The organism is [Flexibacter] sp. ATCC 35208 (assembly GCF_001975825.1).
Lineage (GTDB): Bacteria > Bacteroidota > Bacteroidia > Chitinophagales > Chitinophagaceae > Chitinophaga.
Map to the genome: position 1 here is coordinate 1 of NZ_MTKN01000035.1, position 84,967 is coordinate 84,967.

Annotated in this window: 66 protein-coding genes; 39 read left to right on the forward strand and 27 right to left on the reverse strand. The window is 44.6% G+C overall.

All coding sequences use genetic code 11. The features are described 5' to 3' along the window. The first annotated feature begins 125 nt into the window (after positions 1-125). From pckA to BW716_RS20840, 4 genes are all read left to right on the forward strand, one after another. Positions 126-1,727 (forward strand): phosphoenolpyruvate carboxykinase (ATP), encoded by a 1,602-nt coding sequence (gene pckA, locus BW716_RS20820; RefSeq protein ID WP_083725564.1) that lies wholly within the window; start codon positions 126-128, stop codon positions 1,725-1,727. Between the two features lie 434 nt (positions 1,728-2,161). After that, the gene (gene folD, locus BW716_RS20830; RefSeq protein ID WP_083725568.1) at positions 2,162-3,049 is read left to right on the forward strand and encodes a bifunctional methylenetetrahydrofolate dehydrogenase/methenyltetrahydrofolate cyclohydrolase FolD; all 888 of its coding nucleotides are present in this window, start codon (positions 2,162-2,164) and stop codon (positions 3,047-3,049) included. Positions 3,050-3,105: 56 nt separating this feature from the next. After that, the gene (locus tag BW716_RS20835; RefSeq protein WP_235643919.1) at positions 3,106-3,732 is read left to right on the forward strand and encodes a 7-carboxy-7-deazaguanine synthase QueE; all 627 of its coding nucleotides are present in this window, start codon (positions 3,106-3,108) and stop codon (positions 3,730-3,732) included. Between the two features lie 127 nt (positions 3,733-3,859). Next, on the forward strand, positions 3,860-5,755 hold the full coding sequence (locus BW716_RS20840) for an OmpA family protein (protein WP_083725572.1): 1,896 nt from the start codon (positions 3,860-3,862) through the stop codon (positions 5,753-5,755). A 139-nt stretch (positions 5,756-5,894) separates the two neighbouring features. Here BW716_RS20840 and BW716_RS20845 read toward each other — a convergent pair whose 3' ends face one another. Continuing rightward, complete coding sequence (locus BW716_RS20845) at positions 5,895-6,686, reverse strand: 5'-nucleotidase, lipoprotein e(P4) family (RefSeq protein ID WP_083725574.1); 792 nt, start codon at positions 6,684-6,686, stop codon at positions 5,895-5,897. Between the two features lie 46 nt (positions 6,687-6,732). Here BW716_RS20845 and dprA point away from each other — a divergent pair, with 46 nt between their 5' ends. From dprA to BW716_RS36845, 8 genes are all read left to right on the forward strand, one after another. Continuing rightward, the gene (dprA, locus tag BW716_RS20850) at positions 6,733-7,836 is read left to right on the forward strand and encodes a DNA-processing protein DprA (protein ID WP_083725576.1); all 1,104 of its coding nucleotides are present in this window, start codon (positions 6,733-6,735) and stop codon (positions 7,834-7,836) included. Between the two features lie 111 nt (positions 7,837-7,947). Further along, complete coding sequence (guaB, locus tag BW716_RS20855) at positions 7,948-9,420, forward strand: IMP dehydrogenase (RefSeq protein ID WP_083725578.1); 1,473 nt, start codon at positions 7,948-7,950, stop codon at positions 9,418-9,420. A gap of 232 nt (positions 9,421-9,652) precedes the next feature. Next, positions 9,653-11,242 carry an apolipoprotein N-acyltransferase gene (lnt, locus tag BW716_RS20860; protein ID WP_083725580.1) on the forward strand — a complete coding sequence of 530 codons (1,590 nt, stop codon included), beginning with the start codon at positions 9,653-9,655 and terminating at the stop codon, positions 11,240-11,242. Between the two features lie 92 nt (positions 11,243-11,334). Further along, positions 11,335-12,129, forward strand: coding sequence for an alpha/beta fold hydrolase (locus BW716_RS20865; protein WP_083725582.1), 795 nt, complete (start codon positions 11,335-11,337; stop codon positions 12,127-12,129). After that, the gene (locus BW716_RS20870) at positions 12,126-14,789 is read left to right on the forward strand and encodes a PKD domain-containing protein (protein ID WP_143708943.1); all 2,664 of its coding nucleotides are present in this window, start codon (positions 12,126-12,128) and stop codon (positions 14,787-14,789) included. The genes BW716_RS20865 and BW716_RS20870 overlap by 4 nt, the downstream gene beginning before the upstream one ends. A 139-nt stretch (positions 14,790-14,928) precedes the next feature. Beyond that, positions 14,929-16,857, forward strand: a complete 1,929-nt coding sequence (locus BW716_RS20875) for a gliding motility-associated C-terminal domain-containing protein (protein WP_083725586.1) — start codon at positions 14,929-14,931, stop codon at positions 16,855-16,857. A 15-nt stretch (positions 16,858-16,872) separates the two neighbouring features. Continuing rightward, positions 16,873-17,628, forward strand: coding sequence for an SDR family NAD(P)-dependent oxidoreductase (locus BW716_RS20880; RefSeq protein ID WP_083725588.1), 756 nt, complete (start codon positions 16,873-16,875; stop codon positions 17,626-17,628). Between the two features lie 228 nt (positions 17,629-17,856). Then, entirely contained in the window at positions 17,857-18,003 is a 147-nt protein-coding gene (locus BW716_RS36845) for a hypothetical protein (RefSeq protein WP_179091206.1), read from the forward strand. A gap of 48 nt (positions 18,004-18,051) precedes the next feature. On the opposite strand, the gene BW716_RS20885 is transcribed toward BW716_RS36845, so the two are convergent. The 5 genes from BW716_RS20885 to ruvA form a co-directional block, all read right to left on the reverse strand. Next, a complete protein-coding gene (locus BW716_RS20885) occupies positions 18,052-19,233 on the reverse strand; it encodes a sialidase family protein (RefSeq protein ID WP_083725590.1) in 1,182 nt (393 codons plus the stop codon). Beyond that, positions 19,233-21,494, reverse strand: a complete 2,262-nt coding sequence (locus tag BW716_RS20890; protein ID WP_083725592.1) for a TonB-dependent receptor — start codon at positions 21,492-21,494, stop codon at positions 19,233-19,235. The genes BW716_RS20885 and BW716_RS20890 overlap by 1 nt, the downstream gene beginning before the upstream one ends. Positions 21,495-21,566: 72 nt before the next feature. Then, entirely contained in the window at positions 21,567-21,929 is a 363-nt protein-coding gene (locus tag BW716_RS20895; protein ID WP_083725594.1) for a hypothetical protein, read from the reverse strand. Between the two features lie 107 nt (positions 21,930-22,036). Further along, positions 22,037-29,269: a cell surface protein SprA gene (gene sprA, locus BW716_RS20900; RefSeq protein ID WP_083725596.1), complete on the reverse strand. Its 7,233-nt coding sequence runs from the start codon at positions 29,267-29,269 to the stop codon at positions 22,037-22,039. A 269-nt stretch (positions 29,270-29,538) separates the two neighbouring features. Beyond that, entirely contained in the window at positions 29,539-30,126 is a 588-nt protein-coding gene (gene ruvA, locus BW716_RS20905) for a Holliday junction branch migration protein RuvA (protein WP_083725598.1), read from the reverse strand. 139 nt (positions 30,127-30,265) lie between these two features. On the opposite strand from ruvA, the gene BW716_RS20910 reads away from it, so the two are divergent. Beyond that, complete coding sequence (locus tag BW716_RS20910; protein ID WP_083725600.1) at positions 30,266-31,264, forward strand: beta-ketoacyl-ACP synthase III; 999 nt, start codon at positions 30,266-30,268, stop codon at positions 31,262-31,264. A gap of 111 nt (positions 31,265-31,375) precedes the next feature. On the opposite strand, the gene BW716_RS20915 is transcribed toward BW716_RS20910, so the two are convergent. From BW716_RS20915 to BW716_RS20935, 5 genes are all read right to left on the reverse strand, one after another. After that, entirely contained in the window at positions 31,376-33,226 is a 1,851-nt protein-coding gene (locus BW716_RS20915) for a hypothetical protein (protein ID WP_083725602.1), read from the reverse strand. Next, positions 33,211-35,142, reverse strand: a complete 1,932-nt coding sequence (locus tag BW716_RS20920) for a tetratricopeptide repeat-containing sensor histidine kinase (RefSeq protein WP_083725604.1) — start codon at positions 35,140-35,142, stop codon at positions 33,211-33,213. Before BW716_RS20920 ends, BW716_RS20915 begins: the two co-directional genes overlap by 16 nt. A 22-nt stretch (positions 35,143-35,164) precedes the next feature. Then, positions 35,165-35,374, reverse strand: coding sequence for an ArsR family transcriptional regulator (locus tag BW716_RS20925; RefSeq protein WP_083725606.1), 210 nt, complete (start codon positions 35,372-35,374; stop codon positions 35,165-35,167). An 11-nt stretch (positions 35,375-35,385) separates the two neighbouring features. Then, the gene (locus BW716_RS20930; protein ID WP_083725608.1) at positions 35,386-36,081 is read right to left on the reverse strand and encodes an NUDIX domain-containing protein; all 696 of its coding nucleotides are present in this window, start codon (positions 36,079-36,081) and stop codon (positions 35,386-35,388) included. 186 nt (positions 36,082-36,267) lie between these two features. After that, entirely contained in the window at positions 36,268-36,756 is a 489-nt protein-coding gene (locus BW716_RS20935; RefSeq protein WP_179091208.1) for a DinB family protein, read from the reverse strand. Between the two features lie 63 nt (positions 36,757-36,819). Between BW716_RS20935 and BW716_RS20940 the strand changes: the two genes are divergently transcribed. Then, positions 36,820-37,272 (forward strand): GNAT family N-acetyltransferase, encoded by a 453-nt coding sequence (locus BW716_RS20940; RefSeq protein ID WP_083725612.1) that lies wholly within the window; start codon positions 36,820-36,822, stop codon positions 37,270-37,272. Between the two features lie 12 nt (positions 37,273-37,284). Beyond that, entirely contained in the window at positions 37,285-38,130 is an 846-nt protein-coding gene (locus BW716_RS20945; protein WP_083725614.1) for a GNAT family N-acetyltransferase, read from the forward strand. A 78-nt stretch (positions 38,131-38,208) separates the two neighbouring features. Here the strand turns inward: BW716_RS20945 and fabD are convergent, their stop codons facing one another. The 3 genes from fabD to BW716_RS20960 all read right to left on the reverse strand — a co-directional run bounded on the left by fabD (position 38,209) and on the right by BW716_RS20960 (position 40,291). Then, on the reverse strand, positions 38,209-39,102 hold the full coding sequence (gene fabD / locus BW716_RS20950) for an ACP S-malonyltransferase (RefSeq protein ID WP_083725687.1): 894 nt from the start codon (positions 39,100-39,102) through the stop codon (positions 38,209-38,211). 154 nt (positions 39,103-39,256) lie between these two features. Beyond that, positions 39,257-39,850 carry a GTP cyclohydrolase I FolE gene (gene folE / locus BW716_RS20955; RefSeq protein ID WP_083725616.1) on the reverse strand — a complete coding sequence of 198 codons (594 nt, stop codon included), beginning with the start codon at positions 39,848-39,850 and terminating at the stop codon, positions 39,257-39,259. A 30-nt stretch (positions 39,851-39,880) separates the two neighbouring features. After that, positions 39,881-40,291: a 6-carboxytetrahydropterin synthase gene (locus tag BW716_RS20960; protein WP_083725618.1), complete on the reverse strand. Its 411-nt coding sequence runs from the start codon at positions 40,289-40,291 to the stop codon at positions 39,881-39,883. 35 nt (positions 40,292-40,326) lie between these two features. On the opposite strand from BW716_RS20960, the gene mqnB reads away from it, so the two are divergent. After that, positions 40,327-41,058 carry a futalosine hydrolase gene (gene mqnB, locus BW716_RS20965; RefSeq protein WP_143708944.1) on the forward strand — a complete coding sequence of 244 codons (732 nt, stop codon included), beginning with the start codon at positions 40,327-40,329 and terminating at the stop codon, positions 41,056-41,058. 36 nt (positions 41,059-41,094) lie between these two features. Then, entirely contained in the window at positions 41,095-41,880 is a 786-nt protein-coding gene (locus BW716_RS20970) for a 1,4-dihydroxy-6-naphthoate synthase (RefSeq protein ID WP_083725622.1), read from the forward strand. Between the two features lie 19 nt (positions 41,881-41,899). On the opposite strand, the gene BW716_RS20975 is transcribed toward BW716_RS20970, so the two are convergent. The 9 genes from BW716_RS20975 to BW716_RS21015 all read right to left on the reverse strand — a co-directional run bounded on the left by BW716_RS20975 (position 41,900) and on the right by BW716_RS21015 (position 50,820). Then, entirely contained in the window at positions 41,900-43,207 is a 1,308-nt protein-coding gene (locus BW716_RS20975; RefSeq protein WP_083725624.1) for a deoxyribodipyrimidine photo-lyase, read from the reverse strand. 140 nt (positions 43,208-43,347) lie between these two features. After that, the gene (locus BW716_RS20980; protein WP_143708945.1) at positions 43,348-44,187 is read right to left on the reverse strand and encodes an aminotransferase class IV; all 840 of its coding nucleotides are present in this window, start codon (positions 44,185-44,187) and stop codon (positions 43,348-43,350) included. Positions 44,188-45,243: 1,056 nt separating this feature from the next. After that, complete coding sequence (locus BW716_RS20985; RefSeq protein WP_083725628.1) at positions 45,244-45,900, reverse strand: 3-oxoacid CoA-transferase subunit B; 657 nt, start codon at positions 45,898-45,900, stop codon at positions 45,244-45,246. A 10-nt stretch (positions 45,901-45,910) separates the two neighbouring features. After that, entirely contained in the window at positions 45,911-46,603 is a 693-nt protein-coding gene (locus tag BW716_RS20990; protein WP_083725630.1) for a CoA transferase subunit A, read from the reverse strand. 38 nt (positions 46,604-46,641) lie between these two features. Then, positions 46,642-47,295 carry a DUF4296 domain-containing protein gene (locus tag BW716_RS20995; RefSeq protein ID WP_083725632.1) on the reverse strand — a complete coding sequence of 218 codons (654 nt, stop codon included), beginning with the start codon at positions 47,293-47,295 and terminating at the stop codon, positions 46,642-46,644. Between the two features lie 27 nt (positions 47,296-47,322). Beyond that, positions 47,323-48,252, reverse strand: a complete 930-nt coding sequence (locus tag BW716_RS21000) for a DUF4835 family protein (protein WP_083725634.1) — start codon at positions 48,250-48,252, stop codon at positions 47,323-47,325. 24 nt (positions 48,253-48,276) lie between these two features. Beyond that, complete coding sequence (coaBC, locus tag BW716_RS21005; RefSeq protein ID WP_083725636.1) at positions 48,277-49,479, reverse strand: bifunctional phosphopantothenoylcysteine decarboxylase/phosphopantothenate--cysteine ligase CoaBC; 1,203 nt, start codon at positions 49,477-49,479, stop codon at positions 48,277-48,279. Positions 49,480-49,560: 81 nt separating this feature from the next. Further along, positions 49,561-49,902 carry a DNA-directed RNA polymerase subunit omega gene (locus BW716_RS21010; protein ID WP_072359134.1) on the reverse strand — a complete coding sequence of 114 codons (342 nt, stop codon included), beginning with the start codon at positions 49,900-49,902 and terminating at the stop codon, positions 49,561-49,563. 15 nt (positions 49,903-49,917) lie between these two features. Beyond that, the gene (locus BW716_RS21015; RefSeq protein WP_083725638.1) at positions 49,918-50,820 is read right to left on the reverse strand and encodes an outer membrane protein assembly factor BamD; all 903 of its coding nucleotides are present in this window, start codon (positions 50,818-50,820) and stop codon (positions 49,918-49,920) included. A 440-nt stretch (positions 50,821-51,260) separates the two neighbouring features. Between BW716_RS21015 and mraZ the strand changes: the two genes are divergently transcribed. From mraZ to BW716_RS21085, 14 genes are all read left to right on the forward strand, one after another. Beyond that, on the forward strand, positions 51,261-51,767 hold the full coding sequence (mraZ, locus tag BW716_RS21020) for a division/cell wall cluster transcriptional repressor MraZ (RefSeq protein ID WP_235643921.1): 507 nt from the start codon (positions 51,261-51,263) through the stop codon (positions 51,765-51,767). Positions 51,768-51,775: 8 nt separating this feature from the next. After that, on the forward strand, positions 51,776-52,684 hold the full coding sequence (rsmH, locus tag BW716_RS21025; RefSeq protein WP_083725642.1) for a 16S rRNA (cytosine(1402)-N(4))-methyltransferase RsmH: 909 nt from the start codon (positions 51,776-51,778) through the stop codon (positions 52,682-52,684). Between the two features lie 149 nt (positions 52,685-52,833). Continuing rightward, positions 52,834-53,184 carry an FtsL-like putative cell division protein gene (locus BW716_RS21030; RefSeq protein WP_083725644.1) on the forward strand — a complete coding sequence of 117 codons (351 nt, stop codon included), beginning with the start codon at positions 52,834-52,836 and terminating at the stop codon, positions 53,182-53,184. Positions 53,185-53,199: 15 nt separating this feature from the next. Continuing rightward, on the forward strand, positions 53,200-55,305 hold the full coding sequence (locus BW716_RS21035; protein ID WP_083725646.1) for a penicillin-binding protein: 2,106 nt from the start codon (positions 53,200-53,202) through the stop codon (positions 55,303-55,305). Beyond that, entirely contained in the window at positions 55,305-56,771 is a 1,467-nt protein-coding gene (locus BW716_RS21040) for a UDP-N-acetylmuramoyl-L-alanyl-D-glutamate--2,6-diaminopimelate ligase (protein WP_083725648.1), read from the forward strand. Before BW716_RS21035 ends, BW716_RS21040 begins: the two co-directional genes overlap by 1 nt. Before the next feature lie 98 nt (positions 56,772-56,869). Then, entirely contained in the window at positions 56,870-58,063 is a 1,194-nt protein-coding gene (gene mraY / locus BW716_RS21045; protein WP_235643922.1) for a phospho-N-acetylmuramoyl-pentapeptide-transferase, read from the forward strand. Positions 58,064-58,068: 5 nt separating this feature from the next. Further along, positions 58,069-59,409 carry a UDP-N-acetylmuramoyl-L-alanine--D-glutamate ligase gene (gene murD, locus BW716_RS21050; RefSeq protein ID WP_083725653.1) on the forward strand — a complete coding sequence of 447 codons (1,341 nt, stop codon included), beginning with the start codon at positions 58,069-58,071 and terminating at the stop codon, positions 59,407-59,409. Between the two features lie 35 nt (positions 59,410-59,444). Next, the gene (locus BW716_RS21055; RefSeq protein ID WP_083725655.1) at positions 59,445-60,647 is read left to right on the forward strand and encodes an FtsW/RodA/SpoVE family cell cycle protein; all 1,203 of its coding nucleotides are present in this window, start codon (positions 59,445-59,447) and stop codon (positions 60,645-60,647) included. A 14-nt stretch (positions 60,648-60,661) separates the two neighbouring features. Next, entirely contained in the window at positions 60,662-61,756 is a 1,095-nt protein-coding gene (gene murG / locus BW716_RS21060) for an undecaprenyldiphospho-muramoylpentapeptide beta-N-acetylglucosaminyltransferase (protein WP_083725689.1), read from the forward strand. Between the two features lie 14 nt (positions 61,757-61,770). Continuing rightward, entirely contained in the window at positions 61,771-63,138 is a 1,368-nt protein-coding gene (gene murC / locus BW716_RS21065; RefSeq protein ID WP_083725657.1) for a UDP-N-acetylmuramate--L-alanine ligase, read from the forward strand. Positions 63,139-63,159: 21 nt separating this feature from the next. Next, a complete protein-coding gene (locus tag BW716_RS21070; RefSeq protein ID WP_083725659.1) occupies positions 63,160-64,182 on the forward strand; it encodes a cell division protein FtsQ/DivIB in 1,023 nt (340 codons plus the stop codon). Positions 64,183-64,210: 28 nt separating this feature from the next. Beyond that, entirely contained in the window at positions 64,211-65,614 is a 1,404-nt protein-coding gene (ftsA, locus tag BW716_RS21075) for a cell division protein FtsA (RefSeq protein WP_083725661.1), read from the forward strand. Positions 65,615-65,786: 172 nt separating this feature from the next. Then, complete coding sequence (gene ftsZ, locus BW716_RS21080) at positions 65,787-67,481, forward strand: cell division protein FtsZ (protein ID WP_083725663.1); 1,695 nt, start codon at positions 65,787-65,789, stop codon at positions 67,479-67,481. 269 nt (positions 67,482-67,750) lie between these two features. Further along, a complete protein-coding gene (locus BW716_RS21085; RefSeq protein ID WP_083725665.1) occupies positions 67,751-68,608 on the forward strand; it encodes a pirin family protein in 858 nt (285 codons plus the stop codon). Positions 68,609-68,667: 59 nt separating this feature from the next. On the opposite strand, the gene BW716_RS21090 is transcribed toward BW716_RS21085, so the two are convergent. Both BW716_RS21090 and BW716_RS21095 read right to left on the reverse strand, forming a co-directional pair. Continuing rightward, positions 68,668-70,620 carry a KUP/HAK/KT family potassium transporter gene (locus BW716_RS21090; protein ID WP_083725691.1) on the reverse strand — a complete coding sequence of 651 codons (1,953 nt, stop codon included), beginning with the start codon at positions 70,618-70,620 and terminating at the stop codon, positions 68,668-68,670. A gap of 347 nt (positions 70,621-70,967) precedes the next feature. After that, the gene (locus BW716_RS21095) at positions 70,968-72,521 is read right to left on the reverse strand and encodes an OmpA family protein (protein WP_083725667.1); all 1,554 of its coding nucleotides are present in this window, start codon (positions 72,519-72,521) and stop codon (positions 70,968-70,970) included. A 314-nt stretch (positions 72,522-72,835) separates the two neighbouring features. On the opposite strand from BW716_RS21095, the gene BW716_RS21100 reads away from it, so the two are divergent. Together BW716_RS21100 and recJ are read left to right on the forward strand one after the other, a co-directional pair. Further along, positions 72,836-73,801: a polyprenyl synthetase family protein gene (locus BW716_RS21100; RefSeq protein WP_083725669.1), complete on the forward strand. Its 966-nt coding sequence runs from the start codon at positions 72,836-72,838 to the stop codon at positions 73,799-73,801. A gap of 124 nt (positions 73,802-73,925) precedes the next feature. Beyond that, the gene (gene recJ / locus BW716_RS21105) at positions 73,926-75,629 is read left to right on the forward strand and encodes a single-stranded-DNA-specific exonuclease RecJ (RefSeq protein ID WP_083725671.1); all 1,704 of its coding nucleotides are present in this window, start codon (positions 73,926-73,928) and stop codon (positions 75,627-75,629) included. A gap of 296 nt (positions 75,630-75,925) precedes the next feature. Here recJ and htpG read toward each other — a convergent pair whose 3' ends face one another. Then, entirely contained in the window at positions 75,926-77,755 is a 1,830-nt protein-coding gene (gene htpG / locus BW716_RS21110; protein ID WP_083725693.1) for a molecular chaperone HtpG, read from the reverse strand. A 311-nt stretch (positions 77,756-78,066) separates the two neighbouring features. Between htpG and BW716_RS21115 the strand changes: the two genes are divergently transcribed. From BW716_RS21115 to BW716_RS21135, 5 genes are all read left to right on the forward strand, one after another. Further along, the gene (locus BW716_RS21115) at positions 78,067-81,333 is read left to right on the forward strand and encodes an Ig-like domain-containing protein (RefSeq protein WP_083725673.1); all 3,267 of its coding nucleotides are present in this window, start codon (positions 78,067-78,069) and stop codon (positions 81,331-81,333) included. Positions 81,334-81,494: 161 nt separating this feature from the next. Next, complete coding sequence (gene rpsF / locus BW716_RS21120) at positions 81,495-81,845, forward strand: 30S ribosomal protein S6 (RefSeq protein ID WP_235643923.1); 351 nt, start codon at positions 81,495-81,497, stop codon at positions 81,843-81,845. A gap of 4 nt (positions 81,846-81,849) precedes the next feature. Beyond that, entirely contained in the window at positions 81,850-82,116 is a 267-nt protein-coding gene (gene rpsR / locus BW716_RS21125; RefSeq protein ID WP_083725677.1) for a 30S ribosomal protein S18, read from the forward strand. 48 nt (positions 82,117-82,164) lie between these two features. After that, entirely contained in the window at positions 82,165-82,611 is a 447-nt protein-coding gene (rplI, locus tag BW716_RS21130; protein WP_083725679.1) for a 50S ribosomal protein L9, read from the forward strand. Between the two features lie 106 nt (positions 82,612-82,717). Continuing rightward, on the forward strand, positions 82,718-83,452 hold the full coding sequence (locus tag BW716_RS21135; RefSeq protein ID WP_083725681.1) for a hypothetical protein: 735 nt from the start codon (positions 82,718-82,720) through the stop codon (positions 83,450-83,452). A 168-nt stretch (positions 83,453-83,620) separates the two neighbouring features. Here BW716_RS21135 and BW716_RS21140 read toward each other — a convergent pair whose 3' ends face one another. Next, positions 83,621-84,529, reverse strand: a complete 909-nt coding sequence (locus tag BW716_RS21140; protein WP_083725683.1) for an alpha/beta hydrolase — start codon at positions 84,527-84,529, stop codon at positions 83,621-83,623. Between the two features lie 45 nt (positions 84,530-84,574). On the opposite strand from BW716_RS21140, the gene BW716_RS21145 reads away from it, so the two are divergent. Then, positions 84,575-84,946, forward strand: a complete 372-nt coding sequence (locus tag BW716_RS21145) for a hypothetical protein (protein WP_083725685.1) — start codon at positions 84,575-84,577, stop codon at positions 84,944-84,946. Positions 84,947-84,967: the final 21 nt, after the last annotated feature.

Consider the following 84,967-nt stretch of genomic DNA (forward strand, 5'->3'; position numbering starts at 1 on the left):
AAAGTGTAAACAACTTCATCCATTTAGTATCTATTTTTTCTAAATTTGTGTTAACAGAGGGCTATTAATTTGATAATTTCAAAAAAAGACGCAGCTTTGCTTTAACACACCAAAACAATCTTACTATGCAAGTTAGCAGCGTAAGGAACCCTGATGCCATCCTATCAGCTATAGGAATTGAGCATACAGCAGCTATCTATTATCAGACAGCACCTGCCGTGCTGGTGTCGCAAACACTGGCACGGAAACAGGGAGCCCTCACAGCCAACGGAGCCTTGTCCGTAAACACCGGGAAATTTACCGGCCGCTCTCCTAAAGATAAGTTCATCGTTAAAGATGCGCTTACTTCTGCAACAGTGAACTGGAATGACTTTAACATTCCAATGTCTGCCGATCATTTTGATGGGCTGTACCAAAAAATTACCGCATATTTTAAGGGAAAAGAGATCTGGGTACGGGATTGTATTGCCTGCGCTGATCCGGCTTATCGCATCAATATCCAGGTAGTGACAGAAACTCCCTGGGCCAACCTCTTTGCCTATAATATGTTCCTGCGTCCTTCCACCGAAGAACTGGAGGATCTGCATGCAGACTGGACCGTGATCCAGGCACCTGGATTCCTGGCGGATCCCGCTATGGACGGGACCAGGCAGGAAAATTTTGCAGCCATTAGTTTTGAACGCAAAATAGTGCTGATTGGTGGTACGGCGTACACCGGAGAAATCAAGAAAGGCATTTTCACCATACTTAATTATATACTACCACAAATGCATGGGGTATTGCCCATGCACTGCTCTGCCAACCAGGATGAGCAGGGAGATACGGCGATCTTCTTTGGATTGAGTGGCACAGGAAAAACCACCCTGAGTGCAGATCCTGCACGCAAACTGATAGGCGATGACGAGCATGGCTGGTCTTCCCATCATATCTTCAATTTCGAAGGTGGCTGCTATGCAAAGTGTATAGACCTGAGTGAAGAAAAGGAGCCGCAGATATTCAAAGCGATCCGCGAAGGCGCACTGCTGGAGAATGTCTCGTGCTACGAAGGGACTAATAAAGTAGACTTTGCCAATAAGTGTATAACAGAAAATACCCGGGTATCTTATCCACTGGATTATATTGACAATGCGGTCATTCCTTCAATAGGAAATATCCCTTCCAATATTTTCTTCCTGACCTGTGATGCCTTTGGGGTATTACCTCCTATATCAAGACTGACACCGGCACAGGCTATGTACCAGTTTATATCCGGCTACACAGCCAGGGTAGCGGGTACAGAAACAGGGGTGACAGCACCCACTACTACTTTCAGCACCTGTTTTGGTGCACCGTTCCTGCCGCTGCACCCTGTGCAATATGCACAACTGCTGGGACAGAAACTGAAAAAACAGGAAGTAGCGGTGTGGCTGATCAACACCGGGTGGACAGGTGGTGCTTATGGTACTGGTCAGCGTATTTCCCTGAAATACACCAGGGCGATGGTGTCTGCAGCGCTCAGTGGCCAACTGGACAGGATTGCTTATAAAGATTTTCCACTCTTTGGCTTTGGTATTCCGGAACATTGTCCGGGGGTACCGACAGAGATGCTGGATCCACGCAATACCTGGGCAGATAAATCGGCTTTTGACAAACAGGTGGCAGACCTCGCTAACAGGTTTGTACAAAACTTTAAAAAATATGCGGGGCAGGCTGATCCGGAAATTTTATCCGCATCTCCAAAAAATTGATTATATTACGGTCCTAAGCCTGCCTTTAAAATTTCCACTATTATTTATCAAGTTCTATTCAGAGCAAGACAAGTTACCTAAATTTGAAATTTTGAAGGCGGGGAACTTGTTTTGCGGAACTTGTGAGGGAGGAGAAATAACATCGGGATTAAACTTATTCGTATATAAAAAAAGCATCTGCCAGCTGGCAGATGCTTTTTTGTTTTTAATAGTTGCGGAGGACCGGGAGCGTTTTGATATTAATGCTTTTAGCGAAGGCAGGAACTTTTTGGTTTTAATGTTATTGCAGAGGAGTTAGTAGTTTTTTTGTTTGAATGCATTGGGCGAAGTTGGAGGTTTTTCTGTTTTAAACACATTTTCCACCAAACAGAAGCGTTTTTTGTGCTGCTATAGAAATTTGCAGATAATTTTCTCAATTAAGCCTAACTTTGCGCATGCAAATTTTAGACGGTAAACTGGTATCAGCGGCTATCAAAGCCCAACTGGCAGAAAAAGTAACGGAACTGAAGGCTTTAGGCAAGAAAGTTCCTCACCTGGCTGCTATTCTGGTAGGTAATGATCCCGCCAGCGAAACATACGTTGCTTCAAAAGTTAAGTCCTGCGCAGAGATCGGATATAACTCCACCCTGCTGCGTTTTGATGAAAAAATTTCCGAAAAACATCTGCTTGACAATATCACTCTTCTGAATGAAAATGCAGATATTGACGGTATTCTCGTACAGTTACCGCTTCCTAAGCACATCAACGAAGAAGTAGTAATCAATAACATCGATCCAAGCAAAGACGTAGACGGTTTCCACCCGGTAAACGTTGGTAAAATGGTCAGTGGCCTGCCTACTTTCATCCCGGCTACACCTTACGGCATTATGCTGATGCTGGAACACTACAAAGTTCCAACAAAAGGTAAACACGCTGTAGTGATCGGCCGCAGCCACATCGTAGGTACGCCTATGAGCATCCTGCTGAGCAGAAACACTTACCCTGGCAACTGCACCGTTACCCTCACTCACTCACAGACTGCAAACCTGAAAGAAATCTGTCTCCAGGCAGATATCATCGTTGCAGCTATTGGTCGTCCGAACTTCGTGACTGCTGATATGGTGAAAGAAGGTGCTGCTATCGTGGATGTAGGTATCAACCGTATTGCTGATCCTTCTAAGAAATCTGGTCACAGGCTGGTAGGTGATGTAAATTTTGATGAAGTTGCTGAAAAATGCAGCTATATCACGCCGGTTCCGGGTGGTGTAGGTCCAATGACCATCGCAGCACTGCTGAAGAATACCTACCACGCCGCTGTAGGTCAGAAAGGAAATATGAACTAATCTTAGAGAATAGATGGTACGCATAGTGCTAACGGCAATATGCGTACCTTTGCATTATGTCAATGACTGCCACATATCCAAACGTACGCACGCTCCCGGTAATGGAACGCTTTTACACTATTCAGGGTGAAGGTAATTATCAGGGTTGTGCAGCTTATTTCATCCGTCTGGGCGGTTGCGATGTAGGCTGTCATTGGTGTGACGTGAAGGATAGCTGGGAGGCAGATCGTCATCCACAGCTGGCACTCACGGATATCGTGGGCGAGGCAGCGAACTATCCCGGCCGTATTGCCGTGATCACGGGTGGCGAGCCATTGATGCATAACCTGGATGCACTGACAGCAGATCTGCATGCAGCGGGTTTCCGCACACATATTGAAACTTCAGGTTCTTCTCCCCTATCCGGTAACTGGGACTGGATCACCTTGTCTCCTAAGAAATTCAAGGCACCACTGCCTGAAATCTGTGCATTGGCTCATGAACTGAAGGTGGTGATCTTTAATAAAAGTGATTTTGCCTGGGCTGAGAAATATGCTGCACTGGCAGGCCCTCATTGTAAACTATATATTCAGCCGGAATGGAATAAAGCGGCTGAAATGACTCCCCTTATCATCGACTATATCAAGGACAACCCTAAGTGGCAGCTCTCCCTTCAGGTGCATAAATACATTAATGTGCCATAAGTACAATACGCGTTCAGGTCATTACGTTTATTGAGAAAAAAATATGTAATCGCATTGATTATCTGATAGAAAGGTATTCATCTGGCGATTTTTTCATATATTGGACCCACATTCCCAATCATGAGTTATGGCTAAATTCCCAATATTGCTGAGTTGTCTTGTGATTTGCCTGGGTGTGCATGCTCAGGTAGTAACCTATGATAACGCTAAGAAAAAAGCACAGAAGAGTTTTGACAATGCACAGTTGGCAGTTTCGGAGTATAAAACGGAAGATGCTATTATTTATTTGCAGGAAGCGATACGGGCTGAACCTGGATTTGCAGACGCCTATGGACAAATGACGATTTCCTATGTAGAGTTGAAAAAATATGAAGAGGCGGTTACGAGTTTTGAAACCCTCAGACGGCTGGATAGCAATTCTATCCGACCGGCATTGATGGCTTACTCCAAGGCCCTGGCAGGTGTTGGCCGATTTAGTGATGCCCTTGCCAATATCAATCTTTACATTGCAACAGGCAAGATCAATAATCCAAAAGCACAAGCCCTTCAGAAAACTTATACTTACGCCGCCAGAGAAGCAGCTCACCCGGTACCTTTTACCCCCATTAACCTGGGCGATAATATCAATACCAAAGATGCCGAATACTTCCCCTCCCTGACCATCGATAACCAGATGCTTGTTTTTACACGCAGAGTGAATGGCAAGAACGAAGATTTCTATGTGTCAGAAAGAGACGACAGCATGCATTGGAAGAAAGCGTATAATATGGGTGCACCTATTAACTCTACCGCTTTCAATGAAGGTGCGCAGAACATTTCGCAGGATGGTAATATGCTGGTGTTTACAGGTTGTAATTTTCCAAATGGACGTGGCAGCTGCGATATCTACTATGCTATCAGAACAGAAGAAGGTCTTTGGGTAGAACCTATGAACCTGGGTAATCCGATTAATACGCGGGACTGGGAGTCACAACCTTGTCTCTCTCCTGATAAACAAACGTTATATTTTTCCAGGGCCACAACAGATGCAGGTTCCGACATCTTCATGAGCCAGTTGCAATCCAATGGCAGATGGGGTACTCCTGAAAGACTGGGACCTAATATCAATACAACTGGCGATGAAGCAACCCCTTTTATTCATGCGGATAACCAGACATTGTACTTTGCCTCCAACGGGCATGAGGGTTTTGGCGGAATGGACCTGTTCTATTCCCGCAGACAAGCGGATGGTAACTGGGGACCAGCCGTGAATATGGGGTATCCGATTAATACCACGGATGAGGAATCGAGCCTGGTAGTAGCTGCAGATGGTAAAACGGCGTATTATGCTTCTGATCGTATGGATAGCCGTGGGGCGCTGGATATTTATAGTTTTGAATTGTATCCTGCTGCAAGACCGTTGAAGACGTTGTATGTAAGAGGATATGTGTTTGATAAGAAAAGTCAGAAACGCCTGGTGGCAAATATTGAGCTGCAGGACCTGGAAACAGGGCAGACAATGGCGAATATCAAGAGTGACCTGTTAGGTAATTACCTGGTGGCATTGCCGGTTGGCAGGGATTATGGACTGAATGTAAACAGGAAAGGATACCTGTTCTATTCTGAGAATTTCTCACTGAAAGGTGCTGATAAGGATACTGGTTATTTCAGAGAAGTACCTTTGGTACCATTGGATACAAGTGCAGTTATGGTATTGAACAATGTGTTCTTTGCCAGCAGGGAGTATACATTGAAACCGGAGTCTTTTGTTGAGTTGAACAGGTTAGTTGGATTGATGAGGGAGAACCCGACGATGATCGTGGAAATAAGCGGACATACGGATAATGTGGGTAATGATCAGATCAATTTGACACTGTCTGATAAACGTGCACAGGCAGTGGTGCAATATTTAGTGCAGAAAGGAATAGCGTCTGAGCGGTTAATAGCGAAAGGATATGGAGAAAATAAGCCGGTGGCGGATAATGAAACCCCGGAAGGAAGGGCGCAGAACAGGCGAACAGAGTTTAAGATTATTAAGTTATAAGAATTCAAAATAAAAAAGAGCGTGTATCAAAAGATACACGCTCTTTTTTATTTATGCAGTTCTAAGGAGGTTCATTTATTTTTGATACATCCTGTTTTTTATTTTGAGCGGGCCTCCGGCGGCACTGCCGTGGGCCTGACTAATAATTTCTTAATTGCGTTTGCAATATTGAATCGATATTTTGTTTGTAATTATACTGGAACAATGCCGGTAACCAATCGCCATACATAGGGTTTGGTAACACAATAAACCGGCTCCCAAATTCAGCAGCAGATTGCTTTGTAGCCGCTTCTCTTTTATCAGCTGGTTGCTTTTCAAAGATGGCGGAGAAGTCTCCCATATTATCCCCCATCAGCAAAATGATCTCGTGTGTTTGTGCTACATGCAAACGTCTTTCTTCTTTACTTGAAGTTGTTGTTTTTAAGATCAGGTGTTCATTATCAGCATCAGGAAAATTCCAGCGTTGTAAATTTTGTAATGTTACACCGCGTTCTGCTTCTGAACGGTTTGTGATGTAGTAAACATGCACCCCTTTTTCAGCCGCGTATTTTAAGAAGGACAATGCCCCGGGTACTGTATCAGCAGCGGCTTTGCTGGTCCATTCCTGCCAGGTTTTGTCGCTGTAATTTTCACCTTTCAATGCAACATGTACATTGTAAGGACTATTGTCTAAAATTGTTTCATCAATGTCCGTAACAATCGCCATTGGTTTTGGAAAACTGCTTTTCAGATCTTCGTTGAGACGAAAGCGGGCGATGTTGTATGCCTGAAAACAGAGTGCTTTATATTCAGCAGAACGTTGTTGCCATAACGCCGCAAATGCAGGTCCATAAGGCACTAAGGTCGTATGCTGTGCAACTGGTTTTGGAGCCTTACATGCGAATAAGAGGGGGAATGTAAGGAGAAAAGTGAGGCGGATTGATAAAAACATGAAAATAAAATTGTAACTTAAGATAGTTGACCACAAAAGTAGGGAAATGCAGGAAGAAACACGTTATCAGATTGCACTTACGAAAATACCACAGATAGGAAATAAGATCGCACAACAGTTAACGACTTACTTTGAAAATGCAGGTAACATTTTTAAAGCGAGCCGGAGAGAGCTGGAAAGCCTGCCTATGCTGGGGAAAGTAAGAGCGAATGCCATCAGGCAGTTTAATGATTTTCGCTGGGTAGACAGGGAAATGAATTTCCTGGAAAAGTACCAGATTGCAGCCATCAGTTTTCAATCTCCACTATATCCACAAAGGTTGCTGCATTGTTATGATCATCCTTTTCTGTTATATTATAAAGGAAATGCAAATCTGAATACCACGCGTATCATTAATGTGATTGGTACACGAACGCCTACGGCACATGGCAGGGAAGTGTGTGCAAATCTGATAGCGGGGCTGGAAGCCAGTAATATTATGGTAGTGAGCGGGCTTGCCTATGGCATAGATGTGCTTGCCCATGCTACGGCACTGAAGCATGGTATGCCCACCATTGGTATACTGGCGCATGGACTGGACAGGATCTATCCTGATGTACATGCAAATACCGCCAGGCAGATGGTGGAGCAGGGTGGATTGCTTACGGAGTATGGCAGAGAGACAACCCCGGATAAGCCTAATTTCCCTAAAAGGAACCGGATAGTGGCAGGGATGTCGGATGCTACCGTATTGATAGAGAGTGGTATAAAAGGAGGATCAATGATCACCGCAGATATTGCCAATAGTTATAACAGGGATGTATTTGCCATACCGGGGCGTGTAGGAGATCCGAAGTCAGCGGGGTGTCATCATCTGATAAAAAATAATCAGGCAATGCTGATTACGGATGCAGAAGATATATTGAAGGCCATGAACTGGGATGATGCGGTCAGGAAGCCCGTAATGCCTCAGCAGCAGGAGATACAGGTGGAACTGAAAGAGGAGGAGCGGCAGATATTAGCGCTTTTTAATAGGAGTGAGCATTTTCATATAGATCATATATATAGCAGAAGTCCATTGCCGGAGAGCAAAGTAGCCTCCGTGATCTTTCAGCTGGAGATGAATAAATTGTTAAGAAGTGCACCTGGGCAGCGCTACCAGCTGGTTTGAGGGAATTTAAAATTAGGAATGGGGATGACCAGCGTCACAACAATTTTTCTATTTACTTAAATAGCTGTAGATTTGCGTGCAATTATTTAATAACTGACAAATAGTTGCAACATGCCTGCCGGAAAATCAAAACCGAAATTTGTAGAGGACGGACTTACCTTTGACGATGTACTTCTGGTTCCAGCCTACTCTGAAGTCTTGCCCAGAGACGTTAATATCAGCACGCAACTTACTAAAACTTTACGCCTGAACATTCCAATGGTCTCTGCTGCCATGGATACCGTTACAGAAGCTAATCTGGCCATCTCTTTGGCACGCCAGGGTGGTATCGGTATTCTGCACAAGAATATGTCCATTGAAAAACAGGCCGAGCAAGTACGTAAGGTAAAGCGTAGTGAAAACGGGCTGATCCTCGATCCGGTGACTCTGCATGCAAATGCATCTATCGGAGAAGCGCTCCGCCTGATGAAAGAAAACAGCATCGGTGGTATTCCTATCATAGACGAAAGCAAAAAGCTCGTTGGTATCCTTACCAACCGTGACCTTCGTTTTGAAAAGAACATGAAACGCGTTGTAAGCGAAGTAATGACTTCTCAGAACCTTGTAACTGCACCAGAAGGTACCGATCTGAAGAAAGCAGAGAAGATCCTTCAACAGAATAAAATCGAGAAATTACCAGTAGTTGGTAAGAATGGTAAACTTGTAGGATTAATCACTTACCGTGATATTCTGCAGCTGACCAGCTATCCAAATGCTATCAAAGATGAATATGGTCGTCTCCTTGTAGGCGCCGCATTAGGTATCACTCCTGATGTACTGGAAAGAGCACAGGCACTCATCAACGTTGGTGTAGATGTAGTATGTCTCGATAGCTCACACGGTCACTCAATAGGTGTACTGAATGGTCTGAGAAAACTGAAGAAAACCTTCCCTAAATTACAGGTGATTGCAGGTAACGTAGCTACCGGCGATGGTGCACTGGCACTTGCTGAAGCAGGTGCTGATGCAGTGAAAGTAGGTGTTGGACCGGGTTCTATCTGTACTACCCGTGTAGTAACAGGTGCTGGTTTCCCTCAGCTCTCTGCTGTGATGAATGCAGCTACTGCACTGAAAAAACTGGGTGTACCGGTTATTGCAGATGGTGGTATCCGTTATACCGGTGATATGGTGAAGGCTCTCGCTGCAGGTGCATCCTGCGTAATGGCTGGCTCTATCTTCGCTGGTACTGAAGAAAGCCCTGGAGAAACTATCATCTACGAAGGACGTAAGTTCAAATCATATCGTGGTATGGGTTCTCTGGAAGCGATGGTAGAAGGTTCCAAAGATCGTTACTTCCAGGATGAAGATGATATCAGGAAACTGGTACCAGAAGGTATCGTAGGTCGTGTACCTTACAAAGGTAACCTGGGTGAAGTGATTCAACAGTATGTAGGCGGTCTCCGTGCTGGTATGGGTCTGACTGGTTCTAAAGATATCAAAGCACTGCAGGCAGCACAGTTTATCAGGATCTCTTCGGCTACTGTAAAGGAAAATCACCCACATGATGTGGTGATCACCAAGGAAGCACCGAACTATAGCAGATAATTAATGATAAAATAATGGAAGGGAGTGTATCAAAAGCATGATACGCTCCCTTTTTCATTGAAAATGGTTTTCATTACCCGTTGGTGAATTCCCTCTTTCATGAATGTTTTATTTGGATACCCACTGGAGTCAGGGAGTTATTTAAGCGATCCGCAGCGTCTAATTTTACTTTTATGTTTCCCCCTTTTTTATTTTGATGCCGCTTAGTCATAATCCTTATTTTTGACCCGCTATGGCAAAACGTTATTTACCCGCTATTTTGAGCCTTACAGGCAGCCTGCTACTCTGGGCAGCATGGCCGACCTCACCCCTTACCTTTTTGATTTTCATTGCATTTATCCCCCTGCTTCGGCTGGCGGATATTGTTGAGAACAGATCCCGCTTTTTCGGATGCGCCTTCCTGTTACTCTTCTGCTGGAATGTAGCCACTACCTGGTGGGTGGGCAATACCACCGTGCCTGCCAGCGGTGTAGCCGCCAATCTGCTCAATACCCTGTTCATGCTTGTACCCGTGATGGGATACCGCAGAACCCGTAAATGGGTGAGTCCAACCCTTGCTTATTTTACGTTCATTGTCTACTGGATGACGTTTGAATACATCCACCTGCAATGGGAACTTAGCTGGCCATGGCTCAGCCTTGGCAACGCTTTTGCCATGCATCCTACATTGGTACAATGGTATGAATATACAGGCGTAAGTGGTGGTACATTGTGGATACTGGCTACGAACCTTGCGATTTACCATGTTTGGTTTCAGTATAAATTTTACAAACGGTCTGTTGTAAAACAGATCTGGAAGCCGGTATTGATACTGGTGGTGCCATTGCTGATAAGTGGCGTCATTGACACTGGGCTGCATGCACCCCAAAAAACTACCGAAGTCGTTGTGGTACAACCCAATATTGACCCTTACGATAAATTTGCAGATGAAAATGAATCGCTGGAAGTTAATAAAATGCTTCAGCTCACTGAAGAGAAAATTGACTCCAATACCGCTTTTATCGTATGGCCTGAAACAGCCCTTTTTGTTCATGGTGCGTGGGAAGACAAAATCGCTTACGAAAATTTTACGCAAAGGATCCGGTTATTATTACACAAATATCCAAAAGCCAGCCTTGTAACTGGTGCCGTTACACTAAAGCGGTACGAGAAAAATGATGAAGCCTCTACATCTGCCCGCCATAATGCTGATGGCGATATGGTATATGATGTATTCAATGCCGGTGTGCTTATTGATACATCGAACGTAGTGCAGGTCTATCATAAATCTAAACTGGTACCGGGGGTTGAGTTGATCCCTTATGTTCACTACCTGAAATTTATGGATTACCTGGCCCTGGATCTTGGTGGTATTAGCGGTAGCTATGGCCGTACACCGGGTGTAGAAGTCATGGAAAACAAGGCTGAAAACATAAAGGTATTCCCTACTATCTGTTATGAATCTGTATATGGGGAATTTGTGGCTGAGCATGTAAGAAAAGGTGCGAACATTCTTTTTATCATGACCAATGATGGCTGGTGGGGAAATACCGAAGGCCACCGTCAGCACCTGCAATATGCCCGACTGCGTGCTATTGAAACACGCCGTTGGGTGGCCAGAAGCGCCAATACCGGCATCTCGGCATTCATAGATCCGGAAGGAAATATTACAGCATCTCTCCCTTACTGGCAGGAGGGTGTTTTAAAAGCACGTGTAACACCAGGCAATTATATGACGTTCTATGTAAAATATGGAGACTTATTGTCAAAGGCGGCTGTTCTATTTTGTATATTGCTGATCCTTTACAGTTTCTTTTTGCGGCTGACACGTAAACGTTTGTAAACATCAATAAAATCTATTTTACGTTACCGCTTGCTCCTCAATATATATTTCCGCGCCAACATAATATCGTATTCAAATAAATTATTTTTCTGATGCCGAATAAACTTTCTACCCAAAATATTCATCTAAGAGAAGAGAGATCCATATTGGTATTGCTGCATGGATTTGCTGAAAATTCGGGGATCTGGAATGTGCAGAAAGAATATTTAAGTGAATACTTTGAAGTAATTGCGCTGGATTTACCGGGAGTTGGCAATAATCCGCTCACCACTGCGTTGACTATTGATAGCATGGCTGATAATGTCTATACCTCATTACAGTCTGCCGGTATAGAAAAAGCGGTGATCATCGGCCACTCCATGGGTGGATATGTAGCCCTCGCTATTGCAGAAAAGTACCCATCAATACTACAGGGAATGGGCTTGTTCCATTCTACAGCCCTCGCTGATACCGAAGAGAAGAAAGAAGCGCGCCGTAAATCCATCAAACTGATGGAACAATATGGCAGTGAAGCATTTATCAGGCAAGCATTTCCAAATATGTTCAGCCCGGGTTTTAAGGCGAAACATCCGGAAAGTGTTGAAGCATATGTGAACATGGGCATTGCTTGTCCCCTTGCTTCTATGGAAGCATATTATGAAGCCATGATAACAAGACCTGACCGCACCGCCGTGTTGTCATCTATACAAGTACCAGTGCTGTTTGTAATCGGAAAAGATGATACAGCCGTTCCTCTTCAAAGTGTATTGCCACAGGTGTCCCTTCCACGGACAAGCAGCATTTACATTTTTGAAGAAACAGGCCACATGGGCATGTGGGAAGTTCCCACTGCCAGCAATCAGCTCTTGCATCAGTTTACTCTTTTTTGCCAAGATCAAAAATTGTGAAAAGAACCCTTCTATTGCTCCTGATACTCTCCTATGGATTGATTTCCAAAGCTTCCCATATCATTGGGGGAGAGATGTCGCATAAGTACGTATCAAGTACCACTACTACCGTTACCTACCAGGTGACACTGAAGCTATACCGGGTGTGTGATGAAGCTGATAACCTGGCCGAATTGCCTAACTCTGTATACTTTGCAGTGTTCAGTAATGCTGATAACAGTCAGCTTTCCGGCTCTCCTTTCCTGATATCACAAACCAACAAGCAGACCATAGAATCCGGAACGGCAGACCCTTGTATTGTTAATCCTCCTAAGATCTGTTTTCAGATTGGTACATATGTAGGAACGGTGACAGTGCCTATAAGTACGGCAGGATACACAGTGTCATTCCAGACCTGTTGTCGCGACTACACCATGGCGAACATCGTGGATACGCACAAGGCGAATGATGCAACCAACTATCCGGGTAATGGTGCCACTTACTTTACAGAATTGCCGGGTACTACCAATAATTTTATCACGAACTCAAGTCCTGTATTCAATAAGGATGAAGCTGTCCTGGTTTGTGCCAATAAGAAATTTACTTACGATTTCTCTGCGACTGATCCTGATGGTGATAGTATTGTGTATGTATTCTGTGCAGCTTATGCTGGTGGTAAAGTCACCAATGGTGGAGATAAATATGCGACACCACCTGCTGCCGTAGCACCACCTTATTCTTCCGTTCCTTACAAAAGTCCATATACAGGTACGACTCCCCTGGGAGATGATGCCTATATCGTATCCAATTCCGGTTTGATCACTGGTATTGCACCTGATCCGGGAAAATATGTGGTCACTGTATGTGCCTATGAATATCGCGATGGTCAATTACTTGGTATTCACAGAAAGGATTTTCACATGATCGTCACTACCTGCGTACGCGAAGTGGAAGCAGCTATGCCGGATAAATACGATGATTGTTCAGGGTACACCATTACCTTCCTGAACTACAGTACGGAGGGTAAAACCTATGACTGGGATTTTGGGGATGGCACCACTTATACCACTACCAGCACAGATCCTTTTACACATACCTATGCTGCAGAAGGTGTATACAATGTAAAACTCTGGGTAGATAGTACCAGCAATTGCGGCGACAGCGCAACTGCCGTGGTATATGTATATCCTAAGCTCACGCCAGATATGCGTATCGTAGGATTGTGTAGTAATACAACAACGACATTCACCAATACTTCGACCACCACCAGTGCTACAGATGCCATCGCTACTTACAGGTGGGACTTTGGCGATACCAGTACAGCAGCAGATACTTCATGGTCTTCTGTAGCTTCGTATAAATATCCAGGTGCAGGCACTTATACTGTCATTCTGGATGTCACTACAACAAATGGTTGTGTCAGGTCCGATACCAGTACGATCGTTGTTTACGACAATCCACCTATTACCACCACACCAGATACCCTTCTTTGTATCCGCAACTCATTGCAGCTCTCTGCAGAAAGTGTAGTGGATGGACAGGTAGTAACCGGCTCCTACACCTGGACACCTGATTATAATATTACCAACGCCAATACTGCGACACCGACCGTCAGTCCAAAAATGGATACGGCTTATACCGTAACGTTTACAGATGGAACAGGTTGTACGAATACCGCGATAGTGAATATTGATGTACGTGATACGCTCATTGTAAGAACAATTGCTGATAGTACAGTTTGTACGGGTGATACCCTGCATATCAGGTCTTTCGCGGATGGGGATTACCCCCTTACATGGTATGATGTATCCACCAATACACAGGTGGGCGACAGCAGCATTCTTATAATTGTACCTCCCTCTCCAGATGTAACATATGCGGTAGTGGCCAGTCTGGGTGATTGCAGCGGATATGATACGGTGAGCTTAAAAGTGGTAGATCCCCCTGTTGCTTATGCCGGGGAAGACACTACTATCTGCTATGGAGACCAGGTCACCCTGACTGCATCTGGTGGCTCCTATTATCAATGGACGCCGACCTTTTATTTAACGGCTCCTAACCAGTCAACAACTGTGGCTAAGCCAACAGATACGACACAATATATTGTTACTGTCACTGACACCAAGGGTTGTCCCAGACCGGTGACTGATACAGTTCAGATCAACGTGGTACCCCAGGTACATGCATTTGCGGGTAATGATACCATTGCAATCCTGAACCAGCCATTCACACTACATGCTACCGGCGGCGTAACTTATGTGTGGACCCCGGCAGATGGATTGGACAATCCAACTATCGACACCCCCACAACGACTATCAATCATGATATTACATATACCGTAACTGCCTATACGGCTGAGGGCTGCTCCGGTACAGATGCGATTAACCTCCGTTTCATAGTAGGTCCGGACATCTATGTACCTACTGGTTTCTCGCCTAACGGTGACGGGCAAAATGATATCTTCAGACCATTGCCGGTAGGCATTACCCAATTGGAATTCTTCAGGGTATTTGACCGTTGGGGAAAACTTATGTACAGTACGACTGAATACCTGCAGGGCTGGGATGGTAATTATGATGGCAAACCCGCTGCTATCGGCACTTACGTATGGGTAGTGCAGGGTAAGAACGTAAACAGCGAGACAGTGATCCGCAAAGGCACTGTTACCTTGATCAGATAATATTTCGGAATCCGCTCATGCGGATTCCAATTGTTTTCAAACCCCTTCATATGGCGATTTAATTCATTCGCCCATCTCCTTTTTTTTATTTATATTCCTATAGTTAAGTCTTCGTAGAGCTCATGCACAACCCCAACTAATGCATAGATCTATTATTCTGTTTATTTGCTGTAGTTTGATCCACGTTGCTGCTGCTGGTTACCATATTATTGGTGGCGAGATATATTATGCTTTTATAGCCATGAATCCTGATGGTACCTACAAGTATCAGATTACACTTAAACTATACAGGAATGCTGATTTCACCTGTGGTGAAATTCAGGGCTGCCTGGATCACTTTGAAGATCCGGTGCCTGTGAATATTTATACTTCCGGTGGTTCCCGGGTTGTAAATGCCAGGTTACTATTTATCAAAGAACGTTATCCGCTGCGCGATACATTGCGGAATCCTTGTTTGGCGCCACGCGCCCAAAACCTGGAAGTAGCTATTTACAGGGATACCTTATCACTCAGACCTATCCTGGGAGGTTACTATGTCGTCTACCAGCGATGCTGCCGGGGAGAAAAGCTCGCCAACATCAACAATTCAGAACATGAAGGCTCCACTTTCTACTGCATGATACCCGGTACAGAAAGCCGTCCGACGAACAAGAGCGCTTTCTTTGCCAAAGATGCAGCCATTGTGATCTGCGCCAATATGCCGCTGTATTACGATTACTCTGCCTCCGACCCCGATGGTGATAGTCTGACCTATAGTTTGTGCAGTGCCCTCACCGGGGGCGCCAGCCGTAATGAAGCCGCCAGCGCCAATCCGCCCCCATATAATAATGTTGTGAGCTATAAGTCACCTTATTCGGGATCAAATCCAATGGGTGGCACACCACAGGTGTCTATTGACAACAATGGATTTTTAACAGGTGTACCGCCCAAAGAAGGTCAATACGTAGTATCCGTATGTGTGACAGAGTTCGATCGCCGCACAGGCAAAATGATAGGTACTCATCACAAAGACATCCTGCTCACCGTTTTTAACTGTAACACCAAAATCACCGCCGGCTTCCCTCCTACCCTTCAGAACTGTGTACCCGATCCAGACCTCAGTGTACTCATGCCCAATACCAGCAATGCGGGATATACTTCCACCTATTACTGGGACTTTGGCGATGGTACTGATACCCTGGTAACGGATAAGGCCGTGTTCAGACACCTCTACCCTGATACCGGGCAATATGTTGTGAAATTAGTAGTGAACAGAGGACTGGCCTGTACAGATAGCACCACCGGCGTAGTGAGTAACTACCCGGGGTTGAAAGGCGATTTTGATGTAACCGGCTATTGCAAAGGCGACCGCATTCAATTTGACGATCAGTCTATTTACACTTACGGACATATTACAGACAGAAGATGGGACCTGGGGCTAACAGGAGATAGTGTAATCAGCAGGGCCTACGGAGCGCATGTAAGCCATAACTATGAGCATGGAGGTGTCTACACCGTTTCCCTGATATTATACACAGATCATTCCTGTGTAGCCACCGTTACGAAAGATATCACCATCTATGAGGTCTTCCCCTTTGCCGGCAATGATACTATTCTGGCAAAAGGCCAACCCTTCACACTACATGCTTCAGGAGGGGAGTTCTTTGCCTGGGCGCCACCAGATGGATTGAGCAATGTGAATATTGCAGATCCCGAACTGAAATGGAATGAAGACGTCACCTACATACTACGCGTCTCCAATTCACAGGGATGTGTGGGATACGATACTATCAGCATCAAATACTATACAGGACCTGACATCTATGTACCCAACGCCTTTACCCCAAATGGCGATGGAAAAAACGATCTGTTCCGTTTTATTCCTGTGGGCATCACTGAATATAATTACTTCCGCATCTTTAACCGCTGGGGCCAGGAAGTCTACTCCTCTACTGACTTCCGGCAGGGATGGGACGGCACTTACAAAGGGCAACCTGCACCAGTAGATACTTATATCTGGATACTGGAAGGAAAAGATTTCACAGGAAAAACAATTTTAAAGAAAGGCACTGTAACTTTGGTGAAGTAAATAATCATTTTTGACATGGGTATAGTACTTATTACCGGTGCCACTGCCGGGTTTGGAGAAGCATGTGCGAGAAAGTTTGCAGCTAACGGTTATGACCTTATCCTCACAGGTAGAAGACAGGAACGGTTAACTGCTTTGCAGCAGGACCTGGAAAAAGCGAATGGCATCAAGGTGCTGCCTTTGACTTTTGATGTGCGGGATGAAAAAGCGGTGAGCAGTGCATTGGAGCAAATCCCTGATTCATGGAAAGCGGTAGACATCCTGATCAACAATGCGGGGTTAGCATTAGGATTTTCTACAATCGATGAAGGTACTTTGTCAGATTGGGATACGATGATCGATACGAATGTGAAGGGATTACTGTATGTATCCCGCGTAGTGATTCCATGGCTAAAAGCCCGTAAGAAAGGACATATTATCAACCTGGGGTCTACAGCTGCTAAAACTGTGTATGCAAAAGGGAATGTATACTGTGCTACCAAAGCTGCGGTAGATGCGATTTCACAGGGTATGCGTATCGATCTGCTGCCTTACTTTATAAAAGTAACGGCTATACATCCGGGTGCTGCGGAGACAGAGTTTTCAGTAGTAAGATTCAAGGGTGATGCCGGCAAAGCGGATGATGTGTACAAAGGATTTACACCATTAAGGGCAGAAGATGTGGCAGATACCATCTATTACTGTGCTACACTACCCGCGCATGTGTGTATCAATGATTTAGTGATCACATGTACCCAGCAGGCAAATGCTATCTACACTTATAAAGAGTAAAAAGTTATGAAATAACACTTAGATGTTATTTCATAAGCAGATATTTCTATATATATTTGAGACAGCTTACTTTTTGTCTATAAATGAATGTGGTATAATGATGGCTGACAAGGGGTTAAATAATGGTATGACGAACTACCATTAAAGTGGAATGTGATACCTAACTATCTATGAACTTTAAGAGTTTATTAATAATGCTAACTATCTATCCTAAAAAACCATATCCCTATGCTTACATTTGCAACACTGTATTTGTTGCGTCTCTACTATCCGAGATGGAAAGCAGAATGGCGCTTCTACTCCGACAGATCTAAAAGAAATAACTACGGTCGCTGGGCTACCAGCCAGGACTGGGCAGGTGCTTTTAGTTACTGAGAAAAAGAAATCAAAGGGTGTACCAACAATGGTACACCTTTTTTGGTTTTATATACTTAACCATCTATAACATACACTTCCTTTTTTCGTATACGCCACTAACACTGTTTGCGCATCCACTGCTTTTACTACCGGAAATGTCACGTACAAACTGTCACCCGTTAGTATACCTGATTTCGTCACACTACCATTTCCTTTGCGTACCTGATATCCTACCCTGCTATTAAATTCCCTGCCCACCTTCACTGGCTCATCCCACACAATCACTAACTTATCATCCCCTACTGCCGTTATCTGCGGATGCTTTGCCATCGGTGTTACACTCACGGTATCCCTCTGTGAATAGGTCTTTCCTTCATCTGTAGAATGACAATAATATACTCCTTGTCCACCCCCCATTGTAAACCATACACAATGCAGACCAAAACTATTCGCAGCCATCGCAGGCCCTGTGTGTGGACATCCCCGCACTACCCAGTTATCAGCACTGATCCTTACAGGTGCAGAAAAAGTAGCGCCTTTATCCACAGATAATAAATGTACCATATCACGAATAGAATCACTGATGATATCTCTGAATGCTACATGTAAATGTCCTTTTGGATCTGCATATAAATCAGTACGACAACATTGACACACTGTCTCTGCAATGGCATGCTCTCCTTTGAACCCATCATGTCCACTGGTATTTGCAAAGTATAAGGTAGAACCTTCTGCATTGATATCTTTCCTGTTATCAAGCCAGATAGCACCGGCCTGTCCATCAGGTAATAAAGCCATATCAAAATAACGCTGGTCATAACTGCTCGTATCTGTCACCAGTTGTTGCGGTTCGGACCATGTCTTACCTGCGTCCAATGAATGTGTATAGAATACTCTGCCTGCCCATTGATTGCGCGGATCATGTTGTTCTACACCATACATCGCAATGATCTCGCCATCTGGTTTAAACAACAGCTTCGGCATATTCTCTGCATGCGGCAATACATTGTTGGCTACCGGTATTGCATGCGGTGTGGAAAAAGTATCACCCTGCTGTATAGCATAATACATCATACCTGTATCTGCACCCGGCTGCGCTTCTATCCAGCTGATGACCTTTTTACCATCTGCTGTTTCTGATATAAATGCACAGGATGCATCTCCATGTGAGAGTGTGTATTCTTTATCTTTATTTGGATGGCAGGCCGATAAAAGGCCTGCCAATATGATCCACAATTTATTTCTCATTATTTAAATGTATAAGCCACCCCAAAATCAAATGTTCTCTTCTGTCCAGGATAATAGCTGGTACTATAAGCTGTCTTCTCCGCTGTCGTTGCATAAATCACATCTGCTGCATTGCGGCAATTGATCCAGCATTCAAAGCTCTTCCATGCGTAACCTGTGCGAATGTTCAACAGATCATATCCATTGTATATTTTGGTATTCTTTGGGTCCATGTAATATTTACTGATGTGCTGCCACTCTGCACCAATCCTGAAACCTTTGATAAATGCAGGTTTGAATGTCACTTCACAATTTGTGATCACATGCGGCGCACCATTCATTTGATTGCCGGCGTAAGACACGCCTTTCTCTGTGTAATCATTGAAGAAGTGATCTGCATACTGACCACTTACACGCAGTTGTATAGATGTAACTGGTGTATAACGCACATTCCATTCTACACCTCTGTGTGTGGTATGCCCTGCATTCTGATTTAAGTAAGTACCATCTGACTGTCGTACACTCACAATTTCATTGGTGCCTTTCATTTCATATACACTCACATCCACATATCCCTTATCCTTTGCAAATCCAATCCAGCCGCCAACTTCATAGTTATTGTAAGTCGCAGGTTTCAGTGTGGGCACTTTCACACCTGTGTATAATTCTGTGATATTCGGAGGTGCAAAACCTACACTATAATTCGCATACAATCCACGACTATGACCCAGATCATAAGTCAAACCTAACTTAGGTGTAAATGCATTGAAGTTGTTTTTTTCACTGGCCGCACCGGTATAGGAAGTAGCAGATAAATGGTTTTCGAAATTATAATCCATCCGGTCATAACGTACTGCTGCGACCAGTTTCAGACCATGTGCCAGCGACATATTACCTTGTACATATGCAGCTGTGTTCAGCAACTTTACATTGTAATTGGTAAGCACTGAATCGGTAGGTGTATAATGTATGTAATAACCTGCCGCATTTTTATCTACATCAATATAGTTCGCAATGTAACCCGCAGGGCTATAATCCATACTCACACCTGCAATGATACTTGCATCCTGCCACGCGAATTCTTTCTTATGCTGCACTATTAAGCCATAACTTTTAAAACTATCATTATTGATCTGCCCTGATGCTTTCAATGCATCTGTTTTGGAATCGGAGATATAATAAAATGGATTTTGTTTGATACTGCTGCTTCTGAAGAAGGCGGTAAATGTAGTATGGTTCAGATCATTCCAGTCATGTTCTACCGTGCTCCTGTAGCGGAACGCATTCACCTTTCTATATGAGAATGTCTGGAAGTTGGTATAGTTCTTACCAAAGAAATGTGCACTGTCCAGGCCACCTATCTGGTCAGTATAATAATCTATTAATGTAGCTGAGTTGATCCATTTGGTATGCTCACTGACCTGGTAATCTCCTCTTAGTGTAAATGCGAATTTATGATAGTCACTATGGTCCATATAACCATGGCTCTGGTTTGCATAATACCCACCCATGGTTAAACCTACTTTATTAAAAGTATTAGACACATTGAAATCCGCACGCTTGTAACCTCTGTCTGTAACCTCTGCCTGTACCCGTCCGGTAGGATTTAATGAAGGTGCTGCTGTGATGAAGTTCACTGCGCCCCCTACCGCTTCACTGCCATACAGGGAAGATGCAGGACCACGTACGACTTCTATCGTACGCAAAGCTGCCATATTGATTTCAATTAACGCATTGTGATTAAAATCGCCGGTGGTGCGGATAGGAATACCATCTTCGAGATACAGGAACAAACTCTTGTAACCGATTGGTTGGCGGATGGCCATCGTGTGCTGTTCATTTTGCAACGGTACCATGTACACACCACTCACTTTGTTCAATAGCTGATCGAGTGTTGTCGCTTTTGTATCGCGCATTTCCTGTGTGGAGATCCTGCTGATAGCAATAGGTGCATCTGTACGTAATTGTTTATCTCTGCTGCTGGTCACTACAAATTCATTGAGACTGGCAGGAGAAGGATGTAAAGAAATGATGCCAGCCGGCAATGCGATCCTTTGTGATTGATAACCTACATAAGATACCTGTACGGTGTCTCCGGAATGTCCGGTAATGGTATATCTACCCTGTGCATCGGTTATACAACCTTTGCTATGATGTAATAACTGAATATTTACGCCAGACAATACTTCGCCTGTTTGTGCATCGATCACGCTGCCCTGTACCTGAGCATACGAATGTAAGGACAATAGAACTCCTGCTATTATCGCTAATATATATTTCATGTAGATGATAAAGTCAATAGTTATCAATTGAGCAGTCTTTGCTCATTCATTAAGAAAGTAAAATGGAGGAGATTAAGCTTGTGGGGGGCGGAAGGTATCAGATAAAGGAGTATATGGTACAGTGCTCTGATAATATGCGATGAGTGGGGTGGATAGGGCGTAAGAACGGAAGTTGTACGAGTAGAGATCATCGATATACGACACCCCGTATTTTTCTTTTCCAGCCGTGCCGTTGTTTTGTTGCTGCTGGTCCCGTTCCAGTTGTTTCTTCAGCTGACATTTACCATTACAGTGCATTTCAGGTTTGTCCCTGTTTTCGCACAGTACGCTGGCAATATAGCCCTGGTTGATCTTATATCCAAGCACGATCAGGTACTGGCTACAGTTCTGTAGCAGTAATCCTGTAAAGAGCGCTATGAATAAAAAGTATCTCACGGGGCAAAAGTAGGTAAAATATTCACTTTTATTTATGACTTAACGCATAAAAAAAAGCTTATGCCGTAAGACATAAGCTTTTTTATTATGTGACCGGCGACCGGCATTTATTGGGCGAGCATAAATCTTAATGTCAATCCCCCTCTCGTGCTCACTATCGGGTATGCTGTAGAGATCACCGGTATCGTCTGCCTTCGGTCATAGAAGAACCGTAAGTTCAATCTATTATTCACCACATAATCTATGGACGGCGCTATTCCTATTACCTTCTGTCCACTGGTCGGTATCACCAGGTCCGCATCCAGTTTATTATTCACTGTCTTATCATCACGCAAACTCAAATCCAATCTGAAGTTCATATCATTCGATACCTTCTTACCCGTCTGTTCACCAAAGAACTTAAACTTCACATTCCTGATACGATAGCTACCACCCATCGTGATCTCTGTAGAGCGCAGCTCGGTCAATTGGTAATCGATCAGACTCAAACTCAGTGAACGGCTCTTCTTAAATTCCACACGCAGGTTCAGGCTGCTGGTAAATGTCATATCCACCCCGATCAATGGTGCAAACTGCTCTGTCATGGTCAGGTTCGGTACCAGGAAGTAAGGAATGTAGTTACCAGACACCGTATCAATGAATCCCGGGTAACCTGCCAGTCTTGGATCTTCATATAACAACGCAGAGTTGTAAGAACTCATGCTCAGGGAACCTACATATGCATGTGTGATAGAGAAGTTCGTAAAGAAGTTCTTGAACGGATCTAACTTAGCCAGACCATTGTAGGTCACCCGCCAGTTTGGACGAGGTATATAATTACTAAATGGATTACTACGCACATTTGCAGGACCACCATTCTTCAACAATCCAATCTTTTCCGGATCCTTACCAGTATATGCTGCAAGGAAGGCGGGAATCAACACATCCTGTGCATAACGGCTATAACCATATCGATACTCAGGATCCTTAGTATTGTACGTGGGTGTACCAGGAATGCTATTATAAGGATTAGATGCCGCCAACCGGTTAGAGATCGTTTTACGATAACGTTCAAAGTCCTGGAAAGTGGTTGTCGTTCCCGTCTCTGAATCTATCTTACCAAACATCGTCTTCACAGCTACATAAGAGATCTCAAATCCACCCGCATCATATGGGGTGAGGTGTTGGTACCCTGCAGAATCCATGTTCTTAAACAGCTCCGTATGTGTCTTTGTAAATGACTTGGTCATACTCAGATCTATACGCCAGTCGTTATATGGCTCCAGCTGTGCCTGCACCTGCAGTCGTTGTGTGAACTGCTGCTGGAACTGTACGTTGAAGGTGGTATCTGGTGTGATCAACCCTTTCTTTGCAAAGTCATCCAACCATGCTTTTGTCGGTTGCTGTCCAGTCACAAAACCTAAGCCCGGAGTAAAGTGTGCCCAGTTCATACCCAATGCCTTCGTACTATCTATATAACCCGGCAACTTCGTACCACTGTTTTCTGAGTAATCCACATTGATGCGTTTCAACATCAACAGTGGTTTCATCACTGCTTTCAGAATGGGGGATATCTCTACATCAGCATTGGCTGGTGCTGCAGGCTGATTTTTGCCTGGTGGCTGTTTACTATTATTATTGTTTTGCGGTCGCTTCGTCGTCGATGTACTAAACTGTCGGAGGAACTTAGACCGGTTATACAGATCAGAGAATTTGAACTCTGCCATCACGGTTTTGTTCTGTGTATTCTCGATGGCATTACCCAGGTATTTAGCGAGTAATGAAGCACCCGTCCAGCGATAGTCAAAGCTATACCCCAATGCTACATTCGTCCAGCTGGTCAGTGGCAGTTTGGCAGTAGGCAGTGTATAAGTGATGTTCGCAGAATGATAGTAGTTCGTTGTTCTACCCAGTTTAAAGAAGTTACGCCACATGGTATCTTTCTTTGCTGCAGTGTTCAACCTGCCTGTTGGCTCATCGATACGTGCGTTGTTCACCGCGTTGAAGTCAAGACTGATACTCCTGGTCAGGTCCCATTTCACACCATAATACCTGTCGAACGTGAAGTACTTGTTATATGTTTCCGGTAACTTAAACGTACCATCACCACCAACGTTTCTGATACGTGTTGCACCAAACTGTCTGGTGATGTCTGCCCTGAAACTAAGCAGAGAAGGTACATAGTTGAAGTTAAAGTCTTTCACCAGATCCAGCCATTTCGTTTTCGTCTTGAAGAGTTTTTTGAACGGCGTCACATATTTTGGCTGACCGGTAAAGGTATATCCTAAGCCACCTCTGTGCTTGGTGAGCACGTCATTTTCAATGATCGGTGAGTGGGCCAATGACTGAGAGAATGAATAACTGATGTCGAAGTTTTCCAGATCCCACAGGTGAAATTTCTTTCTATTCGGATTCACCCTGCGGATGTTGGTAAAGTTCAGACTCTTGATAGAGGTAAAGGTTTCTGCAGCCTTGCGGATGGAGTCACGCTCATAGTCAGACTTCGCCATACGCATTTTATCTTTCAGCTTGATGTCGAGGTCATACGGATCATATTCCGGACGGCTCACGGCTCTTGAGTAACCTGCATATACAGGAATGACCAGGCCCATTTTCTTTGGTAAGAGTTTACCTAAGTCAAGGTTTGCAGCAGCATCGTATTGTGTATAGTTATCTCTGAAGCGTTCGTTCACACGTTGATCCAGGTTACCAAATCCGGCAGTATGCATATTACCTGAAACCGTGACAGTACCCAGGTCCGCCAGTTGCAGATCCAGTCTACCCATACCTGCATAACCACCTTTTTCATCCAGCCCTGTCAATCGCAATTCATTGAACCAAACCTCACCACTCTTCTTCAATCCATTATCCTTTGGATTCGTTACCCCCAACAGGATGGTACGTACATCACCCAGATTCGGATTACCGATTACGCTCATATAATTCGTACCGTCAGACTCTGTATATTTCACCAGTGCATTACAGCTAGCGCAATTATTACGACGCAATTTCAGATCGGTCAGTTTGCTCAGGAGGATGTCCATATCATTCACTTCCGGCCAGATATTAGTCGGGTTATTTGGCTGATCCCAGGTAGACACTTTCAATGGCACCTCGTACTCGTAATAGTTTTCAACGAAGTCACTACCGATCCTCACAATTGCTCTCAGTTCGCCATCTTTCAGTGAGTTCTGATCTTCTATTGCTTCAGCATGCAGGTACATTTGTAAGTGCTTGTACTGACGCAGGTCCATACCCAGGTTCTTCGTTACACCACGGCTATCGCCATCTTCCAAGCCAGTGAGCTGTATTGACATGGATTGTTCATTCAGCTGTAGGGTGGTATTGTTGGTACTCACAGTATTCTGACGTGTTACGCCAGGAGGCAGTACATAATTAATAGGTTTACGTGAAGAGTTCTCTTCGATATTTACGGCAGTCAGGTTGAAAGAAGTGTTCCCATCGTTCGGAACAGGATCACCTGCCTGCAGTTTATAATTGTACTGACGCCATTGGTTACGCACCAGTTGCAGTTTACCAAAACGTACTACAACAGAGTCCTGGAAGTTCGTGAGGAACATACGCATAAAGCGGATGGACTTGAAGTCAGGAATAGCGCCTACTTTCTTATCATATTTATCAATCGGCACTTTGAACTGGTACCAGGTTTCAGTTGTCTTTCTACCATCTGCCAGTGTTACATCTGCCTGAATCTTATCCACAATGTTGTTGGTACCTACTGCCATGTTTGGACGCAGGTTCACTCTATACTGGAAGTATTCTTCTGTTTCATTCAGCGTGTTATCCCTGTTCAGATCTTCTGTTTCAGGAATGTTTGTCGCTGCCATGGAGTAAGTGGAATTATTAGATACAGGTGAGTTACCTTCAGGGTTGCTGTATCTCTTGTAACGGATCAGGATGTTGCCGCTATCATAATCACGGTAGTGTTTGTAGTCATCGTTCGCAGCATCCCTGGCAGCCTGTTGGTAGATGACAGAAGCAGTACCAAAGTTAGCCGCCAGCCTGGTCAGGTAATCTTTGTAGTATGTCTGTTCATAACTACTTTCCAGACCATCATAACCAACGTCCTGGTATTTACGGATGGCAGGGTCATTGTCGAATGCCTGGGTGATCTGCTGTTGGAATTTAGGCTGACGTCCCCATTCAGTAGAGTCAACTTTGTCCAGACCAGTAGTAGGATCCGGCATACCATTCTCGAAGAATTTATGAGAGTCCTTCAGTACGTCTTCAGATATATTACCGAGGTTGAAATACAACTGACCACCTGTACTATTTATATTATCGATAAAAGGATCCTGGATCCAGAATTCGATGAACTCTACGTTGCTGGTTTCAAAGTCACTGTTGTCCAGTGCACGCATGATACCACCCCATTTCTTCTGTGGATCTCTCAGTTTACCATTTGCATCCACACTATCCCTTCCCGCAGTAAAGTTGTAAGGACCTCTTTCTGTAGGATAATAGGCTAAGTCAAGGGTACTTAACTGTGCCTGACCGAAATCGGTGGACTTATTCGGGAATATTTCCTGCTGATACACCAAACGGGTACGATGATCAGACTGCACTGTTTTAGTAATACCATCAGGCAAACCAGATGAATTCGGGATCTGCAGCGTAGGTTCGATAATGTACCAGGCTAATTTTGCCCTGTTTGCACCATACCTGAGCTGGTTATTTGCCTCTGATTCCGGGAACAATGTAACACCGCTGCTATCACTTGCCTGTGAAGGGGTAGATGCCAGTGCCCAGCTGGTAGCCGGATACTTCAGGTCATAACCACTCTGTGAACCTTCAAAGTCATCGATGTATACCTGTCCCTGACTACTACCTGCTGCATTTACCAGTTTGCTGTGGCCTGGGAATAACTTAGCCACCTCACCTGTGAACATAATGTTGGAAGGGGTGGTACTATTAAAGTTCGGCAGTTTATTCAGGAGGCGTGTCAGTGCTTTGGAAGGAGAATTATAGTTCACATCGAAGCCGATCACCGTGTTCTTGATCGGGTCTTCTCCGTAGTTTACTTTCTGATAGTAAGGTCGCTCACTCATACGGGCGATGGTAGAACCTACACTCAGTTTGTCATTGACCACATAGTCGAAACGGGTACCAAAGTAGTTACGCACCTGTGTTCCAAATGAAGCATTGTTTTCAAACTGTACATTGATCGCCTGCCCGGAAGCCAGCACACCTGAGTTCACGATCTTGATACGACCCAGGTTATAGTCAATAATGTAGTCAACGTTTTCACGGAGCAACTGTCCACCCGCAGTTACAGTTACCGAACCCTGCGGAATGTTGTAACCACCTAACTGAATTTCGGAAGAGTTACTGGATTTATAAGTACCCTTTAAGAGATAGCGGTTTAATTGCGGGAACTGTTGTGCGACAACCTTGATGGAGTCATACAACACCTTGAACATATATTGTTTCTCCAATGCCGGGTTTCCACCAAAGGCTTTCTGGATACCCTGTGCAAAAGGTTCCAGTTGTGGGAACATCACACGTCCTGTATTGGAGTTGATGGTATATCCTTCCACATAGTCAAACACCCCATCCGGTTGCGGGTCATTCTGGTTATTCAATCTATCCAGGTTCAGAACGGAGATCAATGGCGCACCAGCCCACTGCCCTGTCGCATCCGGCAGATAGCGTTTATCACTGGGTGTACGTGTTTCAGTACCTGGATCTTTATAGTAAATATCCAGACTAAAGTCAGCCTTATTGATCTGGTAAGCACCTGTGGAGTAGATGTTTTTCATCATCAGGTCCCAGATAGGAAGATTGGGTCTGGCGGAGGTTGCTTTCAGGAGTTTGAGGAAGAGGATCTTCTGGTTCGCGCTATTATTCTGATCTGGCGGTACATCCTGTGAGAATTCACCGACCTGGTATACACGGCCATTGTAAGTATATTGATAAGCGACTGCCAGTACTTCATCGGCCTGTAACTGTTGGTTAAGGGAGATGAAACCCAGCTGTCGGTTCAGGGTATATTCTGAGGAATCGAGCTTACGGGCAAAGGTTTTTTCATATTCCTGCACTCCCAGTAATCCCATGGATTGTAACCGGCTGACCACCGTTCCCGTATACCGGCTGGCGGCATCAGAGATCACATTGGTGTAGAGGTTGTTCGTTCCATTCGCTGGCAGATGAGCCCCGGGAGTTACCGTAACCGTCTGATTATAAGGCGCATATTCTGCTAAGTCCATCAAACCGACGATGTCGCGGGTATTGGTAGTGGCACCGGTTTTATTGGTTACCCATACTTCAATACGGTTGATATACGACAGTGATTTGATCACCGGCAGGTTGCTCATGCTGTAGTTAAATGTATCGCGGAAGAACTGTCCGAGCAGGAAGTGCCGGTTATCTTCATATTCGTCTGCCCTGATCGTGAAATCCTGTACCTGTGTACCACCTTTGATGAGGAGGTTTTGCTTCTGGGATTTCTGGTTAGAGAGAACGGAGGTGACGGTGAGTCGGCCAAACTGCAACTGGGTTTTGATACCAAACAGTGATTGCACCCCTGAAATGAGGGTGCTGCGGAGTGGAAAACTCACGTTACCGGCTTCTATCTTTTTAATGATTTCATCGTCGTAGCCGGTATATTCCAGTTTGATCTGGTTTTCAAAATCAAAGGTGGATTGTGTGTTATAGTTAGTAGTAATTTTCAGTTTATCGCCGATCTTACCCGTCAGGTTCATATTGATGTTCATATCAAAATCGAAACCGCCGGTTTTCCTGGCTTGTTCGGTGAGTACCGGGTTTTTGATATTCTGCCCCTGGTAACCGAAGGTCAGTTCAAGGCTACCCTGAGGGCGGATATCCACTTTACTCCCCCCAAAGATCCTGTCAAACAGTTTACTGCCTTTATACAATTCGGGTCCCGAATTCTTCTGATTCAGGGAGCCCAGGGTGCTGGCTCTTTTCTGCCAGTAATCCTGCTCACTTTTCTGTGCCTGTAACCTGTTGAATTCTTCGAAGCTGAGGAGAGTAGGGTTGCGGTAATAGTGATCGCCTATCTTTTCTGATACCGTGTATTCTTTGGTAACAGGATCATAATCAACTGACTGAGAGATATTCTTAGGATCTTTGAGATCGATTTCATTGCGTACAGGATCAGTAATACGGGTGCCGAATCTGTCTTTGATGGGGTACTTGAGGGTATCCCGTTTAACAGTATCTTTCACCGTGGTATCTTTACCGACAGTATCTTTTGGTTGCCAGTGTTGTTTATAAATATCGCTGCTATAACCCGAACGATTCCTTGCTGCAGTATTAACAATAAAAAAGGAAGCGACTCCTATTACTGCTATAGCACCATAATTTGTCTTCCTTGACAAGAGAAATAGGTTTTAATAGAGGTCAGGGTAAAAGTATACAGACCTGTAACTCCCCCTAATAACCCATCTTATTGAAAATGAAGGGTTACTATGGTCATTTCAGATCTGACATAGTGGTTTTGCTTTCAGTACCGTACAGTCTTTTTCCTTCCAGAATTTGCAATAGTGGTCCTGCTCAGTACTTATTTCATAGCGCAGGCGGGCCAACTTGACCTGGCAGCCGGCAGCTATAATTAAAAATAAAAATCCAGCTTTAATAGGTGCTACGCTTACAGACTTTTTAACGACTTTTTGATCAGTCCTTCTAAATCCTGCAATTGTGGTTCTGCTTTCAGTACTTTGTTTATAGCCTGTTCTGCTACATTACGGGCTATTCCCAACGTGACTAATGCATTTAACGCATCTTCCTGCATTGTATTGTTTACAGCTACAGATATTTGATGGCCAATGTCTTTTTGCTTTTTGATCTTATCTTTTAACTCAAGGATGACCCTTTGAGCTGTTTTAGTGCCAATTCCTTTAATGCTCTCCAACATCTTTGCATTCTCCATAGCGATAGCACGTTGAATATCTTCTGGTTGTAAGGAAGATAACATCATCCGGGCAGTGTTGGCACCGATGCCGGATACACCTATCAGCAAAAGAAATATCTGGCGCTCCGCATCGTCGAAAAAGCCGTATAATGTGTGGGCGTCTTCTTTTATATGGAGATATGTCAGCAATTTACAACCGTCCAGACCCTGTATGCGGGAGTACGTATTTAAACTGATCTGAACTTCATATCCTACCCCCTGAACATCTAAATGTACCATGGCAGGGGATTTATAGGACAGTTTTCCGTTTAGGTAAGCAATCATACAGGATTATTCAGGATTCTAATTTGTTGGCAAACCTAAGGATTTTTGGGAAGATGGGAGACGGGTATTTTGGCTTATAAGCTACATTTCCAAATTCTTATGTATTTTTACGGCCTGTTAAAACATCTATTTTATTAATATGAACAAAATAACGGCCGCTATTACTGCGGTAGGTGGGTATGTACCGGATTACGTTCTCTCTAACAAAGAGCTGGAAAAGCTGGTTGATACTACTGATGAATGGATCATCACCCGTACAGGAATTACAGAAAGAAGAATTCTGAAAGGCGAGGGGAAAGGGACTTCTGAGTTATGCGTACCTGTAGCGCTGGAAATATGCCGTAAAAGGGGGATCACACCTGCTGATATTGACCTCATTATTGTAGCTACTGTCACTCCCGACATGGTATTCCCTGCCACAGCGAATATCGTAGCCGACAAGATCGGTGCAAAGAATGCCTTCGGTTTCGACATCGCTGCAGCCTGCTCCGGTTTCCTCTATGCGCTGGATACAGGCGCCCGTTTCATAGAAAGTGGACGTTATAAGAAAGTAATGGTGATCGGTGCAGACAAAATGAGCTCCATCATTGACTATACTGACCGTACTACCTGCATCATATTTGGTGATGGCGGCGCCGGCGTTCTGCTGGAAGCTAATGAGGAAGGTTATGGCCTGATAGACAGCGTGCTGAAAAGCGATGGCCATGGCCGTGAGTACCTGCACATGAAGGCAGGTGGTTCTGCTAAGCCTGCTTCTATCGAAACCGTTACTAACCGCGAACACTATGTGTACCAGGAAGGTAAAATGGTATTCAAATATGCTGTAGCCAACATGGCAGACGCTGCTGCTGAAATCATGGATCGCAATAACCTGACTTCCAATGATATCGCATGGCTGGTACCGCACCAGGCCAATAAGCGTATTATCGATGCTACCGCTCACCGCATGGGTCTGCCAGAAGAAAAAGTGATGATGAATATTCAGCGTTATGGTAATACGACCGCTGGTACATTGCCGCTATGTCTCTGGGACTATGAGAAACAACTGAAGAAAGGAGATAACCTCGTATTAGCTGCTTTTGGTGGTGGATTCACCTGGGGTGCCACCTATTTGAAGTGGGCGTACGATACCAAATAATAAATTACGATTTTTATAGTTGGCCACACAAGCCATTTTCCCCCCCGCTGTTGATTGCTGATGCCATAGGTATCAACAATCAACAGCGGTTATTTTTTAAATGATTCATTTTTAACTAAATGAGGGCAGTGCATAAATTAATTGCAGTTGCTCACCTGCTACATTTGCCCAAATCTGCCCACCCATCTTATCCATAAAATCTTTACAGATTATAAACCGCATTGCCAGCTCCTCCCCTTCTCCCTGTACACTATACACCGCATCTTCGTACGCAAACAAACCAGTGGCCTGCTGTGCCGTCAGTACTGTCGGAGTACTGATCACCATCACCTTCACCCTGTCTGCTTCCTGCGTTGCCACTACTTTTATATCTTTCCCAAGCGTAGCAGCACCCTGCAATAAACTTCTGTGTACAAAGTGCAACATCTCACAATCTCCTGCTACCTGCAATCCTTCCGGAATATCTGTCAATACCCCGGTGAACATTTCCCTTAGATCACAAGGCGCCGGAGCATACACAAAACCGGATAATTGTGACTTGATCCATCGCAGGATATTATCAAAGATTTCCAGCGTCTTCCTGCTGCTGTTCTCCGTATCCCGCATCAGTTGCTGTCGCAACACCGGATCTGCATCTCCATTTCTAAATAAAGCAGACACCCTGATAATATTCTGTAACGGCTCCCTGAAATCATGTGCTACTACAGAGATGAGCTTGTTTTTAAAATCATCCTGCACCTGCAACTGCCTGTTCTTGTCCGAGATTTCCGCATTCATATTTGCCAGCAGTTCCTCCTGTTGCCGCAGGTACCGATAGCTGCGATAACGGGTAAATGTAAACCCACCCAATATCATTAATACCCCCAGCAAAAAAGCAATCAGTTTTCGTCTCGCTAACCTTTGTGTATTGGCCCTCGCCAGCTTTTCCGTTTGCACTTTATTACTGAGATGCCATTCATTCAGCTCCTGTTCTTTCAGAAAATAATCCAGGTAATTCACATGCCGGCTATCTTTCATCACCTCCTGCCTGTCAGTGAGGGTCCAGAGTTCATGCCCATATTCTGCCATTTTCGGGGCATTGTGCACCTTTGTATAATAGCGGTAAATGCTGATCACCTGTGGCAACATGAGGTCTGTATAACCGGCTATTTTGCCCAGGGCATAGATCTTTTCTTTGTAAGGAATGACATCCAGCTGATACCCTGAGTTGTAATAATTTTCAATGTGCTGCAAAATGTCGATCGCGACATAGATCAATCCTTCTTTCTGCGCTTGTGTGGCCAGTGAATTGATCCATGCCACAGCTTTTGCCTGTTCTCCTTTTCTGAACAAATTATCGGCTTCGAATGCATGTATTAAATACAGATCTCTGGCACATCCTGCATAATGACCTGCAATCTTTTTTGCTTGCCGGATCGCCCATTGCACAGAATCTCTGCGCGTGGAATCATTGTCGAACCGCGTTGCATAATTAATGAGCACCAGGCTATAAATCGAATCATATACCAGCTTCTTTCCTATATCCATGGCCTGATACAGGTATTGCTCCCCTGTTTCATTCATGCCTGCCATACTATGGAATATACTCATGTTCATAAGCACCTGGCAGGTATTGCTGTTATCTTCCAGTTGCCTGTAGTATACCAGTGCTTTGCTTTCGTATTCAATGGCCTGCTTCATGTTTGCCTTGAGTGCATAGGCAATACTGAGATTATTTAAAGCATCTGCCACACCTTTCCGGTAGTTCAATCTGTTCGCCAGGTCCCTTGCCTGCACGGCATACCAGAAACAACTATCTGCATTGCTCAGGTGCCACTTCATACTCAGTTCATTCAATACATCCGTGTACACCGTACTATCCTCCTCCGCCACCAGTCGCTGGCGCAGTTGCTGTACGGCGCTCTTTTGAGCACACACCACCTGCGTGATAAGGAGCAATATGACGATTAATTTTTTAAACACGGTAATGTATATGAAAATGTACTTCCTTTATCCGAACGATTTTCTGCTACGATCGTTCCACCCATTTTATCCATAAAATCCTTGCAGATGATCAGTGCTAATCCTGCACCTCCCCTGGATTGTTGTGTTCCTTTCTTTTCAGGGCGGTATTCAAATAGCCGATCCTTCATTTCTTCCCCAATTCCTTTCCCTTCATCGGCGATGCTCACAGTTACAACACCATTACTGGTAGTAGCAGTAAGGGCAATCGTACCTCTCGCCGGACTAAACTTAATCGCATTGTGCACCAGGTTTCGATGTACAAACTGCAACATCTCTTTATCTGCCAATACCTGTATATGAGGAGGCACCTGTATTATCACCTGTACCTGCTTTTCCAGCATTTCTTCTTTCATACCATCCATCGCTTCTTTGATCAGATCAGCAGGTGTACAGGGCAATGGCTGATACACAAAACCACTGAGCTGGGTCCTGATCCAGCGAAGAATATTCTCAAAGATCTGCAAGGTATTTTCTGCATTATTCTCCAATCGTCTGAACAACGCAGCAGCTTCCTGTACAGAGAAAGCACCTTGTTGCAGGTAAGCAGTAATCTCAATAATCTGAATCAATGGAGAACGAAAATCATGTGCAATGAGAGAGATCAGTTTGTTCTTGAAATCATCATGTGTACGTAACAGTGCATTTTTTTCACTGATCTGTTTATTCATTTCCCGCAGACGACCTGCATTCTTATGGGAACTGCGATGAGAGCGGTTGATATCCAGCAGCAACAAAACCAGCAGCACTAACAATACGATCAAACAAACGATAACGAGATAACGGATCCTTGCTTCCAGGGATTTTCTATCCAGTTGTTGTTGCTGAAAATCGTGTTGCAATTGTAATTGTCGTAGTTGTTTTTCCTGCAGGTAATAATCCATGTAATCCTGTTCACCCTGCGAACGGCTTTGTTCATACAACTCCGTAATATCAGCCATCAGATCCGCATAATAATTTGCTGCTGCTGTCTGATGCCGCAGTTCATAATAGCGATAAAACTTCGCTACCACTGGCAATACAATTTCCCTGTAACCACCTTCCAGCCCTAGTCTGATCACTTCTTTCTGATAGATCATGGAGTCTGCACTATGTCGTTGTATACTATAATCTGCTAACTGTGCATAACCATAGAGGGCATGATAAAGGAATCCTTTTTTCAATGCTATTCGCACCAGGTCCTGTACTTTAGACACAGCTAATGCAGTATCTCCTTTATCATAAATTTCATCCGCCTGTAGCAACCCAGTATAAATGATCATACGGGTATGCCCACCTTTCATAGCCAGCTGATAAGCATTGGAGAGGTATTGACTGGCCAGTGCCATATGTGGCGTATCGTTGCGATAAATGAAATAGTAATTCGCCATTACTGCGGACATCACACTATCATTACGCATGCGCATGGCCATGTTCAGCGCCTGTTTGATGTAATCTTCTGCTTCTTTATGCTGGCCCTGGTAATGCTGGTACACCCCAAGTTTAATATTTACGAGGGTCATACCAGTGCTATCTTTCAGTTCTCTGAACAGTTTTAATGCATCGAGGTAAAAACGAAAGGAGAGATAACTATTGTCGCGATAGGCATAATATCCTCCCAGTCCCCTGTATACTTCTGCTTCTCCCCACTTAAAGCCAATGCGCTTGGTTACGCCTCTGGCCATGGTCAGGTATTGAAAACAGGTATCCAGCTGGCGGTTCTGGTATTTCTGTGCAAGTGCTATTAATATGCGGGAATAAACGACACTGTCTTTGGTAACAGGCAAGGTATTTTTTAGTTGCTGAATCTGGCCAAAAGCCCCTTCACAGCGAACAAGGAGTCCGACAGCCACTACTACACTGTAAAATAGTTTCCCTTTATAGTTCCCGGAGATCAAATGCCTTGTAGCTAAAAAGCTATCACGATTTTATAAGGGACAGGTCTATGCCCATTTTTGTCAAGGCCTGCACCCCTGTTGGGGTAATGTAAAAATGTTTATTGTCAGCACCATCCTTTGCAATCCAACCTTTTTCTATAAAGGCGGCTGCCAGCAATTCTCCCAGTTTACCGCCAATGTGCTCATAACAAAACTTTGCTGGCTTTGGCACATCGTTCGTTTCCTTTTTCATATTCTGCTGGTTTAGATTTCAAATACCAGTCCTCTCGTCTTTAGTTCTTCGTATTTCAGTTTATCAAACCGGTATAGGTGTGCACCTTTCTTGGAGGTGGTTTTGTCCTTTTCTTCCAGTTTTTCCAATATATTCATGGAGAGGATCTTCTTTCTGAAGTTGCGTTTGTCCAGCTCATGTTGAAAGATCTCTTCATACAAGCTGCGTAGCTGTGACAAAGTAAATTTCTCCGGCAGCAGTTCAAAACCGATGGGATGAAAGTGCGCATTGTCACGCAGTTTCTTCAGGGCATCGGCGATCATTTGCCTGTGGTCAAAGATCAGGTTAGGAATTTGATGCAGTTCCAGCCAGTGCGCACTATACGTCTGCGAAGGAACATGCTCCTGCTCTGTAATGCGGATCAACGCATAGTAAGCCATCGAGATCACTCTTGCACCTGAATCGCGCCCTACATCTCCATAACACCCTAATTGATCCATGTAAATGTTTTCCAATCCCGTGGTTTGTTTCAGTACGCGGGCAGCAGCATCGTCTACACTTTCATCTTTCTGAAGAAAACCTCCCATCAGTGACCAGTCTCCCTGCATGGGATCTACTTTTCGCTGCATGATCAGTAATTTCAGCCTTCCATTTTCAAACCCAAAAATTATACAGTCTACTGCTACCAGGTGCTGAGGAACATTTGCATAAAATGATTGTGCACTCATTGAAAATTAATTGTCTGCGTGGTTGACGGCCCTCTTAGTTATTGCAGCTGGCAAGACCGTGAACCCTGTTGTTTTTCATCTATTAGCTGCAAAGATGCTACATTTTCCTGCTACTTCCGGCACCAGAAATAACTTTTACTAAAACGACAGCCACGTGGATGCGCTGCCAATATTGGACTGGTATAGCTATTTCTTCGCGTATTCGCTATAATCAGTACCCGGAATCTTCGTCACACCGACCTGTCGTAATAGTGTGACCAACTGGCCCCGGTGATAAGTAGCATGATTGAAAACGTGCATCAGTATTTCTATAACGGTTAATTTACCATATTGTTTCTGGCTGTTGTAATAAGCTACCGTATGGGGTAATTTTACGGGGTTGATCTGCTGCACCATTTCCAGCAATTGCCGGGATATAGTGAGCCACTCATCACAAGCCACCTCAAATGTACCCTGAAACTTAGGTGCCGGCTTCTGCGTCTGCTCCACCAACTCTATTCGTTGCTTCCACACACTTTCCGCATCCCACACATGATACACCGTCTGGCGTATGCTGGGAAAACTACTCACAACCTCCTGATCCAGCTGCGCTTCCGTTAGCTTTTTCAGTACCGTCACTAAGCGCTGATTGGCCCAAAGGTGGTAACCAGCCAGATTGAGTACGACTTCCTTCAATATTATTGAGTTTTTATTACCTTCAACAAAATACCGAAATTTTATACAACAGTAAAAATATATATGACACCCATTACCATCAGGAATGTACGAATAGAGGATTGCCCACGCTTATTGGAACTGATCAGGGAACTGGCGGAATACGAGAAAGCACCACATGAAGTGACCGTAACACTAGAACAGTTCACTGATGCCGGATTTGGAAAAAGCCCTGTCTGGAAAGCTTTTGCAGCTGTAGATGGAGATCAGATCATTGGGTTTGCCCTCTATTACATCCGCTATTCTACCTGGAAAGGTTGTCGTATGTACCTGGAAGACCTGCTGGTGACAGAAAGCTATAGGGGCAAGGGGATTGGTAAAATGCTGTTTGACAAGCTGTTGGAAGAAGCAAGGACCCAAAATTACAACGGCATGGTTTGGCAGGTACTGGAATGGAATGAACCGGCTATTAATTTTTATAAAAAATACGATGCCAGCTTCGATCCTGAGTGGTGGAATGCCAGCATCAGTTTTTAATCATCTTTGATTATGCTTTATAGATTCCACCACCTGCGCGGTATTGCTACCAGGCAACTTTGCCAGGTGTTTAATGAAGCCTTTAGTGATTATGTCATTCCTATGCAACTGACAGTTTCGTTGTTGCAGCAGAAAATGACAGGAGAAAGTATACAGCTGGATTGCTCGGCAGGAGCTTTTCAGGGGGATGAGTTGTATGGGTTTATATTGCATGGGAGGGATGAAAGCTGTCCGGAAGTGTTGTACAATGGAGGGACAGGCGTAATTCCACAGGCACGTGGGCAGCATTTGGTACAGGAATTATATGAGTATTTTATACCAAAATACCAGGAGCAGGGGGTGAAGAAGATCTTGCTGGAAGTGATAGGCAGTAATAAGAAAGCGATTAAAGCTTATGAAAATGCGGGGTTTGAGCAGCAAAGGAATTTCTTGTGTTTTAAAGGGGAAATTCCTTTAAAAAAGAAAGAAAGAAAAGGGATTATTATTCAAAAAAGCGTTTTGCCTCCTGAGATCTTACTCGCTCCTTTTGCGGATCAGGTACCCAGCTGGTCGAATAGTATAGCGAGTTTGAGAAGGGAGAAACAATATACTACTACGTGGGTAGCAATTTTTGAAAATGAAATAGTAGGGTATATCAGTGTATATCTTGCCAGCAGGCGGATAAGACAGATAGGGGTGCGAAAGGATTTGCGGCGAAAAGGGATCGGAACCTCCTTAATACAACAGGTGGCCGAGGCACTAGGGAATCCTTTTAGTCTTATTAATGTGGATGAAAAAAACGAAAGCCTTATAAAATTCTTAGCACATATCGGCATGTCTCAAATACTTACCCAACAAGAAATGAAACTCTCTTTATAAAGCCGGCTGCAGGTCTCACCAAAATACAAAGAGCTTTTGCCTGCGGCAAAAGCTCTTTGTATTTGTATAGAATTACGCTTAATTAATTCCGTTTACCACAGCCTCTTTATGAATCTTCTGGATCAACCCCTGCAGCACCTTCCCAGGCCCTGCCTCTGTAAAATTAGTCGCTCCATCCGCCACCATAGCCTGCACTGACTGTGTCCACTTCACCGCTCCTGTCAACTGATCAATCAGATTCTGCTTGATCTCCTCCGGATTACTCACCGCCTTCGCTACCACATTCTGGTACACAGGACAATTAGGCGTATTAAATGTCGTCTTCTCTATCGCAGCCTTCAGCTCTTCCTTAGCCGGCGCCATCAGCGGACTATGAAAAGCCCCACCCACAGGCAATACCAGCGCACGTTTTGCACCCGCTGCCTTCATTCTTTCACAAGCCACTTCAATCCCCTTCAGTGAACCGGAAATTACCAGCTGACCGGGACAATTATAATTAGCCGCTACTACCACCTCACCGGTTTCATCACTCACCGCTTTACAAATTTCTTCCACCTTCGCATCTTCCAGGCCCAATACCGCCGCCATCGTAGAAGGATTCTGTTCACACGCCTTCTGCATAGCAGTCGCCCTGATGTAAACCAGTTTCAGCGCATCTTCAAAAGTAAGTGCACCATTCGCTACCAGCGATGAAAACTCACCCAGCGAGTGACCAGCCACCATATCAGGCTTCGCACCTTCGGCTCCACACAGAAATGCAATCACACTGTGCAGAAATACAGCCGGTTGTGTTACACGGGTTTGCTTCAGGTCCTCGTCAGTACCTGTAAACATTACATCAGATATACGAAAACCGAGGATCTCGTTCGCCTTCTCAAATAATTCTTTTGCAGTTGGATTGGTGTCATACAGGTTTTTACCCATACCCGGGAACTGAGCGCCCTGACCGGGAAATACGTAAGCTTGTTTCATGTACATTGATTTACGGTTGCCAATCAGACATATGTATTATCATTAAATACATATCTCAGTGATTAGGATTGCAAATATTCATAGTCTTTGTGATATATCAAAATTTGCATCCAATAAAAAAACCCTCTCGCCGGGAGAGGGTTCCAATTAACTTTTAAATACTATGACCAAGTAGCCGCATGAACTCGCTTCTTGTTCTGCCATCTTCAAACTGCCCGGAAAAGGCGGAAGTAGTGGTCACCGAGTTCTGCTTCTGCACTCCTCTCATCATCATACACAGGTGCTGTGCCTCTATTACCACAGCCACACCCAGGGGTTGCAACGTATCCTGAATAGCATCCAGGATCTGGTGCGTCATGCGCTCCTGTACCTGTAGTCTTCTGGCATATACATCTACCACTCTGGCCAGTTTGCTCAGACCGGTAATATACCCGTTAGGGATATAAGCGATGTGCGCCTTACCAAAGAAAGGCAACATATGGTGCTCACACAGGGAATACAATTCGATATCTTTCACAATGACCATTTCACTATATGACTCTGTGAATTTGGCGCTATTCAATATCTCTCTGGCATCCAGCTGATAACCTGTAGTCAGGTACTGCATTGCTTTCGCTACCCTTTCCGGTGTCTTTTGCAATCCTTCTCTTTCCACATCCTCCCCCAACAGGGAAATACTATTTTTGTAATGCTCGATAAGATCGGAAGTTACCTTCTCATCGTAAGATTCAACCTTCTTGTAAGCCATTGCTTATTTAAACTTAAGATCAATTAATGACTACCCTCCGTAATATTCCACATAGATACGGGGTGTTTCGTACAACTTGATGCAGTGGAGCTGCACGCTTTCCGGCAGGTGCGGAGCCAGCTGCTCCCAGATCCCAATAGCCAGGTTCTCCGCAGAGGTGAACTTACCAGCCATGAAATCTACATCCATATTGAGGTTGCGGTGGTCTACTTTTTCCACCACATATTCTTCGATTAAATTACCCAGTGTTTTGGCATTAAAAACAAACCCTGTTTCAGGATCAGGATTGCCTTTTACCGTAACGTGCAATTCATAATTATGACCGTGCCAATTCTCGTTAGCACACTTTCCAAACACTTCTTTATTTTTTTCCTTACTCCAGGCGGGATTTGATAATTTATGTGCCGCATTGAAGTTCTCCACACGCGTTAAATAGATCATGTGATTAGCTGCGATTTTCCGCAAAAGTACAACAATTGAAGGACAAGCCAATCAGCGGGCAGATAAGGCCGGTAGGTCGCTATTCATTTTATTCCGATATTTGCATCATGAAAATTTTGGTCACTGCTGCCACACCTTTCGAGATCAAGCCATTCTCCGACTACCTGTCAGGTCATCATCACCCTGATACCCAGATCACGACACTCGTTCACGGCATCGGCATGATGCATACTGCCTACCACCTGGGCCGTCACCTTGCCGGTACTCGTCCCGACCTCGTTATACAGGCAGGTATTGCCGGCTGCTTTGATCATAGCTGGGAAATGGGCAAAACCGTGATCATAGATAAAGAGCAATTCGGCGACCTCGGTGTGGAAGACGACCAGACCTTCAAAGACCTGTTCGAAACCAACCTGTGGCAACCAGATCAACCACCGTTTACTAACAAACAACTGGTGAATCTGTTCGAAGGCGTACCACATTTACCAGCACTCGAACAGGTAAGTGGTGTCACCATCAATACCGTAAGCGGTAGCGAACGTACCCGCCAAAAACTGGTAGACAAATATAACCCCGCCGTGGAAAGTATGGAAGGCGCTGCCTTTCATTACGCCTGCCTGCTGGAAAAAATTCCTTTCTTCCAGCTCCGCAGCATCTCCAACTACGTGGAAGTACGCGATAAGTCCAAATGGAAAATTCCTTTGGCCATCCAACAACTCAACGAAACATTGATCACATATATTGAACATCTGAGACAGATACACTAGATTAACAGCGCTTTCTGCCTCCTAAAGCAAAGCATTATGGAATTAACACTCGGATTTTCCCCATGTCCCAACGATACTTTCATCTTTGACGCCATGGTGAATAACAAGATCGACACGAAAGGCATACAATTCAACACCCGCCTCGAAGATGTGGAAACACTGAACAAATGGGCGCTGGAAGGAAAACTGGATATCACCAAACTAAGCTATGGTGTTCTTCCTAAAGTACTACATCAATACGAGCTGCTCAACAGTGGCTCGGCCCTGGGCAGAGGTTGTGGCCCGCTCCTGATCGCGAAAAAACCGATCGATAAAGAAAAAATCAAGGATTGTAAAATTGCTATTCCAGGCATTAATACCACTGCTAACCTACTCTTCTCCACTGCATTTCCCGAAGCTCAAAACAAGGAAATACTGGTTTTCTCCGACATCGAAAACGCTGTATTAGATGGTCGTGTAGATGCAGGTGTGATCATTCACGAAAATAGATTCACTTATCAACAAAGAGGTCTGGTCAAAATCATTGACCTGGGTGAATACTGGGAAAGCACCACCGGCAGCCCGATTCCATTAGGTGGTATCGTGATCCGCAAGTCACTGCCTGCTGCACTGAAACAACAGGTAGACCAACTGATTCATGATAGCCTGCAGGAATCATTCAAACACTACCCGACCCTTTCTCCTTTCGTGACATCTCACGCACAGGAAATGGAAGAAAGTGTAATGCGCCAACATATAGAACTCTATGTAAATGACTTCTCCCTCGACCTGGGCGAAGCCGGCAGAGCTGCCGTAGACCGACTCATGGCAGCCGCTTTATAATATTGAAGAAGCAGTCGCGTTAACTTTTCGCGACTGCTTTTTTATATACTTCCAATACTCTTTTTCTCGCTTCTTCATGAATGACCATAGGTGTAGGATATGTTAACTGATCCAACTCAGGCACCCACTTACGCACATATTTCAAATCAGGATCAAATCGCTCTGTTTGCAATGAAGGATTAAACACCCTGAAATAAGGTGCCGCATCACATCCACATCCTGCCGCCCATTGCCAGTTGCCATTATTAGCTGCCAGATCATAATCCAGTAACTTCGCTGCAAAATAAGCCTCTCCCCATCTCCAATCTATCAGCAAATGCTTTGTTAAAAAACTCGCCGTGATCATACGCACTCTGTTGTGCATAAAACCAGTCGTATTCAATTCACGCATACCTGCATCCACAATAGGATAGCCAGTTTCACCATCACACCATTTTTTAAACTCCGCTTCATTATTTCTCCACTTTATCTTATCATATTCATTTCTGAATGACTGATGCACGACATGTGGATAATGCCACAATATCATGGAGAAGAAATCTCTCCATATCAACTCTCCTAAAAATGTTTGATTCAAATGATTCGCACGCTCTGCCAGTTCTCTCACACTGACCGTACCAAAACGCAGGTGTAATCCCAAATGTGTAGTGCCATGTATACCCGGTATATCCCTGGTTTTATCATAATTTTCAATCAGGCTATCCTTTACTTTTACACCAGGAAAATCCCGCTCACCGGCCAGGAATCCCATGGTTCGCAAAGGAGGGATACGCGTGCTTTTTTGTTTGTAGAAGTTACCGAAGTACTTTTCCACAGGATACGCTTTCAGATAAAAATCATTCAGCTTCGCTCTCCATTTTTTACTGTAAGGCGTGTAAATTGTATACGGTTCTCCGTTATCTTTCAGTACTTCATCCCTGTCAAAGATCACCTGATCTTTATACACTTTAAATCCAATTTCCTTCCCTTTCAAAAGCCTTCCGATGGCCTTATCCCGCTCACGCGCATAAGGTTCATAATCGATATTGGCATACACCGTCTGCACATCATAATGAGTGGTGTAATGCTTAAAGGCTTCTTCAGGAGTACCATAAAACACATCCAGACTGCTACCCAGTTTTGCTAATTGTTCCTGCATCTCTTCCAGGGTATCACGAATAAAAGTAACCCTGCGGTCATATTTATCTACAAGATCATTCAGAATGACAGTGTCAAATACAAATACAGGTACGACAGGATGTTCTGATTTTAAAGCATGGTACAACGCAGCATGATCCAATAATCGCAAATCACGGCGTAACCAGCACAAATTAACGGTGGGGAGCATAATAGAGGTTAGTTTTTGTAATTCTCAATGAAACATTCCGTGTACAATATTAAGACGTAATACTCAAATAAAGTATTACAAAAAATACGCCACTGCTGCGCATCTTCAGCGAATTACCATATTAATAATTGGGGGATATTCTATAATACGCCTTCATGCAGCAATTCATGTAGTATCACTGCGGTTGCATTTCCATAATTATTTTCGCGGAACTGACCTACCCATCGTACACCTGTGATGGCATTGGTGAGGAATATCTCATCTGCATTCTCCAGGTCCGCTATTGACAGGGGCTTTTCTATCACTTTAAATGGGAGGTCCATATCTATTATGTGCTTACGCATCACACCACATACACAACCTTCATTCAATGGGGGGGTGATCAGTTTTTTATCATCCACAATGAACAGGTTAGCAATAGTTGTATCAGCCACTCTGCCGTGTGCATTTAACAGGATCGTTTCATTCAAACGATGTTGTTTTCCATACATCGCTGCCATGATATAAGGCAAACAGTTATTTGACTTGATAGTAGCATATTTATCACAACTCTTACGCGCTTCCGAAAACACATCTATCACCAGGCCTTTATCATTCAGTTCCATCACCTGCCGGTCCAGTTCCCAGCTTTGAATAATAAAATTAGGATGGTTATTCACAGGGTCATAAAGACCTCCATCCGATCTGAAAATAGTGAGCCTTACCCTGGCCAGGCGATTATGATTATTCCGGCTACAAAGCTCTGCTATGAGCCGGGTAAAATAAGTTCGGGTGAAATTGTGAGGGGCATCGAAATGTAGCAGGTGCAAACTGGCCATCAATCGTTCAAAATGCAGCTCAGAAAGCAGCACTTCTCCTCTTACGGCACGCATGGTCTCAAAACATCCGTCTCCATACCGGAAAGACCGGTTGTCTGCCGTAAAAACGGGCTCAGACGCCGAAATAAACTTTCCATTATAACATGTATACACCTGTTGCACTTCGAACGCTTTTATATATTAGAAAGGAACAGAAAGGTACGAAATATTCATGTCATGCAGGCATTAGCAACCGGGGCATTTAGGCACCTATTTTGGGGACCGCTGGCAACCGGAACACCATCATCTATTACTCCCAAATGTAGCAACCTGCACCTCATCCGGATCCTTCCTAAAATAGGTAGCGGTCATCCCGGCTCATGCCAGAACAACCGCTTTATACATAGGACAGGGGCTCTTCCCGGATTTTATCCCGGAATGTACGCCAGTCTATTTAAAAAAATTTAATTGCCCAATACGGAACCCTACAAATGCATCTGCCTGGAATTACCTATCAAGGCTGTCAGGACACTGCCGCTACATGCAATGGTTCTGCCCGGAAACTTGTTCCTGCATTGAACTTTGTTAACCCACTATAGTTGAGAGGAAGATAAAAACTGAATTTCCTTCCTTCATAACGTGGTGGCTCAGGTAAAACCTGTCAGATACCGGGATATTCAGAGATAACCCACTGTGAGACTCAATCTGCCGATATCGACTGTTAAAATTGACACAGTTTTAGTCATAGTAGTACTGTTGGATAAACAGGCAGGTTCAAAGACCTTTCAGGGCACAATACATTACACCTAATTAATAAGTATAACATAGTTCCTGATCCTGTATATCAGCATACTTAAGCCTCGTTGGCACAATAAATATTAGCGTGAAGTTGTTCACTGACAATCCGATGCATGTAGCACCTCCAATTAATTTATTTTGGTATCCCTGAAATTTTGTTCTGGCAAAATGGCCCCGTCGAAATGCTCTTTAATTGATCTTAGTTACGCTGCTGATGATGGACTCTCTCCTCTATCAGAGTTGACAAAGCAAAGATGGTATTTTTAATTTATTATACAATAGCAAGTTGTGGGTATTGCAAATTTAAAAGAGAATGCTTATCTAAAGCAGAGGCTGACCAAAAAGCAAAATGAAGGTCCTGTCAATTGCTTAAACGATGACAGGGCTCCATCAGGTACCCGAATAAAATGAGGCTGACCATTACTTTTTGGTCAGCCTTTGTTATAATTTCATTTCAGGTATTTCACCACTCACGATCAAACGCCCTGCTGTCTTAGCTTTGATCTCATCGACACTCACCCCCGGCGCTCGTTCAAGTAATCGAAATCCTTCAGGTGTTACATCTAACACAGCTAGTTCTGTCACTACTTTTTTCACACAGGATACGCCTGTTAATGGCAGTGTACACTGTGGTAATAACTTACTTTCTCCTTTCGGATTTGTATGCATCATGGCAACAATAATATTTCTAGCTGAAGCGACAAGATCCATTGCCCCTCCCATTCCTTTCACCATCTTACCCGGTATTTTCCAGTTGGCAATATCTCCCGTATCAGATACTTCCATCGCACCTAATACAGTCAGATCAACTTTACCCGCTCTGATCATACCAAAGCTTTCTGCACTGTCAAAGAAACACCCCCCAGGTAATACAGTCACAGTTTCTTTTCCTGCATTGATCAGGTCTGCATCCATATCTGCTTCTTCAGGATAAGGGCCCATACCTAACATACCATTCTCTGATTGCAGCATGATAGCCACGCCATCAGGAATAAAATTAGCAACCAGTGTAGGAATGCCGATACCGAGGTTCACATACATGCCATCGCGCAGTTCCTGCGCTATTCTTTTAGCGATACTATATTTATCTAAAGACATACATTACAATTTAAATCTTAACAGTTTTGCGTTCGATACGTTTTTCGTAACCAGTGCCCTGGAAGATGCGGTGTACATATATACCCGGTACATGTATCTGGTCAGGGTCCAGTTCTCCGGGTTGTACCAGGTGCTCTACTTCCGCAATTGTAATGTTGCCTGCTTTCGCCATTGAAGTGCTGAAATTTCTCGTCGTTTTTCTGAATACCAGGTTGCCCATGGTATCGCCTTTCCAGGCTTTCACCATTGCGAAATCCGCATGCAGCGCCATTTCCATCAGGTATTGTTTACCATTGAATTCGCGCACCTCTTTGCCTATCGCAACCTCTGTACCGTAACCGGCAGGCGTAAAAAAAGCAGGAATGCCCATTCCTGCCATCTGAATACGGGTTGCGAGTGTACCCTGTGGAATCAGTTCTACTTCCAGCTCTCCGGACAACAGCTGTCTTTCAAACTCCGCATTTTCGCCTACATAAGAGGCCATCATCCTTTTGATCTGTCTTGTTTTTAAGAGCAAGCCCAATCCGAAGTTGTCTACGCCTGCATTATTAGAAATACAGGTAAGATCCTGAATACCTTTGCGTACCAGTGCCGTAATGCAGTTTTCGGGGATGCCGCACAGCCCGAAACCGCCCAGCATCAGCGTAGTTCCATCGTGGATGTCATGCAGTGCTTCATCAGCATTTGCTACAACTTTGTTCATGTTTTGGTGTTTTGAAAATTTTGGGGGCCGGAACAATGTTACTGCTTCGGCTTGAAATCAGGTTTATGTTGCCCTGGTAACCCTTCCCTTGGTAACGACTTAACGCTTCCAGGCAGTGATTTCCCGTGCATCACACCAGATCCCATTGGCACTGGGCCATTTGGCTTTGGCCTGGGAGGTGCCGGCTTTGGAGGCGTAGGCACTGGTGGATGCGCTGTAGGCAAGTTCAATTGCTTGAGAAAAGGAGTCGGCAAACCGTTCTTTTTTGAAGTTAGAACATATTGACCAAACGGTAATTCGGCAAATGGATTTTCCAGGTATGCCTTTATACGTGTCTCCTGGTCCAGGTTTTCCCTGTCGGCAGTTGCTGCCTCCATCATCATATCATACACTTCCTTCAGTCTGTCAGGGTGACTTTCGTACCAATCATAGCTCTTCTGAAACTGCGCCTGGGTCAGGTGGTGCAGGTCCAGGATCTGCTTATAATATAGCTTTACCCTGTACCTGCGTACAGAATCAGGCATCGGAGTTCGTGGATCTTCATTATTAGTACTGAATGCATCTGCCATCGTCATGTCCAGCAGTACATCCCTCATTTCTTCCTTTTGCATTACACCTTCCGGCACTTTGCCAGCCTGTCCGCATGCCATTAATACTAAAACAAAGAAAACAAATACGATTCTATATTGCATAAATACTATTCCGTTATTAGCGCAAAGCTATTTCATCTGTTGATATTTCACAGCATTCGTTACATCCATTTGGGACAATAACTGTACCGCACGTGATTTTTCCTGTGGCGGTGCCTTTGAAAATATCTTTTGCAGCTCATCAGATTTAGAAGTAAAAAATACCGCCATCAGCATAGAGTTAGGTATATCCTGGTAGATGGCGTACATCATATTCAAACAGTTCAGGATCGCTCCCCTGCCCTTGTTCATGTCATCATACATCACATCCAGCCCCTGGCGGTGATATTGGTACATCACATCGTGAAAACGGGCAAACTTCACATTCAGCAGGTTGTCCTGCAGCCAATAACGGTTGCGGTTGCCTTCAAATGGTTTCCAGCCGGATACATCCTTACCGTCAGGTGCGTTGTTCACAATGTTCAGGGCTTTTTTGAAAAAGTCGTCTCCACCACGGGGAGAGAAACTATCTGCATCCAGTCCCAGAATGATATACGCATAATAAGCCATAACAGCAGTAAGGTTGCTGGCGACCGGATCATTGCCGGATACCCTGTTGTCACTGAACTCCAATGGCTGAAACTCTACATAGCGAAACACGATGTTGTTGTCCTGCATGTTCAGCAGACTGCTCACATATCCTGCGTTGTACACAGGGCGGGTAGCCTGCACCGTCAAAGTCGCTTTGTAAGTATTGCTTCCCTGGTCGCCTGTTACATTCAGCAGGAAATTGCATTCTATGCGTTCAGAAGGTGTATAGACATCATCACCCCAGCGGCGACCATTCAGGAATTCCATCAGGCTTTTCTGCAGGGTGGTGAATACTTTCTTGTCAGTACCAGTGATCTGGTTGGCGTTAACAGTGACATTCACTCTCAGTTCCTGGGCCATGAGGCCGGAACCAAAGAGCAGGAATAACACTAAGCAGGTGAGGACTTTCAACTGTGGAGTATGTTGCATGTTATCATACGATTATAGAGACTATCATTGCAGTCCGATCATGGCAGTAATGGCCTTCACAATATCCTCCGCTACTTCCTGCTTGGATTTGAGCGGTAATTCGGTTGCGGTGCCCTGCCTGTCAAACAGCGTTACTTTATTAGTATCATGATTGAAACCGGCGCCTGCATCATTGAGGGAATTCATCACGACGAGGTCCAGGTTTTTCTCATGCAGTTTTTTCAGTGCATATTCCTTTTCGTTGTTGGTTTCCAGCGAGAAGCCTACAAGTACCTGACCGGCAGGTCGCTGCCCACCCAGGGTACGCAGAATGTCGGTAGTCTTTTCCAGTTCCAGGGTCATTTCGTCGCCGGCGCCTTTCTTGATCTTAATGTCGGCTACCTGTTTAGGACGATAGTCTGCTACAGCGGCGGCCATTACGACGATATTACTGTTGGCAAAATGGTTTGCACTGCTATTGAACATATCCGCTGCCGTCACGACCCTGAGTGTATGCACACCCGGATGTTTGGGGGACAGGTGGGTAGGTCCCAGCACCAAAGTTACGGCTGCTCCCGCAGCTGCCAGCGCATCGGCAATGGCGATTCCCATTTTACCACTGGAATGGTTACTGATATAACGAACAGGGTCCAGTGGTTCTTGTGTAGGCCCTGCAGTTACCAGTGCTTTTTTCCCTTTCAGGGGTTGATGGGCGCTAAAATATTGTTGCAGGAAGGCGATAATATGTTCAGGTTCAGCCATTCTTCCTTCGCCAAAGAGGCCACTGGCCAGCTCTCCCTTTTCAACCGGCAGTTGCTGGTGACCGTAAGAAAGCAGTTTTCCCACATTGGCACGGGTGGCAGGATGGTGCCACATATCTTCGTCCATGGCAGGTGCAAAAAGTACAGGACAGGTGGCCGAGAGGTAGGTGGCCATCAGGAGGTTATCACAGAACCCTGTAGCCATCTTGGCCAGGGTATTGGCCGAAGCGGGGGCTATGAGCATCACGTCGGCCCAGCGGCCCAGCATGACGTGGTTGTTCCAGCTTGAGTTATCACTGATGGTCACAGGCACCTCATTTTTCGATAAGGTCGCCAATGTGAGCGGGGTGATAAAATCACAGGCAGATGGTGTCATCACCACCTTTACTTCAGCTCCTTCCTTTACCAGCAACCGCACGATGGTAGCAGCTTTGTAAGCGGCTATACTTGCGGACACACCCAGTAGTATTTTTTTTCCTTGCAACATGTAGCGTATACCAATTATAAAAAAGGCGACAGAAATAGATTTCTGCCGCCATGAAGGTAGATATTTTTTCAGTACACGCGATTAGCTGTACAGGTCATCATCATTTCTTCTGAAGTAGATCTTGTCTTCCAGGAATTCCATGGTAGCCTGGATAGCAGGGTTTGCCATCCTCTCATAGAAACGGGAGATTTCGATCTGTTCTTTATTCTCATGCACTTCCTCCAGGTTGTCTGTATGACTTGCAAATTCTTCCAGTTTAGAGTGCAGCTCTTCCTTCACAGATATGTTGATCTGATTGGCGCGTTTAGCGATTACTGCAATGGATTCATACAGGTTGCCAGTTTTGCCTTTGATCTCGGTAGTATTTTTAGTTTCTACCATTGGATTAAGACTGCTGGTAAGACCTCTTTTTATTTTGCTCATTCTCCAGAGAATTAATTATTGATTATTAATATTGTTAAGGGTATTGTTTGTTTCCTTCGCATTTTTGGTTGCTTTCGCTTTCTTCCTTTCCTGTTTCTTACTAACCGGTGCGTTCAGATTATCTATATCCTTGATATTGCTTTGTGCTAAGGTATACCATTTTTCGGCATCTGGCTTCAGATGGCTAGAAGAATAATGGTCGGCGAAGTCCAGGTACTCAGCTACCACGTCTTCGTAGCGCTCTTTCTGCTTATCCCAGATGCTGTGTTCGGCATACTTGAAATAAGCTTTGATAGCCATGTACTTATATCCATCGCTCTTGTCGGAATCAGGATAGTTGCGCATCAGACTTTTGAAACTGATAGCGGCAGCTTTATAATAACCCAGGTTGTAGTACAATTCTGCGTTATTATATTCTTTCCTTTCCAGTTTCTGACGGCACAGCTCGATCACCAGGTTACCTTCAGCCACCTTGTCGGAGGTTGGATAGTTGTTGATAAAGGTCTGCATGGCAGAAATGGCCTTGATGGTATTCGCCTGGTCCAGTGGAATTTTTGGAGATTGCTTGTAGTAGCAATAAGCCTGCATATAATCCATCTCTACTGCTCTTGGACTGTTAGGGAAGTTGTCAAGGTAGTTTTTAAAGTAAAACCCTGCCTGAACATAATCCTTTAGTTTATAAGAGCAATAGCAATAGTTGTAATAAATCGGCTCATATTTCTCCGTTCCCTTGTAAACCTGGAACAGGGATTCATACAGGGACTGCGCGGTCATGTACTTCTTTTTCTCGTACATTTTGTTCGCGTAAGCCAGTTTGGCTTCGTAATCCTTGCTTTTTTCGATCTTGCGCAGCTCCATATTACAGGACGATGCGAAAACAATTACTAAGAGACTGATAAAAAAAGAAAATTTCTGCATTTTCCGCATAAAGAGGGCAAAGTTAAGAATTAAATGTAAATGTAAGATAGGGTAGCAAATACAGCTGTTAAAATTTTGCAAAAACACATTTTCCCACCAAAAAGATTTTTTGACGGGTATAAGGTCTGTTCGAGTGCTGTTCGAGTGCTGTTCGAGTGTTGTTCGAGTGTTGTTCGACGCTTCTTCGACGCTTCTTCGATGCTTGTTCGACTAAAGCAGAAAATGTCAACAAAAAATAATAAACATTACTAACCAGCGAATTAACACACTTACTAACATGTATTCACATACTTTTCACATATTATCAACATACATTCCCACAGAATAAACACAAGCTCATCAATAAACCATTCAAAACCCCATTATTATAGGCGGATAAATACTGTGGAAAAAATTTATAATTCATTTTTTCGTTAGAGAGTGGGAAAAAGTGTTATTTTGTGTTAGAAAATGGAATTCAAGGACTTTCGCCCCCAAGTATGACAGGTTTTCTGGGAGAATATGAAGCAACGCTTGACGCAAAAGGACGCTTTCTCCTTCCCGCTGGCTTTAAAAAGCAGCTGGCAGAAGGCGCCGGGGAACAGTTTGTCATCAACCGAGGGTTTGAAAAATGTCTGTCCTTGTATCCCATGAACGAATGGCAACCAATTTTCGAAAAGATCAGTAAGCTGAACGATTTCGATCCGAAAGTAAGGGAATTCCGCCGCTACTTTCTAAACGGAGCCACCATTTGTGAACTGGATAGTGCAGGCAGATTATTGGTGCCAAAAAACCTGATGGCTTATGCATCGCTCGATAAAGAGATCGTGCTTTCAGCAGCCAGCAACAAGATTGAAATCTGGGATAAAACAAAATACCAGGAGTTCTTTGAAAATTTCTCACCAGGAGCCTTCAGTGACCTTGCAATGCAGGTCATGGGAGGTGGAGATAACAATATTTCGATTTAACAGCTATTATGGGAGAAGCGTCACAATATCACCTACCCGTTCTGCTGAATGAAGTGGTCAGTCATCTGCAAATCAATCCCGAAGGGACTTACGTAGATGCCACTTTTGGAGGCGGCGGTCATTCCAGAGCCATTCTGGAACAACTGAACGAAAACGGAAGGCTCATCGTGTTTGATCAGGACGAAGATGCTTATAATAACCGGATAGAAGACCCAAGGGTCACTTTTGTACAACAAAACTTCAGACACCTGCAAAGGTTCCTTAAACTGTACAAAGTTCCTCCGGTTGACGGCCTCCTCGCAGATCTGGGCGTTTCATCATGGCAGTTCGATACAGCAGAAAGAGGATTTAGTATCCGGTTCGACGGAGATCTGGATATGCGCATGGACAAAAGAACAACCCTCACAGCAGCAGCGCTGCTACAATCCTACTCAGAAAAGGAATTACACCTCCTGTTCCAGAACTACGGAGAAGTAACCAACGCACGCACACTGGCTAAAACAATAGTCACAGAGCGAAAAGCCCGCCCAATGAGGACTATTAACGAGTTCAAATCCGTTATTCAGCCAATCGTAAAAGGCAATCCGCAGAAATACCTCGCACAGGTATTCCAGGCACTCAGGATCGCCGTCAACGACGAACTGGGCGCCCTGAAAGATTTGCTCACACAAGCAACGGAAGTATTAAAACCGGGCGGTAAACTGGCTATCATAACTTTCCATTCACTGGAAGACAGACTGGTGAAGAACTTTATGAAAACAGGACAATTTGAGGTGCAGGACGATCCATTTTCTTTTACTACACCCCCCAAATTGTACCGGTTAGATACAAAAAAACCAGTCACCGCTGGCCCCGAAGAACTAAAACGTAATTCCCGGTCCCGCAGCGCAAAACTAAGGGTAGCCGAAAAGTTATAACAGATCCGGACTGACGAGCATTTAAAAGGGTACAACTAGAAATTTAGAAAACTAGAAAACTAGAAAAAGCGTCAATCCCCCAATCACGTTGATCATGTGCGAAGGATGTTATACCATATCATTCACGTTGACTAATAAAACCGAGCTGTTTGGAACAGGAAGAACATATACCAGTCGCAGAATTACCGGATGAACCGGAACAGAAAAGAGAATGGCGCCTGCGTATCAATTACGCAGCCATCACGCAAAATATGCCCTTTATACTGTTCCTTTCCGCACTCGCACTGATCTATATCGCTAATAGTCACCTGGCTGAAAAAAAAATCCGCCAGATCAACAAACTGGGACGTGAGATCAAAGAGCTGAAATGGGAATACCTCAATGTGAAAAGTGAATTGATGTTCCGTAGCAAAATGAGTGAAGTCAGCAAATCAGTGGAACCATGGGGCCTCAAGCCGCTAAGTTCCCCACCCCAAAAAATCGTACTGAAGAAACAGTAATAATCATATCAGACTGTGGAAGTAAAGAAAGACATATTGTGGAGAGTGTATCTGTGCTTTATCGGCATGGTGCTGTTTGGTGTGGCTATAATTATAAAGGTGTTCTTTCTCCAGAACGTTGAAGGAAATTACTGGCGCAGCATGGCAGACAGCCTGCACACCCGCTACGTAACCCTCGACGCAGACCGGGGTACCATCTACTCCGAAGAAGGCAGGATGTTATCAACATCCATCCCCTACTTCGATGTAAGAGTCGATTTCGCAGCAGATGGGCTCACCGATAAAAATGGAAAGATCTTCAAGGACAATGTTGACTCATTGTCCATTTGTCTTTCAAAGACTTTTCAGGACCACACCCCGCTGGAGTATAAAAATATCCTCCGCGAAGGCTATAAAAACAAAGACAGATACTTTCTCCTGAAAAGAGATATCTCGTTTACCCAGTATCAGCTCGTCCGACAATTTCCCATGTTCAGACTAGGGAAAAATAAAGGAGGCCTGATCGCGGAAACAAAAAACAAACGCATTAACCCCTTCAAACTACTGGCTAACAGAACCATCGGTTTGAGCAGGCAAAATGCACAGAACGTAGGTCTCGAAAGGACCTACGATAACTATTTAAGCGGTACCACCGGTAAAAGACTGATGCGCCGCATCGCTGGCGGTACTTTCGTCCCCGTCGAAGGTTATGATATTGAACCCGAAAACGGGCACGATGTGATCACCACCATCGACGTAAACATGCAGGATATCGTTGAAACCGCCCTCATGAACATGATGGTCGCCAACGAAGCAGATAACGGTACCTGCATCCTGATGGAAGTGAAAACCGGCAAGATCAAAGCAATCGCCAACCTGGGCAGACAACCAGATGGCAGCTATTTCGAGGATATGAACTATGCCCTCAGAGCAACAGAGCCCGGCTCTACGTTCAAACTGGCTACCGTCATCTCCGTACTCGACGACAAATACGCCACCATGAACAACATGGTGAACCTGCAGGAAGGTAAGTGGCAGATTGGACGCAGAACCGTATTTGACTCCGAACCACACCCAGGCCAGACAAACGTAACTATTAAACATGCGTTCGAACTGAGCTCTAATGTGGGAATGGCAAAACTGGCCTATCAGTTCTATAATAAAAAACCAAACGACTTCGTCTGGCACCTGAGAAAACTCAAGCTCGACAAGCCAACCGGTATAGACCTCGTAGGTGAAGACCAACCGGTCATCAAAACCACCGCCAGCAGAACATGGAGCGCTACCAGCCTTCCATGGATGGCTTTCGGTTACGAAGTATTAATAAGCCCGTTGCAAACCTGCATGCTCTACAACGCAGTAGCTAACAACGGTAAAATGATGAAACCTTACCTGGTGAACTCCATTAATGAATATGGTAAATCAGTTAAGACCTTCGAACCTGAAATCGTAATGGATAGCATCTGCTCTTCCAATACACTGGCACAGGTAAAAGCAATGTTGGAAGGAGTCGTAATGAATGGAACGGCCAGATCATTGTGGTCACCATATTACAGCTTTGCCGGTAAAACCGGTACCGCCCTGGTAGCGAATGCTAACCGGGGTTATGCCGATAAAATATACCAGTCCTCTTTCGCAGGATATTTTCCTGCCAAAGACCCGCAGTTCACCTGTGTTGTGGTTATCAAAAACAAACCACATGCAGCTAAGTTCTACGGCGCCTCTGTAGCAGGACCCGTTTTTCGCGAAGTTGCAGACAAACTGTATGCGATCGCTGTTGAAAAACAACAACCTATGCGTGCTAACCTGATGCTGGATACATTGCTGGCATTCAAAAACAGTAAAGCCCGTGATTGGAAAGAAATCACTACTGCACTGGATCTGCCCGTTGAAGGCGATGTGAATAACAACAATTGGGTAAGCGCAAAGGTGACTGACAAAAAGGTAAACTTTGCACAGGTAACGCAGGCAAAAGGTAGTGTACCCAATGTAACAGGAATGGGATTAAAGGATGCTTTGTACCTCCTCGAGAATGCCGGTTTACGTGTGGTGGTAAGAGGTGCTGGTAAAGTCACCAACCAATCCATTCCAGGTGGTACACAATTAGAAAAAAATCAAACGATAGTCATAGAACTGAGTTAATGAAAACATTGCGTGACATATTATATAATGTAAACATCGTGGCTGTAAAAGGGTCAACCGATACCGCCGTGAATGCACTGAACATCGACTCCAGAGCCATCAGGCCTGGAGATGCTTTCATTGCAATCAGAGGTGTACATGCTGATGGTCACCTCTTCATTGACAAAGCTGTACAACAGGGTGCCGCTGTCGTGATCTGTGAAGACCTGCCTGCACAAACTGCCGACAACGTAGTCTATGTTCAGGTTAACAGCAGCGCTACCGCCGCTGGTGTAATAGCAGGTAACTTCTACGACAACCCATCTCACAAGGTGCAACTCGTAGGCGTAACCGGTACCAATGGTAAAACGACCATCGCTACCCTCCTGTTCAAACTATTCAGTGCGCTCGGCTACCATTGCGGAATGCTCTCCACCGTACAGAACCAGATCGGTGACAGGATCGTTCCCTCTACCCATACCACCCCGGATCCCATTCACCTGAATGCACTCCTGGCAGATATGGTCACTGATGGTTGTGACTACGTGTTCATGGAAGTAAGCTCTCACGCTATTCACCAACAAAGAATAGCAGGGCTGAAATTTGCCGGAGGCATCTTCAGCAATATCACCCACGATCACCTGGACTATCACAAAACCTTCGACGAATACATCAGGGTAAAGAAATCCTGGTTCGATGGTTTGCCAGCTACAGCATTCGCCCTCACTAACCTCGACGACAAAAGAGGCAATGTGATGCTGCAGAACACCAAAGCGAAAAAACAAACTTATAGCCTGCGCACCGTTGCAGACTTTAAGGGAAAAATATTGGAGAATAACCTCACTGGCCTGATCATGATGATCAATGAGACAGAAGTACACTTCCGCCTCATCGGTGAGTTCAATGCATATAACCTGCTGGCCGTATACGGAGCCGCTACCCTGCTCGGTCAGGACAAAGCCCGCGTATTACAGGCACTCAGTGATTTGTCAGGTGCTGAAGGACGTTTCGATTACATCGTGTCTCCCAATCAGCGCATCATCGGTATCGTGGATTATGCACATACCCCCGATGCTTTGCTCAATGTGCTGGCGACTATCAAAAACCTGCGCAAAGGCAACGAACAAGTCATTACAGTAGTAGGTTGCGGCGGCGACCGTGACACAGCAAAACGCCCTGTGATGGCCGAAGTAGCAGTAGAACGCAGTGATAGAGTGATCCTTACCTCCGATAATCCCCGTTCAGAAGATCCGAACGAAATTATCAGACAAATGGAAGCCGGTGTACCCGTAAATCTTAAAAAGAAAGTACTGTCTATCACCGACCGTAAAGAAGCGATCAAAACAGCTATCAGCCTCGCAAATCCTGAAGACATCATTCTCATAGCTGGTAAAGGCCATGAGAAATACCAGGAAATACAAGGCGTGAAACATCCTTTTGACGACAAACAGGTGCTGGATGAGATGATGCGGTTGATGGAGAAATAACAACTAACAAACAACTAACTAACAAATAACTACTAACTAACAGTATGCTTTATTACTTATTCAATTATTTGAAAACGTTAAATTTCAGCGGTAGCGGGATGTTTCAATTCATCACGTTCCGTGTGACAATGGCGTTACTGTTATCCCTGGTAATCTCTCTCTTGTTAGGTAAAAGTATTGTAAGATTCCTCCAGAAAAAACAGATCGGGGAAACCATCCGTGACCTCGGCCTGGCAGGTGAGAACAGTAAGAAAGGCACCCCTACCATGGGTGGTCTTATCATCCTGGCAGCTATCGTTATTCCTACCCTGCTGTTCGCACAGGTAAAAACCGTTTACATCTGGCTCATGTTGCTCTGCACCGTTTGGCTGGGCCTGATCGGTTTCCTGGACGATTATATCAAGGTATTCAAAAAGAACAAAGAAGGTCTGGCCGGTAAGTTCAAGATCCTGGGCCAGGTTGGTTTAGGTATCATCATTGGCAGCACTTTGTATTTCAATGAAAACGTAGTGATCTCCCGCGAGATCATTGGCGCGAAGAAACTCGCCCCCTACGAAAGAGTAGTGGCCAAATCGGAAAGAGTGACGAAAGAAGGACATCGCTTTGCGGATGTGAAGACGCCGATCACTTCTATCCCATTTGTAAAGAACCATGAATTCAACTATGCCAAACTGATCTCCTGGATCCCTGGGGCAGAGAAATATACTTACGTCCTCTATATCCTCATCGTGATCATCATCATAACGGCAGTGTCCAATGGTGCAAATCTCACAGATGGATTAGATGGCTTGGCCACGGGTGTATCTGCGGTCATAGGCGTTTGTCTCGGCATATTCGCCTATGTATCCGGTAACATTCAGTTCGCCGAATACCTGAATATCATGTACATCCCTAACCTGGGTGAACTGTCCATATTCATTGCTGCCTTTGTAGGTGCCTGTGTAGGTTTCCTCTGGTACAATGCTTATCCTGCACAGGTGTTCATGGGCGATACAGGTAGTCTGGCTTTGGGAGGCATCATCGCTTCCCTGGCTATCATTGTAAGAAAAGAATTATTGATACCAATTTTCTGTGGTGTATTCCTGGTAGAAAATCTGAGCGTAGTATTACAGGTCTCCTACTTTAAGTATACCAAGAAAAAATATGGTGAAGGCAAGCGCATATTTCTGATGTCTCCACTTCACCACCATTACCAGAAGCTAGGTTACCACGAAAGTAAAATAGCAGTAAGGTTCTGGATCATAACAATCATGTGTGCAGTAGTTAGTATTGCAACATTAAAAATCAGATAAGCAAAATGACAAAGAAACTCATCATACTCGGAGCCGGTGAAAGCGGAATTGGTGCAGCCCTGTTAGGCAAGCAACAGGGGTATGATGTATTCGTGTCAGATGGTGGAACCATCAAGGATATTTATAAACAGGAACTCGCTGTAAATTCTATTCCTTTCGAGGAAGGACAGCATTCCTGGGATGTGATTTTAGGTGCCGATGAAATTGTTAAGAGCCCTGGCATTCCTGAAAAAACGGAACTGATGAAAAAGATCCGTGCGAAGGGAGTATCAGTGATCTCTGAAATCGAGCTCGCTTACAGGTTTAGCAAAGACGCTAAAATTATCGCCATCACTGGTAGCAATGGAAAGAGCACTACTACAGCGCTCACCTTCCACATCTTTGAGACAGCTGGTCTCAACGCCGCTATGGTAGGTAATATTGGTCTGAGTTATGCCCGTGTAGTGGCTACCGCACCGGCTGATTATTACATCGTCGAAGTAAGTAGTTTTCAACTCGACGATATTGTGGAGTTCAAGCCCAACGTGGCCATTCTGCTGAATATCACACCAGATCATCTGGATAGATATGACTACAAAATGGAGAACTATGTGGCGTCAAAATTCCGCATAACGATGAATCAGGGACCGGAAGATTTCTTTGTGTATTGCAAAGACGATCAGGAGATTAACAATTATTTGAAGAAGCAAACTATTTATTCAACATCAATACCCTTTACTATCATGGAACCGTTAAAGCAAGGAGGATTTATGGTAAACGATCAGGTAAACATTCAGGTTAATGATGAACCAGTTATCGTATCAATGTATGATCTCGCGCTTAAGGGCAAGCACAACTTGTACAATTCCATGGCAGCGGGTATTGCTGGTAGGACCATGGAGATAAGGAAAGAAAAAATTCGGGAGAGCCTGACTTCGTTCAAGAGTCTGGAGCACCGTATGGAGTACGTTGCCACTGTGCGTGGAGTGGATTTCATCAATGATAGTAAAGCTACCAATGTAAACTCCCTGTGGTTTGCACTGGAGAGCATGGAAACCCCGGTAGTGCTGATTATGGGAGGTGTGGACAAAGGAAATGATTATAGCGCTATCAGGGACCTGGTAAAAGAAAAAGTAAAAGCAATTATCTGCCTGGGTATAGACAATGCACCGATTCAGGATGCGTTATCAAAAGATACACCGGTAATGGTTGATACACGCAGTATGAAGGAAGCTGTGGAAGCAGCTTTTCAACATGCAGAAAAAGGTGATGTAGTTTTGCTTTCTCCGGCTTGTGCGAGCTTCGATCTGTTCAAGAACTACGAGGACAGAGGCAAGCAGTTCAAAGAAGCCGTGAGGGAACTATAATAAATCCGGGATATTCCGGAAACCAAAAAAGTTAAATGGACGGTATACTTCATAGGACAAAGGGTGACAAAGTGATTTGGACGATCGTGATCTTCCTCTCACTAGTGAGTCTGCTGGCGGTTTACAGCGCCACAGGTTCGCTTGCCTATCGCCTTCAGGGCGGTCATACGGAGTATTATCTCTTCAAACAACTGAGTGTATTAGTAATGGGATTGCTGATCATCTACTTTGCACACAGAGTGAATTATACCATTTACTCCCGTGTGGCACAGATAGGTTTTCTGCTCTCTATCCCTTTACTGATCTATACGCTGGCATTTGGTAGTCATATTAATGATGCAAGTCGCTGGATTAGACTGCCCGTTATTAATCTGACATTTCAGACTTCTGACGTAGCTAAGCTGGCCATATTCATGTATGTGAGCAGACAGCTTTCTAAAAGGCAGGGTAACATCACCGATTTTAAGAGAGGCTTCCTGCCGATCATTATTCCGGTGGGTATCATCTGTATACTGATCATGCCTGCAAACATGTCGACCGCATTGTTGCTGGGCGCCAGTTGTATGATCCTCTGTTTTATTGGCCGGGTACCTATCAGGTATCTGGTTGCCATGGTAGGTGCAGGTCTGGTGGCGATTGTACTGATGTTTGCAGTGGCAGCACTGACTGGAAAAAAGATGCGTACCGAAACATGGAAGAAGAGAATTGAACATTTCACTTCAGGTGATGATGATAAATCTGATTTACCATATCAGGTACAACAGGCAAACATTGCTATTGCAGGTGGTGGTGTGTTAGGCAAAGGTCCTGGAAACAGTACCCAGCGAAACTTCCTCCCACATGCTTATAGCGACTACATATATGCTACAATTATCGAGGAGTATGGTATCTTTGGCGCCTTTTTGATATTGATGGCCTACATGTTGCTATTATTAAGAAGTATCAGCTTGTTTAGAAAATGTCCCTATGCATTCGGCGCTTTCCTGGCAGTTGGTCTCAGCATCACATTAGTCATACAGGCACTGACAAATATGGCAGTGAATGTAGGGCTCTTTCCCGTAACAGGGGTCACGCTACCGCTGGTAAGTATGGGTGGATCCTCCGTGATCTTTACAAGTCTGGCTATAGGGATCATACTGAGTGTGTCTAGAAATGTGGAAGAACTGGAAGGTAAAAGAATAGAACAGGAAAGGATTGCAAAGGTAGTAGCTCAGCAAGCCGAAATAGAAGAATTTTAAAAACTAACATGAACATGCAACGCAGAATTATCATAGCAGGTGGTGGAACCGGAGGACATATCTTCCCGGCGATCGCTATTGCCAATGCGTTGAAAAAAATAGAACCAGCAACTGATATTCTCTTTGTAGGTGCCAAAGGAAAGATGGAGATGGAGAAAGTACCGCAGGCTGGTTACCGCATCGAAGGATTGGAAATAGCAGGATTCAACCGTAGCAATATGCTCAAGAACCTGTTGTTGCCGTTCAAGATTCTGAAAAGCCTGTCACAGGCCCGTAAGATCATTGACAGTTTCAAACCAGATGCCGTGGTAGGTGTGGGTGGTTACGCCAGCTTCCCTGTCATGCGCAAAGCACAGAAGAAAGGTATTCCTACCCTCATACAGGAACAAAATTCCTTTGCAGGGAAAGCCAATATGGCCCTGGGAAAGAAAGCCGCTAAGATCTGTGTCGCTTACGAAGGAATGGAGAAATTCTTCCCGGCTGATAAAATTGTAATGACAGGCAATCCTGTCAGAGGCAACATTACACAGTCTGCCGTATCAAAAGAAGATGCACTCGCACACTTTGGCCTCCTTACAGGTAAACAAACAGTATTCGCTGTGGGTGGTAGCCTGGGAGCAAAAGCCATCAACGAGGCATTAGCGGCCATACTCGCCACTTTTGTAGAGAAGGATATTCAACTGATCTGGCAAACAGGTAAGCCTTACTTTGAAACAGCGAAAGCCGCTGCAGCACCATACTCCTCTCATGTAAAGGTGTATGAGTTTATCAACGTAATGGACTTCGCCTACAAGGCTGCGGATGTTGTTGTATCACGTGCAGGTGCACTGGCCATCGCCGAACTTTGTGTAGTGAAGAAACCTGTCATCTTCGTGCCCTACCCTTTTGCGGCCGAAGACCATCAGACCTTCAATGCAAAAAGTCTGGTAGATAAAAAGGCCGCCATCCTCATTAAAAATGATGATGCAGCCGCTCAATTAGGAAATACTTTATTCAGTCTGTTACAAAACAATGCGTTGTTGCAACAACTGGAAGAGAATATAGCAAAACTGGGAAATTCAAATGCTGATATGGTCATTGCTAAACAGGTTTTAGCACTGATTAAATAAAAGGATAAGTAAAAATGGATCTGAACAACATACAACGCGTTTACTTCATTGGAATCGGAGGCATCGGTATGAGCGCCATCGCCCGCTTTTTTAATGAAAAAGGTGTGCATGTGAGTGGTTACGACCGTACCGAAACACCGCTGACCCGTCAGCTGGCTGAAGAAGGTATGCAGATTCATTACTCGGATGATGTGAACCTGCTGGACAAAGATGTACAGCTGGTTGTATACACTCCCGCTATCCCGGGTACCCATTCAGAATTGATCTGGTACCGTAAGAACGAATACGAAGTAGTAAAACGAAGCGACGTATTGCAGGAGATCACGAAAGAGTTGTTCGCCATCACCGTAGGTGGTACACATGGCAAAACAACTATCTCTACCCTTACCGCTCACATACTGCGTCATAGTGGCTATGGTTGCAACGCCTTTCTCGGTGGTATCAGCGCCAACTACGACCGTAACTTCTGGAGCAGTGATAAACAGGTAGCCGTGATCGAAGCAGATGAGTATGACCGTTCATTCCTGAAACTTCACCCGGATATCGCGATCCTCACCGCTATGGATGCAGATCACCTGGATATCTACGGTACAGAAGCAGACATGCAGGATGCATTCGTACAGTATACTGCGAACATCAAACCCAATGGTACGCTGATCGCAAAACTGGGATTACCCCGTGCAACAGAACTAAAGGGTGATAATAAACGTTGGTATCACCTGAAAGATACACAGGCAAATATTTATGCGACCAATATCAGAACAGTTGACGGTGGTTACCTGTTTGATGTAGTAGAGCAGGACTGGCACATTCACGATGTACAACTGCCTATCGGTGGCACGCACAATATTGAAAATACAGTGGCAGCCATCACAGTGGCGCACCTATTAGGCATAGATGCCGCAAAGATCAAAGCAGCGATTGCTGATTTCAAGGGCATCAAACGTCGCTTTGAATACCTGGTGAAGAACGATTACCAGGTATACATAGACGATTACGCACATCATCCGGAAGAATTGCGCGCCCTCATTAGCAGTGCCCGCAGCTTATTCCCCGACAAGCGCTGTACAGTCATCTTCCAGCCACACTTGTATACCCGTACACGTGACCTGGCCGAAGGATTTGCTGAAAGCCTGTCCCTGGCAGATGAAGTGCTGCTGTTACCCATCTATCCAGCCAGAGAGTTACCCATAGAAGGGGTGCACAGTGAGATCCTGGCGGAAAAGATGACAGTACCAGTACAAGTGATACAGAAAGAAGATGTATTGGCCTGGGTAAAATCGAATAGCGTACCATTGCTCATCACAGCTGGTGCCGGTGACATTGACCAATTCAGAGATCCGATCAGAGAAATATTGAACGGAGAGAAAGTGAAAGAGTAGACAAAAAAAATTTAAACCCAAATGCAAACCAAGACCCGCCGGGCATTAAAACGAATAGGTAGTGTACTGCTCTGGACAGCGGTATTGACTGGATTCGTGATCCTGCTTGTTGCGGCAGTGCAGGACAAAGAAGAGGGTAAATGCAGGGGGATCGTTGTAAAACTGGTGGGTGACGAGAACAACTTTTTTATAGAAGAGAAAGATATAAAAGTATTGGTAGCTGGCGACAGGAATTTAAATCCAGTAGGCAAGCCCATAAAAGAGATAAACATCGCAGCATTGGAGAAGATAGTAGCCCGTGATCCCTGGGTAAAAACTGCGAACATCTTTGTGGACAACCAACGAAAGCTCAACGTCAAAGTCGCTCAGCGAGAGCCCGTAGCAAGGATATTTACCTTAGCAGGAAATACTTACTACCTCGACAAAGATGGAGAAAGAATACCGGTATCGGCCCGCTATACAGCAAGAGTACCGGTGTTCACAGATTATCCGTCAGACGCTGCAAAAGTGCAAAAGGCAGACAGCGCATTGACCGCAGGCATCATGGAGATAGGCAGCTTCATACAAAGCGACCCTTTCTGGACTGCACAGGTAGAACAGGTAGTGATCACTCCCCAGCGTGAGTTTGAAATCATACCAACACTGGGCGATCACGTGATACTGTTTGGAGACGGAACCGATGTAACAAAAAAATTTAACAAACTGCTGGCGTTCTATAAAGAGGGGTTAAGTAAAGTAGGATGGAACAATTACGCAAAAATCAATGTTGCATATGAAAACGAAGTAGTTTGCACACGGAGAAGCGGGGAGGAATTATCGAAAAAGCTGGCCGCTGAAGACAGCGCGAAATTAGCCAGCACCGGCGATACACTGGCGAGGATAATGGTGCACGGAAATGATTCAGTGCAACCAGAAGCGGCAAAGCTTGAAGCTTCAATCAGAGTGGTACCAGCCAGAACGACGGCGTCAAAACCAAGAAATTCAAAAGACAAGTCGTCTGGAAAAAAGGAACCAAAGGCAGTGTATAAGCCGGGTAGAAATTAGTAACACAACAAAAAACTATAGAAACGCCATGAATCAGGAAGCTCCTATCATTGTAGGTCTTGATATTGGAACTACAAAGATTGCTGCCATTGCAGGTCGAAAAAACGAATTCGGGAAACTGGAAATCCTGGGGTTCGGTAAAGCCCCGTCTTTTGGTGTTCAGCACGGAATGGTGCTGAATATTGATCAGACGATAAAGGCGATACGTCAGGCCCTGGAGAACTGCTATGCTTCTAATCCAAACCTGGAGATCAATGAAGTGTATGTTGGCATTGCAGGTCATCACATCAAGAGCCTGCAGACCCGTGGCGATATCGTGCGTAGCGATACCGAAGCGGAAATATCCCAGAAAGATATTGATCAACTGATAAATGACCAGTATAAAACGGTGATCCCCGCCAGTGACCAGATCATTGACGTGATCCCACAACAATATATTGTTGATAGCCTCCAGAACATTACTTACCCGATCGGGATGAGCGGTGTGAAGGTGGGTGCGAACTTCCATATCATCACTGGTGATAAGAATGCGATTCGCAATATCAACCGTAGTGTGGAGAAATCCGGACTGAAGATCCACGACCTCGTGCTTCAGCCCCTGGCTTCTGCTGCTGCCGTCATGTGTGATATGGACTTCGAAGCAGGCGTAGCCATCGTAGATATCGGTGGTGGTACTACAGACCTGGCAGTGTTCTACGAAGGTATCCTGAAGCACACAGCCGTAATTCCTTACGGTGGTGAGAATATCACCAACGATATCAAGAACGGTCTCGGTGTACTGAAAACGCAGGCAGAACAAATGAAAGTGCAATTCGGTTACGCACTGGCTGATGAAGCAAAAAGCAATGCTTACATCACCATCCCCGGACTGCGCGGACAAAGCCCTAAAGAGATTTCAGTGAAGAACCTGGCGCACATCATACAGGCACGTATGAGTGAAATCATGGACTTCGTCATTTATCATCTCAAGCAGATTGGTATGGACAACAAGATGCTCAATGGTGGTATCATCCTCACAGGTGGTGGCTCCCAGCTGAAACATCTGATCCAGCTCACAGAATATACTACCGGTGTAAGCGCACGAATCGGGTATCCGAACGAGCACCTGGCTTCCGGTCATACCGACGAGCTGACCAAACCAATGTATGCAACATGCATAGGTCTTATTCTCAAAGGTTATAACGATTACGAGAATGACCGCAGAGCGATGGAAGAAAATTACGTTAAGATCAATACCAGCTATGTCGCAAAGGAGCAGGCCTCAAAAGCCGCTACAGAAACGGATAGCAGCTGGGAAGATGATGCACCGTCAGTTGAAGAGATTCAGGCAAGAAAAGCGAGAGAAAGAAATGCCTCGCTGAAAACATTCCTCGACAGAATGAAAACGAAGATCATCGACATGTTCACCGAAGAAGAGGATGCAAAACTTTAACAGGGTATTTTTCCGAGAATGGCGTAATTGTTGCAGCCATAAACGATTTGAAATCAGATAATTAATATTCGGATAATGGTAGTGGGTTCTACCACTACCAATAATTACTAACTATAGAAGAATTTGTGGGCATTATTAATTATACTAACTAACCCATAAAAGAGATAGAGTCATGATACATTTTGATCTTCCCAAAGAAAAGTCTTCCATCATCAAAGTGATAGGCATTGGTGGTGGCGGAAGCAACGCGGTGAACCACATGTTCAACCAGCGCATTGAGGGTGTGAATTTTATCATCTGTAATACAGATGCGCAGGCTATCTCCAATAGTCCTGTACCTAATAAAATTCAGTTAGGTCCGCACCTGACACAGGGTCTGGGTGCTGGTGCCAACCCCCGCATCGGTGAACAGGCCACTGAAGAATCCTTTGAAGAAATCAAAAAGATCTTAGAGGTGAATACCAAAATGGCATTCATCACGGCGGGTATGGGTGGTGGTACCGGGACAGGTGGCGCTCCTATCATCGCAAAGATCTGTAAAGAACTGGGTATCCTCACTGTGGGCATCGTTACTACTCCCTTCTCTTACGAAGGAAAGAAAAGGATGCAACAGGCAGATGATGGTGTAAACCGTCTGAAAGAATACGTCGATACACTGCTGATAATTTCTAATGATAAACTGCGCCAGAAGTTCGGCGACCTGAAGTTCAAAGCTGCTTTCGAAAAAGCAGATAACGTACTGGCTACCGCTGCTAAATGTATCACTGATGTGATCAACAGCACAGGTCAGATCAACGTGGACTTTGCGGACGTTTGTACCGTAATGCGCAATGGTGGTGTGGCTATACTCGGTGCTGCAACTGCAGAAGGTGAAAACCGCGCGCAGAAAGCAATCGAAGAAGCACTGACTTCACCGCTGCTGAATGATAACGACATCCGTGGTGCAAAATGGATTCTGCTCAACATCTCTTCTGCAGAAGGTGAATTTGAACACACACTGGATGAAATGGATACTATCCAGGCTTATGTACAAAGCCAGGCAGGTGAGGATTGCGATGTGATCCTCGGTGTTGGTTACGACCAGGATCTGGATCGTAAACTGGGTGTAACTGTTATCGCTACAGGTTTTGAACAAAAACCGATTCAGCAGGTAAAACAGGCCCCACAGGATCCATCTCATAATCAACCTAGAATCGTAATGGAACTGGGTCGTGAAGGTGATGAAAAAAAGATGAACACTCCCGTTAGCTCCAGCAACAATTCTATGTTCATTGAACCAACCGACCATATGGCGCCACGGTTGGTAGAGCCTGTGGTGACGCAGCCGGCTACAACGTTTGTAACTCCAGAACCTCCGGCAGAAAGTAGAAGCAGTTTTGCACTCAACATTGAGCCAGTAGGAACAACTGCTCCTACACCAGGCTACAACAATGTAAACGTAATACAGCCCAATAATCAGGCGGCTGGCGGATATCCTGCCAGACACATTTTTATTGAGCCGACTCCAACTCCACCTCCGGCAGAAACGCCAGAGATGAAGATCGTATTCCGTGAAGAAGAGCCAGGCACAGAGATGACAAATGATATGCAACAGCTGCATGCATTTGAAGAGCAATTAGAAGAGCAAAAGCGTAAACAGGCAGAGCGCGTAGCAAAACTGCGTAGCCTCAGCTTTAACGTGAAAGGCATCGATAATAATTCAGAAATTGAAAACGTTCCTGCATACATTCGTCGAAATATCAATCTCGATAATGGTGCTGGTTCTGCCGAGAATTTCTATTCTAACTATACAATTTCTGATAGTCCGAATAATCAGGCAGAAATCAATACGATCAATACTTTTTTAGATGGGAAAAAACCCGATTGATTATATTCGAACGTTTGATTGTTTTTTTAGTTGTGTTAAAGAAAGTCCTCTGGTTCTCCGGGGGACTTTTTTATTGAAATAGAATGTTATTTTTTTGCGCAACAACTTCTATTATTTCTAGCAGACTACTCCTTATTGGCTTCAACAAACTTCAATTTTTCATACTAACAGACTCCTCTTTATTGACTCCAACAAAACTCAATTTTTTATACAACAGATTCTGAATTCCGTCCATCCCCCACTCTCTCCCTCCTTCGTACCTTTGCCCCATGCAAAGATCAATTAACAAAATCAACACAAACCACCCCATCAGTGGTTCCCTCTCATCATATCATTTCTACAACCCCCTGCCTCTCCCCGACGGCAACACCATCGATCCATTCCTCCTCCTCCATCACCATGGTCCCATGACCCTGCCTCCTTTCAATTCAGGCATGCCATTCGGACCACACCCCCATCGCGGCTTTGAAACCGTGACCTGGATCGTAAAAGGCCACGTTGTCCACAAAGACTCCCACGGCTTCCACAGCCGTATCGACGAAGGTGGCGTACAATGGATGACCGCCGCCCGCGGCCTCATTCACAACGAATACGTAGAAGATACTTTCAAGGAAACAGGTGGGGATTTAGAGTTGTTACAATTATGGATCAACCTGCCTGCAAAAGACAAAATGATCCCAGCTAAATACAGGGGCTTACAAAAAGACGATATCCCGGTTATCACAAATGATAAAGTGAAGGTAGCAATCGCAGGTGGTCAGTGGAATGGCCATAAAGGGGCTTTACAGTCGATTACAGACATTAACGCATTCCTGATTGACATCAGTGAAGGTGGCAGTACTAAAATAAACGTAACGAAGGAAAGAAACATCCTTTTCTATGTCCTCCACGGAGAAGTCACCGTCAATGGCCGCACAACCGGCAACAGAAGTATGGTGCTCTTCAATAATGACGGAGATGAAATTGAAATCAGTGCCGGCAAAGACGCACTCATCCTGTATTGCGATGGCCTGCCACTGAATGAACCCATCGCCTGGCATGGTCCCTATGTGATGAACACACAAACGGAGATCATGGAAGCTATGCGCGATGAAAGAATGGGCAAATTCGGATTCTATATAGACTAAAAAAAATACCCGTATAGACTAAATATTAAGGGCCGCTCTCATGAGCGGCCCTCTTACTTTTAATGTATAATTCGCTTCAATTGCAAATTAGTAACTGGTGCTACCACCAGCGGATATTTCTCAATTGTTACATAACTTGAATCCAGTCCAAAACCTCGTTCCTCAGAAAGACTCACGCGTTTCAACCAGAAATACATACGCATGATCATACGCTCATACAATGGCAGGTCATTATCATGTGACAGGAACTTCTCCATTACTATAAACTGGAAGTCACCCACCACATTATTCTTACTCAGTGATTCATAACGGCTGGTGATATTCACCTCTTTATTCCTCACCATATCTTCCACCACCATTCTGAACATCAGGTTAATACGTTGCTCCACCTTAAAACCTAAGCGGAATTCCACACGAATCACCTCGTTCGGAATAATCGTCTGCACTGAATATTCACTCAGATATGGCTCATCTACTACATCCACATGCACAAACCAATAGATATCTGCACGCTTTGGTTTCTTATTCAGAATAGAATAGATGATCTTATGTTCGATCTCTTTCGGATTATCAGCACTACTCATATACACCAGATGGGTAGCATACTTGGGTATAGTCGTATCGTTACTCAGCTCCTGAATCACAGCCAGATGATCTTCCAGTCGTACAAATTCAACGTAACGATTTTTGATCTTGCGTGATTTAAACCACACCAGCATTATGAGGAACAGCACCCCTGCCACAATCACGGTTACATAACCACCGTGCATAAATTTTACCAGGTTGGCGAACAGGAAAGAGAACTCTATCGTAAAATATATAATCAGGTAAAGTAGAATCAAACTGACACGCACCCTTCGCGTGTACAAATAGAAGGCGAACAAACACGAAGTCATCAACATACAAATCGTAATGGAGAGACCATACGCCGCTTCCATCGCCCCCGATTCCTGGAAGATTAATACGATAGCCACACAACCTATCCACATCATGGTGTTGATACCTGGAATATACAACTGACCACGCATTTCAGTAGGATAATTGATCTTCAGCTTCGGCCACAGATTCAGTCGCATCGCTTCTGAAATCAATGTAAATGAACCGGAGATCAATGCCTGGCTCGCGATAATAGACGCCATTGTTGCGATCAGGATACCAGGTATTATAAACCACTCAGGCATAATTGTAAAGAACGGGTTCTGATCCTTAGGCAGCATCGTGCCTTTGTGTGTGAGCAACCATGCACCCTGTCCCAGATAGTTCAGGAGCAGACAGGTTTTCACAAATGTCCAGGATACCCGGATATTGCCTTTACCACAGTGGCCCAGGTCAGAATACAGCGCTTCAGCACCTGTTGTACACAGGAAGACTGCACCCAGAATCAGGAAACCACGGGGATAGGTAGTTAATAACTGTATCGCATAGTGTGGGCTGAAAGCTTTCAGTACAGAGAAATCATCTGCCAGGTGTGAAAGTCCCAGAATACCCAGCATGGAGAACCAAATCACCATGATAGGACCAAACAGCTTACCAATAGAGTTTGTACCAAACTGCTGAACTACGAAGAGTAAAGTAATAATCGTCAGTACAATTTTTACAATTGTCCACTGACTAAGATCTTTAAATACTTCCAGTGTGCGTAGACCTTCAATCGCGGTCGTTACAGTAATAGGTGGGGTAATGATACCGTCTGCCAGTAATGCGGCGCCGCCGATCATACCAAAGATAACGGCCCATTTTGCATGACGCCTTACGAGCGCGTATAACGAGAAGATACCGCCTTCTCCTTTGTTGTCTGCCCGAAGGGTCAGAATCACATACTTAATGGTTGTTTGTAAAGTCAGGGTCCAGAAAATACAGGAAATACCGCCAATGACCAGGAGATCGCTAATATAGTTCGTACCTATAATAGCCTTGAAAACGTATAACGGAGAGGTTCCAATGTCACCGTAAATAATACCTAATGCTACTACTAAACCGGCCAGGCTAACCCTGTTAATGTCTTTTCTCACGAAATAAGTAATTAAATGAATAAGAGTAGTATTTCTTTTGATGTCGTAACTACCTCCCTTTAGGAGTGTGCACTCAAACAGTTCTCTACTCAAAAAAGCCATCAAAGTTAGTGTGAATTCAGGAATATAGAAAATTTTTTGTAAGAGTTAACAATGGTGCTTCCGGGGTTAGCAAAGGCAACCGGTGGGGGTTTGGGGGAAGTATTAGAAACCTGGTAAAGACACACTAAATGTGCTGAGATATGCTATAGGCTATTCCAGCATGTCTATCCTGATCAATCCTTTACGGGCATAAAAAAACCCCGTCTCTGTTGAGACGGGGCCTTTATATTTTTTCTCAGTGAGAATTAGTTAGCTGGAGACAGATCTACAGTACCAGACTCACCAGGAGTGTTTTGTTTGATGAAGCGACCACGGTCGATACCTTGCTTGTCAGCCAGGTAGTCGATCACTGAATCAACACGACGGCTGCTCAGGTCTACACCACCTTTCTTACCCTTAGCACCTGCGTGACCTGTTACCAGGATGTTACAAGTTGGGTTAGATTTCAGTGTGCTAGCAACAGAAGCCAGGATAGCTTCGTTGTCAGAACCTACCTTAGTAGAAGCACCTTTGAATGCTACGCTAGGCAGAACCAGGCTACCACAAGCTGCTGGAGGAGGAGTCTTGCAGCACTCAGGATCTGGGCACTTACCAACACCATCAGCATCAACTGGCTGGCAATAAGTTGGAGTGATCAGCTGCTTGTCTTTGTAATCAGGAACACCGTCACCATCAGTATCTTTAGCTACACCGTGAACATCAACTGGAGCGCCAGCTGGTGTGTTTGGTTCGCGGTCGAACTGATCAGTTACGCCATCACCATCTGCATCAGGCAGAACTGGAGTAGGCAGTTTCATGTGACGAGGTGCGCTCAGCTCATTGTAAGCATAGTTGAGCGGATTAACCCACCATAATGGTTCAACTCTCTTAGAGCTGTTACCCAGGTTGAAGTTCAGACGTACACTAGTGTAGCTGAATGCATCCTTATGGTTAGAGTATGGAGAAGAATAACCGTCCAGATAATCATCGAAATACATAGTGTATTTCTCTTCCAAACCGATATTGAAACGTTTAGACACTCTCCAGGCTATGCCAGTACCGAAATCGGCACCATGACGCCACAGCTGGTTGTTGTCTTTACGACCGATATTACCTCTGTTACCCTGAGATGGAGCGTTTGATTCATAATCACCATCATACAGGTTGTTCAGCTGATCCTTGATATCTTTACGTTTACCGCCAAAGTTAATACCAGAATAGTTGTAACCGTTACCACTAGCATCTACTGCATCAACGTCAACGTCGATCAGACCCAGTGAATAACCACCGAATACATACCAGTTCATTTTTGGCTGCGCTTTGTAGAACAGGATGTTGCTCAGAGAAGCGATCAGGTCAAAAGACAGCTGGTGAGTTGCAGTTTTATAGTTAGGAACGATCATACCGCCGTTTAAAGCAGCAGTTTTAGCCCAGATAGTAGCAGCGCCACCACCTGCACCAGCTACTGGACGCAGTCTGTAATCCTGACCTTTGTCGAAGGAACCAGTATACTCACCTCTGATGGAGAATGTATGACCCAGAGATTTTCTCAGGGAGATACCACCACCAAAACCTGGTTTAGCAGGAATGGTACCGTTGATAACGTGCAGACCACCGTGGAAACCTAATTCCCACATATCACGTGGTTTCGCAGGGAAATCATACTGGTGATTCGCGAAATTGTTTTGTTGTGCCTGTCTTGATGCTGGAACTTTGGTTGAATCCAGGGCGTCAAAAACAGGGGTAACTTGTGCATAACTGGAAGACGCCGCTAGGAGACTCATAGCGCCAGCCAGTAATAAGTACTTTTTGCTTGCCATAATTGTTTTCTATTTAAAAACTGTTAAAAATTTACTAATAACCCGTTTTTTTACCCAGCAAAGGTAAAATTCTCAAATGAATATTCAAATTTTTGTTGCAATATTATTTCTATTGATAACTGGTTAACTATTAACACTTAGGCAAAACTAATGTTGTGCCATACTTTGTTTGCAGTATATAACGAATAAGCATATTTGTTATAACTTAAACAAAGTAATGTTAAAGTTTTGTTACTCCCTTATATACAAATTAGGGGCCAAATTGTTAAAATTTGATATTTTAAGCATAGATTAGCAATCTTTTTCAATCAACCATGGACGAGATTAAAAACCTGATCAGTAAGGAATTAAGGGATTTCGAGAGCAAATTTTCTGACGCAGTAAAGAGTAATGTCGCACTGTTGGACAGGATCATGCATTATATCGTTAAACGAAAAGGGAAGCAAATGCGCCCTATGTTCGTTTTGCTCTCGGCACGCCTGTTCAGTAATGATATCCAGGAAAGTACATACCGCGCTGCCGCACTCGTGGAATTGCTGCACACAGCTACCCTCGTACATGATGATGTCGTGGATGATGCCAATGAACGCCGTGGATTCTTCTCCATCAACGCTTTGTGGAAAAATAAGATCGCTGTGCTCGTGGGAGACTACCTCCTTTCCAAAGGACTCCTCCTCTCTTTGAACAATAATGACTTCAGAGCACTCCAGATCCTCTCCCTGGCCGTAAAGGAAATGAGTGAAGGCGAACTGCTACAGATCGAGAAAACACGTAAGCTCAATATTAAAGAAGATATCTACTTCGAAATCATCCGCCGTAAAACAGCCTCCCTCCTCGCCGCCGCCTGTTCCGCCGGCGCCTGGAGCACCTCTAATGATGAAGAAACTACGGAGAAGATGCGCCTCTTCGGCGAAAAAGTAGGTGTCGCCTTTCAGATCAAAGATGACCTCTTCGACTATGGCAGCGAAAAAATCGGTAAACCTACCGGCATAGATATAAGAGAAAAAAAAATGACCCTCCCCCTTATCTATACACTGGAACACGCTACACCAGACGTAAGAAGACAAATCATCAACATCGTAAAAAATCATAATACCGATAAAGCCCGCGTGGAAGAAGTCATTACATTGGTGAAAGCTTCCGGTGGTATCGAGTATACACAACAGAAGATGTTCGAATACCGCGACGAAGCCATGGCTATCCTCCATAGCTTCCCCGATAGCAATATCAGACAGGGACTCGAATCAATGGTCAGGTATACAACCGACCGTAACTTCTAATAATAATATAGGGACAATATAATTATCTGTTGGTCAGTTCTTATTGAGAACAGGCCATACTATTTGAAATTTATACCCTATCTTCCGTTCAAACAAGAATCGCTCATCCTTCTTTAGATTATAGATGCAAAAACGCTGGACAGTCCGATCGTATCAACCAAAACAGGAAGCTTTGCTGCAGGCCTCCCTGCGCATACATCCCCTGTTATGCAGGTTGTTGGTGCAGCGCGGCATGCATACCTATGACGAATCAAGGTTGTTCTTCCGCCCTACACTGGCAGATCTTCATGATCCATGGATCATGAAAGATATGGATAAAGCTGTATCCAGAATTGAACAGGCCATCTTCAGACATGAAAAAATTCTAGTGTTCGGAGACTACGACGTGGATGGTACCACCGCCGTAGCAACTGTATTCGATTTTCTACACACTTTATATAATAATATAGAGTTTTATATTCCGCATCGCTACCGCGAAGGCTATGGCATCTCTGCCCAGGGCATCGAATACGCCAGGGACAACGATTTTAGCCTCGTCATCACGCTTGACTGCGGTATCAAGGCCACCGAACAAATTACCTGGGCCGCTGAACATGGTATTGACTTTATTATATGTGATCACCACCTGCCAGATGCTATCCTGCCTCCGGCTGTGGCTATCCTCAACCCAAAACAATATGATTGCCCTTACCCTTACAAGGAACTAAGTGGCTGTGGTATTGGCTATAAACTCATCACCGCCTTCGCCCAAAAAATAGGTTTGCCGGAATCTGCCGCACACCGCTATCTGGACCTCGTGGCTACCAGCATCGCAGCCGATATCGTACCCATGACCGGCGAAAACCGTGTACTGGCCTTTCATGGACTGAAAAAAGTCAATGAATCTCCCCTACCCGGTATCCAGGCCCTCATCCAACTTAGTGGTCTCAAAGAACAACTCACCATCTCTAACCTTGTCTTCGTTATCGCTCCCCGCGTTAACGCCGCCGGTAGAATGGACGATGCCCGCAAAGCCGTGAACCTGTTCATTGAGAATGATATGGAAAAGGCCATGGAAATTGCAAAAGTGCTGCACGCTGACAACTTTGACCGCAAGGAAATTGATGGCAACATTACCAAAGAAGCTGTAGAACTGATTCAGAACGATACTACTCTACATAATAAAAAGTCCACCGTACTCTATAAGCCTGACTGGCACAAAGGTGTGGTGGGTATCGTGGCATCCCGGCTGATCGATAAATATTATTACAGACCGACCATTATCCTTACCCTCAGTAATGATAAAGTAGCCGGCTCTGCCCGCTCTGTGATTGGGTTTAACGTATACGAAGCCATTCACAAGTGTAAAGATCTGCTGGAAAACTATGGTGGCCACTTCTACGCCGCCGGCATGACCCTCAAACCTGAAAACGTGCCCGCTTTCCAGGAAAGATTTGAAGAGGTTGTCGCCACTACCATCAATCCTGAACTGCTGATTCCGGAAATCACTATCGATACCGAAATCAGTCTGAAAGATATCACTCCCGCTTTTTTCAATATTCTCAAACAGTTCGAGCCCCTGGGGCCGGACAACCAACGCCCTATCTTCCTCGTACGAAACGTGGTAGACAGCGGCTACTCCCGCCTCATAAAAGATGAGCACATTAAATTTTCAGTTAAACAGGGCAGACACCCTATGGCTGTAACAGGTATTGGGTTCTATATGTCTGACAAATTCTCTATCGTCAGCAGCCGCCAGCCTTTTGATATGGTATTTACCATTGATGAGAACGAGTGGAATGGCAAGATGAACCTACAAATGAAAGTAATCGATATCCGCTCTCACTGACTTTTTTCTACTCAAACCGAGTAATGATCACCACAAATTGCAGGGGATCAAAACATTCGCTTTGATCCCCTGCTGACGGAGATTTGATAAGATCTCCTATGATAGGGCTTTCTATTTTCTCTTTACTTAGGGTAAGTATGGGGAAATGACGCCATAGTGCATGGCCTAATTCCATAATTACCTTTTTTTTTACATATTTCCCCTTTACTAAAAATCCCGTCCCACGGTAAAGCGGGACGGGATAAGGGCTTGTGCAATGCTATCAAAACGGCATTGCCAATGATTTATTATATCGCTTAATTTGTTTTTTCGCCCATCAGTTCTACACTTCTGGTCACAAAGGCTGTCAGGTCCGCACCTGTCAAAAGATTCTGTGACAGTAAAGCCAGATCAGCCAGGTTGCGGATTTGCTTTTCCTGCAACTGGTCATTGCCTTCTTTCAGGATCTGCTGATAAATCGGATGGTTTGCATTCACCGTCATGTTGATTTCGTCAGGCATACCTGCATACCAGGACATACCGCTACCACCTACTGCTGCCATATCTTTCATACGACGCATAAACTCAGGGCGTGTTACAATCACTGGCTGTGCTTCTGCACTCAGACCTTTCAGTTCCACTTTTACATGTTGCTGCGGGATCTTTTCAAACAATGATTTCAAACGTGTTTCCTGATCCTGTGTCAGTACATGTGAATTATTTTCATCCTTGTCAATCAGGTTATCTGCAATGTCTGCATCCACACGGGTAAACTGTACCTTTTCCCAGCGGGTCTCCATCTGGTTCAGGAAAGCAGCATCTACCAGACTATCCAGTTTCACGATCTTATATCCCTTTGCTTTCGCCGCAGTGATATAACTATCCTGCTGTACCGGGTTGGTAGCGTACAGGATCACCTGCTTTTCTTCCTTGTTGGTTTGAATAGCAGCAGTATCCTGTTTGTATTCATCCAGCGTATAGAATTTACTACCATCTGCATCTTCGAGAATGAGGAACTTGTTACCTTTTTCCAGGAACTTATCGTCCGTCATCATACCATATTTAGCAAACAAACCGATGGATTCCCATTTCTCTTCAAATCCTTTACGATCGTTTTTAAACATTTCTTCCAGCTTATCCCCTACTTTCTTCGTGATGTAAGAGCTGATCTTTTTCACATTCGGATCACCCTGCAGGTAGCTACGGCTCACGTTCAGCGGAATATCCGGACTATCGATCACACCATGCAGCAGCATCAGGAACTCAGGTACAATATCCTTTACTTCGTCCGTTACAAACACCTGGTTAGAATACAGGCTGATCTTATCTTTCTGGATTTCGTAACTCTTATTGATCTTAGGGAAGTAGAGAATACCCGTCAGGTTGAATGGATAATCTACATTCAGGTGGATCCAGAACAATGGCGGCTCAGAGAAAGGATACAGTTCTTTGTAAAAGTTCTGATAATCTTCTGTGGTCAGCTCACTTGGTTTCTTCGTCCATGCAGGATGTGTATTGTTGATCTGGTTATCTTCATATTTAACCGGAACTGGCAGGAACTTACAGAACTTTTCGAGGATGGATTTGATACGATGCTCATCCAGGAATTCTTCACTTTCCTCATTGATGTGCATGATGATATCAGTACCTCTGCCAGCTTCGCGGGTGGTTTCTTCCAGGGTATATTCAGGACTGCCATCGCACTCCCAACGTACAGCTGGTTCATCTTTGTGAGATTGGGTGATGATCTCCACCACATTGCTCACCATGAAAGAGGAATAGAAGCCCAGACCAAAGTGACCGATGATGTTGGTTCCTTCATTCTGACCTTTATATTTATTCAGGAACTCTTCCGCACCGGAAAATGCTACCTGGTTGATGTATTTATCTACTTCTTCAGCCGTCATCCCGATCCCATTGTCGGAGATGGTCAATGTTTTTTTCTCTTTGTCAAGTTTCACGCTAATGGCCAACTCGCCCAGTTCTCCTTTGAACTCTCCTACACTTGCCAGCGTTTTCAATTTTTGGGTTGCATCAACCGCGTTACTTACGAGTTCGCGGATAAAGATCTCATGATCTGAATAGAGGAATTTTTTAATAATGGGGAAGATGTTCTCTGTCTGAACACGTATTGCTCCTTTCTGCATGGGTATCTGTGTTTTTGTGGAATCTTTCAAAGCGTATGCCAGTGGGAAAATGCTGCCAAAGTGACGGAACGGGGCAGTACAATAAACCATACCGTCAGGAAAAAGCAACCTTTTTTACTCCGAAGTCAATCGTCACCTGCCGTCAGGCAAATCAAAAAACGCTTCCTTGCTGCCACAGAACCATCCGGTTAACAATTAAATCATGTAAAATATAACACAAATGTTGTACATTCAATATGTAGCATATCACGACCCTGAAGAGTATTCCATTAACATATTTACCCATCCCCTAACAACCATCTATTTATTACATGAAAAAAACTCTACTCCTGATTTTTACAGTCTTTGGTGTCTTGCACACATTTGCGCAAACCCAACCCACCCCCCAGGCACTGCCTTACCAGCAAAACTTTGACGCATTGGCGACCACATCCACCACTTACCCGGATGGATGGCAGGGCTGGACACTCTCCGGCTCCCCTTCTTCCAGCTTTAACACCGCCACTCCTGCATCAGACAAAGCGCTGACTACCGGCACCGCCTCCAGCACTGCCAACAGTGTATATAATTATAATGGTAAACTGGGTTTCCTCAATAGTGGCAGCGTGGACAACTGCCTCTCCCTGGCCCTCAATACCACCGGCCAGGTGAACATCGCATTACAATACGACGTTATGACGCTACGCAATCCTTACGATGGCAGTAGCAATACCCGTATTAACGAAGTCATCTTACAATACAGAATTGGTAGCACCGGCAACTTTACCAACATTACTGGTACAGAATACCAAAATGGTACGACCCTTCAGACCACCAGCGGTGTCACCACGCCACAAGACCCTGCTACAAAAACACTGGTGCTTCCCACAGCCTGCGAAAACCAGCCACTGGTACAGCTTCGCTGGGTAAACCGCCAGATCAGCGGCAGTGGCTCCCGCCCCTCATTTGCCATCGACAATATTATAGCAGGTAGTGGTGGTGCCGATACCACTCCTCCTGTGATCGACTCTCTAACGCCACTGAACCACGAAACTAATGTGCCGCCTACCACTACTCCCAGCATTATTTTCTCTGAAAACGTCATTGCAGGTACCGGTCACCTCACCTTACACAATGCTACAAACGGTACCCAGCAGGTATTTGACATCACCAGCACAGCTATCGTAATCAGAAATCAGCTGCTCAGTGTGATCACGTCTCTTGCTGGCAACAAATCTTATTACATCACCATCGACAGCGGCGCCATAACCGACAATAGTGGCAATGCTTTCGCTGGTATTCCTGATAGCACAGTATGGGCTTTTTCCACAGGTGCACAACAACTGGATTTTGATTTCAACAACTGTACAACCGGTACAGGTGTAGTCGGTGGTTTCACTGCTTATAGCGTAACCGGTGCACAAGTATGGGATTGCACCACCTTTGGTCAATCCCTGAATGGTGCACAGATCAATGGCTACAGCGGAGGCCCAGTCGAAAATGAAGACTGGTTGATCTCTCCTGCTTTTGATCTTACAGGTTTTGATTATCCACTCCTTTCCTTCGCCAGCCGCACTGCTTTTGTAGGTCCATCTTTACAACTGCTCATTTCTACCAACTACGATGGCAGCAGCCATCCAAATACTGCCATATGGACGGCTGTCAATGGAAGATTCCCTGCAATCTCGTCAGATGCATGGAAAACTTCGGATAGCATCAATCTCGCCGGTTTTAAACAATCCAGTGTGTATATCGCATTTAAATATACCTCTTCTCCTACCCTGAATGCAGCCCGCTGGACATTGGATGATTTCCATCTCTACAATAGCCCTCAGGCACCATTACCATCAGTAGATAAGTCTACCTCCAGTATGGATTTCGACTATGTAAAATCAGGTCAACAATCATCCTCACAATACTTTACTTTTAATGCCAGCGACTTTACCGGTGCACTCACACTTGCTACCAGTGCAGGTTTCCAACTATCAAAAGATAGCGCTGGCACATACACCACTTCCCTGAATTACCCTGTTGACTCCCTGTCAGGAACCGTAACTGTATGGGTAAGATTCGTACCTACAGCGGCTGATCAGGCATACACAGGCACGCTCACTTTTACCAGTGCTAGTCTGAATACTACGCCTATCGCACTTTCCGGCACCTCTTTACGCTCCCTGAAAGTGGTGAACTGGAATATGGAATGGTTTGGTAGTCCGGCACAAAATCCGGCGAATGATAGTCTGCAACAGGCAAATGCCACTGTAGTACTGAAAAAACTGGATGCTGATATTTATGCGCTGGCAGAAGTAGTAGATACTGCCCGTTTCAGAGCTGTGGTGAGCCAGATGCCGGGTTATAACTACATCATTTCTGACTTTGGCTCTTATGCAGACAGCATCACCGATGTGGATTATACTTCTGCACAGAAGCTCACATTCCTCTATAAAACAAGCGTGATCCGCTCTATTCGCAGCTATGGTGTATTGAGAAAAGGTGGTAGCGCAAATGCTTATTACAACTGGTCTTCCGGTCGTTTCCCATTCCTGCTGCAGGCCACTGCAAACCTGAATGGAGATAGTGCACTCATCAACTTCGTCCTCATTCACAGCAAGGCGAATACAGGCACCACTGCGGACAAGATCCAGTCATGGCAGCGTCGTAAAGATGGTAACCTGGAACTGAAAGATACCCTGGATGCACAATATCCAACCAGCAACTTCATCATCCTCGGTGACTTCAACGATGCATTGAATAAAACCATCACTACAGAAGTGGCGCCGGATACCACGACATCTTACATCGATTTCATGAACGATACCGCACATTATAAACCGCTCACATTGCCATTGAGCCTGGCAGGCGATCAGTCTACCACCGCTTATACAACTGTTATAGACAATGTGATCGCTTCCGATGAAATGGCGATTGCTTACCTCCCGGGTTCTGCTAAGGTGCACAAAGAAGTCGCTCAGCTCATCAGTAGCTACAGCAGCACAACCAGCGATCACTATCCGGTGCAGACCAATTACAACCTGCACACCCTGGGTAACCCTGTCACTGCTGAAAACTTCAATGCCGTAGTAGATTCAGGCAATGTAAAAGTGACCTGGTCTACCCCCTACGAAATCAACACAGATCATTATGTAGTAGAGAAAACCCTCAACCTGCGTAACTACGTAGCAGTAGATACCCTCGCTGCACAGGGCAACAAAGACTTCGCAACCAGTTACCGCACCTATGACTATCAGCCATGGCTGGGGGGGTCCTGGTACAGACTGAAGATTGTAAGCAAAGATGGCAGCGTTCGCTACAGCGAAAATGACAGGGTATACGTATCTTTGCTGGACCTGATCAAAAAGCTCATCTGGTGCATCATTGGTCATAACCTCCAGGTATGGGTGGATATGGAAAAACCAGGACCCGCTCAATTTGAACTCATTGATATGCAGGGACGCAGCCGTTTCAAATCACAACAGTTTGTAAACAAAGGCCGCAATACCAAGACGATTGATGTGAACGCTTTGCCTAACGGTATATATATATTAAGGATACAGAGTTTGGATGGCGTAAAAACCAGTAAAATATTGATTACCAAATAATTAATTCTACAAAAAGGGATAGCGGCAGGCCTTCCCGCCGCTACCACCACCGCAAAAAACCACTTCCGCCTACGGCAGAAGTGGTTTTTTGCATTATTTCATAAATATCTCCTATCTTTGCGATCCAATTTTTTTCTAATCAAATTAAAAACAGGGAAATTATGAATTACGAATTGATGGTGATTTTTACCCCTGTGCTGTCTGAGGAAGACTACAAAGCTGCTCAGAAAAAATTCGCTGACATTATCAAAGATAATGGTGGTGAATTAACGCACGAAAATCCCTGGGGATTAAAATCACTGGCGTACCCTATCCAGAAGAAGACCACGGGCATGTACCTGGTACTGGAATACAGTGCGCCATCCGACCTCAATGAGAAGCTGAAAATTCAGCTGAACCGCGATGAAAATGTGCTCCGTCACATGGTTACTGCACTGGACAAATACGCTGTTCAGTACAACAATCGCAAGAGACATGGCGTAAACGCTGATTCTAAAACCGCTGAAGCTTAAAATTATGGCAGTAAAACAAGAAATTAAGTACTTAACGGCCGTAAAAACCGAGAAACGTCAAAAGAAATATTGCCGTTTCAAGAAATTAGGCATCCGGTATGTGGATTACAAAGACGCTGAATTCCTGAAGAAATTCCTGAACGACCAGGGTAAAATGCTCCCTCGTCGTATCTCTGGTAACTCCCTGAAGTTCCAGCGCAAGGTAGCTCAGGCAATTAAAAAGGCTCGTCAGATGGCGTTGTTACCTTACGTTACTGACCTTTTAAAGTAAACCGACAAATTACTTATCGTAAGTAAAAGGTCCTTAAAACTAATTAACATGCAAGTAATCTTAATACAAGACGTAGATAATCTGGGTCAGAAGAATGAAGTCGCTGCCGTAAAAAACGGTTACGCTAGAAACTTCCTGATCCCACAGAAATTTGCGGTAGAAGCATCTCCATCTAACCTGAAGCAACTGCAGGAGCGCCTGAAAGTGCAGAAAGCGAAAGAAGAGAAAATGCTCGCCGAAATCGCTAAGGTGGTTGAAGTGCTGAAGGCTGGTCCAGTGAAAATTGGTGCTAAAACCGGTACATCCGGTAAGATCTTCGGTAGCGTTACCGGTGTTCAGATCGCTCGTGCGATTAAAGAACAGAAAGGTTACGAAATCGACCGTCGCCGCATCCACATCCTGGATGATGTAAAAGAATTAGGTACATACAAAGCGAAACTGGACTTCGGTAAAGGCAATGAAGCTGAACTGGAATTCGAAGTTGTAGCTGAGTAAGTCTTACATACTTTATATAAAAAATCCCGGGCCGCAAAGCCCGGGATTTTTTATGTATTACTACATCTATCTATGGCACAATTTTCGATTATATTTGTTTCATTATATGAAACAGTACCTATCTTTATTAACCGCCGTAGTCCTGTGGACTGCCTGCCACCCGAGCGCTGCATCAAACAGCACGCCTACTGCCGAAACCAACGCTGCTGTTCCGGCATCTACCAATGAACGACCTATCGATTCATTCCGCATTGGAAACAAACAATTCCTGGTGTACAGTTTAGCAAAATCGTCATTCAGTCCTACTACTGATCTGGATTATGATAGCGCCGAAGGTCCTCAGCTGACCCGTGAAGCCGCTAAAGTACATAGACAAGGCGATTCCCTCCTCTTTGCTTTGAAGAACGGGAAAACGTCTGTACTCGCTAATTCCAGGAACCCGGACATCGATGAGGATTATGCCGTATACTACTATGCCGGCTACAAAGAAGACCTGCAACAACACCTCGCATTTGGCAGCTATTACGAATCCAGCGATTACCTGCTCGTTAATCCTGCTAATGGTAAGCAAACACACCTGTGGGGCATTCCTTACCTTTCCCCTGATAAGCAATTTGTACTCTGCCCTTCTTTCGATCTGGAAGCAGGATTCAACAATAATGGATTTGAACTCTACAGTTATGAGAACGGTAATATGAAACTACTGGGAGAAACAGACCTTCAACACTGGGGCCCCGGCCAGATAAAATGGGTAGACTCCCATACACTGGAAGCCGAGTACCAGACTATGGATACTGCGATGAATATCCATACAAAACCGGTCAGGATAATCATGCAATAAAAGCAAGGGGCTGACTAAAAAGTAAAATGAAGGCGCTGAGAATTGCGTAAAAGCCATTTCATCTCCATATCACCTACCCGAGAGGGTGTACCCTTTTTAGTCAGCCCCCTACATTCAGATTCCTGGTAAAGCCAGGTTCCCATTTATACGATTTATGGTATACTCTTTTTATTCCGTTGTATACTTTGCGATAAAATGAAACATCTTGTCCGCCGCATCATTCGCTACCAGGTCTGAAGAATAGCCATGATAGCCATCAAACGTATAAAACACATGCGGCACTTTATTCTTCGACAACACACTATCCAACTCATTCCCCTGACTAATCCTCACTAAAGAATCCTGCTTACCATGCGCCAGAAAAGTAGGCGGACTATCTGAAGATACATATGTAACAGGGCTACTCGCTGCATATATTTCCGGGTTCTCCGAAGGCGTGGCACCCAGTACAACCACCATCAACTCAGGTACTCCAGACGATCCCTCTTTATACATACGCGCTAAATTATAAGGCCCCCAGTTACTCACCACACACTTTATATTCTTCTTCTCATTGTGTTTATAAGCAATCAGTGTAGTCAGCTGTCCACCTGCACTAGCCCCGATCAGCGCCGACAAAGGTGATACCAGAAATGAATCGGCATGTGCATACATGTAATTCATGGCTGCTACCAGGTCCTCTTCCGCTGTCGGAAATTTATTCTTCCCATCCTTCACCAACCGGTAATTAACATTCACATAAGCAAACGCCGGCGAGAAAGTAGTATTCCTGACCAACCCCTCACAGGCAGCCGAGAAATCACTCTTATCCCCTCCCATCCATCCACCGCCATGCACAAACACCATCAGGTGCGTACGCTTGGGCGACCTGCCTGCAGGCAGGTAAATATCGACAGTCTGTAATGAATCATCCCCGTAATGTTGATTGAGTAAAATTAACTCCTGTTTTGCGCCAGGACTCGCTGCCAGCGAGGTATCTGCAGACAATGCCTGTGAAGCAGATTCATTTTTACATCCAGGTAATAAGTATAAAAAGATAGCGCATGACAACGTCCTTCTCAAGTTGAGAAACATCATATATAAACTTATAATTGCTGTAACTTCCGGTTAAAACCTGCTAATATGAAATATACCCTCCTGCTCGCTCTTCTTTGTTGTATACTATCCATACCTTCCTTTGCACAAGGCCCGATCCCCAATGTAGATGGTCATGCCAATGCAATCATAGGTAAACTAACAAAATCCCTCTCCCTGAAAGAAGATCAACAGTTAAAACTGAAAGGTTATATCTCCGATTTTATTACGCAACGCAACACCGTTGTTGCTGAAACTGCTACTAACCCCAAAGCCTACGATGCTAAAATTAAAAGCATGCATAACGGCTTCTACAAAAAACTGAAAACAGCCCTGACTGCTGAACAATATGAAACTTTTCTACAGCAAAAACCTGCAGAAAACGACCCTACTAACGTATTGTCTCAATTGTATTACTAATAATCGAGTAGGAAGAAAGCC

Coding starts and splice junctions, on each gene's coding strand:
- recJ (WP_083725671.1), top strand. CDS start 73,926: ATGCAAAAACGCTGGACAGTCCGATCGTATCAACCAAAACAGGAAGCT.
- coaBC (WP_083725636.1), bottom strand. CDS start 49,479: ATGTTGCAAGGAAAAAAAATACTACTGGGTGTGTCCGCAAGTATAGCC.
- rpsR (WP_083725677.1), top strand. CDS start 81,850: ATGGCAGTAAAACAAGAAATTAAGTACTTAACGGCCGTAAAAACCGAG.
- BW716_RS21070 (WP_083725659.1), top strand. CDS start 63,160: ATGCAAACCAAGACCCGCCGGGCATTAAAACGAATAGGTAGTGTACTG.
- htpG (WP_083725693.1), bottom strand. CDS start 77,755: ATGCAGAAAGGAGCAATACGTGTTCAGACAGAGAACATCTTCCCCATT.
- BW716_RS21135 (WP_083725681.1), top strand. CDS start 82,718: ATGAAACAGTACCTATCTTTATTAACCGCCGTAGTCCTGTGGACTGCC.
- BW716_RS21010 (WP_072359134.1), bottom strand. CDS start 49,902: ATGAGCAAAATAAAAAGAGGTCTTACCAGCAGTCTTAATCCAATGGTA.
- BW716_RS20865 (WP_083725582.1), top strand. CDS start 11,335: ATGCCGAATAAACTTTCTACCCAAAATATTCATCTAAGAGAAGAGAGA.
- BW716_RS20880 (WP_083725588.1), top strand. CDS start 16,873: ATGGGTATAGTACTTATTACCGGTGCCACTGCCGGGTTTGGAGAAGCA.
- ftsZ (WP_083725663.1), top strand. CDS start 65,787: ATGATACATTTTGATCTTCCCAAAGAAAAGTCTTCCATCATCAAAGTG.
- BW716_RS21115 (WP_083725673.1), top strand. CDS start 78,067: ATGAAAAAAACTCTACTCCTGATTTTTACAGTCTTTGGTGTCTTGCAC.
- fabD (WP_083725687.1), bottom strand. CDS start 39,102: ATGAAACAAGCTTACGTATTTCCCGGTCAGGGCGCTCAGTTCCCGGGT.
- BW716_RS21040 (WP_083725648.1), top strand. CDS start 55,305: ATGAAAACATTGCGTGACATATTATATAATGTAAACATCGTGGCTGTA.
- lnt (WP_083725580.1), top strand. CDS start 9,653: ATGGCAAAACGTTATTTACCCGCTATTTTGAGCCTTACAGGCAGCCTG.
- BW716_RS20960 (WP_083725618.1), bottom strand. CDS start 40,291: ATGATCTATTTAACGCGTGTGGAGAACTTCAATGCGGCACATAAATTA.
- BW716_RS20975 (WP_083725624.1), bottom strand. CDS start 43,207: ATGCTCCCCACCGTTAATTTGTGCTGGTTACGCCGTGATTTGCGATTA.
- BW716_RS20995 (WP_083725632.1), bottom strand. CDS start 47,295: ATGCAATATAGAATCGTATTTGTTTTCTTTGTTTTAGTATTAATGGCA.
- folE (WP_083725616.1), bottom strand. CDS start 39,850: ATGGCTTACAAGAAGGTTGAATCTTACGATGAGAAGGTAACTTCCGAT.
- murG (WP_083725689.1), top strand. CDS start 60,662: ATGCAACGCAGAATTATCATAGCAGGTGGTGGAACCGGAGGACATATC.
- BW716_RS20910 (WP_083725600.1), top strand. CDS start 30,266: ATGAACAAAATAACGGCCGCTATTACTGCGGTAGGTGGGTATGTACCG.
- BW716_RS20925 (WP_083725606.1), bottom strand. CDS start 35,374: ATGAAAAAGGAAACGAACGATGTGCCAAAGCCAGCAAAGTTTTGTTAT.
- murC (WP_083725657.1), top strand. CDS start 61,771: ATGGATCTGAACAACATACAACGCGTTTACTTCATTGGAATCGGAGGC.
- guaB (WP_083725578.1), top strand. CDS start 7,948: ATGCCTGCCGGAAAATCAAAACCGAAATTTGTAGAGGACGGACTTACC.
- BW716_RS36845 (WP_179091206.1), top strand. CDS start 17,857: ATGCTTACATTTGCAACACTGTATTTGTTGCGTCTCTACTATCCGAGA.
- ruvA (WP_083725598.1), bottom strand. CDS start 30,126: ATGATTGCTTACCTAAACGGAAAACTGTCCTATAAATCCCCTGCCATG.
- pckA (WP_083725564.1), top strand. CDS start 126: ATGCAAGTTAGCAGCGTAAGGAACCCTGATGCCATCCTATCAGCTATA.
- BW716_RS21015 (WP_083725638.1), bottom strand. CDS start 50,820: ATGCAGAAATTTTCTTTTTTTATCAGTCTCTTAGTAATTGTTTTCGCA.
- BW716_RS20930 (WP_083725608.1), bottom strand. CDS start 36,081: ATGAGTGCACAATCATTTTATGCAAATGTTCCTCAGCACCTGGTAGCA.
- dprA (WP_083725576.1), top strand. CDS start 6,733: ATGCAGGAAGAAACACGTTATCAGATTGCACTTACGAAAATACCACAG.
- BW716_RS20940 (WP_083725612.1), top strand. CDS start 36,820: ATGACACCCATTACCATCAGGAATGTACGAATAGAGGATTGCCCACGC.
- mraY (WP_235643922.1), top strand. CDS start 56,870: ATGTTTCAATTCATCACGTTCCGTGTGACAATGGCGTTACTGTTATCC.
- BW716_RS21000 (WP_083725634.1), bottom strand. CDS start 48,252: ATGCAACATACTCCACAGTTGAAAGTCCTCACCTGCTTAGTGTTATTC.
- BW716_RS20985 (WP_083725628.1), bottom strand. CDS start 45,900: ATGTCTTTAGATAAATATAGTATCGCTAAAAGAATAGCGCAGGAACTG.
- BW716_RS21055 (WP_083725655.1), top strand. CDS start 59,445: ATGGACGGTATACTTCATAGGACAAAGGGTGACAAAGTGATTTGGACG.
- rsmH (WP_083725642.1), top strand. CDS start 51,776: ATGGGAGAAGCGTCACAATATCACCTACCCGTTCTGCTGAATGAAGTG.
- BW716_RS20835 (WP_235643919.1), top strand. CDS start 3,106: ATGTCAATGACTGCCACATATCCAAACGTACGCACGCTCCCGGTAATG.
- BW716_RS20840 (WP_083725572.1), top strand. CDS start 3,860: ATGGCTAAATTCCCAATATTGCTGAGTTGTCTTGTGATTTGCCTGGGT.
- BW716_RS20885 (WP_083725590.1), bottom strand. CDS start 19,233: ATGAGAAATAAATTGTGGATCATATTGGCAGGCCTTTTATCGGCCTGC.
- rpsF (WP_235643923.1), top strand. CDS start 81,495: ATGAATTACGAATTGATGGTGATTTTTACCCCTGTGCTGTCTGAGGAA.
- BW716_RS20845 (WP_083725574.1), bottom strand. CDS start 6,686: ATGTTTTTATCAATCCGCCTCACTTTTCTCCTTACATTCCCCCTCTTA.
- rplI (WP_083725679.1), top strand. CDS start 82,165: ATGCAAGTAATCTTAATACAAGACGTAGATAATCTGGGTCAGAAGAAT.
- BW716_RS21085 (WP_083725665.1), top strand. CDS start 67,751: ATGCAAAGATCAATTAACAAAATCAACACAAACCACCCCATCAGTGGT.
- folD (WP_083725568.1), top strand. CDS start 2,162: ATGCAAATTTTAGACGGTAAACTGGTATCAGCGGCTATCAAAGCCCAA.
- BW716_RS20970 (WP_083725622.1), top strand. CDS start 41,095: ATGGAATTAACACTCGGATTTTCCCCATGTCCCAACGATACTTTCATC.
- BW716_RS20990 (WP_083725630.1), bottom strand. CDS start 46,603: ATGAACAAAGTTGTAGCAAATGCTGATGAAGCACTGCATGACATCCAC.
- BW716_RS21095 (WP_083725667.1), bottom strand. CDS start 72,521: ATGGCAAGCAAAAAGTACTTATTACTGGCTGGCGCTATGAGTCTCCTA.
- BW716_RS20875 (WP_083725586.1), top strand. CDS start 14,929: ATGCATAGATCTATTATTCTGTTTATTTGCTGTAGTTTGATCCACGTT.
- BW716_RS21145 (WP_083725685.1), top strand. CDS start 84,575: ATGAAATATACCCTCCTGCTCGCTCTTCTTTGTTGTATACTATCCATA.
- BW716_RS21140 (WP_083725683.1), bottom strand. CDS start 84,529: ATGATGTTTCTCAACTTGAGAAGGACGTTGTCATGCGCTATCTTTTTA.
- murD (WP_083725653.1), top strand. CDS start 58,069: ATGACAAAGAAACTCATCATACTCGGAGCCGGTGAAAGCGGAATTGGT.
- BW716_RS21100 (WP_083725669.1), top strand. CDS start 72,836: ATGGACGAGATTAAAAACCTGATCAGTAAGGAATTAAGGGATTTCGAG.
- BW716_RS20945 (WP_083725614.1), top strand. CDS start 37,285: ATGCTTTATAGATTCCACCACCTGCGCGGTATTGCTACCAGGCAACTT.
- BW716_RS20890 (WP_083725592.1), bottom strand. CDS start 21,494: ATGAAATATATATTAGCGATAATAGCAGGAGTTCTATTGTCCTTACAT.
- ftsA (WP_083725661.1), top strand. CDS start 64,211: ATGAATCAGGAAGCTCCTATCATTGTAGGTCTTGATATTGGAACTACA.